The organism is Desulfuromonas thiophila (genome assembly GCF_900101955.1).
In the GTDB taxonomy this organism is placed as follows: domain Bacteria; phylum Desulfobacterota; class Desulfuromonadia; order Desulfuromonadales; family Desulfuromonadaceae; genus Pseudodesulfuromonas; species Pseudodesulfuromonas thiophila.
In genome coordinates, this window is the sequence record NZ_FNAQ01000009.1 from 1 (window position 1) to 98747 (window position 98747).

General features: G+C 61.7%; 84 protein-coding genes and 1 tRNA gene. 54 read left to right on the plus strand and 31 right to left on the minus strand.

What is annotated here, in order from left to right; translation table 11 throughout:
- From BLR80_RS08200 to BLR80_RS12715, 4 genes are all read right to left on the minus strand, one after another.
- Window positions 1-207, minus strand: a 207-nt coding sequence (locus BLR80_RS08200; protein ID WP_216095196.1) for a hypothetical protein, incomplete at its 3' end; no start/stop codon positions are given.
- Window positions 208-434: 227 nt separating this feature from the next.
- Window positions 435-1010 carry a GIY-YIG nuclease family protein gene (locus BLR80_RS08205; RefSeq protein ID WP_092078508.1) on the minus strand — a complete coding sequence of 192 codons (576 nt, stop codon included), beginning with the start codon at window positions 1008-1010 and terminating at the stop codon, window positions 435-437.
- A 395-nt stretch (window positions 1011-1405) separates the two neighbouring features.
- Window positions 1406-1738 (minus strand): hypothetical protein, encoded by a 333-nt coding sequence (locus BLR80_RS08210; protein ID WP_245691424.1) that lies wholly within the window; start codon window positions 1736-1738, stop codon window positions 1406-1408.
- Entirely contained in the window at window positions 1735-2088 is a 354-nt protein-coding gene (locus tag BLR80_RS12715) for a YajD family HNH nuclease (protein WP_143012115.1), read from the minus strand. Before BLR80_RS12715 ends, BLR80_RS08210 begins: the two co-directional genes overlap by 4 nt.
- A gap of 135 nt (window positions 2089-2223) precedes the next feature.
- On the opposite strand from BLR80_RS12715, the gene BLR80_RS08215 reads away from it, so the two are divergent.
- Window positions 2224-3147, plus strand: coding sequence for an SdiA-regulated domain-containing protein (locus BLR80_RS08215; RefSeq protein WP_171906381.1), 924 nt, complete (start codon window positions 2224-2226; stop codon window positions 3145-3147).
- A gap of 32 nt (window positions 3148-3179) precedes the next feature.
- Here the strand turns inward: BLR80_RS08215 and BLR80_RS08220 are convergent, their stop codons facing one another.
- Window positions 3180-4442, minus strand: coding sequence for an MgtC/SapB family protein (locus BLR80_RS08220; protein ID WP_092078514.1), 1263 nt, complete (start codon window positions 4440-4442; stop codon window positions 3180-3182).
- A gap of 94 nt (window positions 4443-4536) precedes the next feature.
- On the opposite strand from BLR80_RS08220, the gene recQ reads away from it, so the two are divergent.
- A complete protein-coding gene (gene recQ / locus BLR80_RS08225; protein ID WP_245691426.1) occupies window positions 4537-6123 on the plus strand; it encodes a DNA helicase RecQ in 1587 nt (528 codons plus the stop codon).
- A 33-nt stretch (window positions 6124-6156) separates the two neighbouring features.
- On the opposite strand, the gene BLR80_RS08230 is transcribed toward recQ, so the two are convergent.
- Together BLR80_RS08230 and BLR80_RS08235 are read right to left on the minus strand one after the other, a co-directional pair.
- The gene (locus tag BLR80_RS08230; protein ID WP_092078520.1) at window positions 6157-6558 is read right to left on the minus strand and encodes a hypothetical protein; all 402 of its coding nucleotides are present in this window, start codon (window positions 6556-6558) and stop codon (window positions 6157-6159) included.
- Between the two features lie 133 nt (window positions 6559-6691).
- Window positions 6692-7486, minus strand: a complete 795-nt coding sequence (locus tag BLR80_RS08235) for an amidohydrolase family protein (protein WP_092078523.1) — start codon at window positions 7484-7486, stop codon at window positions 6692-6694.
- A gap of 365 nt (window positions 7487-7851) precedes the next feature.
- Here BLR80_RS08235 and rpsA point away from each other — a divergent pair, with 365 nt between their 5' ends.
- Both rpsA and BLR80_RS08245 read left to right on the plus strand, forming a co-directional pair.
- Entirely contained in the window at window positions 7852-9111 is a 1260-nt protein-coding gene (rpsA, locus tag BLR80_RS08240) for a 30S ribosomal protein S1 (protein WP_092078525.1), read from the plus strand.
- A 19-nt stretch (window positions 9112-9130) separates the two neighbouring features.
- On the plus strand, window positions 9131-9481 hold the full coding sequence (locus tag BLR80_RS08245) for a zinc ribbon domain-containing protein YjdM (RefSeq protein ID WP_092078527.1): 351 nt from the start codon (window positions 9131-9133) through the stop codon (window positions 9479-9481).
- Window positions 9482-9544: 63 nt separating this feature from the next.
- Here the strand turns inward: BLR80_RS08245 and BLR80_RS08250 are convergent, their stop codons facing one another.
- The 5 genes from BLR80_RS08250 to nifE all read right to left on the minus strand — a co-directional run bounded on the left by BLR80_RS08250 (window position 9545) and on the right by nifE (window position 15581).
- The gene (locus tag BLR80_RS08250; protein WP_092078529.1) at window positions 9545-10000 is read right to left on the minus strand and encodes a response regulator; all 456 of its coding nucleotides are present in this window, start codon (window positions 9998-10000) and stop codon (window positions 9545-9547) included.
- Window positions 10001-10044: 44 nt separating this feature from the next.
- The gene (locus BLR80_RS08255) at window positions 10045-11427 is read right to left on the minus strand and encodes a sensor histidine kinase (protein ID WP_092078530.1); all 1383 of its coding nucleotides are present in this window, start codon (window positions 11425-11427) and stop codon (window positions 10045-10047) included.
- Window positions 11428-11467: 40 nt separating this feature from the next.
- Entirely contained in the window at window positions 11468-12784 is a 1317-nt protein-coding gene (locus BLR80_RS08260) for a sensor histidine kinase (protein WP_171906382.1), read from the minus strand.
- Between the two features lie 140 nt (window positions 12785-12924).
- A complete protein-coding gene (gene nifN, locus BLR80_RS08265) occupies window positions 12925-14244 on the minus strand; it encodes a nitrogenase iron-molybdenum cofactor biosynthesis protein NifN (protein WP_092078533.1) in 1320 nt (439 codons plus the stop codon).
- Window positions 14232-15581 (minus strand): nitrogenase iron-molybdenum cofactor biosynthesis protein NifE, encoded by a 1350-nt coding sequence (gene nifE / locus BLR80_RS08270; protein ID WP_092078534.1) that lies wholly within the window; start codon window positions 15579-15581, stop codon window positions 14232-14234. The genes nifN and nifE overlap by 13 nt, the downstream gene beginning before the upstream one ends.
- Before the next feature lie 244 nt (window positions 15582-15825).
- Between nifE and BLR80_RS08275 the strand changes: the two genes are divergently transcribed.
- The 5 genes from BLR80_RS08275 to BLR80_RS08295 all read left to right on the plus strand — a co-directional run bounded on the left by BLR80_RS08275 (window position 15826) and on the right by BLR80_RS08295 (window position 19424).
- Window positions 15826-16848 (plus strand): phospholipase A, encoded by a 1023-nt coding sequence (locus tag BLR80_RS08275; RefSeq protein ID WP_171906383.1) that lies wholly within the window; start codon window positions 15826-15828, stop codon window positions 16846-16848.
- An 83-nt stretch (window positions 16849-16931) separates the two neighbouring features.
- Window positions 16932-17591: a YiaD family glycine zipper/OmpA-like lipoprotein gene (locus BLR80_RS08280; RefSeq protein WP_092078539.1), complete on the plus strand. Its 660-nt coding sequence runs from the start codon at window positions 16932-16934 to the stop codon at window positions 17589-17591.
- Window positions 17592-17665: 74 nt separating this feature from the next.
- On the plus strand, window positions 17666-17998 hold the full coding sequence (locus BLR80_RS08285) for a hypothetical protein (protein WP_092078542.1): 333 nt from the start codon (window positions 17666-17668) through the stop codon (window positions 17996-17998).
- 20 nt (window positions 17999-18018) lie between these two features.
- Complete coding sequence (locus tag BLR80_RS08290; protein ID WP_092078545.1) at window positions 18019-18669, plus strand: LysE family translocator; 651 nt, start codon at window positions 18019-18021, stop codon at window positions 18667-18669.
- 5 nt (window positions 18670-18674) lie between these two features.
- Window positions 18675-19424, plus strand: a complete 750-nt coding sequence (locus BLR80_RS08295; RefSeq protein WP_092078547.1) for a glycerophosphodiester phosphodiesterase — start codon at window positions 18675-18677, stop codon at window positions 19422-19424.
- On the opposite strand, the gene BLR80_RS08300 is transcribed toward BLR80_RS08295, so the two are convergent.
- Complete coding sequence (locus BLR80_RS08300; protein ID WP_092078549.1) at window positions 19367-20146, minus strand: enoyl-CoA hydratase/isomerase family protein; 780 nt, start codon at window positions 20144-20146, stop codon at window positions 19367-19369. The genes BLR80_RS08295 and BLR80_RS08300 overlap by 58 nt on opposite strands.
- Window positions 20147-20374: 228 nt before the next feature.
- Between BLR80_RS08300 and ppk1 the strand changes: the two genes are divergently transcribed.
- From ppk1 to BLR80_RS08355, 11 genes are all read left to right on the plus strand, one after another.
- Complete coding sequence (gene ppk1 / locus BLR80_RS08305; RefSeq protein WP_092078721.1) at window positions 20375-22450, plus strand: polyphosphate kinase 1; 2076 nt, start codon at window positions 20375-20377, stop codon at window positions 22448-22450.
- Complete coding sequence (locus BLR80_RS08310; protein ID WP_171906384.1) at window positions 22447-23352, plus strand: Ppx/GppA phosphatase family protein; 906 nt, start codon at window positions 22447-22449, stop codon at window positions 23350-23352. The genes ppk1 and BLR80_RS08310 overlap by 4 nt, the downstream gene beginning before the upstream one ends.
- Window positions 23352-23846, plus strand: coding sequence for a CYTH domain-containing protein (locus BLR80_RS08315; RefSeq protein WP_092078555.1), 495 nt, complete (start codon window positions 23352-23354; stop codon window positions 23844-23846). The genes BLR80_RS08310 and BLR80_RS08315 overlap by 1 nt, the downstream gene beginning before the upstream one ends.
- Window positions 23847-24118: 272 nt before the next feature.
- Window positions 24119-25531: an erythromycin esterase family protein gene (locus BLR80_RS08320; RefSeq protein ID WP_092078558.1), complete on the plus strand. Its 1413-nt coding sequence runs from the start codon at window positions 24119-24121 to the stop codon at window positions 25529-25531.
- The gene (locus BLR80_RS08325; protein ID WP_092078561.1) at window positions 25522-27513 is read left to right on the plus strand and encodes a retropepsin-like aspartic protease; all 1992 of its coding nucleotides are present in this window, start codon (window positions 25522-25524) and stop codon (window positions 27511-27513) included. Before BLR80_RS08320 ends, BLR80_RS08325 begins: the two co-directional genes overlap by 10 nt.
- 110 nt (window positions 27514-27623) lie before the next feature.
- Window positions 27624-28067 carry an Hsp20/alpha crystallin family protein gene (locus BLR80_RS08330; protein ID WP_092078564.1) on the plus strand — a complete coding sequence of 148 codons (444 nt, stop codon included), beginning with the start codon at window positions 27624-27626 and terminating at the stop codon, window positions 28065-28067.
- A 268-nt stretch (window positions 28068-28335) separates the two neighbouring features.
- Window positions 28336-28827 (plus strand): hypothetical protein, encoded by a 492-nt coding sequence (locus tag BLR80_RS08335; protein ID WP_092078567.1) that lies wholly within the window; start codon window positions 28336-28338, stop codon window positions 28825-28827.
- Window positions 28828-28889: 62 nt separating this feature from the next.
- A complete protein-coding gene (locus tag BLR80_RS08340) occupies window positions 28890-29717 on the plus strand; it encodes a TRAP transporter TatT component family protein (RefSeq protein WP_171906385.1) in 828 nt (275 codons plus the stop codon).
- Window positions 29718-29741: 24 nt separating this feature from the next.
- Window positions 29742-30752 carry a TRAP transporter substrate-binding protein gene (locus BLR80_RS08345; protein ID WP_092078571.1) on the plus strand — a complete coding sequence of 337 codons (1011 nt, stop codon included), beginning with the start codon at window positions 29742-29744 and terminating at the stop codon, window positions 30750-30752.
- On the plus strand, window positions 30749-31288 hold the full coding sequence (locus BLR80_RS08350; protein WP_092078575.1) for a TRAP transporter small permease: 540 nt from the start codon (window positions 30749-30751) through the stop codon (window positions 31286-31288). The genes BLR80_RS08345 and BLR80_RS08350 overlap by 4 nt, the downstream gene beginning before the upstream one ends.
- Window positions 31285-32559, plus strand: a complete 1275-nt coding sequence (locus tag BLR80_RS08355) for a TRAP transporter large permease (protein ID WP_092078578.1) — start codon at window positions 31285-31287, stop codon at window positions 32557-32559. The genes BLR80_RS08350 and BLR80_RS08355 overlap by 4 nt, the downstream gene beginning before the upstream one ends.
- Window positions 32560-32574: 15 nt before the next feature.
- On the opposite strand, the gene BLR80_RS08360 is transcribed toward BLR80_RS08355, so the two are convergent.
- On the minus strand, window positions 32575-33477 hold the full coding sequence (locus BLR80_RS08360) for an AEC family transporter (RefSeq protein WP_171906386.1): 903 nt from the start codon (window positions 33475-33477) through the stop codon (window positions 32575-32577).
- Between the two features lie 161 nt (window positions 33478-33638).
- On the opposite strand from BLR80_RS08360, the gene BLR80_RS08365 reads away from it, so the two are divergent.
- From BLR80_RS08365 to BLR80_RS08410, 10 genes are all read left to right on the plus strand, one after another.
- On the plus strand, window positions 33639-34946 hold the full coding sequence (locus BLR80_RS08365; protein WP_092078724.1) for an aminotransferase class I/II-fold pyridoxal phosphate-dependent enzyme: 1308 nt from the start codon (window positions 33639-33641) through the stop codon (window positions 34944-34946).
- Between the two features lie 115 nt (window positions 34947-35061).
- Complete coding sequence (locus tag BLR80_RS08370) at window positions 35062-35259, plus strand: DUF2065 family protein (protein WP_092078584.1); 198 nt, start codon at window positions 35062-35064, stop codon at window positions 35257-35259.
- 4 nt (window positions 35260-35263) lie between these two features.
- Window positions 35264-36301: a tRNA preQ1(34) S-adenosylmethionine ribosyltransferase-isomerase QueA gene (queA, locus tag BLR80_RS08375; protein ID WP_092078587.1), complete on the plus strand. Its 1038-nt coding sequence runs from the start codon at window positions 35264-35266 to the stop codon at window positions 36299-36301.
- Between the two features lie 54 nt (window positions 36302-36355).
- Entirely contained in the window at window positions 36356-37480 is a 1125-nt protein-coding gene (tgt, locus tag BLR80_RS08380; protein WP_092078590.1) for a tRNA guanosine(34) transglycosylase Tgt, read from the plus strand.
- 78 nt (window positions 37481-37558) lie between these two features.
- A complete protein-coding gene (gene yajC / locus BLR80_RS08385) occupies window positions 37559-37879 on the plus strand; it encodes a preprotein translocase subunit YajC (RefSeq protein WP_092078593.1) in 321 nt (106 codons plus the stop codon).
- Between the two features lie 126 nt (window positions 37880-38005).
- On the plus strand, window positions 38006-39604 hold the full coding sequence (gene secD / locus BLR80_RS08390; protein WP_092078596.1) for a protein translocase subunit SecD: 1599 nt from the start codon (window positions 38006-38008) through the stop codon (window positions 39602-39604).
- 10 nt (window positions 39605-39614) lie between these two features.
- Window positions 39615-40529, plus strand: coding sequence for a protein translocase subunit SecF (gene secF, locus BLR80_RS08395; RefSeq protein WP_092078599.1), 915 nt, complete (start codon window positions 39615-39617; stop codon window positions 40527-40529).
- Between the two features lie 153 nt (window positions 40530-40682).
- Window positions 40683-42473, plus strand: a complete 1791-nt coding sequence (gene recJ, locus BLR80_RS08400; protein ID WP_092078602.1) for a single-stranded-DNA-specific exonuclease RecJ — start codon at window positions 40683-40685, stop codon at window positions 42471-42473.
- A gap of 134 nt (window positions 42474-42607) precedes the next feature.
- Window positions 42608-43867: an acetate/propionate family kinase gene (locus tag BLR80_RS08405; protein WP_092078605.1), complete on the plus strand. Its 1260-nt coding sequence runs from the start codon at window positions 42608-42610 to the stop codon at window positions 43865-43867.
- A 51-nt stretch (window positions 43868-43918) separates the two neighbouring features.
- Window positions 43919-45922, plus strand: coding sequence for a c-type heme family protein (locus BLR80_RS08410; RefSeq protein ID WP_092078608.1), 2004 nt, complete (start codon window positions 43919-43921; stop codon window positions 45920-45922).
- A gap of 94 nt (window positions 45923-46016) precedes the next feature.
- On the opposite strand, the gene BLR80_RS08415 is transcribed toward BLR80_RS08410, so the two are convergent.
- Window positions 46017-47216: a pyridoxal phosphate-dependent aminotransferase gene (locus BLR80_RS08415; protein WP_092078611.1), complete on the minus strand. Its 1200-nt coding sequence runs from the start codon at window positions 47214-47216 to the stop codon at window positions 46017-46019.
- A 300-nt stretch (window positions 47217-47516) separates the two neighbouring features.
- Between BLR80_RS08415 and BLR80_RS08420 the strand changes: the two genes are divergently transcribed.
- The 10 genes from BLR80_RS08420 to BLR80_RS08465 all read left to right on the plus strand — a co-directional run bounded on the left by BLR80_RS08420 (window position 47517) and on the right by BLR80_RS08465 (window position 59131).
- Window positions 47517-48938 carry a tetratricopeptide repeat protein gene (locus BLR80_RS08420; RefSeq protein ID WP_143012117.1) on the plus strand — a complete coding sequence of 474 codons (1422 nt, stop codon included), beginning with the start codon at window positions 47517-47519 and terminating at the stop codon, window positions 48936-48938.
- Entirely contained in the window at window positions 48935-49702 is a 768-nt protein-coding gene (locus BLR80_RS08425; RefSeq protein ID WP_092078617.1) for a DUF4292 domain-containing protein, read from the plus strand. Before BLR80_RS08420 ends, BLR80_RS08425 begins: the two co-directional genes overlap by 4 nt.
- Entirely contained in the window at window positions 49699-51330 is a 1632-nt protein-coding gene (locus tag BLR80_RS08430; RefSeq protein WP_092078619.1) for a peptide-binding protein, read from the plus strand. The genes BLR80_RS08425 and BLR80_RS08430 overlap by 4 nt, the downstream gene beginning before the upstream one ends.
- A 26-nt stretch (window positions 51331-51356) precedes the next feature.
- Entirely contained in the window at window positions 51357-52331 is a 975-nt protein-coding gene (locus BLR80_RS08435) for an ABC transporter permease (RefSeq protein ID WP_092078622.1), read from the plus strand.
- Window positions 52332-52394: 63 nt separating this feature from the next.
- Entirely contained in the window at window positions 52395-52712 is a 318-nt protein-coding gene (locus BLR80_RS08440; protein ID WP_092078625.1) for an MTH1187 family thiamine-binding protein, read from the plus strand.
- Window positions 52713-52832: 120 nt separating this feature from the next.
- Window positions 52833-52906, plus strand: a tRNA-Cys gene (locus tag BLR80_RS08445).
- Window positions 52907-52967: 61 nt separating this feature from the next.
- Window positions 52968-53792, plus strand: coding sequence for a sulfite exporter TauE/SafE family protein (locus BLR80_RS08450; RefSeq protein ID WP_092078628.1), 825 nt, complete (start codon window positions 52968-52970; stop codon window positions 53790-53792).
- Between the two features lie 65 nt (window positions 53793-53857).
- Window positions 53858-54670: an AmmeMemoRadiSam system protein B gene (gene amrB / locus BLR80_RS08455; RefSeq protein ID WP_092078631.1), complete on the plus strand. Its 813-nt coding sequence runs from the start codon at window positions 53858-53860 to the stop codon at window positions 54668-54670.
- 70 nt (window positions 54671-54740) lie between these two features.
- Complete coding sequence (gene gltX / locus BLR80_RS08460) at window positions 54741-56144, plus strand: glutamate--tRNA ligase (RefSeq protein WP_092078634.1); 1404 nt, start codon at window positions 54741-54743, stop codon at window positions 56142-56144.
- Window positions 56145-56401: 257 nt separating this feature from the next.
- Window positions 56402-59131, plus strand: coding sequence for an EAL domain-containing protein (locus BLR80_RS08465; RefSeq protein WP_092078637.1), 2730 nt, complete (start codon window positions 56402-56404; stop codon window positions 59129-59131).
- A gap of 171 nt (window positions 59132-59302) precedes the next feature.
- On the opposite strand, the gene BLR80_RS08470 is transcribed toward BLR80_RS08465, so the two are convergent.
- Window positions 59303-59929: a nitroreductase family protein gene (locus BLR80_RS08470; RefSeq protein ID WP_092078640.1), complete on the minus strand. Its 627-nt coding sequence runs from the start codon at window positions 59927-59929 to the stop codon at window positions 59303-59305.
- Window positions 59930-60174: 245 nt separating this feature from the next.
- On the opposite strand from BLR80_RS08470, the gene BLR80_RS08475 reads away from it, so the two are divergent.
- The 11 genes from BLR80_RS08475 to BLR80_RS08525 all read left to right on the plus strand — a co-directional run bounded on the left by BLR80_RS08475 (window position 60175) and on the right by BLR80_RS08525 (window position 74543).
- Window positions 60175-61176, plus strand: a complete 1002-nt coding sequence (locus tag BLR80_RS08475; RefSeq protein WP_092078643.1) for a cache domain-containing protein — start codon at window positions 60175-60177, stop codon at window positions 61174-61176.
- 33 nt (window positions 61177-61209) lie between these two features.
- The gene (locus BLR80_RS08480; protein ID WP_171906387.1) at window positions 61210-62397 is read left to right on the plus strand and encodes a methyl-accepting chemotaxis protein; all 1188 of its coding nucleotides are present in this window, start codon (window positions 61210-61212) and stop codon (window positions 62395-62397) included.
- Window positions 62398-62667: 270 nt separating this feature from the next.
- Window positions 62668-63480, plus strand: coding sequence for an MBL fold metallo-hydrolase (locus BLR80_RS08485; protein ID WP_245691428.1), 813 nt, complete (start codon window positions 62668-62670; stop codon window positions 63478-63480).
- Between the two features lie 131 nt (window positions 63481-63611).
- Window positions 63612-66593, plus strand: a complete 2982-nt coding sequence (locus BLR80_RS08490) for a phosphoribosylformylglycinamidine synthase subunit PurS (protein ID WP_092078650.1) — start codon at window positions 63612-63614, stop codon at window positions 66591-66593.
- Window positions 66594-66595: 2 nt separating this feature from the next.
- Complete coding sequence (locus BLR80_RS08495; RefSeq protein ID WP_092078653.1) at window positions 66596-67426, plus strand: phosphoribosylformylglycinamidine synthase subunit PurQ; 831 nt, start codon at window positions 66596-66598, stop codon at window positions 67424-67426.
- Window positions 67427-67468: 42 nt separating this feature from the next.
- Window positions 67469-68878, plus strand: a complete 1410-nt coding sequence (gene purF, locus BLR80_RS08500; RefSeq protein WP_092078656.1) for an amidophosphoribosyltransferase — start codon at window positions 67469-67471, stop codon at window positions 68876-68878.
- Between the two features lie 21 nt (window positions 68879-68899).
- Window positions 68900-69457 carry an orotate phosphoribosyltransferase gene (gene pyrE / locus BLR80_RS08505; protein ID WP_092078659.1) on the plus strand — a complete coding sequence of 186 codons (558 nt, stop codon included), beginning with the start codon at window positions 68900-68902 and terminating at the stop codon, window positions 69455-69457.
- A gap of 12 nt (window positions 69458-69469) precedes the next feature.
- Window positions 69470-70864 carry a TrkH family potassium uptake protein gene (locus tag BLR80_RS08510; protein ID WP_245691429.1) on the plus strand — a complete coding sequence of 465 codons (1395 nt, stop codon included), beginning with the start codon at window positions 69470-69472 and terminating at the stop codon, window positions 70862-70864.
- Between the two features lie 18 nt (window positions 70865-70882).
- Window positions 70883-71536: a potassium channel family protein gene (locus tag BLR80_RS08515; protein ID WP_092078662.1), complete on the plus strand. Its 654-nt coding sequence runs from the start codon at window positions 70883-70885 to the stop codon at window positions 71534-71536.
- Between the two features lie 143 nt (window positions 71537-71679).
- On the plus strand, window positions 71680-73641 hold the full coding sequence (locus tag BLR80_RS08520) for a methyl-accepting chemotaxis protein (RefSeq protein ID WP_092078665.1): 1962 nt from the start codon (window positions 71680-71682) through the stop codon (window positions 73639-73641).
- A 206-nt stretch (window positions 73642-73847) separates the two neighbouring features.
- Entirely contained in the window at window positions 73848-74543 is a 696-nt protein-coding gene (locus BLR80_RS08525) for a GIN domain-containing protein (protein WP_171906388.1), read from the plus strand.
- Between the two features lie 150 nt (window positions 74544-74693).
- Here BLR80_RS08525 and BLR80_RS08530 read toward each other — a convergent pair whose 3' ends face one another.
- From BLR80_RS08530 to BLR80_RS08560, 7 genes are all read right to left on the minus strand, one after another.
- A complete protein-coding gene (locus tag BLR80_RS08530; protein WP_143012118.1) occupies window positions 74694-75107 on the minus strand; it encodes a hypothetical protein in 414 nt (137 codons plus the stop codon).
- Window positions 75108-75237: 130 nt separating this feature from the next.
- Window positions 75238-76650, minus strand: coding sequence for a TatD family hydrolase (locus BLR80_RS08535; protein WP_092078674.1), 1413 nt, complete (start codon window positions 76648-76650; stop codon window positions 75238-75240).
- Window positions 76651-76747: 97 nt separating this feature from the next.
- Window positions 76748-78277 carry a methionine--tRNA ligase gene (gene metG / locus BLR80_RS08540; RefSeq protein ID WP_092078677.1) on the minus strand — a complete coding sequence of 510 codons (1530 nt, stop codon included), beginning with the start codon at window positions 78275-78277 and terminating at the stop codon, window positions 76748-76750.
- An 11-nt stretch (window positions 78278-78288) separates the two neighbouring features.
- Window positions 78289-79629, minus strand: a complete 1341-nt coding sequence (locus BLR80_RS08545; RefSeq protein WP_092078679.1) for a PSP1 domain-containing protein — start codon at window positions 79627-79629, stop codon at window positions 78289-78291.
- A 474-nt stretch (window positions 79630-80103) separates the two neighbouring features.
- Window positions 80104-81072, minus strand: coding sequence for a DNA polymerase III subunit delta' (gene holB / locus BLR80_RS08550; protein WP_092078682.1), 969 nt, complete (start codon window positions 81070-81072; stop codon window positions 80104-80106).
- Window positions 81069-81713 (minus strand): dTMP kinase, encoded by a 645-nt coding sequence (gene tmk / locus BLR80_RS08555; protein ID WP_092078685.1) that lies wholly within the window; start codon window positions 81711-81713, stop codon window positions 81069-81071. The genes holB and tmk overlap by 4 nt, the downstream gene beginning before the upstream one ends.
- 207 nt (window positions 81714-81920) lie before the next feature.
- Window positions 81921-82439, minus strand: coding sequence for a hypothetical protein (locus BLR80_RS08560; protein ID WP_092078688.1), 519 nt, complete (start codon window positions 82437-82439; stop codon window positions 81921-81923).
- Window positions 82440-82547: 108 nt separating this feature from the next.
- On the opposite strand from BLR80_RS08560, the gene BLR80_RS08565 reads away from it, so the two are divergent.
- A complete protein-coding gene (locus BLR80_RS08565; RefSeq protein ID WP_092078691.1) occupies window positions 82548-82826 on the plus strand; it encodes a hypothetical protein in 279 nt (92 codons plus the stop codon).
- A 110-nt stretch (window positions 82827-82936) separates the two neighbouring features.
- Here BLR80_RS08565 and BLR80_RS08570 read toward each other — a convergent pair whose 3' ends face one another.
- The 6 genes from BLR80_RS08570 to BLR80_RS08595 form a co-directional block, all read right to left on the minus strand.
- Window positions 82937-83464 carry a cytochrome c3 family protein gene (locus BLR80_RS08570; protein WP_092078693.1) on the minus strand — a complete coding sequence of 176 codons (528 nt, stop codon included), beginning with the start codon at window positions 83462-83464 and terminating at the stop codon, window positions 82937-82939.
- Window positions 83465-83568: 104 nt separating this feature from the next.
- Window positions 83569-90414, minus strand: a complete 6846-nt coding sequence (locus BLR80_RS08575; protein ID WP_092078696.1) for a type I polyketide synthase — start codon at window positions 90412-90414, stop codon at window positions 83569-83571.
- A gap of 233 nt (window positions 90415-90647) precedes the next feature.
- Window positions 90648-91739: a flagellar assembly protein T N-terminal domain-containing protein gene (locus BLR80_RS08580; RefSeq protein WP_092078699.1), complete on the minus strand. Its 1092-nt coding sequence runs from the start codon at window positions 91737-91739 to the stop codon at window positions 90648-90650.
- Between the two features lie 83 nt (window positions 91740-91822).
- Entirely contained in the window at window positions 91823-92767 is a 945-nt protein-coding gene (locus tag BLR80_RS08585) for a hypothetical protein (protein WP_092078701.1), read from the minus strand.
- A 34-nt stretch (window positions 92768-92801) separates the two neighbouring features.
- Entirely contained in the window at window positions 92802-93446 is a 645-nt protein-coding gene (locus BLR80_RS08590; RefSeq protein ID WP_092078704.1) for a CsgG/HfaB family protein, read from the minus strand.
- On the minus strand, window positions 93427-94197 hold the full coding sequence (locus BLR80_RS08595; RefSeq protein WP_143012119.1) for a hypothetical protein: 771 nt from the start codon (window positions 94195-94197) through the stop codon (window positions 93427-93429). Before BLR80_RS08595 ends, BLR80_RS08590 begins: the two co-directional genes overlap by 20 nt.
- A gap of 267 nt (window positions 94198-94464) precedes the next feature.
- Between BLR80_RS08595 and BLR80_RS08600 the strand changes: the two genes are divergently transcribed.
- Complete coding sequence (locus tag BLR80_RS08600; RefSeq protein WP_092078709.1) at window positions 94465-95919, plus strand: SDR family oxidoreductase; 1455 nt, start codon at window positions 94465-94467, stop codon at window positions 95917-95919.
- A 121-nt stretch (window positions 95920-96040) separates the two neighbouring features.
- Complete coding sequence (gene tpx, locus BLR80_RS08605; RefSeq protein WP_092078712.1) at window positions 96041-96562, plus strand: thiol peroxidase; 522 nt, start codon at window positions 96041-96043, stop codon at window positions 96560-96562.
- A gap of 78 nt (window positions 96563-96640) precedes the next feature.
- Here tpx and BLR80_RS08610 read toward each other — a convergent pair whose 3' ends face one another.
- Window positions 96641-97480 carry a formate/nitrite transporter family protein gene (locus BLR80_RS08610; RefSeq protein ID WP_092078715.1) on the minus strand — a complete coding sequence of 280 codons (840 nt, stop codon included), beginning with the start codon at window positions 97478-97480 and terminating at the stop codon, window positions 96641-96643.
- Between the two features lie 1006 nt (window positions 97481-98486).
- Window positions 98487-98747: integrase core domain-containing protein (locus tag BLR80_RS08615; protein ID WP_143012120.1), on the minus strand; the 261-nt coding region annotated here is incomplete at its 5' end.

Consider the following 98747-nt stretch of genomic DNA (forward strand, 5'->3'; position numbering starts at 1 on the left):
GATAGTTTCGCGCTCTTTGATCGGCCTCCCAAGCCATTGCCGGCAGCGGCTGACTGGGACATGCTTTTCGATCTGAACCAGCTCAAGGATCTTGACCAGGCGCTTCTCCGGTTTTGTCAACGGATCGGGCAGGTTTTCGTCAAGATAGGGGAATAGACTTTGCTGTACTGTTCCCATCAACCATGATACTTTGGCCTTGAGCTTCATTGGCAACCTCCTGACAGTTGTTTGGCGTCGTAACCTAACAATATCAGATGGTTGCTTCTGGGGCTCGACTTATATGCGGTTGCATCAAATACATTCGGAAGGCCGCATGTACTTTTGCAAGAAGCTCATGGCGTATCTGATTGCCGGCAAGCTCAAATTTCCTCAACCCACTTGAAACAGCGAGGAGCCTCATTTTCGTTTACGGATAAAATTTACGAGTTAGGCAGTTACTCACCTGTGGCAACGTGCTTTCTATTGAGGGTTCGTTGAAGCCGACCTTCTTTCATGAGTAGACCAATTATGCTGTAGCTGAGGTAATCTTTTGAGCCACCACCGTAGTCGGATTGCAGACCTAGATATTTTGCGGCATCTGAGTTTGAAATGCCGTGGGGGTTGGCCTTGGCTAGCTCCATTACGGCAGACTTCATAAGTTTGAGTGCCATCTGAGCTTTTTCGTAGCAGCCGTCTGGAATATTTGCTCTGACATGACGGCTAATATTTTCAGGATTAGGTTTTACGCGGTTTGTCAACAAACCGCCTTGCGAGCGGATTCCGAATGCCGAGATAAGTTCTGCTTCTATTTTGAGTGCCTGTTGTTCAGTTAAGTTGTCTGCAAGAATAGTGTGGATTACATTTTGACCAGAGTCTTTAATCTGCTGGATAAGTTGACCTTTTTCTGATTCGTCGATATTCGCCTGATGTTCCCAGGCGCGATTACCAGTTCCTTTGCCAATGTAGAATGGCTTTGAAGGTCTTTGGCGTGGGTCTTTTAGGGCATAAACATAAAATGGATTTTGTGCCATAAATATTCTTTCTGCCTAACATTCCCAATATCTCAAAAAATTTCCACTTATTGCCTTTTATAGGCAGGCAACTTTTCTATCTATTACGATATTGGCGACCAAAATCTGGAAACATATTTTCCATGTTTGCTGTATCCAATATTTTCCACCTATGGGCATAACAGCGGTAAAAAACGGAAATTTCCCTGTCTGAATGCCTGCTGAAAAATTAAACAACATTCGTAAATATAGTGAAAAATTACCCTGCGTTTATCGCACCGGGCTTATTTACTGTCAACGATTAATTCTGTCTCTGTCTTAATCTGATTTTTGCAGCGAGGCGCCGGCGGGTGTGTTTCTGGCACTGCTGGTTTGTTGGCGCGGTGGTGATGGCTGTTGGAGATGTTGCTCTGGATTCAGGGTTTTCCGCCCCAGCGAAGGGCGAATTTTTCACCTTTTTTGTAGCAGATATAACAAAGAAGGGCCGACAGGAGCAGGACATAGAGGAGGAAGAAGGGCAGCCGCCAGGGGTGGCTGGCGATTTCGACCACGGCGCCGCCGGCTAGCAGCAGGGCCAGGTAGCCGCCCAGAACCAGCCAGCCCTGCCAGGTGATGGGCAGGCCCCAGCCAATGCCGTAGCGTTTGGCGGCAAACCAGGGCGATTGCGGCGCCTTTATCTGTTGGTGGGGCGCTGCGGCTTGCGCGTTACTTGCTGGCGTTGGCGCGGGTTTGGGCTGTGGCTTGTTCATGACTGCGGCTTGAAGCGTTCGGCCAGGGCGGCGAAGGGCGAATGGTTCAGGGTCGGTTTGCTGATGGCGGTGGGGCCGCTGGCTTCGCGCTGTTGTTCGATGGCGCGGACGTGTTCCTGTTCGTGACAGTAGATGCACAGCAGTTCCCAGTTGCTGCCGTCGGGCGGGTTGTTGTCGTGGTTGTGGTCGCGGTGGTGGACGGTCAGTTCGCGCAGTTTCTTGCCTTCGAATTCGCGGCAGCAGCGGCCGCAGACATGGGGAAACAGTTTGAGGGCCTGTTCGCGGTAGCCGTCCTGGCGTTTGAGGGCGTCGCGGCGGGCTTCGGCCAGAATCTCGTCGGTGGGGCGCATGTACAGCTCCTTGGGGGTTGGCGGGCGCAATGGGGGAGAAAGCGGTTGCCGGAATGCGGCGGTGTCTCTATCCTGCCCTGTCACGACCCGTTTGGCAAGAGGCTGAAAAGGGCGGATTTTAAGGAGAATCATCCGATGAACAGACGTCTTCGATCCGCCTTGGCCGGACTTGTGCTGCTGGCGCTGCTGACGCTGGTCGGCTGTTTTGAGCAGGAAGCGCCGCCGCTCACGGCTGCTGGCGACCTGGGCGAGGCTGACGTTTTGGGCAGGGCGGGCAGCCTGGGCCTGCAGCGCTATGTGCTGCAGGGGCCGCCGGTGGTGCTTGGCCCGGCCGTGCGTAATGCCTCGGGGCTGGCTTACAATGCGGTCAGCGGCACGCTGTTTGTGGTGATGAATCAGCCGGCCCGGCTGCTGGAGGTGGCTCTTGACGGCACGCTGCTGCGCCAGATTGAGCTGGACGGCTTTGAGGATACCGAAGGGGTGGTCTGGCTGGGTGGCGAGCGTTTCGCCCTGATCGAGGAGCGCCGCCGGCTGCTCAATCTGCTGGTGGTGCCGCCCGGCGCCAGCCGGATTGCCTATGTCGATGCCCGGCGTTATCTGGTGGATGCTACCGAGGCCGGCAACAAGGGGCTTGAAGGGGTGGGCTGGGACGCGGCCAGGGCGCATTTTCATCTGGCCAAGGAAAAGCGGCCGCGCCAGCTTTATCGCTTGCAGCTGCCGGCGCAGGAGGGCGGCAGCGTGCGGATTGACAGCCCTTGGGATGTGCAGCGGTACGGTCTGGGGCTGAAGGATCTGTCGGATCTGTACCACTGTGACCGGACCGGCAACCTGTTGCTGCTGAGTGACGAATCCCATGCGGTGGTGGAGGTGGACGAGCACGGCCGTGAACGGTCGCGCCTGTGGCTGAAGAAGGGCCATGCCGGTCTGGATCACAGCATCAAGCAGGCCGAAGGGCTGGTGCTCGATGGCCGTGGCACCCTGTATATCTGCAGCGAACCCAATCTGCTCTACATCTTCGCGCCGGCGGCGGCGGACAAGCGGCTGAAAAACAGCCTGTAAAAAGCCCCGGCCGTGACCTTTTCAACCGCCCGCTACAGCAGAAACAGCAGGCTGAGCAGTCCCGGCAGCAACAGTGCCGCCAGGCCCAGCAGCAGGCGGCCATGGTGGCGCGGGCCGAGAATGGTGACAAACAGCAGCCCCTTGACCAGTGTGTTGCTGACGCAGGCCAGCACAATGGCCAGACTGGCGGCTTCGGCCGGCAGACCCTGACGGGCCGAGCGGGCCAGCGACAGGCTGATGGCATCGACATCCACCAGACCGGAAATGAGCGCCAAGGCATAGAGACCCTGCTGGCCGAACCAGGCGTTCATGGCCTTGGCCAGCACCAGCACCAGCGCCAGCAGCAGACCGAACTGCAAGGCCATGGCCAGTTGCAGTGGATTCTTCAGCTCCAGACCGGTGGTGGTTTCGCCCGCGCCGTTGTCGGGCCGCAGCCACAGCCACAGGGCGCCGGCCAGCAGTCCGGCCATCAGGCTCAGCAGCGGCGGCCACAGCTGGCGCAGCAGGGCTGAATGCACCACGGCCACCTCGACCAGTACCCGCACGCACATGATGGCCGAGGCCAGCAGGGCGGCGGCGGCCAGCAGACGGTAGCGCTGCTGCAGCCGGGCCTGGCGGGCCAGACTCAGGGTGACGGCGGTGGAAGACACCAGCGCGCCGGCCACGGCGGTGAGCAGGATGCCTCTTTTCTGTCCCAGCAGCCGCACGGCCAGGTAGCCGGCGAAGGACAGGGATGAGATCAACACCACCATCCACCAGATCCAGTAGGGATTAAGGGCCTGCCACGGACCGTAGCCCTTGTTGGGCAGCAGCGGCAGCAGCACCAGCGAGATGACCAGCAGCTTGATGGTGGAAAAGAATTCCTGTGGCTGCACGCGGCCGAGCCAGCGATGCAACAGCGGTTTGCTGCTGAGCAGGGCCATGACCACCACCGTCAGGCCGATGGCCGGCAGCGGTCGGCCACGGCAGGCCCAGGCCGCCAGGACAAAACAGAGCAGCATGGCGAAGGCGGTGGTAACGCCGACGTCCCGATCCTTGCGCACGTCCTGCAGATGAGCGGCCACCACCAGTGCGGTGACCGCCAGCAAGGCGACGGCCAGCAGCCAGGGCGGCTGCTGCGGCTCGATCAGGGCGGCCACGCCGCCCAGCAGGCCGATGAGGCTGAAGGTGCGGATGCCGGCAACGCGGCTGCCGTCGCGCTTGTCGCGGTCGTACCAGCCGCGTTCGCTGCCGATCAGCAGGCCGATGGCCAGGGCCGTGGCCAGTTTCAGACTCAGGTCGTAGACATCCGTCATGACGATCCTTTCACGGGGGGCCGCGCCGGCAACGCCGCCTGTCAGCGACCCCCGGAAGAGACCCTTTTTTCTCAGGATACCAGGGAGCCTTTGTGTGACCAGCCCCTTGCACAGCTTGCAGCAACGTTTCGGCCATGCCGCCTTCCGGCCGCCGCAGCAGGAGATCATCGACTGCCTGATCGCCGGTCGCGATGTGTTTGTACTGATGCCCACCGGCGCCGGCAAGTCCCTCTGTTACCAGATTCCGGCCCTGCACCGGCCCGGTACCGCTCTGGTGGTATCGCCGCTGGTGTCGCTGATGAAGGATCAGGTCGATGCTCTCACCGCCGCCGGTATCCGGGCGGCCTGCTACAACGCCACCCTGACGGCGGAACAGGCCCGCCAGGTGCTGGCGCGGCTGCACCGGCAGCAGCTCGATCTGCTCTATATCGCGCCGGAACGGCTGATGAGCGCGGCCTTTCTCGAACGGCTGCGGGAGGTGCCGCTGGCGCTGATCGCGGTGGACGAGGCCCACTGCGTGTCGCAGTGGGGCCATGATTTCCGCCCCGAATACGTTCAGCTCGGCCGCCTGCGCCAGCTGTTTCCGCAGGTGCCGCTCATTGCCCTGACGGCCACGGCCGACCGTCAGACGCGCCAGGACGTGGTGGCGCGCCTGGGCCTTGAGCAGGCTGAAACCTTTGTGCGCAGTTTCGATCGCCCCAATATTCAATACCGGGTGGTGGAAAAGCTCAAACCCTTTGCCCAGCTGGAGGCCTTTCTCAGCCGCCGGCGTGACCAGTCCGGCATCATCTACGCCCTGAGCCGCAAGCGGGTGGAGGAGATTGCCGCCAAGCTGGCCCAGCGCGGTCATGCCGCGGCCGCCTACCACGCCGGGCTGGCCGATGGCGAGCGCCAGGCGGTGCAGGAGGCCTTTCTGGCCGATGAGCTGCGGCTGGTGGTGGCGACGGTGGCCTTCGGCATGGGCATCGACAAGCCCAATGTGCGCTTTGTGGTGCATTACGATCTGCCCAAGAACATCGAAAGCTACTATCAGGAAACCGGCCGCGCCGGTCGTGACGGGCTGCCGGCGGAGGCGCTGCTGCTGTTCGGTTATGGCGATATCAGCATTGCCCGCGGTCTGATCAGCAAGGGCAGCAATGCCGAACAGGTACGCATTGAACTGCACAAGCTTAACGCCATGGTCAGCTACGCCGAACCGCTGACCTGCCGGCGGCGGGCACTGCTGGGCTATTTCGGCGAGCCGCTGGCCGAGGATTGCGGCAACTGCGATTTCTGTCTCAATCCGCCCGAGCGTTACGACGCCACCGAGGACGCCCGCAAGCTGCTGTCCTGCGTTTATCGCGTCGGTCAGCGTTTTGGCGCCGGCCATGTGATTGATGTGCTGCGCGGCCAGCGCAACCAGCGCGTGCTGCAGCTGGGGCACGACCGCTTGAGCACCTTCGCCATTGGCAGCGAGGTGTCGGTTGAGAGCTGGACCGGGCTGGTGCGGCAGCTGGTGCATCTGGGTTATCTCTACCCCGATGTCGCCAATTATGGCGTGCTCAAGCTGACCGAGGCCGCCCGGCCGCTGCTGACTGGCCAGCAGCAGCTGTGGCTGGCGCGCCCCCGTTTGAAGGATGCCGCTGCTGGCGGCGAGCGCCCGGCCGGGCGGGGCCGGAAGCTGCGGTTGCGGCGCCGCTGACGGCGACCTGACCCAGGTGGCGCACGGGAGGGTTCAGGAACGCCGGTCGCTGGGCAGCAGGCCCAGCGCCAGCAGGATCAGCGACGGACCGGCCAGCACCAGCAGCGCCAGGGTCGCCAGCAGGCCCCTGGCTTCATCCTGCGGTGCCTGCCAGGCCGCTAGCTGGGCCAGCAGGCACAGCAACAGACCGGCGCCGCCCAGTCGGCGGCGGTTGCGGCCGGTTCTGTGCCGGTCATCCTGGGGCGGTGCCGCTGAGCGCCGCAGCAACAGGCCGGCAATCAGCAGGGTCGGTCCAGCCCAGCGCAGCGGCGCCAGCAGTTCGGCCGCCAGCCGCTGCTGTGGCGCGACCAGCAGGTTGTAGCAGAGCAGGGCGCCGATCAGGATCAGGACGCTAGCGAGGCGGTGGCGATTGGCGGGGCCGGGTTTTTGCTTCATGGTTGCTCCCTGTCGTTCGATACTCGCCTGTCTTGCCGGTGACGCTTGTTGTCCCGCCGGCCACAGCGGGTTACAGCGGCCAGAACCACAGGATGAGCGGTACGGCCTTCAGGAGCACCAGCAGGGTCAGCGGTCATGGCGCGGCTGGCTGCTGGGCCGGCGTCGCAGCGGCGGCATCGAGCCGGTAAAAGGCGCGGGCGTTTTCGTACAGCACCTGACGGGCACCGACCGGGCCGAGGGTTTGGCGAATCCGTTCCAGATCCGTGGCCTGGAACGGGCGTGGCGTGCGGGTGCCGGGCAGATCGGTGCCGAACAGCAGGGCGGCCGGATTGGCTTCATAGAGCTGGCGCAGGGCCGGAGCGAGGGGGAAATCCACCCGGCCAAAGCCTGTCGCCTTGACCCGCACGCCACGTTCGGCCAGGCGCAGTAGCACATCGAAACCTGTGGCGGTCAGCCCCAGATGATCAATGCTGACCGCCGGCAGGGCGCTGAGCAGGTCGAACAGGGGCGCCAGTTCGGCCGAGGCGCAGTACAGTTCGCAATGCCAGCCGGCGATTTCGTGCACCCGCCGTGCCAGGCGGTCGAGTTCATCAATGCCGGCTGAACCGCCGCGTTTAAGGTTGAAACGCAGGCCGCGCACGCCGGCGCGGTCCAGTCGGAGGATTGCGGCATCGCTTACCGTTGCCGGCAGCTGGGTCACCCCGACAAAACTGGGACCGAGCTGGCGCAGCGCCGCCAGCAGGTAGCTCTGGTCGAAGGCCTGGAACGAGCCGGACACAACGGCGCCAGCGCAGATGCCGAGCGGTTCGCTAAGGGCGCGATAAGCCGCACAGTCAAACGCCGGCGGCAGATAGCCCTGATTGGCTACCAGTGGAAAGCCGGCGGCGATGATGTGCAGATGGGCGTCGAAGATCGGTTCGCTGGTCATGCTGGCCTCTGGCGCTTAGTAGGCTGTTGAAAAACAGCCTGCTGGAGCCCATGGACGGGCGACCAAAATCAATCATTACTTCGTAATGGATTGATTTTGTGAGCAAGACGGAAATCGCATTTTCGGCTTGCGTCGTTGAAAAAGCCCTGGATGGGACTTTTTCAACATCCTAGGGTGAACAAACCTTGCCGCAAAACCTTACCCGCCGGCCAGCAGGGCTGCAAGGGGGTGGGGCGGGGAAAATGCGACGATTTTGCTGCCGATGACCGGCCGGTCATGTTAAGCTGCCGGCCGCCCGGCAGTCATCAGGCGGTTGACGGGCGGACCATGGCAACAGAGCGTTTGACATAAGGAAGCGGCAAATCATGAATGACAAGCTGTTTGATGAACGGGAAGAGGAGCTGGACGCACAGGATGCCCTGACCGATGAGGAGATGACCGAGGGCGATTTCGCCGCCCTGCTGGAAGAGAGCCTCAGCGGTACTGGCCGGCTTGAGATCGGTCAGCAGATCGAGGCGACCATTCTGCAGATTGGACAGGACTGGGTTTTCCTCGATGTCGGCCAGAAGGGCGAGGGGGTGCTCGATGTGCGCGAACTGCAGGATGACGCTGGCGCCCTGACGGCTCAGGTCGGCGAACGGGTGGCGGTCTATTTCATGTCGCGCGCCGGTGGTGAACTGCGCTTTACCCGTCGTATCGGCTCCGGCCCGGCGGGCGCGGCCCAGCTGGAAGAGGCCTGGCGCAGTGGGATTCCGGTGGAAGGCCGGGTGGAAAAGGAAATCAAGGGTGGCTACGAGATTGCCCTGCCGGGCAGCGCGCGCGCCTTCTGCCCCTTTTCGCAGATCGGCCTGCGGCGACAGGACGATCCGGCGACCCTTATCGGCCAGAGCTTTCCGGTCAAGATCAGCCAGTTTGGCGCCCAGGGGCGCAACATTGTGGTCTCGCGCCGGGCGGTGCTGGAAGAGGAACGGCGGGCCCGTCGTGAGGAACTCCGCAAAACCCTCAAGGAGGGCCAGCGGGTGATGGGTGAGGTAACCTCCATCCGCGATTTCGGCGCCTTTGTCGATATCGGCGGCATCGAGGGGCTGTTGCCCATTGCCGAGGTGTCTTACGGCCGGGTGGAGAATCTGGCCGATCTGCTGCAGGTGGGCCAGCAGCTGGAGCTGATGGTCAAGAGCCTTGACTGGCAGGCGGAGCGCTTCTCCTTCAGCCTGCGCGACACCCTGGCCGATCCCTGGGGACAGGTGCGTGAGCGGTTCCCCGTTGGCAGTACCCACCAGGGCAAGGTGGTGCGGCTGGCGCCTTTCGGCGCCTTCGTCCAGCTCGATGAGGGCATCGATGGTCTGGTGCACATCTCCCGCCTGGGTGCCGGCAAGCGCATCAGCCACCCGCGCGAGGTGCTGCAGGAAGGTCAGCCGCTGGCGGTTGCCATCGAGAGCATCGACGAGGCGGCCCACCGTATTGCCCTGGTGCCGGCCGAGGCCGCTGCCGAGGTGGCGCCGACCAGCTGGAACGAGCGGCCGGCGGCGACCGCTGGCGCCGGCCGGAGCGGGTTGGGCAGCCTGGGTGATCTGCTGCGCGCCAGTCAGGACAAGAAAACACGCGGCCGCGAGCGGCGCCGGTGAAGCCGGCAGGAGGATGGCGATGACAGAACAGCAGACGGCTGTGCCGCCCTGCCCCCAGTGTGGTTCGCTGTACGGTTACCCCGATGGTCTGTTGCTGATCTGCCCCGAGTGCGGCCATGAATGGACGCCGCAGGGCGGTGCGGAGGCTGCCTGTGCCGTGCTGGCGCGCGATGCTCATGGCACCCCGCTGCAGGATGGCGACAGCGTGACGGTGATCAAGGATTTGAAGATCAAGGGTTCGTCCCAGGTGGTCAAGGTGGGCACCCGGGTCAAGAACATCCGCCTGGTCGAGGGCGATCACAACATTGATTGCCGTATCGATGGCATCGGGGCGATGAAACTGAAGTCGGAGTTTGTCCGCAAGCAATAGCGGACGCAACGCAAGGAAGATTGTCGACCGCTCCGTGCCCCGCAAGAGGCACGGAGTTTTTTTTCAGGCTCGCGGGTCGCCCTGCGGCACACGGTTCCAGATCAGCCAGTAGTAGCCGAGGGTTTCCATCAGGGTGGTGAATTTGGCGAAATCGACCGGTTTGACCACATAGCTGTTGGCATGGCGGTCATAGGCCTGCAGCAGGTCACTTTCCGCCGCCGAGGTGGTCAGCACCACCACGGGAATGTTGGCCAGCGCCGGGTCGCTTTTGACCCGCTCCAGCACCTCCAGGCCGTCGACCCGCGGCATGCGCAGATCAAGCAGAATCAGCCCCGGTCGCGGGGCCTGCTGCGGTTCGGCGAAGGGGGGCCGGCGGTAGAGATAATCAAGGGCCTGCTGACCATCGCTGACATGGATCAGGCGGTTGGCAATGCGCGACTGCTCCAGCGTCCGCCGTACGATTTCGGCATGGGCCGGCTCATCTTCAGCCAGCAGAATGACAATGGCTTCTCCTTCCATGAAGGTCTCCTTTCCGGTCTGGCGGACTGTTGGCAAACAGCCTGCTAGGGCGCCGGGCTCTCGGGCAGCATTGTGGCCGCCTGCAGGGCTGCCGGCAGGGTGAAGCAGAAACAGCTGCCCCGGCCAAGGCCTGCGGATTCGGCCCAGATCTGGCCGCCCTGATGGCTGACAATCTTTTTCGCCAGGGCCAGTCCCAGGCCGCTGCCCTCGGCATTCGGGTCGAGCTGGGTGAACAGGCCGAAGATGCGTTCGCATTGCTGCGGCTCAATGCCCAGACCGTTATCGCACACATAGAAAACCGGCGGGCTGCTGCTGCGCACACCGATGTCGATGCGTAGCTGGGCCTGCTGGCCACGGTACTTGATCGCGTTTTCGATCAGGTTCTGCCACAGCTGCACCAGTTGCAGCGGATCGGCCCGCAGCAGCTGGGGCATGTCAGCGATCTGCAGCTGGATGCTGTGATCCTGCAGGCGGCCGGCCAGGGCGGCCAGGCTGTCCTGCACCAGACTGTTGACCGTGCGGGTCTGGGCCGGCTGTTCAAGGCGGCCGACGCGTGACAGCTGCAACAGACCGGCCAGCAGCTGTTCCATGCGACTGGCGGCGCCATCAAGATAGTTCAGATCCTTGGTGATGCGCGCGTCATCGCCGGCTGTCAGATCCTGCCGCAACAGCGCCAGAAAGGCCTTGATGGTGACCAGCGGGCTCTTCAGGTCATGTGAAACGCTGTAGATCAGCTGCTCCATTTCGCGGTTTTTGTGCTGCAGATCCTCCTGCAGCTGCTTGAGGGCGCTGATGTCCTGATGAGTGCCGGCCATCAGCAGGGGCTGACCGTCGTGCCACTGTACCACGCGGCCGCAGTCGAGCACCCAGATCCAGTAGCCCTGTTTGTGGCGCAGCCGTGCCTCGCAGCGGTAGGCGGGCAATTCGCCGGCCAGATGGCGGGCGATGAGGGCTTCGCTGCGTTGCAGATCCTCCGGGTGGGCCAACCGGCGCCAGGTTGTGATGCTGAGGGGTTCCAATTCGGCCAGCGAATAGCCGATCATGGCGGCCCAGTGCTCATTGATCGCCAGGGCGCCGGTTTGCAGGTTCCATTCCCAGCTGCCGGCGCCGGTGGCGTTGAGGATGTCCTGCAGGCGCTGTTCGTTGTGGCGCAAAACCTCCTGCGTCCGGCGGATGCCGCTGAGGCTGCGTTGGGCCAGCACAAACACCAGCAGGGCGCTGAGCACCACGAAGAGCATGCCCTTGAAGGTCTGCAGCTGACTGAGGCGGTGGCCGTCGCTGGCCAGTTGCAGCAGCAGGCGGTCACTGACGAGAATCCAGATGGTCGAAAACAGCAGATAGAGCGCCGCGATGCCTGCCGCGATCCGGCCGGGGCGCAGCTGCTGAGCCGCCGGCGCGGCGGTGGTGCTGCAGGTAGCCCGGTTCATACAGGAGACTCCTTGAGCGTAAAAGGTGAAAGCCGTGATTTCAGCAACGGGGCGGCCGCGGATCGGCCAGGGCCGCCGGCAGGGTGAAGAAGAAGCAGCAGCCTTGTCCCGCACCGGCCGATTCCACCCAGATACGGCCGTCGTATTGCTCGACAATGCGCTTGGCCAGCGCCAGTCCCAGGCCACTGCCGGGAGTGTTGCGGTCGAGCTGTTCGAACAGGCCGAAGATTTTTTCGGCATAGCCGGGTTCGATACCCTGGCCGTTGTCGCCCACATAGAAGCGGGCTGTGGCGGTCGGCTCGCTGATGACGCCCAGACGGATCTGCAAGGGCTGGTCGGCGCGCCGGTACTTGATGGCGTTTTCGATCAGGTTCTGCCACAGCTCCAGCAGCCTGGGCCGCTGGGCCAGCAGGCGCAGCCGACAGGGCCGGATCTCCAGCGCGACCTGATGCTGCTGCAACAGACCGCCAAGCAGCACCTGCACCTCCTCGATCAGTTCATCGTAGAAGAAGCTTTGTGGCGGCTCCCCCGGCTGCCCCAGGCGCGAGAAGCGCAGCAGACCATCGAGCAGCTGCTCCATCTGACGGGTGGCGGTGCGCAGATGGTGCAGGTCGCTGGCAATGCGTTCGCGGTTGTCGCTGGCGAGATCCTGTTCGAGAAAGCTCAGGAACGCCATCGAGGTCACCAGTGGTGATTTGAGGTCGTGGGAGATGGTGTGGTTGAAGCGTTCCAGCTCGACGTTGCGCTGTTGCAGTTCACGGGCCTGACGTTGCAGCGCCTGCAGGGCGGAGCGGGCGGTCAGCTGATCGGTCAGGATCTTGCCGACCAGAATGGTGGCCAGCGGATAGAACAGCAACACCGGCGGGCCGATGGTTTTTTCAACGGTCCAGACCAGTTCGGCCGGCAGGGCCAGCATCAGGGCCATCATGGCCAGATGGACCAGCAGGCCGAAACCGTGCAGTTGCCCGGTAGACGGCAAGGCCCCTGAACGGCGCAGACGCCGGTGGCCAAGCCAGCCCAGCGTCATGGAGGACAGAATGACCAGACAACCGACCAGGGTGCCGACGCCGCCCAGCTGAATACGGAGGCCGAGGGGCAACAGGCTGGCAATGCTGCCGGCCACGGGACCGAAGAAGAGGGCGCACAGGCTGATCATGACCGAACGGCCATCGAAGATCAGCCCCGGCCCGGCCACCAGCGGCCGCAGCATGCCCAGCACGGCCGCGCCGCCGAACAGCAGGCCCTGCAGCAGCTGACCGCTGCGACGGTTGCGGTCCCAGCGTTTGTCGATGAAACCGGACAGCACGCTCAGAGCCACCAGCAACGCCAGGTTGAACAGCAGATCAAGGGAAAACACGCCGGCAATCTCCGAAGCCATAGAGGAAGAAGGAGAAACAGCGGCAGCGGGGCAGGGCGGGTGCGCTCCTGCCGGCTTGCCCCGCTTGCAGTCTAGCAGAGATCGGCCGGCTGTCTCGTGGCCGGCCGATGAGAATTGTGTCAGGCGTGGGGGGTGCCGTGCCGCTGGCTGCGCCAGCGTTCGGCGGTGTTGGCGGCCTCGAACAGAAAATGGCAGCTGCCTTCATAGAGCAGATCGCTTTTGAGCTGTGAGCCCAGCTCCTCCCAGTTGGGATAGCCCCGCAACAGCAGGCCCTTGCCCAGCTGATGACTGAGCCGCTCGGCGTGGAAATTGCCGATCAGCACATCGAAGTCGGTCGCGGCCGCGGCAATATCGGCCAGATCGCCGACCTGAACCCTGTCGGCGGCCACACTGGCCAGCTGCGGCGTGGCCGTGCTGGCCACGGCCAGAACCACCTGGCCGCCAGCTTCGCCCAGGGCGGCCGCCAGTCCGACCAGCTGGTCGGGTTCGCCGCTTAAGGCGAAGCGGGTCTGGCCGAGGGCGAAGTGGCAGTCGAGCAGGGTATCCTGCAGGCGGCTGCGCCAGCGCGCCACCGCCAGCGGAGGCCGTTTGCGGCCACTGGCCGCCAGCAGTCGCTCGATCAGGGCATCCGTTGCCAGCAGTCCCTGCAGGTGATCGCAGCTCCACAGTTCCATGGCCGGGTTCTTGCGTTGCAGGGCCTCGGCGCAGGGTCGCATGGATTGGCCGATGGCCAGCACATGAGAGCAGCGCGCCAGCGTGCGCAGCTCCGCCAGCGGCAGGCCGCCATCGCTGAGCACCGACTGGCCCTGCCCCAGATGGCCGTCGAGGGCGCTGGACAGATCGGGCAGGGCCAGAACACGAAAGCCGAAGGAGGCGATCAGCTCCTTGATGCGCTCGACCTCCAGTGGTTGCAGGCTGACATGGGGCAGCAGGGCCAGCTGATGCGGTGTGCAGTGGGGCTGCGGTTCCACCAGCTGCTCAATCAGGGCGCGGGTGGCCAGCGCCCAGCCGCTTTCGAAGCCGCCTTCGTAATCCGGCGTGGCCACCCACACCAGCGGCAGGCCGTTCTCGCCCTGGTCAAGCTGGCGCGCGGCGCGCTGCAGATCGTCGCCCTTGGTTTCGGTCAGGCCGGTGCTGTGCAGGCCGATGAGGGCCGGGCGGGATTTTTCGCCAATGGTACGCAGCGCTTCGGCGATGCCTGCATCGCCGCCATCGAGGATGGCGCAGATATCGCTGACTGCCGTGGTCTGAATGGCGATGGGTTCGCAGAAGTGACGGGTGAAGAACACCTTGGTAAACGAGGCGCAGCCCTGGGCGCCATGCATCAGCGGCAGGCAGCCTTCAATGCCGAAAAAAGCCAGCGCCGCGCCCATGGGCTGCGACAACTTGAAGGGATTGATCTGCAGCGCCCTGGCGGGCGTGGAAGTCAGCGCAGCCATGGGGCCTCCGTGCCGGCCAGGTGGAACACTGGATTCTGCAGGGCATTTTTGATGTCTTCGGCTAGGTTAAGCAGGCCATTGTAACCGCCGTAACTCTTTTTCTTTTCCTGATTGACATCGATAAAGGCGATGCGTTTTTTAACCGCCGTGTACAGGCTGCGGCCACCGGCCAGCAGCAGATCGGCGCCGAAGTCCTCGATGGCCTGCAGCTGCTGGCTGGCCGGCTGGGTCATCAGCAGCGCCTTTTCGCCCAGACAGGCGCGGGCGCGGGCCTTGTCGTCCTCGGTCGACTTGCGGACCGAGGTGGCGACGACCTCGATGCCGAGATCCTGCAGCGCCGAAGCGATGGACCAGGCCTTGTTGCCGCCGGTGTTGATGACGGCCTTTTTCCCCTCAAGGCACTGGCGGTAGGGCTGCAGCCGCTGCGTCAGGCGGGCTTCCTCGCGGGCGGTGACGGCCTGGGTGCGGGCGATGAGGTCAGCGTCGCCAAGGGCGGCGGCGATGGCGTTGAGACTGTTGCTGGTATCGCGCAGGCCGTAAAACGAGGCGGAGATCCAGGGGATGCCGTAGCGCTGCTCCATCTTGCGGGTGAGGCTGACCAGCGACTTGGCGCAGACCAGCACATTGAGGCGCGCGCGATGGGCGCAGCGCAGATCGGCGACACGGCCATCGCCGCTGAGACTGGCCAGGACGCGGATGCCGACCTCTTCGAGCAGGGGGCGGTACTGCCACAGATCGCCGGTGACGTTGTAATCGCCGATCAGGTTGATGTCGAAGGGCGTGGTCTGGCGGGGCTCCGCCGTGCCGATAAGCTGCTGCAACACCGCTTCGCCGGCCATGCGGCTGCCGAGATTCTTGCCGCCGGCAAAGCCGGGTACCTCCACCGCCACCACCGGCCGATCATGGTCGGCGCTGGCCTGACGGCAGACGGCAGCGATATCGTCGCCGATCAGGGCGGTGACACAGGTGGCATAGACGAACAGGGCGGCCGGCTGGTACTGTTCAACAATCTGGTCGATGGCGGCACGCAGCCGCGTCTCGCCGCCGAACACCACATCGCTGGTGCGGATGTCGGTGGTAAAGCCCATTTGGGTGAAATCGGTGCCGGGATGGCTGGTCAGGGTCAGACGGGTTTCCCAGGAAGCGCCCAGGCAGGTGATGGGGCCATGCACCAGGTGGGCGGCGTCGGCCAGCGGAAACAGGGAGATCTGCGCACCTTCGAAGGCGCAGCCGCCCGAGGTGGCGCCGGGTTTGGGACGGTTGCAGGCGCTGACGCGCCCGGCATTGTGGCTGCAGGCATCTTCCTGCAGCAGTTCGCGGATCTGGCGGCGCTGCATGGCAATCCTCCGGTCAGGGGGCAGGGGGGCACTGCCTCCGAGACTCAAGCAAGAACTGTGGCAAGCCGGCCGGGGTTGGGGGGATTTGCCGTATTCAAGCGGTCAGGCGGCGGTGCCAGCCGGGCTGGCTGCGCTGTTTTTAGGCAATCCGGCTGGCGGCCTGTGCAGGTGGTGGGCAACCGACAATCAGGGAGGTGTGATGCAAGGGCTGTGGTCCGCAAGGATTCGAGGGACAGGCTGGGGGGTGGCGGGTCTGCTGGCGCTGGCGTTGCTGGCCGGACCGCTGGCGCAGACCGTGGCGGCGCAGCTGCTCAGTGCCGAGGAGGCTCACTGTCTGGTGCAGGTGGCGGAAAGTGGCCTGTACGATCACCTGAGCATCGCGCAGCTGCGCCAGCGCTGCTGCGACCCGGCGGCGCGCGACGAAATGCTGGCGCGCCTGGCCCAGCTGGAACCGGCGGTGTCGGATCTGCAGCGCCGTGGCCAGGCGGAAACCCTGGCCAGCCGCCTGCCTTTCGCCCTGGTCGCGCATCGGCGCAACTATCTGTTGCCACTGACCTACGACCGCCAGATCGCCGGTTCCCGCTGCGCCCTGGCCGGGGAGGATATCGACCGTTTCGAGGTCAAATTTCAGTTCAGCGTCAAGGTGCCGCTGTGGCAGCAGCTGTTCGGTAGCCGGGTTGATCTGTGGGCCGGTTACAGCCAGCTGTCGTTGTGGCAGGCGTATAATAGCGATTTTTCTAGTCCGTTTCGTGAAACCAACTATGCGCCGGAACTGTTTTTGACCCTGCCGGAGGTGCTGGCGTCGCTGGGGCTGGCGGGCAGCCGTCTGAGTCTGGGCTTCATTCATGAGTCCAACGGGCGAGGCGGCAGCCAGTCGCGCAGCTGGAACCGTCTGTATGCCGATCTGGCGTTGTCGCGGGGACCGCTGACCCTGCATCTGAAACCCTGGTATCGGCTGCCGGAAGAGCGCAAGGCGCGGCCGACCTCCAGCGGTGGCGATGACAACCCCGATATCCAGCGCTATCTCGGCTATGGTGAGCTGGGGTTGGATTACCGTCTGGGTCGACAGCTGTTTGCCCTGCAGTGGCGCAACAACCTGCGGCGCGGCGACAACAAGGGCGCCGTACAGCTCGAATGGATATTTCCCCTGACTGAGCATTTGCACGGTTACATCCAGTATTTTAACGGCTATGGTGAAACGCTGATCGATTACAACCGCAGCAGCAACCGTCTGGGCCTGGGCGTCACCCTGGCCAACGGCCTGTAGCCGATGCCGCTGCGGCCCGCACCGGCTGCCGGTTTCATCCGGTGCCCGTTTCAGCGCGCCCGCTTTATCGAAGGAGAAAGATCATGACAAGGAAAGCCTGCGTTTTCGTTGGTGCCCTGGCCGCTCTGGCGCTGGGGCTGTCCGGCTGCGCCCAGCCCATGAGCCGCAGCCAGAAGGGTGCAGCCATCGGCGCTGTTTCGGGGGCGGCCGCTGGCGCCCTGGTGGGACAGGCGGCCGGTCGCGATACCAAGGCAACCCTGATCGGCGCCGGTATCGGTGCCGCGGTCGGAACCGGCGCCGGTGCCGGTATAGGTTACTACATGGACCGGCAGGAAGAAGCCCTGCGCACGGCTCTGGCCTCGGTGGAAGGGGTGCAGATCGAGCGGGTCGGCGATGAGCTTCATGTCACCTTCCGCTCCGACAACCAGTTCGATGTCGGTTCCTTCAGTCTGCGGCCGGCGGCCCAGCAGGATGTGGTGCGGCTGGCCCAGGTGCTGACCCAGTACCACAAGACCCGACTGCTGATCGCCGGTTATACCGACAGCAGCGGCAGCGAGGAACTCAATCAGCAGCTGTCAGAGCGGCGGGCGGCGGCGGTGCGCAATATTCTGCTGGCCAACGGTGTGGCCGACAGCCGCATGACGGTGGTGGGTTTCGGTGAGAGCGCCCCGGTGGCGGACAATACCAGTGACTATGGCCGTCAGCTCAACCGCCGGGTGGAATTGAAGATTTCGCCGCTGTAGCCGACCACGCCATCACATCGGCCCCGTCATGAACGTTTTCATGCCGGGGCTACGGTTTCCGACAAGGAGCGGGAATGTCGACCTCCCCTGAATTTGTTGCCGGCATGCGGCGTCTGCGCCGCCGTCGGCTGTTTTTATGGGTCATGATCGCGGTTTATCTGCCGATGATCTGGCTGGTGCTGGAGATCAGCCAGTCCGACCGGGTGACCGGCCTGTTTTTCGCCGGCTGGGTGGTACTGGTGGGCGTGGCGGCCAATCTGACGGCCTTTTGCCGTTGCCCCCAGTGTGGCAACTTTTTTCACCTCAATGGTGTCGTGCCGCTCTATCTGCGCCACTGTTTGCACTGTGGCCTGCACATCAGTGGTGATCCGGCGCGCAACGCCTTCGAGCGTCGCCGCCGGCCTTGACCGAACAAAGGAAATAGGTGATGGACGCGGTTCAGATAGGTTCATTTCTGCTGGCGGCTGTGCTGCTGACCCTGGCGCCGGGGCCGGATAATCTTTATGTGCTGACCCTGGGCGTGACGCGGGGACGGCGCGAAGCCCTGTGGACGGCCTGGGGTCTGTGCAGCGGTATCAGTATCCATACCCTGGCTGCCGCTCTGGGGGCTTCGGCCATTTTTCACAGCTCGGCGCTGGCTTTTGGCCTGCTGAAGTATCTGGGCGCGGCCTATCTGCTGTATCTGGCCTGGCAGGCCTGGCGGGCGCCGGCGCTGCAGCCGCCAGCGGGCTTGACCTCCCGCCCTGATGCGACCAGCGCCGTGGCGGCGGCCGCGGTCCTGTGGCGGCGCGGCCTGCTGATGAATGTGCTCAATCCCAAGGTGTCGCTGTTTTTTCTGGCGTTTCTGCCGCAGTTTGTTACCCCTGGGGGGCTGCCGCTGGCGCTGCAGATGCTGCTGCTGGGTTTGCTGTTCATGCTGCAGGCGCTGCTGCTGTTCGGGGCACTGGCCTGGCTGTCGGCCGGTCTGGGTCGCCGGCTGCTGGCCGGCCCTCTCGCTGGCCGGGCCGCCAACCGGTTGACGGCGCTGGTGCTGGCGGCGCTGGGATTGCGACTGGCCTGCAGTCGTGGTGGGATCTGACGCGGATGGCCGGCTTGCTGTGTATTGGTCATCGTGGCGCCATGGGCCATGCGCCGGAAAACACACTGGCATCCTTTGCCCTGGCGCTGCAGCTGGGAGCCCAGGCAGTGGAGCTGGATGTGCGTTGCGTGGCGGGCCGGTTGCTGGTGCTGCACGATGACCGGCTGGAGCGCACCACCAACGGCAGTGGTACCCTGTATGACCAGTCACTGACCCGGCTGCGCGCCCTTGACGCCGGTGGCGGCCAGCCGATTCCCTTTCTGGAAGAGGTCTGTGCCCTGCTTGCCGGCCGCGCCGCCATCAATATTGAACTGAAGGATGCCGCCAGCGTGGCGCCATTGGTGGCCTTGCTGCCCCAGCTGTGGCGGCAAGGGTGGCGGCGCGGGCAGCTGTGGGCATCCAGCTTTGACCGTGGCGTGCTGCAAGCGCTGCATGAGGCCCTGCCGCAGCTGCCGCTGGGGCTGCTGTTGGAGCAGCCCTGTCGCGCTGCCGATCTGCATTTCGCCCGCCGCCTCGGCGCCTGCGCCATTCATCCACCGCTGGCAGGCCTGCGCGCGGTCCAGGTGCGGGCCATTCAGGCGCGGGGAATGCGGGTCTATGTCTATACCGTCAACGCCTCGCGCGATCTGCGGCGGCTGCAGCGGCTGGGCGTTGACGGCGTGTTTAGCAACTACCCCGAACGGGTCGGTCGGCGGGCTCAGCGTTCCTGCCACACGGGCGGGCGTTTCTGGCGAAAGGCCTGCACCCCTTCCTGAGCGTCGGCCGTGGCGCACAGGCTGGCGAACAGATCATCCATGCTGTTGAGGGCTTCGTCATAGCAGGGGTTGTCGCCCAGCCGGTTGATGCCTTCCTTGCCGATCCGCAGTGCCAGCGGACTTTTGCGGCACAGGCTTTCCGCCAGCTGACGGGCGCTGTGTTGCAACTGATCCTCCGCCACCACCCGGTTGATCAGGCCGAGTTCCAGTGCCTTCTGCGCGCTGATGATCTCGCCGGTCAGCACCATCTCCAGGGTTTTTTTCCTTCCCAGAATCCGCAGCATCGGCGCCGCCGGTCCGAGACAGATGAGCCCGACATTGATGGCGGTGGTGCCGAACTGGGCGCTGTCGGCCGCGACGGTGAAATCGGCAGCGAAGGCCAAACCGGCGCCGTTGGCCAGGGCGTAGCCCTGCACCACGGCGATGGTCAGGGTCTTCATGCGCGCCAGCGTATGGTAGAATGCATCAATACGATAAAGAAAGTCGCGGTACTGCTGAGCGCTTTTGTCGTCGAACTGGTCGAGAGCGATGCCGGTACAGAAATGCGGCCCGGCGGCCTCGATCAACACCACCAGTACCTCGGGATCGTGCTCGCACTGCCACAGGGCGGCGTCGAGCTGATCGGCGAATTCCGGGGTGAAGGTGTTCATGGCGTCGGGGCGGTTGAGGCGGATGGTGGCGATGCGGTCCTGTTTGTGACAGAGAATCAGCGGCACGCTCATGGTATCTCTCCTTCTTGAATAAAGTAGAACAATGTTTTTCATACCCTAGACAAAAGCCGGCAGCGGAGCAACGCTTTTTTGCCCGTGGTGGTCAGAGGTGCGGGCCTGGCTGTTGGGGGTTTGGCTCGCGTAACGCTAACAATTCTATGGCAGGTATCGCGGGTGCCGGACTGCCTGGCGGTTTGCGGCGAGCTGTTTCCCGGATTGCCAAAAAGCGAGACCACGACCATGACCTTTCCCTATGTAAGCAAGGAAATCAGCTGGTTACATTTTAATGCGCGGGTATTGCAGGAGGCTGCCGACCCGCAGGTGCCACTGATGGAGCGGTTGAAATTTCTCGGGATTTTTTCTTCCAATCTCGATGAGTTTTTTCGTGTGCGGGTTGCCACCCTGCACCGGCTGGTGAAAATCCGTAAAAAAGCCATCGATCTGATCGGCCAGGATCCGGTGGATCTGCTTGACCAGATTCAGCAGCTGGTGTTGCACCAGAGCCGACAGTTTGAAACCCTGTTTGATGAGCTCTGCGGTCAGCTGGCCGCCAGTGGCGTGCTGTTGCGGCGCGAAAATGAGCTGAGTCCGGCACAGCAGGCTTTTGTGCTGGACTATTTTCACCAGCAGGTGCGGCCGTTTCTGGTGCCGCTGATGCTCAATCGCAAGACGGCACCGCTGGTGAAGGATCACCAGATCTATCTGGCGGTGGTGCTGGGCCGGGGTGGCGGCGAGCCGGATTATGCCCTGATCCAGATTCCGGCCGATCGGGTATCGCGTTTTCTGCTGTTGCCAGCGGCGCCGGGACAGACCGAGATCATTCTGCTTGACGACATCATCCGCCTGGCACTGGCCGATATCTTCTGCTATTTCGATTACGACTGCTTCGCCGCCTATACCGTCAAGCTGACCCGCGACAGTGAACTGGACATGGACGACGAGCGCTTCAAAACCTTTCCGCAGAAGATTCAGGATGGTCTGGCGCGGCGCAAGACCGGCAAGCCGGTGCGGTTCGTTTACGACCGCAGCATGCCCGAGGCCTTTCTTCAACGCCTGCGCAAGGTGCTGCACATCACCAATGTTGAAACCTGCATTCCCGGTGGCCGTTATCATAATTTCAAGGATTTCATGGCCTTTCCGCAGCTGCCGCTGCAGCAGGCGCAGTATCCGCCCTTCAGCCCGCAGCCCCATCCACAGCTGCTGCCGGGCCGCTCGATCATCGATCAGATCCGCGAACGCGATCTGCTGTGCTTCTTTCCCTATCAGCGCTTTGCCCATTTCATCGATCTGCTGCGCGAGGCCGCCATTGATCCGCGGGTGACCACCATCCGCCTGACTGCCTACCGGCTGGCGCGCAACAGCCAGATCGTCAATGCCCTGGTTAATGCCGCCCAGAACGGCAAGAAGGTGTTTGTGGTAATGGAACTGCAGGCCCGTTTTGACGAGGAGGCCAATCTGTACTGGTCGGACCGGCTGCGCGAGGACGGGGTTGAGGTGGTGCATGGTCTGCCCGATCTGAAGGTTCATGCCAAGCTCTGTCTCATCACCCGCCATGAGGGGCGCAAGAAGGTGCGCTATGCCGCCATCGGCACTGGCAACTTCAACGAGGGCACGGCCCGGCTCTACACCGACCATCTGTTGCTGACCGCCGATCCGCGCCTGACCGGTGAGGTGCACCGGGTGTTCGAACTCTTTGCCAACAAGTACCGTATCCCGCTGTTCCGTCATCTGGTGGTCTCGCCCTTTCAGGCGCGCAACAAGTTCCGTCGCCTGATCCAGAATGAGATCCGTCAGGCTCAGGCCGGCAAACCGAGCTTTATCGATATCAAGCTCAACAACCTGTCCGATCCCGAGATGGTGCGGTTGCTTTATCGCGCCAGCGCCGCCGGCGTGCGCATTCGCCTGATCGTGCGCAGCATGTTCTCGTTGGTGCCGCAGCTGGCCGGCCTGAGCGACAATATCGAGGCCATCAGCATCGTTGACCGTTTTCTGGAGCACAGCCGCTTCTTTATTTTCGCCAATGGCGGCAAGCCTGTGTATTTTATTGCCTCGGGGGATTGGCTGCCGCGCAACTTCGACCGTCGGGTCGAGGTGGCGACGCCAATCTACGCCCCGCAGCTGCAGCAGCAGCTGCGCGACTGCTTCGATCTGCAGTGGCAGGACAATTGCAAGGCGCGGCTGTGGGACGAGGGGCTGACCAACCGTTTCCGTCCGCGTGGCGCCAATGAAGCGCCGGTGCGCAGTCAGATGGCTTTTATCGCGCGCTATGCCGCGCCGGCGGCTGAGCCGCCGCAGGATCAGGGAGGATGTGCATGAGTCGTTTCGCCGCCATCGATGTGGGTTCCAATGCCGTGCGCCTGATGGTGGCGCGCTTGACCACGGAAGCCGAGGGACCGCGGCTGCGCAAGGAGGCCTTTTACCGGGTTCCGCTGCGGCTGGGGGCCGATGTGTTCAGTCAGGGGCGGCTCAGCGCGGCATCGCAGGAAAAGCTGGTCAAAACCCTGCTGGCGTTTCGCCAGCTCATCGATGTGTTCGCGCCGCTGGGCTATCGCGCCTGTGCCACCAGCGCCCTGCGTGATGCCGCCAATGGTGCCGAAACCGTCGAGCGGGCGGCGACCCAGGCCGGCATCCGTCTGCAGATTATCGATGGCATGGAGGAGGCCCAGCTGGTGTTCGCCGCCCATGTGCAGGATCAGCTGACCGATGGTCGTCCCTATCTGTTTGTCGATGTCGGCGGTGGCAGTACCGAACTGCTGCTGTTTCAGAATCAGCAGATTCTGCAGAGCGCGTCCTTCAATATCGGCACCGTGCGCATGTTGCAGGACGCGGTGGACGCGGCGCAGTGGCAGGCCATGGAAGGCTGGTTGCGCCAGCATGTGGCGGCGCGGGCGGCCTGCGCCATTGGTTCGGGTGGCAATATCAACCGGCTCAACCGCATTGCCGGCCAGGACGCCAGGAAAGAGCTCAGCCGCAAATCGCTGCGTCGGACGCATGAGCAGCTGCGGGCGCTGTCGCTGGAGGCGCGCATGCAGCGCTATGGCCTCAAGCCCGATCGCGCCGATGTGATCGTGCCGGCGGGTGAGATCTATCTTAAGGTGCTGGAATGGGGCCGGATCGCCACCATGCATGTGCCCAAGTTTGGTCTGACCGACGGGCTGATTCGCCAGCAGTACGATGCTTGGTGCCAGACGGATGGCGCGGCGGCGGGAGGCTGTTGATGGGCGTGGAGATCGAACGCAAGTTCTTGCTCTGCGGTGACGGCTGGCGTCAGCAGGCGCGCAGCCGCCAGCGCCTGTGTCAGGGCTATCTGTGCAGCAGTGTCGAGCGCACGGTGCGGGTGCGGCTGGCCGGCGAGCAGGCCTGGCTGACCATCAAGGGGCCGACGCAGGGCCTGCGGCGGGCTGAGTACGAATATGCCATTCCCGCCACCGAGGCAGCGGAGTTGCTGCAGCTGTGCCAGCAGCCGCTGATCGACAAATGGCGCTATCTGGTGTGGTTGCAAGATCAGCTGTGGGAAATCGACGAGTTTCTGGGCGCCAACAGCGGCCTGCTGCTGGCCGAGATCGAACTGCCCCATGAGGATGCCGTTTTTGTTCGGCCGGACTGGCTGGGGCCGGAGGTCAGCGCTGCGGCCCGCTACAGCAATGCCTGTCTGCAGCAGCATCCCTACAGTGCCTGGTCTGCCGCTGAACGGGCCAACCCACAGGACTGAGTTTCGGCGTCACGCAGGCTTAGGCGGTTTTTCCACAGCCGCCGGACTTTTCCGCCCGTGGTAGTGTGCGCTGGGCAGGCTTTTACGGCTGTTGTCGGGTGGTCGTTCGGCGGTTTTCCCCGCCTGGTGTGGATAACTGGTCTGATAGCTGGCGAGCGCTGGTGGCAAAGGCCGCTGACAAGCCGCTTGATTGCAGATTGCCTAAAAAAAAGGCAGGGATCCAGGGGCTGGATGAGACGGCCCGCCAAAACCGGCACAAGGGAGGCTGCGCCATGAAGGGTCTGACCGTTGCATCGCTGGGGCTGGCGTGGCTGGGGCCAAGACGTGCCGCCGTTCGGGCCAGTGTGGCGCTGGTGGTAATGCTGGTGGTGGCTCTGCTGCTGCCGCTGACAGGCGCGGTGGCCGACGCCGGGCAGGAGATGGCGCTGGCTCAGCAGCTGCGCCGGCAGGCTTTGCCGCTCGATTTGGCTGATGAAGCCAGTCTCGCGCCGCTGCTGCGTCATTGCGACGCGGCGCGGCTGATTCTGCTGGGGGACGCTACCCATGGCAGTGAAGAGTTCTACCGTCTGCGCCGCCAGCTGTCGCTCGCGCTGATGGCGCATCAGCGGGTGGATTTTCTGGTGCTGGAGGCTGACGCCCACAGCTGCCTGGCGCTGGATGCCTATGTGCGGTTGCAGCCGGGCGCCCCCGCCAGTGCTATCGCGGCTTTGCGCCAGATGCCGGCGCGGCTGGGCTGGGTATGGCAGACGCGCGAGCTGGCTTTGCTGCTGGAGGACTTGCGCTGTCACAATGCCAGGCTGCCGGCCGGCCAGCGGGTGGCACTCTATGGCATGGACCTGCTTGATTACGACGGTGCCCTGTGCCAGCTGCAGACGCGCCTGGGACCCTTGCCGGCGCTGCGGCAGGTGCAGGAGTGTTTCGGGGTGGGGGCAGATCCGGATCGCTACGTACGGGCGCTGCTGGCCGGCACAGCCGACTGTCAAACCGAACTTGCCGCCCTGCGCCCGCTGCTGCCGTCGGCCGAACAGCTGTTTGTTCAGTGGCGCGGCGCCGAAACCCTCATCCGGCTGCGGCTGCTGCTGGGGCTGCAGGCGGCCGAAGCCTACTACCGGCGCCAGTTGCAGGATTCCGCCGCCGCCTGGAATCTGCGTGTGCGCCATTTCGCCGATCAGCTGCGTCTGCTGTTGCGCCATCACGGACCGGAGTCGCGCGCCCTGGTCTGGGCGCACAATACCCATGTTGGCGATGCCCGCTTTACCGCCATGCCCGACTGGGGCATGGTCAGTCTGGGGCAGTTGCTACGGCAGGAATGGGGCCCGGCGGCGGTCTTTCTGCTGGGTCAGACCGGTGCCCTTGGTCAGGTGCGGGCCAGTCGTGACTGGGGTGCGGCCGATGAGGTGCTGACGCTGGCGCCACCGCGAGCCGACAGTGTCGAGGCTTTGTTGCTTGCCAGCGGCCTGGCCACGGGTTTGTGGCTGTTCGCGGCCGCCGAGGCTGCCAGCCCGTTTGATGCGTGGCGCGACCAACGTGCTGTCGGCGTGGTGTATCGCCCTGAACGCGATGCGACCGATAATTATTTACCCAGTCGGCTGAGCCGACGTTATGACGCGCTGGTGTTTTTCCGCCAGCTGCAACCGACCACCCTGCTGGAAGGTCAGCTGCTGGAGAATCGGGCATGGCCTTAGGGCGGCACAGTCTCACCGTCGTGTGGTGCTGGAAGACAGGGTGTCGCTGGCCTCTGCGCCTGCTCGTTGTATTGCTGGTGCCTTTGGTGCTGGCGACTCTGCTGGCGGGCCGGGGCGGGGCGGAACAGCCGCCGCGGTTTGCCGATGGCTATGCCTTGCTGCGGGCCCATTACGAGGCCAGTGGCGGGCTGGCCCGCTGGCAGGCGCTGACCGGCAGTTACCAGCAGGGGCGCCTGCGTGTCGATGGCCTGAGCGGTTCGTTCCGCCAGTGGACAAGGCGACCGCTGCACAGTCGGCTGGTCGAGGATTTTGGTTTATTTTGTCAGGTGCAGGGCGATGATGGCGCGGTGGCCTGGTTCCAGGACGCCAATGGCCAGGTTGAGTTACGCCTTGATCCCGCCAGTCGGGTGCGACGCGAACTGGCGCGCCGGCTTGATGCCTTCGAGCATCTCGATCCGGCCTCGACGATTTTCCACCTGCAGCTTGAAGCGCCGCGCCTGCTGGCTGGGCGTCGTTGTCTGGTTGCGCGGCTGGAAAACTGCCTTAACAGTGATGTCAGCTGGTTCTTTTTCGATCCGGCCAGCCTCGAACTGGTGGCCAGCCGTACGCGCCAGCCGGATCTGGAGGTGGACAGCCGTTACGACGATTACCGCTGGCAGGATGGCCTGCGGGTGGCATTTCATCAGGTCGATCATATCGCGCCGCGCGACAAACGCCGCGAAATCTGGCTGACGCGGTTGGATTGGCAGGCGCCGGACGACGCGGCTATTTTTGCCGTGCCGCCACCGGCCACCGCGCCGCTGCGCTGGCCGCTGGCAGCGGCGCCCTGCTGCCTGCCGTTTTTGGCGGTGGAGGGCGGCATCTATCTGCCGGTCAGTGTTTGTGGCGACCGGCGCTGGTGGCTGCTGGACAGCGGTGCCGGTCATTCGGTGATCGATCAGGACTATGCCCGTCAGCTCGGTCTGCTGCCCCAGGGCCGCATCGCCGGTTTTGGCTTTGGCGGCAACTTCGCCCTGCAGCTGGCCAGCGTGCCGGGGCTGGTGCTGGGCCGGTCGACCGATCCTCTAAGAGTGGGACCGCAGCTGCTGGTCAGCGTTGCCGGTCTGACTCGCCACAGCTACGAGCCGCAGATTCACGGCATTCTCGGCTATGATTTTCTGAGCCTGTTTGTTGTTCAGGTCGACTATGCCGCTCAGCAGGTCTGCCTGTATCCGCAGGAGGCGTCCCTGCCGCAGCTGCCCTGGCAGGAGGCGCCGCTGCTTTATCGCATGTTCTGTCTGCCGGGCTGCCTCGATGACGTTATGGCTGGTCGGTTCAGCCTCGATCTCGGTGCCGAGCGCAGCAGTCTGCATCATCCGTTCAGTCTGCGGCACCAGCTGCTGCGCCGTCCGGGCATCGAACAGGTCAGCCTAGGTCTTGGCGGTCTGAGTTTTGAACGCCAGATGCGTTTTGATCGGCTGCAGCTGGCCGGTCAGCTGGTGGAGCGACCCTTGCTGGGGGTGGCGCTGGAGGCCCGGGGCACGGCCGGTCACGGGGAACTGGCCGGCAATCTGGGCGGCGACATCCTGCGTCGCTTCGATCTGTGGCTTGACTATCGGCATCAGCGGGTCGCGTTGCTGCCTGGCGGCCGCTTCACCGAACCGCCGCAGGCCGATCCCGTTGGCTTGCTGATCGGCCGCGCCGACAATGGTTTGCCGATGGTGTCCTATGTGGCGCCGAACGGTCCGGCCGCGGCTGCCGGTTTCGTTGCCGGTGATGCGATTATCGCCATTGATGGTCTGGCCATTGCCCGCTATGCCGGGGTGCGGGCCGTGCGGGCGCTGCTGGGGCAGGCGGGCCGCTGTCTGATTTTTGACCTGCAGCGTGGTGACCAGCGGTTGCAGCGCGAACTCTGCCTGCCGGCCTTGCCCACTGCAGAGGCCAGTGCCGAAAAAAAACTCCCTCCTGTCCTTGAAAACTCCTTGCTGCCAGCTAATTTGTAGTCAGTTGAAAACGGGCTCGCCCTGCCGGCAGGGGCTGGTCTGCCTGGTTGATTGACGGCCGGCGGCGAGACCGGGCAGCAGAAACCCTGTTCAGCGAAAGGAGGACAACCATGTCACTGGTCAGATGGGATCCCTGGCGGGAAATGGAAGCACTGGTGGACCGTTACAACCGGGCCCTGGGGCTGATGCCTGCTGGCGGTCAGGAGGAGATGCGCAAGGGCGACTGGTCGCCCCGGGTCGATATTGCCGAAACCGGCGACGCCTTCATCATCAAGGCGGAAATTCCCGACGTGCAGAAAGAGGATGTCAAGGTCACGCTGGAAAATGGCGTGCTGACACTACAGGGGGAACGGCGGCAGGAAACAGAGGAAAAAGGCAAGACCTTCCACCGCGTTGAGCGGCTTTATGGCGTGTTCAACCGCAGCTTTTCCCTGCCCGACAGCGTTTCACCCGAAGGCATCAAGGCCAGCTTCAAGGACGGCATGCTGACGGTTACCCTGACCAAGCGCAAGGAAACCCAGCCCAAGGCCATTGAGGTGAAGATCGACAACTAGCCGGCAAGGGCGCCTGGTGGCTCTTGATCGGGTGGCTAGGTGATAGTCGCCTGCATCCCGGGGCAACGGACGGTGGGGCACAGACCCGGCCGTCCGTTTTTTTTCTGCCCGCTGTCAGCCGTAGCGGCGCGGCTCGGCGTTGCCTGCCGGCGGCGTACCTGTGTATACTGTCAACCGTTTGCCCTGCGGCAGGGCTCTCTCGCCCACTGTCCGTTGTTTTTCACTTCTTTCTGATGTCTTCTTTTGTTGCCGAGGTTTTATTTTCCCGATGGATACCTTCAGTCATGCCCTGTGGGGCCTGGGACTGTTCGGCCAGCGCGGCCGGGCAGGTCTGGCGCTGCTGTTCGGCGCTCTGCCGGATCTGATCTCCTTCGCGCCTTTTTTGCTGTGGCGGCTGGTGACGGGGCGCTGGACGCCGGGTAAGCCTCCACTGGAGATTCTGCCGGACTGGCTGCTGTTCAATTATGCCCTGGGGCACAGCGCCCTGGTGGCGGGCTGCGCCGTGCTGCTGCTGTGGTGCTGGCGGCCGGAACTGGGTTTTGTCGCCTGTGGCTGGCTGTTTCACATTGTGCTCGATTTTCCCTTTCATAGTGCCGACTACTTTCCGACCCAGCTGCTGTGGCCGCTGAGCGATTTCGCCTTCGACGGGATTCCCTGGAGCCGGCCCTGGATCTGGTATCCCAATCTGGTCGGCGTGCTGGCGTTGTTGGTCTGGCGTCTGGGCCAGCGGCGCCGGCGCCGCATGACCGGAAAACTCTGATTGCGAGGTGTTGTGTGAAAGACGTTCCGATGCGGGTTTTCTCCCGGCCGGCCGGGCGGCTGATGGTTGTTCTGGTCCTGGCCATCGCGGTGATGGGGCTGTCGGCCTGTGGTCTGCCGCGGCTGGACAGCCAGCTGCAGCAGAGCCTGCTGGAGCAGGATGATGTCGAACTGGTACGCGCCGGCGCGCCGGCCTATCTGCTGCTGATTGACAGCCTGATTGCCGGCGACCCGACAGAGGCGCGTTGGCTGATACAGGGCGCCCGCCTCTACAGTCTTTACGCCGCAGCCTTTGTCGAGGAGGGCGAACGCGCCCGCCGGCTGACAGCGCGGGCCTTTGACTATGGCCAGCGAGCGCTCTGTGCCCGCTGCCGTGCCGGTTGCGGCCTGGCGGAGTTGTCGCCGGCGGATTTTGCCACGCGCCTACAGGCGCTCGACGCTGCTGAGGGTGATGCCCTGCTGGCCTTTTGCCAAAGCTGGCTGGCTTGGTGTCAGGCCCACAAGGGCGATTTGCGGGTGCTGGCGGTATTGCCACGGTTGCAACAAACACTGGAGTATCTGGTGACCCTGGATACGCCGGCGGCGGGCAGCGAGGCCTGGCAGTATCTCGGGATTCTTCACAGCCTGCGGCCGGCGGCGCTGGGCGGCGATCCGCAGCGGGCCCGCTGCTGTTTCGAACAGGCGCTGTGCCTCGGCGGTACTGGCGATCTGACCGTCAAGGTGGCCTATGCTCGCTATTATGCCCGCCTGCTGTACGACCGTGAACTGCATGACCGCCTGCTGCACGAGGTGTTGCAGGCCGATCCGCGGGTGGCCGGTCGCACCCTGCCGAATGTGCTGGCGCAGCAACAGGCCCGCCAGCTGCTGGACAGCGCCGATGGTTATTTCTGACCCCCGCTACCAAGGAGAAATCGAATGCGAAAAACCCTGCTGTGGTTTGGTCTGACCCTGACGCTGCTGCAACCGCTGGCGGTGCTGGCGGCGACCGAGATCAAGATTGCGACGGTGGCGCCGGAAGGGTCGGACTGGATGGTGCGCATGCGCCAGAGTGCCGAGCGGATTGCCCAGCGCAGCCAGGGGCGGGTCAACCTGAAGTTTTATGGTGGCGGCGTGATGGGTAACGAGGCCAGCGTGCTGCGCAAGATGCGAGTCGGTCAGCTGCAGGGTGGTGCTTTTACCTCGGGGGGATTGGCGCGAATCCATAAGGATTTGCAGCTTTACGGTCTGCCGCTGCTGGCCCGTTCGGCCGCCGAGATGGCATGCCTGCGCGCCGTCCTCGATGAGGAACTGCAGCAGCGGCTGGAACAGTGTGGCTATATTGGCTTTGGTTTTGCCAGTGGTGGTTTCGCCTGTCTGTTCAGTGGTCAGCCCATTGAGCGGGTCGAACAGCTGGCCGGCCTGAAGCTGTGGGTGCCCGAGGGTGATCAGATCAGTTACGCGGTGTTGCAGGCTCTGGGGCTGGCGCCGGTGACCCTGCCGCTATCCGATGTCATGACCGGCCTGCAGACCGGCCTGCTCGACGTGGTGGCTACCTCGCCACTTGGCGCCCTGGCTTTCCAGTGGTACAGCCAGGTGAACTGCATGACCGAGATGCCGCTGGCCTATGTCTACGCTGCCCTGGTGATTGATAAGCGCACCATCGAACGGCTGACGGCAGAGGATCGGCAGTTGCTGCGTGATGAACTCGAAGCGGTTTATCGTGCCATCGATGGCCAGGCCGTTGCCGACAACGAAGCCGCCCTGCAAGTGCTGGTGCAGCAGGGTTTGCAGCGGGTGACGCCGGCAGCGGGTGAATTGGAACGCTGGAGCGCGGTGGCGACCGAGGTGTCCGACCGTCTGGCCGACAATGGCCAGCTGTCGCCTGAACTGTATTGCAAGGCCCGCGCGCGGTTGCAACAGTGCCGGCAGCAGGTTCCCGCTCAATGAAGTGGCTGCAGCAGGGGCGGGCCGTGGCCGAGAGGCTGGAGCGGCTGTTGCTGAGTCTGCTGCTGCTGGCCTTGGCCGGCCTGGCACTGTTGCAGATTATGCAACGCAATCTGCTGGGCAGCGGCTTTGTCTGGAGCGATGAATTGTTGCGTCTGCTGGTGCTGTGGCTTTGCCTCGCCGGGGCCATGCGGGCCAGCCGGCACGGCAGTCATATTCGCATGGATCTGCTGGCCCGCTGGCTGCCGCCGGCCGGGCAGCGTGTTGTCGTGCGGCTGGTGCAGGCTGTCACGGCGCTGGTCTGTCTGCTGCTGGCCTGGCATGGCGGCCGCTTTGTGCGGCTGGAGGCGGAATTCGCCAGCCAGGTGCTGGGTGGCTGGCCGGCCTGGTGGTTCCAGAGTATTGTGCCGCTGGCCTTTGCGGTGATGGCCTGGCGTGCCGTGCTGCTGATGCTGTGGCCGCAGCGGGCCGAAACGTTTGAAGGTTCGGCTGATGCCTTGCCGCTGCCGGCCGACCGGACCGGCGAGGGGGCACCATGACCTGGCTGGTGCCGCTGGCCCTGGTGCTGCTGACGCTGCTGGGCATGCCGCTGTTTGCCGTGATCGGCGCGGCGGCCCTGTGGGCTTTTCATCTGGCCGGTGTCGATCTGGCTGTGGTGCTGATCGAGTTTTATCGCATCGCTGAAATGCCGGTGTTGCTGGCCATTCCGCTGTTCACCCTGGCGGGTTATCTGCTCAGTGAAAGTGGTGCGCCGGCCCGCCTGGTGGCTCTCAGCCAGGCACTGCTGGGCTGGCTGCCGGCCGGTCTGGCATTGGTGGCGCTGGCCGCCAGCGCGTTTTTTACCGCCTTTACCGGCGCCTCCGGCGTTACCATTGTGGCGTTGGGGGCACTGCTGTATCCGGCCTTGCGCCAGGACGGCTACGATGAAAGCTACAGCCTGGGGCTGGTGACCACCTCCGGCAGTCTGGGCCTGCTGTTTGCGCCCTCCCTGCCGCTGATTCTGTACGCCATTGTGGTTCAGCAACTTAACATCGCCCCGGCCGTCAGCGTCGAGGCGCTGTTTCGTGCCGGTATCCTGCCGGGCCTGCTGATGCTGGCGCTGCTCGGTGGCTGGAGTATCTGGCGCGAAAGGCATCGGCGGACGCCACTGACCTTCGACGCGGCGCGTCTGCGCCGGGCTTTGCGGGCGGCCCTGTGGGAATTGCCGCTGCCGCTGGTGGTGCTGGGGGGCATTTACAGCGGTTATTTCGCCGTTTCCGAAGCGGCGGCGGTCACTTTGGCCTATGTGTTTGTGGTCGAGGTGCTGGTGCTGCGCGAGATCCCGCTGCGGCGTCTGGCGGAGATCTGCGAACGGGCGCTGGTGCTGGTAGGAGGGATTCTGCTGATTCTGGGGCTGTCGCTGGCCTCAACCACGGCGCTGATCGATGGCGGGGTGCCGGAGCGGCTGTTCACCCTGGTACAGAGCCAGGTCGACAGCCGGCTGGGATTTCTGTTGCTGCTCAACCTGTTTTTGCTGCTGCTCGGCGCGTTGCTCGATATCTTCAGTGCCCTGGTGCTGGTGGTGCCGCTGATCCTGCCGGTGGCGCTGGGTTACGGTGTCGATCCGGTCCATTTGGGGATCATTTTTCTGGCCAACATGCAGATCGGCTATCTGACACCGCCGGTGGGCATGAACCTGTTTATCGCCAGCTACCGCTTCAAGCGGCCGGTGGTCGCGCTTTATCGCGCCAGTTGGCCTTTTCTGCTGCTGCTGTTGCTGAGTCTGCTGCTGATCACCTATGTGCCGCTGTTGTCGCTGGGGCTGCTGTAATCACCGCCGGTGGCGTCAGGGCAGCAGCGGCAGCAGATAGAGCAGGGCGGTCAGACTCAGGGCGCTCAAGGCCGTGGTGGCGATGATGGCACTGGCCAGCAGATCAGGCCGGGTGCCGAAACGCAGGGCGTAGAGTAGCGGCAGCACCGCTGCCGGGGTGCTGGTCTGCAGCAACAGCACGTCGCGTAACAACCCTTCGATCTGCAGCAGGCGGCACAGGCCGTACCCCACCAGCGGGCCGATCAGCAGGCGCAGACTGATGGCGGCCGGCAACAGCCGCCCGACCTGTTGCCAGCGGCTGCGGGCCATCTGCATGCCGAGCAGCAGCAGCATCACCGGTACGGCGGCCTGCCCGAGCAGATCGACGGGACGCAGCAGCCAGGCCGGTGGCTGCAGATGCAGGGCTTGTAGCAGCAGCGCCAGCAGGGCGGCATGGATGATCGGTACCTGCAGACTGTTGCGCAGGGCGCTGCGCCAGTCGGCCTGGCTGCCCTGGGCGATGACGATGGCCAGGCTGCCGAGAGGCAGGGAAAACAGCACGAAGACCAGGATCGAGGTGGCGACGGCGGCTTCGCCGAAGGCGAAATAGACCAGCGGCAGACCGAAATTGCCGATATTCATCATGGCGGCGGCCAACGTCAGGGCCCGCCGGCTGTCGCCATCGCAGCCCAGCAGACGGCCGGTCAGGCCGGCCAGCAGCAACATGATGGCCAGATACAGCAGCATGTAGAGGCTGATCCGGCCCAGTGCGCTGCCATCGAGGGGCTGTTTGATCAGGGCGCTGAAGGTCAGGGCCGGGGCGAACAGGTAAAGGGCGCTGATGGTCAGCGGTTGCAGGTCGAGGCGGGCGCGCCGCTGCAACAGGGCGCCGCACAGCACGATCAGGAACACCGGGGCGAGAATGTCGAGAAAACGCATGCGAAATCCTCGTTTCAGGCCGCATCGGCCCGCTGCGCGGCGGCTGTTTTGCAATTGACAGCCAAGCGCCATTGCTGATTTAATTCGGCCTTGGTTTTTGCCACCGGCAGCCTTGGCAAGCCGGTTTACCGCCTTTTCCGAACAGGAGGAATGGTTCCATGATGAATCCACTGGCGCAAGAATTGAATGAAATGCTGGCGAAGAGTAACCCCTACGTCCTTGAAATGCTATCGAATCTTGGCAAGAATCTGTTTTTCCCCAAAGGGATTCTGACCCAGTCGGCCGAGGCCAAGGAAAAGGCGCACCGTTTCAACGCCACCATCGGTATCGCCACCGAAAACGGCGGCCCCATGTACCTGCAGTGCATCCAGGACAAGTTGTCCGCCTTCGATCCGAAGGATATCTATCCCTATGCGCCGCCGGCCGGCCGCATGGATCTGCGCCAGGCCTGGCGCGACAAGATGCTGCGCGAGAATCCCAGCCAGCAGGGCAAGCATTTTGGCATGCCGATTGTTACCAGCGCCCTGACCCATGGTCTGTCCATCGTGGCCGACCTGTTTGTCGATGCCGGCGACCAGATGGTGCTGCCCGACATGCTGTGGGGCAATTACAACCTGACCTTCACCACTCGCTGCGGCGCGGTGATCAAGAAATATCCAACCTTTACCGTTGAGGGTGGCTTCAATGTGCCGGCCTTCAAGGCCGAGCTGCAGAACGTTGCCGCGGAAAAAGGCAAGGCCATCGTGCTGCTGAACTTCCCCAACAATCCCAGCGGCTACACCCCGACGGTGGCCGAGGGCGACGCCATTGTTGCTGCCATCAAGGAGGTGGCCGAGGACGGCTGCAATCTGGTGGTGATCACCGACGACGCTTATTTTGGCCTGTTCTATGAGGATTCGCTTAAGGAGTCGCTGTTCGGCAAGCTGGCCAACCTGCATCCGCGGATTCTGACAATCAAGCTGGATGGTGCTACCAAGGAGGAATACGTCTGGGGTTTCCGCACCGGCTTCATCACCTACGCCGACGGCAGCAAGGACGCCAACGAGGCGGTGCTGACGGCGCTGGAAAAGAAAACCCTCGGCTGCATTCGCGCCACCATCTCCAACTGTGCCCATCCGGGCCAGACCTTCGTTCTCGAAGCGTTGAAGTCGCCGGATTTTGTGGCCCAGAAGCAGCAGAAGTTTGAGGTTATGAAAGGCCGCGCACTGCAGGTCAAGAAGGTGCTCAACAGCGGCAAGTACGACAGCGCCTGGAGCTATTATCCGTTCAATTCCGGTTACTTCATGTGCCTGAAACTCAACAGCGTGCCGGCCGAAACCCTGCGCGTGCATCTGCTCGACAAATATGGTGTCGGCACCATTGCTACCGGCAAGACCGACCTGCGCATCGCTTTCTCCTGCATTGCCGAGGAGGATATCCAGGAACTGTTCGACCTGATTTTCCAGGCGGTGCAGGACCTGAGCCGCTAAGGGTTTGTTGTTTACGGGATCTTCAAGCCCGCCGCATCGGCGGGCTTTTTTATGCTGCAGTGGTCAGTGTGCTGCTGATCAGGCGCTTGGGGTTGACGGGAGTCCGAGAGGGAACATGGAGTTTTTCTGGTCATTGATCGGCGTCCTGCTGGTGGTCGAGGGTATTCCCTGGTTCCTGTCGCCGCTGACCATGAAGCGGTTGCTGGTGCAGTTGTTGCCGGTGCCGGTGCGTCATCTGCGGCTGTTGGGATTGCTGCTGATGCTGGCGGGTTTGCTGACTCTCTACTGTGCCCGCCACATCCTCGGGGGATAGGGCCATGCGGCTGACGGATTTTGATTATGCGTTACCGGCCGAGCTGATTGCCCAGCAACCGGCCGAGCGGCGCGACGCCAGCCGACTGCTGGTGCTTGACCGCGCCAACGGCAGCTGTCGGAGCGACTGGTTCAGTCATATTGCCAGCTACTTCCGGCCCGGCGATGTGCTGGTGCGCAACGATACCCGGGTGATCCCGGCGCGACTGCTGGGGCGCAAGGACAGTGGCGGCCGGGTCGAGGTTTTTCTGGTGCGGCAGTTGAGCGCCGCTGCCGACGGTCTTTGCTGGCGCTGTCTGACGCGCAGCTCCAAGCCGGTACGGCCGGGTCAGCTCCTGTATTTTGCCGAGGGGCTTAAGGCCAGCGTGCTGGCGCTGGGGGAGGCAGGAGAGCGCGACCTCTGTTTCCACCATGCCGGTGATTTTTCCGCGCTGCTCGACCGCATCGGTCAGGTGCCGTTGCCGCCCTATATCACCCGCCCGGCCGAAGCGGACGACCGCGAACGCTATCAGACCACCTTTGCGCGTGTGCCCGGCGCCGTGGCGGCACCGACGGCGGGGCTGCATTTCACGCCGGAATGCTTTGCCCGACTGGAACGGTTGGGGGTTGAGCTGTGCAACCTGACGCTGCATGTCGGGCTGGGCACCTTTTTACCGGTACGGGTGGAAGATCCGCGTCATCACCGCATGCACGAGGAGGCCTATGCCGTGCCGGAGGCCACTGCCGCGACCATTAATCGCGCCCGCGCTGAAGGACGGCGGATTGTGGCCCTGGGCACCACCGTGGCCCGCACCCTCGAAGCCGCCAGCATGGCTGACGGCCATTTGCGGACTGGTGACGGGCTGACGGATATCTTCATCTATCCCGGCTACCGTTTTCGTCAGGTCGACGCTCTGGTGACCAACTTTCACCTGCCGCAATCGACCCTGCTGATGCTGGTCTGTGCCCTGGCCGGACGCGAGGCGGTGCTGGCCGCCTATGCCCGGGCGGTGGCCGAAGGCTACCGGTTTTTCAGTTATGGCGACTGCATGTTTATTCAGTGATTGCAGTGGTTTGAGGTCTGTTTTTAAGGTTTTTTCGCGAAAAGGCTTAAGGTGATGACGTCCTACGAATTGCTCTGTCGTGATCCCAGCAGTGCCGCCCGCCGGGGACGGTTGCAAACCCGCCGGGGACCGGTGGAGACGCCGGCTTTCATGCCGGTTGGTACCCAGGGTACCGTCAAGGCCATGCTGCCGGAAACCCTGCAGGAACTGGGCGCGCAGATCCTGCTGGGCAACACCTACCATCTGTTTCTGCGCCCCGGCCATGAACGTATTGCCCGCCTGGGTGGTCTGCACCGTTTCATGCACTGGGATGGCCCGATTCTGACCGACAGCGGCGGCTTTCAGGTGTTCAGCCTGGGCAAGTTGCGCAAGATTGATGAGGCGGGGGTGCGCTTTCAGTCGCATCTTGACGGCAGTGCCCAGGTGTTGACGCCGGAATCCTCCATCGCCATCCAGCAGGCGCTCGATTCGGATGTCATCATGGTGTTCGACGAGTGTATTCCCTATCCGGCCGAACGGGCCTATGTCGCTGACTCGACGGCGCGTTCGATGCGCTGGGCCGCCCGTTGCAAGGCGGCTCACCAGCCCGACGGCAGTGCGCTGTTCGGCATCGTGCAGGGTGGCATGCACGCCGATCTGCGCCGCCGCAGTGTCGAGGAGTTGCTGGCGATCGGTTTCGATGGCTATGCCCTGGGCGGTCTGTCGGTGGGTGAGGAAGCAGCGCTGATGTATCAGGTAATGGACTGGACGCTGCCGTTGCTGCCCGACAGTCAGCCGCGCTATGTCATGGGGGTTGGTACACCGGAAAATCTGGTCGAGGGTGTCCGTCGCGGGGTCGATCTGTTTGACTGCGTCATGCCGACGCGTAACGCCCGCAATGGCGTGCTGTTCACCCATTTCGGCCGTCTGAGCATCAAACAGGCTCGCTACCAGGATGATGCCGGTCCCATTGATCCCGCGTGCGACTGCTATGTCTGCCGCCATTACAGCCGCGCCTATCTGCGCCATCTGTATCAGTGCAACGAGATTCTGGCGGCCATGCTCAACACCCATCACAACCTGCACTATTATCTCGGCCTGATGGCGCGCATGCGCCAGGCCCTTGAACAGGGCCGTTTTGCCGCCTTCTGTCAGGATTTCTATCAGCGGCGCAGCTCCGCTGAGACGGACTGCGGGTGAAATTGTTGAAAAGCGGCGCCTGACAGGCTATAAACAGGAGCCTTATCCGTTATTCACGCATCCAAGGAGGAACGACACATGGCTTCAACCGTTTACGCGATGGCAGGTCAGCCCGGCCAGGCCGGTTCGGCTCAGGGCTACGAAGGGATCATCATGCTGGTGATCATGTTCGCCATCTTCTATTTTCTGCTCATCCGGCCGCAGCAGAAGCGGGCCAAGGAGCATCGCAAGCTGCTTGACAGCCTCAAGGCCGGTGATCAGGTCATCACCGCCGGCGGTATTCATGGCCGTATCGTGACGGTGCAGGAGCAGGTGGTAACACTGGAGGTTGACAAGGGTGTCAAGATTCGTCTCAGCCGCGCCTCTGTCACCGGCATCGATCCGACGGCGGCCAGCTAGCAATTTTTTGTCTGCTGCCTGAAGGCGCTGGCCTCCACCGGCGCCTTTTTTCATGCCGTGCGGTTGTAAACTGACTGTTCTGTCGGCTTTTATTCCTTATCCTTTGCGAAGGAGTCTGTAACGACCATGTCCAACAGCATCAAACTGCGGGGGACGCTGATCCTGTTCTGCCTGGTGCTGGCGCTGATGTCGCTGGCGCCGACCCTGATGAACGACAAGCTGCCGGCCTGGTGGCGCAACGCTTTTGATCCCATCCATCTCGGTCTTGATCTGCAGGGTGGCATGCATCTGGTTCTGGGGGTTGATGTCGACAAGGCGGTGGAAAGCCGCCTCGACAGCCTGGTTGACCAGGTCGATGTGCTGCTGCGGGAGAAGGACGTGGTGTTCCGGCGGCTGGAGCGCCTGCCGGGCGAGCGACTGGCGGTAACGGTGTACGACGAAGAGGGCGAGCGGCAGGTCGATGCGCTGATGCGCGAGCAGTTTCCTTCCCTTGAACCGCTGACCGTTGCCAGTGAGAGCGGTTACATTCAGAAAAACTATCGCTTTACCGCCAGCCAGATTGACGAGATCAAGGACTATGCCGTGCGTCAGGCGCTGGAAACCCTGCGTAACCGTGTTGACCAGTTCGGTGTCAGCGAACCGCTGCTGCAGCGTCAGTCCGACAACCGTATTCTGATACAGCTGCCGGGGGTCAAGGATCCCCAGCGCGCGATCGACCTGCTGGGCAAGACCGCCCGTCTCGAATTCAAGCTGGTCGCCGAAGGGATCGACGTTGCTCAGGCCCAGGCCGGCCAGCTGCCGGCTGGCAACCGTTTGCTGTATGAGCGGCGGGTCGATCCGCGCACCGGCGCGGTGACCGAGATTCCGCTGGTGGTGCAGGAGCGGGCCGTTATTACCGGCGATCTGCTGTCCGATGCTCAGGTGCGGATCGATACCCGCTTCAACGAGCCCTATGTCGCCATCGATTTCAACGCTGTTGGCGCTCAGCGTTTCGATCAGATCACTGCCGCCAATGTGGGCAAGCGCATGGCCATTGTGCTGGATGACACCATCTATTCAGCGCCGACCATCCGTGAGCGCATTGCTGGCGGCAGCGCCCAGATCAGTGGCTCGTTCACCGAACAGGAAGCCACCGATCTGGCCATCGTGCTGCGTGCCGGTTCGCTGCCGGCGCCCGTGCAGATCCTGGAAAACCGCACCGTCGGACCTTCCCTCGGCATGGATTCCATTGAGCAGGGACTGCGCTCGGTACTGATCGGCGGGCTGCTGGTGGTGGCGCTGATGCTGCTGTACTACCGTGCCAGCGGGCTGGTGGCCAATCTGGCGCTGGTGCTGAATCTGGTGTTCATTCTGGCACTGTTGTCGCTGCTTAAGGCGACTCTGACGCTGCCCGGTTTGGCCGGTATCGTGCTGACCGTCGGCATGGCGGTGGACGCCAACGTGCTGGTGTTCGAGCGCATTCGTGAGGAACTGCGCCATGGCAAGTCGCCACGGCTGGCCATTGATGCCGGTTACGCCCGTGCCTTCGTGACCATTGTCGATGCCAATATCACCACCCTGATTGCCGCGCTGGTGCTGTTCCAGTTTGGTACCGGACCGGTGAAGGGGTTTGCCGTTACCCTCAGTATCGGTATTCTGGCATCGATGTTCACGGCGATCTTTGTGACCCGTTTTATTTTCGATTTCGTCCTTGCCGGCCGCAAGGTCAAAGAACTGAGCATTTAAGGAGCTCTTCATGGAACTGATCAAGCCCGGTATCAATCTTGATTTTGTCGGCAAGCGGCGTCTGGCCTATATTGTTTCCGCGCTGCTGATTCTGATCGGTCTGATGGCGCTGATTGGCCGTGGTGGTCCGACCTATGGAGTCGATTTCGCTGGTGGTACCCTGGTGCAGCTGCGCTTCAACGCACCAACGGACGCGGCTGCCATCAAGCAGCAGTTGCAGCAGCCCGATCTGCTGCCGGCGGCGACGGTGCAGCGGTTTGGCGAGGACGGTAACGAGTTTTTGGTGCGTGCCCAGGAAACCAGCAGTGATCTTGAGGTGTTGTCCCAGCGTATCGCGACGGCGCTGGAGCAGCATTACGGTGCCGGTGCGGTGGAAGTGCGCCGCACCGAGATGGTTGGCCCGCAGGTGGGCAAGGAACTGCGCCAGAAGGGCCTGATGGCGGTACTCTATGCCATGATCGGTATTCTGGTCTATATCACCTGGCGTTTCGAACTGCGCTTTGCCATTGGCGCCATTGTCGCCCTGGCGCATGATGTGCTGATCACCCTTGGCGCCTTTGCCCTGACCGGCCGCGAGATCGACCTGCCGATCATTGCCGCCTTTCTGGCCATTATCGGTTATTCTCTCAATGACACCATCATTGTCTACGACCGTATTCGTGAAAATACCGGACCACAGTCCCACGAACCGGCGGTTTTTGCCGGGCTGGTCAATCGCAGCATTAATGAAACCCTGTCGCGTACCCTGCTGACCTCCGGCACGACCCTGATCGTGATTCTGGCCCTGTTCATCTTTGGTGGCGGAGTGATCCATAACTTTGCTTTTGCCCTGCTGGTGGGGGTGGTGGTTGGTACCTATTCCTCCATTTTTGTGGCCAGCCCGGTGCTGCTGACTTGGCAGAAGCGGGCGGCGCAGAGAGTCTAGAGTGCCTGGAGCTGTTGCATTGACATCTGTAGTTTCGCGTGGGGGCTGGCTTTGCTGGCCCCTGTTCGTTTGTTGGCTGGCGGGTCTGATGGGTTGCGGTTGGCCTGCTGCTCTGTGCGTGGCTGGCCGGTGTCGCCAGCGGGTGCTGTGGTCATGATGCGGCCCTGTGACGCGCCCGTCTGGTTGCCGCGCCCGCCGCTGCCCCCCCTGACCGGACCGGATGGCGCTACTGGTCCATTACAGGCCCAGCTACTGGCGTTGCGGGGTGTGGCCGCGGCTGAAGATGCCCGCCTGTTTCTGCTGGGTCGGCTCAAGGACCTGCCCGATCCTGACCTGTTGCCGGACATGGCCGTGGCCGTGGCACGGCTGCAGCAGGCGTTGGCGACGGGTGAGACCATCGCTGTTCATGGTGATTACGATGTCGATGGCATCAGCGGCACGGCGTTGCTGTGTGAAGGACTGCGACAACTCGGTGGCCGGGTGGAATACCACATCCCCTTGCGTCTGCGCGATGGCTATGGTCTGTGCGGCGAGGCTCTGCGGCAGGCGGCGGCCCGGGGCGTACGGCTGGTGGTTTCGGTTGATTGCGGCACCAGCGCCCTGGCCGAGGCGCAGCTCAGTGCTGAATTGGGGATGGATCTGATCGTGACGGATCATCACCAGCCGCCGGAGAAGTTGCCCGAGGTGCTGGCCTGCATCAATCCCTGGCGCACCGACAGCGCCTATCCGTTCCAGCCGCTGGCAGGTGTCGGTGTTGCCTTTATGTTGCTGTTGGCACTGCAACGGCAACTGCGCCTTGCCGGGCAGCTGCCCCAACCGGCGCCCGATGCACGGCTGTTGCTTGACCTGGTGGCCCTGGGCACCATTGCCGATCTGGTGCCGTTGACCGGCGTTAATCGCCTGCTGGTGCGGGTCGGACTGGAGCTGCTGCAACAGCAGCCGCGCGCAGGATTGGCCGAGCTGTTGCGTCTGGCTGGGGTTGACCGGGTCAGCGCCGGCGTTGTCGGTTTCAAACTGGCACCGCGGCTCAACGCCGCCGGCCGGCTGGCCGATGCCGCAGCGGCGGTGGAACTGCTGTTGAATCGTCAGCCTGCTGAGGTCGCCCCCCTGGCCCAACAGCTTGATGGCTGCAATCGTCAGCGCCAGCAGATCGAGGCGGAAACCTTCGCCCAGGCTATCGCCCGGGTCGAGGCCGAATTGCCGGCCTCAAGCCGCAGCATTGTGCTGGCCGATAGCCGCTGGCATGCTGGCGTTATCGGTATCGTGGCCAGCCGGCTGGTGGAACGCTATCACCGGCCGGTGGTGCTGATTGCGCTGGCGAACGACTTGGCAGCGGGCGAGGGGGAGGGCAAGGGCTCGGCTCGTTCGATTCGCGGCTTTCATCTCTATCAGGCCCTGCAGGGTTGTCATCAGCATCTGCTGGGTTATGGTGGTCATGCTGCGGCTGCCGGTCTGCGCCTGCAGCCGCAGCGGCTGGCCGCTTTTGCCGAGGCGTTCGAACAGCAGGCGTGCGCTGCCCTGCAGCCGCAGGATCTGCAGCCGCGGCGGCTGTTCGATCTGGAGGTGCAGCTCGACGAACTGCACGAAGACAGCTGGCGCCAGATCACGGCGCTGGCACCCTTTGGCATGGGCAATCCTGAACCGCTGTTTCTCTGCCGTGATCTGCGGATCTGCCAGCTGCGTACGCTGAGCGGCGGTCGCCATGCCCGTTTTGTGCTGCAGCAAGGTGGCTACAGCCTGCCGGCCATTGCCTTTGATGTCGCCGAGCGCCTGACGGAACTCAATCGTCCTGTTGATGTTCTTTGCCAGTTGCAGATCAACCGCTGGCGCGAGCGCGAAACCCTGCAGCTGCTGGTCCGCGACTTCCGGCCGGCTGGCAGTACGCTGCAGACCGGGCAAACACCGGCCGCCCTGGACGGGGATTTTTTCCTTGATCGGGTTTGATCCTTGACGCCAGCAACGCAAAAGTGCGAGAACTGCGGGGGTACGGGAATCCTTGGTGCCTGACCGGTTCCTGTGCTGTCACGCCGCCCAGTTTCCCTGTTTTCCTGTCCTTCGCCGCCGCGAAAGAGGCCGTCATGTGTCTGTTGACCCTGAGCTGCCGGGAACATTCCCTCGAATACTCCCTATTTGCCACCCCTGAACTCACTGCCTTGGCCTGGGGTACCGTCGAAGGTATCGGTACCGGCTTGCCGGTGCGGCTGCAGTATGACTATGGCTCGCCGGTCGCGTGCGGCGCGACACCTCAGCTCGACAGCCTTGTCGAGGCTTTAGCCTATGTGTTGCAGCGACTTTATTCGGCCAGCGAGGGTGGCCCGCTGGTGCCGGGACGCGATATCCGGGCGGTGGGACATCGGGTGGTGCACGGCGGCGAACGCTTTCGTCAGTCGGTTGCCATTGATGGCCTGGTGCTGGCTGAAATTGCCCGTCTGGAACGGTTGGCGCCCAAATACAACCGCCCCAACCGGGCCGGGATCGAAGCCGCCTTGCAGCTGCTGCCGGCGGCCTGTCACGTGGCCATCTTTGACACGGCTTTCCACCAGACCCTGCCGCCTTACGCCTATCACTATCCGTTACCGCACGACTGGTATCGTAAACACGGGGTGCGGCGTTATGGCTTTCACGGGCCGTCGCATCTGTACCTGTCGCGCCGGGCGGCCCTGCGGCTGGGGCGGGATGTGGCCGACTGCCGTCTGATCACGGTGCACATGGAACTGGGTATCTCCCTTTGTGCCATTGCCGGGGGTTGCTCGGTGGATACCAGCATGGGGTTCACCCCGGTGGAAGGCACCATGCAGGAGCGGCGCAGTGGCACCATTGATCCCGGCATCCCCGGTTTTATGATGGACTGGCAGGAACTCAGCGCCCAGCAGGTCGAGGAGGTCCTTAACGAAAAAAGTGGTCTGCTGGGGGTGGTTGGGCAGGGGCGTGGTCGACGTGATGTGATCGAGCGGGCCAATGCCGGCGAAGCTCGGGCTGCTTTGGCCATGCGCATGGAGTGCTATGGTCTGCGCAAGTATCTCGGAGCCTATCTGGCGGCGCTGGGTGGCTGTGATGCCATTGTGTTCAGCTGTGGCCAGGGTGCCCTGGAGGCGCCCCTGCGCCAGCAATTGTTGCAGGGGCTCGAAGCCTTCGGGGTGCACCTCGACGGCGGTCGCAATGCCTGCAGCGAGCATCTGCAGGAGGAGCGCTGCATCAGTCCGTCACAGGCGGCCGTACAGCTGTGGATCATTCCCACCCGGGAAGAACAGGTTTACGCCGAGGACACCCTGGCGGTCTGCGCCGGCAGCTGTCGGGAACCCTGGCTGCAATCCTACCGGTTTGCACGGGAGCTCTGACAGCGCCGGAGGTAGCGACACCTTAGCCGGCAGAAGGCAACAGGAGACGAGATGGGCCTTAAAAGCAAGCTGTCACTGTTGGTGTTGACCTGTTATGCCCTGTTTCTTCTGGCCAGCGGCTGGGTGGAGTACTGCAAGCTTGAAGGCATTGCCCGCCATCAGATTCTACAGCAGGCGCGCGATGTCAAGAACCTGATGATGGCAACGCGTTATGTCTATCATCACCAGTTTCTCGCCAGCGGTGTCGATCTGACGCCCGCCACCCTGGGATTTCTGCCTGCCCACGCGCTGGCGCGCATCTCCGAGCGGTTCAATCAGGCCCAGAAAAGCGGTCTGCTGTTCAACAACGTCTCGGCCATGCCGCGCAATCCGGCCAACCAGGCCGATCCCGCCGAACAGCAGCTGATCGATTATTTCCGCCATCATCCGCAGCAGACCGAATACTTTGAACGGGTCGATGGGGCAAACTCATATTTTCAGTATGCCGCCCCCATCTGGGTGGAGGATTATTGTCTGGAATGTCATGGGGAAGCGGCTCTGGCGCCACCGACCATCCGGTCGCGCTACAGCAGCGGTTTCGGTTATCGGGTGGGCGATTTGCGCGGCATTATCAGTGTGCGGGTGCCCAGCCGGCTGACTGCCCAGTTTGTCCGGGCCTATCTGCACCAGACCCTGCCACTGGCGTTGCTCAGTGGCCTGTTGCTGTTCGCCTTTCTGGCGCTGGTGCTCAATCGCCTGGTGCTGCGCCGGCTTGGCAGTCTGCTGGGAGTGACCAGGGCCCTGCGTGAAGGGGACTACCAGCAGCGCAGCCGCATGACGGAACAGCAGGGGTGCGACGAGATCGATCGTCTGGGCGCCGATATCGACCGCATGGCCAGTGCCATTGGCGAACGCGAGGCCGCCCTGCGGGCCGTGGCCCAGCGACTGGCGCGAGGCCAGCGTATGGCCCGCCTGGCCTATTGGGATTACAGCGCCACCGCCGGGTTGCGGGTGTCGCCCCAAATGCTGGCCCTGTTCGGTTTGCAATGCTGGCCAGACGATGACCTGGCGGCACTGCCGGGCAGTCAGCGGCGGGTGAGCCTGCGGCGTTTGTTGCGGGTCGTCCGACCGGCGGAGCGACAGCGGTTGTATCACCATCTGCGCCAAGCGCGTTTCTCTGGCACCTTTACCGCCATTGAGCTGCCGCTGGAGCTGGCCGGGGCCGCGCCGCGGCAGGTTCGAATCGATGCTGAGGTCGGTGGGGGGGAAACGGCTGATCTGGCCTTGGCGGCTCTTCACCTCAGTGGCACGGCTCAGGATGTCAGTGAGGTTTTCCGGGCACAGCAGCGGATTCGGGAACTTCATGCCGCCCTGGAAGAACAGGTAAATCAGCGGATATGCGCCCTGCAGCAGGGCAATCAGCAGCAGCAGGACTTCTGCCTGGCTCTGGCTGAAACCCTGCATCGGCCCCTGGGGGTTCTGTCCCGGCAGCCTGCGGCATCACCAATGGAAGCTGCCGCGGCACTGGCCCGCCTTGAACGGCTGGTGGCGGATCTGCATGACTATCTGGAGCTGGGGCACTGCAGTCTGCATAAGCAGAGTTGCGATCTGACCGCCCTGGTGGAGGAACGGTTGGCCGCCAGCGGTCTGCGTCAACGGGCAGGGCTGCAACTGCGGCTGGCCAGTCTGCCGCCGGCCCAGGCCGATCCGGCGGCGCTGCGCCGCCTGTGGGATGTGTTGTTTACCCTGGTCACCTGGCGTACTGCCACGCAACCCGCGGTGGAGATTCAGATCGGCTCGCGCAGTCTGGAGGGGGAAACCCACTACTATCTGCGCGATAACGGCCCGGCCTGGCCGGCTTCCGGTTGTGAAGAAGCCAGCTTCTTCAAACCCTTTGCCTGCCCAGCGTTGGCCGATCATCCTGCCGCGAGCGGCCTGGAACTGGCCATTGCCTGGCGAATTGTGCAACGCCATGGCGGCCGTCTGTGGTACAGCAATGAGGACCCGCAGGGTGCCAGCTTCGCTTTTACCCTGCCGCTGGGCGCCAATCAACCCGATGTTGTTGCCGTTTCCTGAGGGTTGCCGCACCATCGACGATGCCAAACATTGGAGCCCGCTGGCCAATGCCGCGGGCTCCAATGTTGTTAAGAAAAGGTGCTGATGCGGTTTGTCAGGCGCGTCTGCTGCAGCCCAGTTCGGCGGCCAGGTCGCGCCAGGCCGGCAGGCTGCGTTCGATGACGGCCCGGTCGATGCAATAGGCGATACGGAAGTACCCCGGCGCGCCAAAGCCCTTGCCAGGAACCAGCAGAATGTTATGCTGCTGGGCCTGTTCGACAAAGGCCACATCATCGGCCAAGGGTGAGCGGGGGAAAAGGTAGAAGCCGCCCTGCGGCTTGACCATCGAAAAGCCCAGAGCCGTCAGTTCGTTGTAGAGCAGGTCGCGTTTTTCCTGGTAGGCGGCGATATCGACACTTTCGTGCTGCAGGCCGGCTACCAGCCGTTGCATCAGGGCCGGTGCGTTGACAAAACCGAGCACGCGGTTGCAGAACACGGCCCCGGCGATGAACTGATCAACCTCTTCCATGGCCGGATTGGCGGCGAGATAGCCGATGCGCTCACCTGGCAACGCCAGATCCTTCGAGTGCGAGGTTACCAGAATGGCGTTGCGGATACTGTTGAACACGCAGGGAACCTCAGTGCCGTCGTAGGCCAGGCGGGCATAGGGCTCGTCGGAGATGACATAGAGGGTGCGGTTGAGCTCCTCGCCCTTGCGCTGCAGCAGGGCTTCGAGGGCATCGAGGCTGGTCTGCGGGTAGATGACGCCGGTGGGGTTGTTGGGCGAATTGAGAATGATTGCCTTGGTGTTGGGACCAATGGCCTGCTCGATGGCGGTCAGATCAGGCAGGAAGCTGTCGGCTAGACAGTTGACCACCCGTGGCACACCGCCATGGTTGTCGATATAGAACTTGTATTCAACAAAGTAGGGCGCCAGGATGATCACCTCGTCGCCCGGATTGAGCAGGGTTTTTAAAACCACGTTGAGGGCGCCGCCGGCACCGCAGGTCATGACCACCTGCTCGGCGCTCAGGGGGCGGACGCTGCGCTGGTTGAGAAAATCGGCCACGGCTGCGCGGGTTTCGTCATAGCCGGCGTTGCTCATGTAACGGTGCATCCCTGGCTCGGGCTGGTTGGCCAGTTGGCGCAAGGCTTCATGAAAAGCGGCTGGTGGCTCCACCGCCGGGTTGCCGATGGTGAAATCGAAGACCCTGTCCTCACCCAGACGGGCACGCAGTTGGGCTCCCTGTTCGAACATCTTGCGAATCCAGGATGATTGTTCCAGACACTGACTGACTTTTGCGGCGATGGCCATGGGGAAAAACTCCGCTGTTGAGGCTGACAGAAGATAGCACTTGCAGGCCCGCTGGCTTTGCGGTATTTCACCGGCGCGGGCGTTCGCCAGTGGGCTGCCGACCCGGCCTGCCGGGGAGGTTTTCTCCGGTTGGCAAGCGGCTGCCGCACACTGCTGGCGCGTCGGCGAGTCTAGCGGGGCCGGGGATCAAGCGCAAGTCCAAAGGCAACCCCTGACGAGGTCATGGCCGCGCCGCCGCGCCAGTGCTTCAACCGGTCTCTTTTGCGGCTGGTTTCATCATAGAGTTAACAATCCGTGTTCATGACCCTCTCGACCTTGCCGGTCAAAAAATCGTTGCTGGCCCTGCTGCTGCTGGTTTTGCTTGGCTGTGCCCGTCCCGTGGCCGAATTGCCGGCACCCGTGGAGCCTCCCCGGCCCCGAGTGCAGCTGCCCCCGGCCGATACCCGGCCGGCGCGGGCCTGGTCGCATTACCTGCGGGCGCGGCTGGAGGCGGATCTGGGGCGCCCGCAGGTGGCTCTCGATGCCTTGCAGCAGAGCCTGAATATTGATCCCGATGCCGTGCCGCTGTATCTGGCGGTGGCCAGCCTGTATCTGGAGATGGAACAGCCGTTGCTGGCGCGCCAGGCGCTGCAGCAGGCCTTGCGGCGTGATCCGGCCGATCGCGATGCCCGGCTGTTGCAGGCCGACATGCTCTATAGCGAGGGCCGTATCGATGAGGCCCTGGATGCCTTTGAACAGCTGGCGGCCATTGATGAGCGGCCGAGCGAACTGTGGCTTTACAGCGCCCGCCTGGCAGCATCGGAGGGGCGTTTTCAGCGTGCGGCCAAGGCTCTTGAAACCTTGCTGGAGCTGGAACCGTTGTCGGCCGAAGGCCTGCTGGAACTGGCCCGGGTGCAGCAGCTGCTCCGTCAGACCACGACGGCCATGCGAACCTACGAGACCCTTATCGCCATCAATCCCTTTCTGCCGGAGCCCTATTTGGAACTTGGCCGCCTGCTCGAACGTCAAAGACGTTTCGATGCTGCCCGGACCCTCTATCTGCAGGCGGCTCGTGTGCTGCCGGAGTTGCGGCCGCGCTTTGACCGGCTGCGACTGATGCTGCTGCTGCAGCAACAGCGTTACGACGCTGCCCTGCTGCTGGTGGAGGAATTGCTGGCGCAGCAGCCAGCGGACCTGTTGCTGTGGCGCCAGCTGGCCGCGCTGCACTGGTGGTCGGGGCGGCCTCAGCAGGCGCTCCACAGCCTGGAGCAGGCCCTGGCCCAGGATCCGCACAACCCCGATCTGCATTATGACGCGGCCCTGTTTCTGACCGCCCTGGGGCAGCGACGCCAGGCCCGTGACCGACTGCTGCAGGTGCTGCGGTTGAAGCCCGATCATGCCGCGGCCCTGAACCACCTGGCTTTTTTCTATGCCGAGGCGGGCGAGGCCCTGGATGAGGCCCTCAAACTGGCTCGCCAGGCGGTGCAACTGGACGACCGAGCCGCCCATCTCGATACCCTGGGCTGGGTGCATTTCAGGCGCGGTGAACTCGACGAGGCGTTGCTCTATCTGGAGCAGGCCTACGAACAGCAGTCCGATGACAGCGATATTGTCACCCACCTGCTGGAGCTTTATCAACGGCTGGGCATGACCGATCAGGCACAGCGCTTGCGGCAGCGCCTGCGCCAGCTGCGACCGGCCGAACGCCTGCCGCGGCCCCATATCAACGACGAGGACGCATGATCCGGATTCTCCCTGTTCAATCCGCCCTGTGGCTGGGACTTGTGCTGTTGTTGTCTGCCTGTGCCCGGCCGCCACTGCCGCTGCCGGAAGCCGCCAGCCGGGCTCGCCAGCAGGCGGTGTGGCAGCGCCATCAGCAGATTGACAGTCTCCAGGCGCTGGCGACGGTGCGTTCGGAACGTGCTGGCAAACGCTGGCGTTCGACCCAGGCGCTGCATGTTCAGCGTCCTGGCCGCATCCGGCTGGAAGTGTTCCGGCTGTTGGGCCAGCCGGTGCTCGATTTGGCCGTTGATGGCGCCTTCATGGAGGTTTGCGTGCCGTCGCAGCAGGCCTGCTACAACGGTCTGTCCAGTCGTGAGCGGATTGACCGCTTCACCGGGGTGCCGCTGGCCGCGCCGGATCTGGTGGCGTTGCTGCTGGGCCAGCTGCCCCGTGCCGTTGTCGCCCTGGGCAAGCCCCGCTGGCAGGCGGACGGCCTCTGGTGGCTGACCGCCGATGGACCGCGTTACCGGGTGGTGCTGTCGGATAGCGCGCTGGAGCGCATCGAATGTTATCAGGGTGAACAGCTGCTCTACCAGGTGGACTACAGCGCGCCAGATGCCGCTGATGGTTTTCCGCGTCGGATCGTCATGCTGATGCCCGATCGCCAGTTGCGGCTGGAGCTGAAGCTGGAAGAGGTGCGCCTCAATCCGTCGTTGCCGGCGGCGCTGTTTCGTTTGCAGGTGCCGTCTGGCAGTGAGCTGCTGCCGCTGGAGCTGCTTCAATGAGATGGTTACGCTTGCCGCTTCAGCTGGTTCGGTTGGTTGCCGTGCTGTCGTTGCTGATGGGCTGCCGGGCCGAGGAGCTGTCGCCGGCGGCAGAGGGTGCTGCCGTGCCGGCCTACGGTGATACCCTGATCATGGGCACCATCGGTGACGCCAGCAATCTGCTGCCCCCGCTGGCGTCGGATGCTTCGTCGACCGCGATCACCTCGCTGGTCTACAATGGTCTGGTGCGCTACGACAAGGATCTGCAGATTGAGGGCGATCTGGCGCAGTCGTGGGATATCTCCGCTGATGGCCGCGAAATCACCTTTCATCTGCGGCGCGATGTGCGCTGGCATGATGGCGCGCCCTTCACCTCGGCCGATGTTCTGTTCACCTATCAGCTGATGATCGATCCCGCCACGCCGACGGCCTATGCCGAGCAGTATCGCCAGGTCAGTAAGGCTGAAGCTCCCGATCCCTATACCTTCCGGGTGCGTTACGACAAGCCCCTGGCGGCCGCTCTGCCGAGCTGGGCGCTAGATATCTGTCCGAAGCATCTGCTTGAAGGGCAGGATGTCACCACCAGCCCGCTGTGCCGTGCGCCGGTGGGTACCGGGCCGTTCCGCTTTGTCAGCTGGCAGCCGGGTGAAATGATTGTGCTGGAACGTAACGAGGACTATTACGAGGGGGCGGCCTACCTCCGGCGGGTGCTCTATCGCGTGATTCCCGATTCGACCACCATGTTTCTTGAACTGCAGTCCGGCGGCCTTGATACCATGGGGCTGACACCGCTGCAGTTCGCTCGCCAGACCGAAACACCGGCCTTTGGTCGCCGCTTCAACAAATACCGCTATCCCGCTTTTGCCTATACCTATCTGGGTTACAATCTGCGCAAGCCGCTGTTTCAGGACAAACGGGTGCGGCAGGCCATATCCCATGCCATCGACAAGCAGGAGCTGATCGATGGCGTGCTGCTGGGCCTGGGGCAGCCGGCCAACGGTCCCTATGTGCCGGGCAGTTGGCCACACAATCCGCAGGTGAAGGACTATGCCTTCGATCCCGCGCGAGCTGCCGCTCTGCTGGAGGAGGCCGGCTGGATTGACCGGGACGGCGATGGTGTGCGCGAGCGTGACGGTAAGCCGCTGCGTTTTGTCATCCTGACCAACCAGGGCAACGATCAGCGCATCAAGGCCGGCGAGATCATTCAGCGGCGCCTGGCCGAGGTCGGCATGGATGTGCGTCTGCGGGTGATCGAATGGGCCTCATTCTTGAAAGAATTCATCTATCCGGGTAAGTTCGATGCCACCTTGCTGGGTTGGACCGTGCCCATTGATCCCGATGGCTACAATGTCTGGCATTCGAGCAAGACCGGGCCGGGCGAGCTCAATATCATCGGCTTCAACAACGCCCGGGTCGATGCGCTGCTGGAACAGGGCCGCCGCAGCCTGGATCAAGACCGGCGCCAACAGATCTACTGGCAACTGCAGGAGATTCTGGCGGAGGAGGTGCCCTACACCTTTTTGTTTGTCCCCGACAGCCTGCCGGTCGTGGCGCGCCGTTTTCATGGGATTGAACAGGCCCCGGCGGGTATCCAGCACAACCTGATCCGCTGGTTTGTGCCGCAGGCACAGCAGCGCTATCTGCGCTGAAAATCGCCCAGGGCAGGGAGAGAGCGATGTTGTTTTATCTGACCAGACGCCTGTTGCTGATGGTGCCGCTGCTGCTGGGGATCACGCTGATTTCCTTTGTGGTGATCCATCTGGCGCCGGGTGAGCCGACCGATCTGCAGACCGAGATGAATCCCGAAGCCGGCACCGAACTCAAGGAACGGCTGCGGGCGCAGTACGGCCTGGATCAGCCGTTGCTGGTACAATATGCGGTTTGGGTCAAGCGGCTGGTGCGGCTGGATTTCGGCACCTCCTTTTCCCAGGACCGCCGGCCGGTGTGGGATAAGATCGTCGAGCGCTTGCCGGTGACCATTCTGATCAATCTGCTGTCCATCGGGCTGATTTTGCTGGTGGCCATTCCGTTGGGTATTTTCTCGGCCCTGCGACGCCACCGTCTGTTTGATCGCCTGACCACGCTGCTGGTGTTTGTCGGTTTCGCCACGCCCTCGTTCTGGCTGTCACTGCTGCTGATGGATCATTTCGGGGTTTATCTTGGCTGGTTTCCGGTGTCCGGCATCAAGTCCCTCGGCCACGCCTATCTCGGTCCCGTTGAACAGTGGCTCGATGTGGCCCATCATCTGGTACTGCCGGTGCTGGTATCGGCGTTCGGTGGCCTGGCCGGGTTTTCACGTTACATGCGGTCGAATATGCTGGAGGTCATTGGCCAGGATTACATTCTCACGGCGCGGGCCAAGGGGCTGTCGGAACGGCTGGTGGTGCTGCGTCATGCCCTGCGCAATGCCCTGCTGCCGTTGATTACCCTGTTGGGCCTGTCAGTGCCTGGCCTGATCGGTGGCAGTGTGATTTTCGAGAGCATCTTTGCCATTCCCGGCATGGGCAAGCTGTTTTACGATGGCGTGATGATGCGCGATTATCCTCTGATCATGGGCATTCTGGTGATCGGTGCCTTTCTCACCCTGCTGGGCAATCTGCTGGCCGATGTCGGTTATGCCCTGGCCGATCCGCGCATTCGTCAGTCCTAAGCTCTGGCGCCGGTCCTTGCCGGGATGGGCGCTGGTACCATCGATGTACAAGGAGGAAAATCAATGGCCGTCGTTCAGATCAGCTGTACCCCCCTGGGGGAAGGACATGGCGGATTGTCACATTTTGTTGCCGGCTGCCTGCGTCTGGTGCAGGAGTCGGGCCTGAAATACCAGCTCACCCCGATGGGGACGATCCTCGAAGGTGACATTGAGGACATCTTTGCCCTGGTGCGGCGGATGCACGAATCGCCGTTTCTGGCTGGCGCCCAGCGGGTATCGACGCTAATCAAGATCGATGATCGGCGCGACCGCGAACACACCATGGCCGGCAAGGTCGCGGCGGTGGCCCGGCAGCTTGCGCAGGACGGAGCGGCACCCTGACAGCGCCGGTCTGTTTTGTGATGGCTGGCCCTTGGCAGCGCCGCTTTTGGCTTGACAGGCTTCGGAACAATCTGTTATCACTTGCGGGCCTTGACGGCAGAGGATAAAGCAACACTGTTCGGCCCCGTCGCCAAGTGGTAAGGCAGAGGTCTGCAAAACCTTTATCACCAGTTCGAATCTGGTCGGGGCCTCCATATAACAACGAAAAAAGCCGGCTCGCGTGCAGTCGGCTTTTTTCGTTGTGAGGAATGCGGCATGACACTGCTGTGTGGCCAGACGCTGTTGCTCTTTGGTCTGCTGGGTTCGTTGGCCGGCCTGTTGGCCGGCCTGCTGGGAATCGGCGGGGGCATCATTCTGGTGCCGCTGTTCCTGTGGGTCTTCAACGCGCTGAACTACGCGCCTGAGCTGGTGGTACATCTGGCTTTTGGCACCAGTCTCTGTGTGATCCTGCCGTCGGCGCTGGGCAGCGCCCTGGGCCACCGGCAACGGGGCAATCTTGAGCTGCAGCAGGTGCGGCCGCTGGCACTGGGTGGTCTGATCGGCGCCTTGCTTGGCGCTGCCCTGGCGGTGCGGCTGCCGGCGGCGGGGCTCAAGGGCGCGTTTGGCCTGATGCAGATGCTGGCGGCACTGCAGATGTTGCTGGGTTCGGCTCGGCCGCGACCGGCGGGCATGGGTTCGGCAGCCTCCGGTCCGTTGCTGGCCATCGGCTGCGGCGGCGGACTGTTCGCCGCCTTCTTCGGTGCCGGTGGCGGTTTTGTGCTGGTGCCGCTGATGTTGCTGGTGCTGCGGATGCCAATCCATCTGGCGGTCGGCAATTCCAGTGCCCTGATCGTGGTGTCGGCCCTGTTTGGCACCCTGTCTTACCTCTATCACGGCTGGCAGGTTGCCGGCCTGCCGCCGGGCTGTGTCGGTTATGTCCATTGGCAGGCGGCGGCGCTGGTGATACCCTTTACCCTGCTGTTTGCCAATCTGGGCGTGCGCTTGGCGACGCGCTTCAGCCAGCAACGGCTGGTGCGGTTGTTTGCCCTGCTGTTGCTGCTGATCGGGGGGCAGATGCTGGTGGAAGTGATCGCTGGCTGATTGACTTGCTCCGGTACGTTGGTTTCGTCACGACCGCACTGCCCGCCGCCGTCAGGAGGGATGCCATGCCACAGGTGCGTCAGGCGCTGGTCGCCGGTTCGTTTTATCCCGCTGAACCTTACAGGCTGCAGGCCTGGCTGCAACAGCAGCTGGCTGTGCCATCCTCAAGTGCCGCACCGGCCCTGGGCCTGGTGGTGCCCCACGCCGGCTATGTCTATTCCGGTGCCATTGCCGCGGCGGCCTTTGCCCAGGTTGCTGTGCCGCCGGTTGTGGTGCTGCTGGGGCCGAATCATCGGGGGCAGGGCGCTCCCGCGGCCCTTTATGATCAAGGAGGCTGGCAGACACCTCTGGGGCCGGTGGCTGTTGATGAGGCCCTGGCGGCTGCGGTGCTGGCTGAGGTGCCGGGGGTGGCGGCCGATCCCGCTGCCCATGCCGGCGAACACAGCCTGGAGGTGATGCTGCCCTTTCTGCAGTGGCTACGGCCCGATGTGCGCATTGTGCCGTTGATGCTGCAGGCCTGGTCTCTGGCAGATCTGCTCACCATGGGGCAGGCGTTGGCCAGTCTGCTACAGCGCTGGCCGCAGCCATCACTGTTGCTGGCCAGCAGCGATATGAGCCATTATGTAACGGCGACTGCCGCCAGGGCACAGGATCTGCCGGTGGTCGAACGCTTGCTGGCGCTGGACGCCGCCGGACTTTACCGGCAGGTGCATCAGGCGCGGGTGAGCATGTGCGGTGTCTATCCGGTGACGCTGCTGCTGGCGACACTGGCGGGTCTTGGCTGCCGTGGCGGTGAGCTGGTCCGTTACGGTCATTCTGGTGAGGTCACCGGCGACGAGGGTTCGGTGGTGGCCTATGTCAGTGCCCTGTTTCGCTGACAGGGCCTTTGGTTTCAGTGGGTTGTCGTCATTTTCGTGAAATTGTCTCAGGTTTTTCCGAAGGGGGAATATGTCTGACTTGCGTGTGCGTTTCGCACCGAGCCCGACGGGCTATCTGCATATCGGTGGTGCCCGTACGGCACTGTTCAACTATTTGCTGGCCCGCCAGTGTGGCGGCACCTTTGTGCTGCGAATCGAGGATACCGATGTCGAGCGTTCGACCCAGGAATCCGTCGATGCCATTTTGCAGGCCATGGACTGGCTGGGGCTGGATTACGATGAAGGTCCCTATTACCAGTCAGGGCGATTTGATCTGTATCGCAGCAAGATTGAGCAGCTGCTGCGCGAGGGCAAGGCTTACAAATGCTACTGCAGTTCGGAAGAGCTCGATGCCAAACGCGAGGCGGCGCTGGCCAGTGGTGGCAAGCCTCAGTATGACGGCACCTGCCGTGATCTGTCACAGGAGCGGCCCGACCAGCCCTATGTGGTGCGCTTTCGGTCGCAGCGCGACGGTGTGACCGCCTTTGATGATGCCATCAAGGGTCATATCTGTTTCAGTAACGCCGAACTGGATGACATGATCATTCAGCGCAGCGACGGCACGCCGACCTATAACTTTGTGGTGGTGGTCGATGATGCCGAAATGGGCATGACGCTGGTTATTCGCGGTGACGATCATGTCAACAACACCCCGCGCCAGATCCAGATCTATCAGGCGCTGGGCTACGCGGTGCCGCAGTTTGCCCATGTGCCGATGATTCTCGGGGCTGATAAAAAACGGTTGTCCAAACGCCATGGCGCCACCTCGGTGATGGCCTACCGTGAGCTGGGCTTTCTGCCCGAGGCGCTGGTGAATTACCTGGTGCGGCTGGGCTGGTCCCATGGCGACGAGGAGATTTTTTCCAAGGACGAGCTGATTGCCAAGTTTGGTATCGCCCAGGTCGGCCGTTCGGCCAGCGTGTTCAACCCGGACAAGCTGCTGTGGCTCAATGAGCATTACATCAAAACCGGCGATTCTCAGCGTCTTGGTGCTCTGTTGCGGGAATATCTGACCGCCCAGGGCATTGACAGCCATGCCGGCCCTGATGCCGCTGCCGTAGTCCGTACCCTGCAGGATCGCAGCCGCACGCTGGTGGAGATGGCGGAAAAAGCCGCGTTCTATTATCTGCCGGAACCGCTTTACGATGAGGCGGCTCAGAAGAAGTTTCTCACCGCTGCTCAGCGGCCCCTGTTGCAGGCCCTGCGTGAAGCCCTGGCGGTGTGTTCTTTTGATGCGACCGGTATCGAAGGCGCCTTTCAACAGGTGGTGCAGCAGGCGGGGGTCAAGTTCGGTCAGTTGGGCCAGCCGGCGCGGGTGGCCCTGTCTGGTTCCACCAGTGCGCCCGGTATTCAGGAGGTGGTGCAGGTGCTGGGCCGTGAACGTTGTCTGCAGCGGCTCGATCAGGTGTTGCAACGGTTCTGCAGCGCAGCCTGATGGCGGCGTAAAACCGCAGCAGCCGTGGTGCTGCGGTCAGCGTCCCTTTGTTCCGCTGGCGTTTGCAATCCTTCGCCAGGCGCCCGTCCGCGCCGGCATTATAGCGTTTGTTTCAAGCCACCGCTTGCCGGTGGCTTTTTTCTTGGCATGCTGCTGGAAAGCTTTGAGTTCTCTTGGCCCTGACTCTATAATCAAGGCCGTTCCTTTCATTGGTATGCAGACGGTTGTTGTGTGCCGGCGGATACAGGGAGACGCCAGTGTTCCAGGGTTTGGTCAAAACACGCATTACCACCATGAATCTGTTGTCGGCGTTGCTCATGACCCTGTTCCTGGCTGCCAGCATAGGCTATTTCCTGCTGCTCAAGCCGCTGCAGGAACGGGAGAAGAGTCTGGCCGAAGCGAGGCGGATGCATGTAGAGCAGCAGCAGGCGTTGATCCGCGATAACGTGCTGACCGCCATCGACATGATTGATTTTATTGTCGCTACCACCCGCCGCGATGTGCAGCGCACCCTGGAGGACCGCCTGCTGCGCCTGTGCAGTCTGGCGGAACTGCTGCAGCGGCAGGGCTATGATCCGCAGCAGCGGCTGCAGGTGGTGGTTTCGCAGTTGCAGCGGATGGACTGGTCGCAGCCTGAGCTGTGGTTCGGGCTGTTCGCCGCCGATGGCCAGCCGCTGTTCGAGCCGACAGCCGCCCCGCCGGCAGTCGATGAGGTGAAGATCCTGGCGGGGCTGTCCGATCTGCCTCCTGCCCAGGTCCGTTTCTGGTCGCCCGAGGCAGCCCCCGACCTGCTGGCAGCGGTGCATATCCACGATCTTTCAGCCACGCTGGTGTTACATATTCCAGCGGCGGAACTGCAGCGTCAGATCCAGCTCCAGGTGTTTTCCTATCTCAGTCGCCAGCGTTTTGGCGACAACGATTACGGCTATTACTTTGTCATCGGGCCCCACAACCGGCCGCTGATGGTGGCGACCTTTCAGCCGTCCTATCGGGCGGATGGCGGCAGCCTGCAGGTGCCGGCAGCCTACAACCAACTGCTGGAGGATTTTCGCCGGCTGGTTCAGCGGCAAGGGGCTGGCTATCATCGTTACCGGTACGACAATCCGGCGCGTGGCAACGCGCTTGAAGAGAAGATCGCCTTTGTCGCCCCCTATGCCGAGCTTGACTGGATTGTTGGCAGTGGTTTCTATCTGAGTGATCTGGAGACGGGCTTTCGTGCCATTGAGCAGCAGGTGCTGCGCCAAAAGCGCGATACCCTTGTTACCGGCGTGGTACTGTTGAGTCTCAACCTGCTGTTTTCACTGGCGGTAGCCCTGTGGCTGAACCGTCATATCCGTCACTTGGAGCAGCAGCAGCAGGCCCGGCTCCACGAGCTGGAGCAGTACAAGAAGCTGCTAGATCTGTCCTGTCTGGTTTCGAAAGGTGACCTGGAGGGCCGCATCACCTATGCCAATGAGGCGTTTCAGCAGGTGAGTGGCTATCGCCTGGAGGAGATGCTGGGACAACCCCACAGCCTCTTCCGCCACCCCGCCATGCCACGGGCGGTTTTCAAAAATCTGTGGGAAACGATTCAGGCCGGTCGGGTCTGGCGTGGCAGCTCGAAGAATCGCGCCAAGGACGGTCACGATTTTTACACCCAGCAGGTGATCATGCCCATCACCGACCGTGATGGCCATATCCTTGAATATATTGCCGCCCGTTATGACATCACGGAATTGCTGCAGAAACGCGAACAGCTTAACCTGGCCTTTTCCACCGATACCCTGACGGCGCTGGGCAGCCGCTTCAAGCTGATGAAGGATATCAACGCCTTGACCGGGCCGGCCTGTCTGGCGCTGATCGATATCAACAATTTCCATGGCATCAACAAGCTTTACGGCACCGAAGGGGGCGACCGGGCGCTGGTTTATCTGAGCAAGGTTCTGTCGAGAACCTTTGCCGGCGAACAGCTGAGCCTTTACCGCCTTAACGCCGATATCTTCGCCATTCTGGCGGGTCACGAGCGGCCGCTGGAACAGGAGCTGCGCCGTTTTCTGGCGGACTTTCCGACGGAACCCTTCCATGTGGATGCTGCCGGCCATCAGCCGGTGCCTCTGGCCCTGACCGTTGGACTGGCCTGTGCGGATGAAAATCTGCTTACCTGTGCCGATATCGCCTGGAAACAGGCCAAACGCAACAATCTGGTGCTGGCGCTGTACGACCCGGCCAGCGCCGACCGTGACGAATATCACGAAAAGATGTTCTGGATTGATGCTGTGCGCCAGGCCCTCAGCGAGGGCCGTATCCTGGCCTATTTTCAGCCCATCGTTTCCCTTGCCGATGGTTCGGTGGCCAAGTTCGAAACCCTGATGCGACTGCAGCGTGAAGACGGCAGTATCGTGGCACCTGGCGCCTTTTTGCCGGTGCTGCAACAGACTCCATATTATGTCTACCTGACCCACGCCATCATCGAGCAGGCCTGCAGCACCTTCAAGGACCGGCCCTGTCCGTTTGCCATCAACTTCAGCGTTGACGACCTGTTGCGCAAGGAAACCGTGCAACTGCTGATCGACACGGCGCAGCGCTACGGCGTGATGGAGCGGTTGGTGCTGGAGGTGGTGGAAACCGAAAATATCCAGAACTACGATCAGGCGCTGGCCACCCTGGCCGAGCTCAAGGCCCGCGGTTGCCGGATATCGATTGACGATTTCGGAACCGGTTATTCCAATTTCAGCTATCTGACGCAGCTGCGCGCCGATATCATCAAGATCGATGGTTCGCTGATTCAGGCACTTGACAAGGATGCCGGCACACGCGAACTGGTGTCATCCATTGTCCGGTTCGCCCACAATGCCGGCATGCAGGTGGTGGCGGAATTTGTTGACCGGCCCGAACTGGCGGCGATCGTCCGGCAGTTGGGCTGCGATTTCGCTCAGGGCTATTTGTACAGTCCGCCTGTGCCGGCGACGCAGATGCCCGACGGTTCCAGCTGCTGTCAGACCCCTTGAGCCTGTTTAAACCGTTTCAGCAGGCTGTTGACAAACAGCCCGCTGAAACTATGGATGGGCGACCAAAATGAATCATTGATTCGCATTGCATTGATTTTGTGAGCAAGACGCAAAGCGCACTTACGGCTTGCGTCGTTGAAAAGCCCTGGACGGAATCTTTTCAACATCCTGTCAGTCATTGAGTTGGCAGGGACGGGTAAAGCGGTCACTGAAGCAGACGTCTTCCAGGGACAGTTGGCTGCCGCGCGGCCAGGGTTCACGGGTTTTTTTGCCGATAGCCACCATCAGGACGATGGCGTGGTCGGCTGGCAGTTCGATCAACTGGCCGACCGCCGTAAAATCGAAGCCGATCATCGGGCAGGAGTCGTAGCCCAAGGCCTTGGCGGCCAGCATCAGATTCTGGGCGGCCAGGGCACCGGAGCGTATGACCTCGTCCTGTTGCACCTGGGGCTTGTCGCGGTAGTACTGGTCGATAGCGGTCAGAATCTGTCCCTGCTGCGTCTCCGGCAGATGCGCCCAGTTCCGCTGGGGTTGGCGTTGCCAGGCGTTGCGGTCACCACAGATGACCACCAGCAGCGCGGCATCGGTAATCTGTGGTTGGTCCCAGGCCAACTGGCGAACCTGTTGCCGTATGGCCGGGTCTTGCAAAAGAACAAAACGCCAGTGTTGCAGGTTGAAGGCGCTGGGGGCGAGCAGGGCGTTGTGCAGCAGACAGCGGGTTTCCTGCGGACTCATGCGGTGCTGCGGGTCGAAATGCTTGACCGACCGCCGCTGTTCGATAGCGCGAAAAACATCCATGGCCTCTTTCCCTTTTCTGAGCTGTAAAGTAAGATTAAAAGCTGAAGTCACATTGCAGCATAACAAAGCGGCAGTCGGCTTCAATCCTCCGCCGGGCTAAATTGTCTTTTTTTGGGGAGCTAAGCGCTGAAAATCCCGTCACTGTTCTGATTTTGATGTTTTTATTGGTCCGCTGGTCCCTGGTCATGAACGATTGTTTATTCTAACGTCACGTTCTACTTTCACGACAAGGAGAAAACCGGCTTATGATTCGCATTCGTTCGATTCGTACCAAGTTCCTCCTGCCCATCTTCGTTATCCTCATTGTCTCCTTCGGCGGCGGTATCGTTGCCCTGATACAGTCTGTCGAAGGGCTGATGGCCAATCAGATGGAGACCACTCGGCAGCTGAATCTGGCCGGCATTGAAGCCAATGCCGAGGCCAAGCGGACCGATATCTACGGCAACATCGACCGCATGGGCCATAAGGCCCTGGAATTGGCGGCCATGGCGGCCAGCGCGCCGGGGGTCGAGGCGGCCTATGCGCTGGCACTGTCGGGCAATCCCGCTGATGAAGCCGATGCCGCCGCCCAGGCTGGGCGCGACCGGTTACGCCAGCTGTTCCGGCCGCTGCTGACGGCCTACCAGCGCACGACTGGGCTGGACAATCTGCAGCTGCATTTTCATCTGCCCACCGCCCGCAGTCTGGTGCGACTGTGGCGCGACGGCTGGCAGACCGAACGCGACGGCCGTAAGATCGATATTTCCGACGATCTCAGCGGCTTCCGTCAGGCCGTGGTGCAGATCAACCAACCGCCCCATGCCCCGATTCGCGGGATCGAGGTCGGGCGGGGCGGTTTTGCCATTCGCGGTATCGCGCCAGTTCAGGATGGTGCTGGCCAGCATCTGGGGTCGGTGGAAACCCTGCTGCCATTTGAAGCCCTGCTGAGTATTTCGCGTACGGCGGATAGTCAGTATTACGGCGTCTACATGACCAGTGAGCTGCTGTCGGTGGCGACGGGGTTGAAAGATCAGAGTCGCTATCCCCAGGTGGACGGTGCCTTTGTGCTCTGTGCTGGGACCGACCGGGAACTGTTGCAGCGCGAGGTTGATGGCGCCCTGTTGCGACAGGGCTTGCAGCAGCCGGTCAGCCAGCTGCGCGAGCGGGTACATTTGTCCGCCTTTCCATTGCTTGATTACAGTGGCGCACGGGTCGGTGTGATGGTGATGGTGCAGGATATCGGCCCTCAGTTGGCTACTCTGACGTAGATGGTCAACACCGCGAAACAGGCGCTTGTTGCCATGGAATGGCGTGCTGCTCTTGGCAGCCTGCTGGTTCTGGGGCTCATCGCTACCGTGGTACTGGTGCTGGTCAGCTATGTTACCCGACCGCTGATTCGTGCTGCCGCTGCAGCTCAGGCGGTGGCGGCCGGCGATCTGAGCCAGCGTCTGCGGTTGCAGCGTGACGATGAAATTGGCGATCTGGCCTTGGCGCTCGACCGGATGTCCGACAGTCTCAGTGACAAGGTGACCCTGGCCGGCAAGATTGCCGACGGTGATTTGAGCGTGTCGGTTCCTCTGGCATCGCCACAGGATCGCTTTGGCCAGGCGTTGCAGCACATGGTGGCCCAGTTGGGCAATCTGATCGGCGAGGTGCATGGCGCCAGCCGGCAGATTGTCACGGGCGCCAACCAGGTGTCCGATGTCAGTCAGGCCCTGTCCCAGGGCGCGACCGAGCAGGCGGCTTCGGTCGAGCAGATCAGCAGTTCCATGACGCAGATCGCCGGCCAGACCCGTCGCAATGCCGATAATGCCCGTCAGGCCCGCCAGCTGTCGCAGCAGGCCACCAGTGCGGCGGTCGAGGGCGAGCGAAACATGAGCCAGATGATGACGGCGATGGAGGCCATTAATGCTGCCGGCCAGAACATCTCCAAGATTATCAAGGTGATTGACGAGATTGCTTTTCAGACCAATCTGCTGGCTCTCAACGCCGCCGTCGAGGCGGCGCGTGCGGGCCAGCATGGCAAGGGTTTCGCTGTGGTGGCTGAGGAGGTGCGCAATCTGGCGGCCCGCAGTGCCAAGGCGGCGCAGGAAACCGCCAGCCTGATCGAGGGTTCGGTGACCAAGGCAGAGCAGGGCATGCACACCAGTCGGTTGACGGCTGAATCCCTTGGCCAGATTGATGGTCATATCAAGGCCATGGCCGAGCTGATTGGTGAAATTGCTAATGCCGCCGATGAACAGGCCGAAGGCATCGGCCAGGTCAACATCGGCCTGAGCCAGATCGATCAGGTGACCCAGAAGAATACTGCCAGCGCCGAGGAAGGTGCGGCGGCGGCCGAGGAGCTCTCCAGTCAGGCCGAGCATCTGCTGGGTATGTTGCAGCGGTTCCGCACCCGTTCCGACGAGAGCCGGAAACCGCTGTCGCCGTTGTCGCCCGTCCGTCCGGCACTGCCAGCGGCAGGAGATGAGGATCTGTGGGGTGTCTGACGCCTCTGGCGAGAGACGCTGGCGGGTGTGGTTGCTGGTGGTCTTAACGGCGCTGGAAGAACCATAAAAACCACTTGTGGAGCCCTTGGAAGGGTGGCCCTTCTTGCCCTTTTGCGGTGCCTGTGCTATGAAAGCGCAGCCTCGCCTGCTGATCCTGGGCGCAGGCGTTAAGCTGTTGCTTTTGCTGATATTGCCAGCGAATGTTGTCTGGCGCCTGCGGTGTCTGGCGCAGGCGGAACGGCTTGGCATTGGGTGGTTGCTGGCGCCCGCATGGCCGCTAACCAGGGACGACACAGGGGGGAAGAACAGCGGGTGCGCATCTGTCAACTGGCCAGCGGCAGCAAGGGTAACGCGTTGTATGTCGAGAGCGGACAAACCCGCATCCTGGTCGATGGCGGCTTGTCGGCCCGGGCACTGGAGCAGCGGCTGGCGACCATTGGCGTGGCGGGCCATCAGCTCGATGCGGTGTTTTTAACCCATGAACATGGTGATCACAGTCTGGGGGTTGGTCCGCTGTGTCGCCGGTTTGATTTGCCCCTCTATGTCGTGCCGCAAACGCTGGCAGCCCTGCCGCGGCTGGGAAGGGTGCGTTGCTGTCTGTTTGAGCCGGGGCAGGCGCTGGAGTTTCAGGATCTGCGACTGGAGTCGTTTTGTGTGACTCACGATGCCGTGGCGCCGGTGGGTTTTGTGATTGAGGGCCAACGTGGCCGGCTGGGGCTGGCGACGGATCTGGGCGTGGCCACGCGACTGGTACAGGACCGGTTGCAGGGTTGTCAGGCGCTGATTCTTGAAGCCAACCATGACGAACAGCTGTTGCACGATGGCCCTTATCCCTGGCCGCTGAAACAGCGTATTCGCAGCCGCCATGGCCACCTGTCGAATCGCGAGGCCGCCGAGCTGTTGCAGAGCCTGTTGTGGCCGGGACTGCAGACGGTAGTGCTGGCGCATCTAAGTGAGACCAACAACCGGCCGGAGCTGGCGCGGCAGAGTGTCGCCAGCGTGCTGCAGCCGCAGAATATCTGTCGGCCCCAGTTGCTGGTAGCTGGGCCCTTGACACCGATGTTGTGGTCATTGGCGGATTGAACCAGTGGACAGTTACGCTGTTTTGCGTCCATGCCTGCCGGCATGGCGTTTTCATTTTGCGGCATTCCAGAAGACCGCGAACGAACCGGCGGGTCGCGGCCCCTCAGTGTTTTCAAGGAGATGAATCTATTATGATCAGCCGAATCGAGGTCGGACTCAAGCAGGGCGTGCGCGATGCCCGTGGTGAACGGGTGTGCCGCGAAATCCGCGAACATCTGGGTATTCAGCTCGAATCCGTCCGTACCCTGGATGTCTATACCGTTGATGCCGAGCTGACGGCCGAGCAGCTGCAGAAGGCCGCCAGCGGCCCCTTCTGTGATCCGGTGATCCAGGAATATGCCATCGACGCGCCGCTGGCCAGCGGCTTCGATCTGCTGATCGAGGTGGGTTTCCGCCCCGGCGTGACGGACAATGTCGGTCGCACGGCCCGCGAGGCCATTCAGTACATCATCGGCCGGCCGTTCAGCGCGGCTGAAGGGGTGTTCACCTCGGTGCAGTATCTGCTGCGGGGCGCCCTGACCGCCACCGATGGCGAGCGCATAGCCGCCGGTTTTCTGGCCAACGGCCTGATCCAGCGCTGGACCATTGTGACGCCGGAAACCTTCGACAATCAGCGCGGTGTGCCCGTCCAGGTGCCGCGGGTGGTCAGTCACAGTGCGGTGCAGGTGCGCGAAATTGATCTGCAGGTGGCGGATGAGCACTTGCTGCAGATCAGCCGCGAAGGCATGCTGGCGCTGAATCTGGAGGAGATGAAGGCCATTCAGGCCTTTATCGCTGATCCGCAGGTGCAGCAGCAGCGCCGCAGCGTTGGCCTCGGGCCGTTGCTGACCGATGTGGAGCTGGAGGCCCTGGCGCAAACCTGGAGCGAGCACTGCAAGCACAAGATTTTTTCCGCCTGTATCGATTACGAGGATGAAAACGGTCGCGGAGAAACCATCGATTCGCTGTTCAAGACCTATATCGTCGGTGCCACCCGCGCCGTACGCCAGGCCAAGGGGGCCAACGATTTCTGTCTGTCGGTGTTCAAGGACAACGCCGGCGTCATTCGTCTCACCGATGACTGGAGTCTGGTCTACAAGGTTGAGACCCACAACTCGCCCAGCGCCCTTGATCCCTACGGCGGCGCCCTGACCGGCATTGTCGGTGTCAACCGTGATCCTTTTGGTACCGGCCGTGGCGCGCGCCTGATCTTCAATACCGATGTGTTCTGTTTTGCCTCGCCCTTTTATGACAAGCCACTGCCGCCGCGTCTGCTGCATCCGCGGCGCATTTTCGAGGGTGTGGTCGAAGGGGTTGAGCATGGCGGCAACAAGAGCGGCATTCCGACCATCAACGGCTCGCTGGTGTTCGATGAGCGCTTTGCCGGCAAGCCGCTGGTCTACTGCGGCAGCGCCGCGCTCATGCCGGCGCAGCTGCATGGCCGCCCCGGGCATGAAAAGAAGGCCGAGGTGGGTGATCATATTCTGATGGTGGGCGGCCGGGTCGGCAAGGATGGCATTCATGGCGCCACCTTCTCGTCCGAGGAATTGCACGAGGGCTCGCCGGTGACGGCGGTACAGATCGGCGATCCCATCACCCAGCGGCGTATGTTTGATTTCCTGCTGGTGGCGCGCGATGCCGGCCTCTATAACGCCATTACCGACAATGGTGCTGGCGGTCTGTCGTCCTCGGTGGGAGAGATGGCCGGCGATACCGGTGGTTTCGAGCTGCATCTCGACCGTGCGCCGCTCAAATATGCCGGCCTGCAGCCCTGGGAGATCCTGATTTCCGAGGCACAGGAGCGCATGACACTGGCGGTGCCGCCGCAGCAGGTGGAACGCTTCATCGCTCTGGCGCGGCAGATGGATGTGGAGGCGACGGATCTGGGTCAGTTCACCGATTCCGGCTATTTCCATTGTCTCTATCAGGGCCGCACGGTGGCCTGGCTGCCGATGGAATTTGTCCATGAGGGCACGCCGCAGCTGCGCCTGCCGGCCCGCTGGCAGCCGCCACGCCACAGCGAACCAGCCCTGACGCAATGGCCGGCGGCTGAAACGGCCCTGCTGCAGTTGCTCGGCGCCCTGAATATCTGTTCGAAGGAATCCGTTGTGCGGCGCTACGATCACGAGGTGCAGGGCGCCACGGTGCTCAAGCCGCTGACCGGGGTGGATAACGACGGTCCGGCTGACGCGGCAGTGGTGCGGCCGCTGTTCGATGCCTTTGTCGGTGTCACGGCGGCTCATGGCATCTGTCCGCGTTACAGCGACATCGACACCTACCACATGATGGCCTGCGCCATTGACGAGGCGCTGCGCAACTATGTCAGCGTCGGTGGGAACATCGACCATGTTGCCGGGCTCGACAATTTCTGCTGGTGCGATCCGGTGGAAAGCGTCAAGACCCCCGATGGCCGCTACAAGGCGGCTCAGTTGGTGCGGGCCAACCAGGCGCTGTACGATTACTGTGTCGCCTTTGGCGTGCCGCTGATTTCGGGTAAGGATTCGATGAAGAACGATTACCAGATCGGCGACACCAAGATTTCCATTCCGCCCACGGTGCTGTTCTCGGTTATCGGCAAGGTTGACGATGTGCGCCGCTGTACCAGCATGGATGTCAAGGCGCCCGGCCACCGGGTTTATCTGCTGGGCATCAGCCGGGCGGAACTGGGTGGCAGCGAGCTCTACGCTCTGCTCGGCCATGTCGGTAACCGGGTGCCACAGGTGGACGCGCCCTCGGCCCTGCGCCGCTACCGCACCCTCAACCGGGCCCAGCAGGCCCAGTTGGTGGCCTCCTGTCACGATCTGTCCGATGGTGGACTGGCCGTGGCCTTGGCTGAAAGCGCCTTTGCCGGCGGTTTCGGTCTCGAAATCGATCTGGCCCGGTTGCGCAGCGACGAGCCCCTGACGGATATGGAGCGGCTTTACGGTGAATCCCAGAGTCGCCTGCTGGTGACGGTGGCGCCGGACAAGGCGGCCGAGTTTGAAAAGCTGTTCAGTGGTCAGGATCTCAGCTGGCTGGGCAGCGTGATTGCCGAACCGCAGCTGCGGGTGCGCGGTACAGCGGGTGACTGGCTGATCGATCTGCCCCTTGCGACCCTGAAACAGGCCTGGCAGGCCCCATTGAAGGAGCTGTAACCATGACAGGACAGGTACGAACCCTGGTCATTGCCGGCAACGGCACCAACTGCGAGCGCGAAGTGGCCAACGCCTGTCTGCTGGCAGGTGCCGAGGTGGCCGATATTGTTCATATCGCCCGGTTGCTGGCGGGCGAGGTGCGGCTCGATGACTACCATTTTCTCAATTTCGCCGGCGGTTTTCTCGATGGTGACGACCTGGGCAGCGCCAAGGCCGGTGTCAACCGGTTGCAGCATGCCCGCGTGGCGGGAACACCGGAAACCCTGGCGGATCAGATCCGTCGCTTCGTTGCCGCCGGCAAGCTGGTCATGGGGGTGTGCAACGGTTTTCAGCTGATGGTCAAAATGGGGCTGCTGCCGGCCCTCGACGGCAATATCCAGCAGCAGACGGCCAGTCTGACCTTCAATGATGGCGGCCGTTTCGAGGATCGCTGGGTCTACCTCAGGGTCGATCCGGCGTCGCCCTGTATCTTTACCCGTGGGCTGGAGGGCCTGTACCTGCCGGTACGGCACGGTGAGGGCAAGTTTGTCGTGCGCGACGCGGCGGTGTTGCAGGCCATCGAGGCGCAGCATCTGGCGGTGCTGCAGTACAGCGATGAACGTTACCAGGCGCCGGTAATGGACTATCCACGCAATCCCAACGGTTCCGTTGCCGCCATTGCCGGGGTTTGCGACCCGACGGGCCGGCTGTTCGGTCTGATGCCGCACCCGGAAGCCTACGTTCATCGCACCCATCACCCGCGCTGGACGCGCGAAAACGACCTGCCGGAAGAGGGTATGGGCCTGTGGTTGTATCAGAATGCCATCCGCTTTGTGCGCGAGCAGTTGCTGTAAGTGTTTTTCACCCCGTTGTGCCCGAGGGCAAAAGGCGGAACCATGTTTGATAAACTTGAAGAAGAATGCGGCGTTTTCGGAATCTACGGCCATCCCGAAGCGGCCAACATGACCTATCTGGGTCTGTATTCCCTGCAACATCGCGGTCAGGAAAGCTGTGGCATTGTCGCCTCCGACGGTCACAGCCTGCGCGCCCACCGCAAGAGCGGTCTGGTGGCCGATGTCTTCCGCGATCCGGTTCTGTTCGAGCGACTGCCGGGCCAGAGCGCCATCGGCCATGTGCGTTATTCCACCGCTGGCGGTAATGATGAAAAGAACTGTCAACCGATCATGGTTGATTATGTACGCGGCAGCATTGCCGTGGCCCACAACGGCAACCTGATCAATGCCCAGGAGCTGCGCAACGAACTGGAGCAGTTGGGTTCCATCTTTTCCACCGTGGCCGACACCGAGGTCATCATTCATCTGCTGGCGCGTACCCAAAGCGACAGCCTGTCCGAGCGCATCGCCGATGCCCTGCGGCGGGTGCGCGGCGCCTATAGCCTGTTGTTTCTCACCGAAACCCGGATGGTGGCAGTGCGCGATCCCAACGGTTTCCGGCCCCTGATTCTGGGCAAGCTTGACGGTGCCTATGTGGTGGCGTCGGAGACCTGCGCCCTTGATCTGATCGAGGCGGAATTTATCCGCGAGATCGAGCCGGGCGAAATGATCATTATCGACAAGAAGGGCCTGCATTCATTGTTCCCCCTTGAAGTGGCCCAGCCGTCACCCTGTATTTTCGAATACATCTACTTTGCCCGACCCGACAGCACCATTTTCGGGCGCGAGGTGTATGGGGTGCGCAAGGAATATGGTCGCCAACTGGCGCGCGAGTTTCCGGTAGAGGCTGATGTGGTGGTGCCGATTCCCGATTCGGGCGTGCCGGCCGCCATCGGTTATGCCGAACAATCCGGCATCCCCTTTGAACTGGGGCTGATCCGCAACCATTATGTCGGTCGCACCTTCATCGAACCGCAGCAGTCCATTCGCCATTTTGGCGTCAAGATCAAGCTCAATCCGGTACGCGAGGTCATTGAAGGCAAGCGGGTGGTGGTGATTGACGATTCCATTGTGCGTGGCACCACGGCGCGCAAGATCATCAAGATGATCCGCCACGCCGGCGCCAAGGAGGTGCATGTGCGCATCTCCAGCCCGCCGACCAGCTATCCCTGTTATTACGGCATCGATACCCCGACCCGCACCGAGCTGATTTCTTCGTCCCACAGCATTGAGGAGATCAACCGCTACATCACCTCCGATACCCTTGGCTATCTGTCGATTGAAGGTCTGCTTAAGGCCACCTGCGGATCGGAAAATCTGGAGCAGTGCCATTTCTGTACCGCCTGCTTCTGTGGCCGCTATCCGCTGAAGTTTCCCCGCTTAAAGGATGACAGACAGCTGGGTCTGTTTTAACAACCCAAGGAGACAATGGTTATGCTGACAGCCGAACGTGACGAACTGATGCGGATCATCCGCCAACTGTCTTATGAACAGCGCGAAGTGACCCTGGCTTCGGGTCGCAAAAGCGATTTTTATTTCGATGGCAAGCAGACCACCCTGCATCCGCGCGGCGCGCTGCTGGTGGGCAAGGCGTTTTATGCCGCGCTGCGGCAGTTTCCCGCCCCGGTGCAGGGCGTTGGCGGCCTGACCCTGGGCGCCGACCCCATTGCCACGGCCACGGCATTGGTCAGCGCGCTGGAAGGACAGCCGCTGCCGGCCTTCATCATCCGTAAGGAGCCCAAGGGGCACGGTACCGGCCAGTGGCTCGAAGGCCGCAAGAACGTGCCGCCGGGCAGCCGGGTGGTGATTGTCGAGGACGTGGTGACCACCGGCGGTTCGTCCATGAAGGCCATTGAACGGGCCCGCGAAGAGGGTCTGGAGGTGCTCGGCGTCATTACCCTGGTTGATCGTCAGGAGGGTGGGGCCGAATTCTTCGCCGCCAATGACATGCCTTTTGTCGCCATCTTCACCAAGGCCGAGGTGGTCGGCTAAGAAGGCTGTGCCATGTACCCGACTAGCGGCAAGCAGGGTCTGGGTGGCCTGATGCAGCGGTTGTCGCCGGCTTGGTTGTTGGTGCTGTATTACCTGCTGGCAATTGTGGCGGGCGCGCTGTTGCTGACAACCTCGTGGGCTGCGCGCGCCGAACCCTTATCCTTCCTTGATGCCCTCTTTACCGCCACATCGGCGCAATGTGTCACCGGCCTGGCCGTGGTCGATACCGGTAATGCCCTGAGTCTGTTTGGTCAGCTGGTGGTTCTGGCCCTGATTCAGCTGGGCGGCCTGGGACTGATGACCTTTTCGGTCTATTTTTTCCTGGCGTTGCGGCTGGGCGTTGGTGGTCGGGGCCGCTGGATCATTCATGAAACCCTGCTGCATACGCCGGTGAGCAGTTGGCCTGAGCTGGTGCGCGGTGTCCTGCGGCTGTCGCTGACGATCGAAGCGGTGGGAACCCTGTTGCTGGCGCTGGTGCTGGTGCCCCAGCTGGGCTGGGGTGCCGGGCTGTTCAGCGCCCTGTTTCATGCAGTTTCCGCTTTCTGCAATGCCGGTTTTTCCCTCTTCAGCGACAGTTTGACGGCCTATCGCGCTCATCCGCTGGTCAATTTTACGATCATGACGCTGATTGTTCTCGGCGGCATCGGTTTTCTGGTCCTGCGCGAAATGCTCGATTTCCTGCGTCAGCTGCCGCAGACGCGGCGCCGCCCGCCGGTGCTTTCCCTTCATGCCAAGGTGGTGCTGCTGACCTCGGCGGTGCTGATTGTTGGCGGAACCCTGCTGATTCTGCTGCTTGAACATGCCAACGCCTTTGCTGCGGTTCCTTCCGGCGAAGCCTGTCTGGCAGCCCTGTTTCATTCGGTCAGTGCCCGCACCGCAGGATTCAACAGCATTGATCTGGCTCAATTGCGTACGCCAACGCTGTTTCTGATTATCTTTCTGATGTTTGTCGGCGCCTCGCCCGGCTCGGCCGGCGGGGGCGTCAAAACCACCAGTCTGGCTCTGTTCTGGGCCATTTTCTCCAATCGTCTGCGCGGCAATCGTCACACCAGCCTGTTTCGTCGTACCCTGCCGGATGAGCTGGTGACCCGCGCCCTGGCGCTGGTGCTGCTGGCGTTGATCCTGATGGCCCTGGCACTGTTCGCCCTGCTGTGTGTGCAGAGTCCCGATCTGCAGCACGAAACAACGCGCCCTTTTCTGTCCAGTGCCTTTGAAGTCGTATCGGCCTTCGCCACCACGGGGCTGTCCATGGGTGAGACGGCGCGGCTGACGGTGGCCGGCAAGCTGATTATCATAGTCCTGATGTTCATTGGTCGGGTCGGCCTGCTGACCCTGGCCTTTGCCATCGCCGGTCGCGAGCGGCCTGCCGGCGCGCGCTACGCTGAAGAGAACATCATGATCGGTTGAACAGGAAAGGCCTGTGTGATGAAGAAACGTTACTGTGTTATCGGACTGGGAAGTTTCGGTTTTCATGTCGCTGCCACCCTTTACGCGGACGGCCATGAGGTGATGGCGATTGATACGGATCGTGACCGGATTCAGGCGGTGCGTGATCATTCGAGCTTTGCTTTGCTGGCCGATGCCGCCAACAAGGCTTTTCTCGATGGTCAGGGCGTGCGCGAAATGGATGCGGTGGTGGTGTCCACCGGCGAGCGATCGCATCTTTCGACCCTGATCACGTTGTATCTGAAGGAACTGGGCGTTCGCCGGATTCTGGTTAAAGCCATCAGTGAGGATCACGGTCGGATTCTTGAAAAAATCGGCGCTACCGATATCATCTATCCGGAAAAAGACATGGCCCGCCGCATCGCCCACAGCCTGTCGAGTCCCAACGTGCTTGAATTCATTCCGTTGGCCGAGGACTACTCCCTGTCAGAAACCGCCGCGTCACGTTCTTTTATCGGCAAAACCCTGATTGATCTGGATTTGCGAAATAAGCACGGTGTCACGGTTATCGCCATCAAAGACATGCTGACCGACCAGTTTATAGTCGCGCCTTCCCCAACCTATCTGATCAAGGACAGCGATGTCCTCATCCTGATCGGCAAGACTGTGGCCATCGACCGGTTGTTGGCCTGAGAGTCCTCTCCTCTGCTTCTTCATAATACGGATATTTAATACTTTATTTGGTAGGTTGTGCTTGAGATTTACCAGAATCAGGGTTAAATATTCGAATGCGTACCATTTTAAAAAAACAGCATTTTTGAAGGGAGTAAGGTTGCATGCGATTGGGCTTGAAGGCGAAGTTTCTGGTGCCGGTTTTGCTGGTGGCTATTACGGGTCTGGCTCTGGTAACCCTGCTGGGTTATCGCTCATCGAAGGACGCGCTGCAGGCGGTGATTCGCGCTCAGATGCAGCAGGCCAGTGAACAGCTGGCCGGTCAGATAGACGACTGGGTTGCCGATCACCGAAAGGATATTCAGACCTTTACCAGCCAGGCGGCCATTCTTGATGCCTTTTCGTCAAATCAGGCTGCTGGGCAGGCCAATCGTTTTCTGACCGAATTGGGCAGACGCTACGCGGGTTATGAGTTTCTGGCCCTGGTCAACAGCGAAGGGCAGGTAATCAGTGCATCGCAGTCGCAGCTGATTGGCATGGAACTGGGCCACCGTTCCTATGTGCAGCAGGCTCTCGCGGGACAGGAGGCTCTTTCCGAGGCGCTGCTGAGTCAGGCAACGCAAAAACCGGTATTTTCAATCGCCGGCCCTGTTGTTGTCGGAAACAGGGTGGTGGGTGCCCTGGTCGGTGTTGTCAGTCTGGCTGATTTCGATACGTCGTTCATACGGCCCGTCAGGCTGGGTAACAGGGGCTATGCCTACCTGGTGGATGCCGAGGGTCATTTTCTTGCCCACCCGGATCAGAAACTGGTGCTGAACAAGGGGATCGCCGAGTACGACTGGGGTCAGCAGATTCTGCGGGAGAAGAATGGTTTTCAGGAATATCTGTGGCAGGGTGCGCCCAAGATTGTCAGTTATCGTGCCATTGCCGGAACCGGCTGGATTATCGCAGCGGGAGCCGAACTGGAGGATATCTTCGCGCCTGTGGTGGCCATTCGCAATACCAGCTCCTTGCTGGCCTTGCTGGCCTGCGGTCTGATTGCACTGGTGATCTATCTGGCGGTGAATGCGATTGTCCGGGCGATTCGCCAAGGCGTGGCGTTCGCCGAGCAGATTCGTGCCGGTGATGTGTCAACCCGCCTGCGGCTGGCCCGGACCGATGAACTGGGTGTTCTGACGGCGGCGCTGGACGCCATGGCTGACAGTCTGGAAGAAAAGGCCGTGCTGGCCGAGCAGGTGGCGGCTGGCGATCTGAAGGTGGAGGTGAAGCTGGCGTCGGAGCGCGACCGTCTGGGCCTGGCCTTGCGCAAGATGACGGATGATCTGAACAGCATTCTCCAGCAGATTCGGGCGGCCTGCGATCAGATTGCTGCTGGAGCTTCCGAGGTGTCCGATTCGAGTCAGGCGCTGTCGCAGGGTGCGACGGAATCGGCCAGCTCTCTGGAGCAGATTGCGGCGTCGATGAATGAGCTGGCTTCCCAGACCCAGTTCAATGCCGAGAACGCGGCACAGGCCAATCGTCTGGCGGAACAATCGCGCGTGGCGGCCGGCCGAGGCAATGAGCAGATGCAGCAGATGGTGGCGGCCATGGGTGAGATCAATAGCGCCAGTCAAAGCATTTCCAAGATCATCAAGGTTATTGATGAGATTGCTTTTCAGACCAATCTGCTGGCGCTTAATGCTGCCGTTGAGGCGGCCCGCGCTGGTCAGCACGGCAAGGGTTTTGCCGTGGTGGCGGAGGAGGTGCGTAACCTGGCGGCGCGCAGTGCCAAAGCGGCACAGGAAACGGCGGCGTTGATTGAGGGATCGGTGTGCAAGGCGGAGAACGGTGCCCGAATGGCAGATGCCACAGCGCATCAGTTGCATGAAATTGTTGAGGAAATCAGCAAGGTTACCAGTCTGGTGGCTGAAATTGCCAGTGCCAGCAACGAACAGGCACAGGGGATTGGCCAGGTGAATATCGGCTTATCGCAGATCGATCAGGTGACCCAGCAGAATACGGCCAGTGCCGAAGAAGGGGCTGCGGCCAGCGAAGAGCTCAATAGTCAGGCGGTGCAGTTACGCGATCTGGTTGGTCATTTTGACCTCAAGCACAACACGGCTTCCCGGCCGGTTTTGCCTTACTGAATCGGCGGGTTGTTGCGTTGCGCGGCAAGCCTGGGATTACCCGGTTTTGCCGCGCCGGATTCATCCCTGCGGTGTTGTTCGTCGGTTGTTTTTTGCCAGCAAGCGATTTTTCGACCTGTCTGCGCTATACTCTGTGTCAGGTACTGATGGCGGGTTGTCTGCGGGCAAACCGTATCGATGGCGCGTACAGCAAGGGAGGCAGAAAAATGACCGGATCGCGACAGGGGAAGTGGCGCAGCAGAGGCTGGGCTGTGCTGGTGGCGCTGGTGCTGCTGTGGTGCCCGTATGGGGCTGTGGCGGCCACCTATGGGTGTCTGGAGGGCAATGGTATCGCAGGCCGACAGGAGCGGTCGCTGGCAGCTTTTGATCGTATTGCCCTGCAGGGTGTGTTCGAGGTCAGCATTCAGCTGGCGGCTCAGCCGTCCTGTGCGGTTTCCGGTGACAGCAATCTGCTTGATCAGGTGCGCACCCAGGTGGTGGATAGCGAATTGCGCATTGATACCCGAGGCTCCCTGTGCCTGAAACTGCCATTGCAACTGGATATTCGTCTTCCGGCCCTGACGGCGTTGCGGGTCGATGGCAGTGATCAGGTACAGGTGACCGGGTTGCGTGGTGAGCGTTTCGCCCTGCAGGTGGCGGGTGTCAGCCGGGTGGAATTGCGCGGCGAGGTAGACCAACTGGAGGCCCGCTTGGAGGGTACTTCGGAACTGCAGGCGCTTGACCTGAGGGCGCAGCGGGCCGAAGTGTTGGCCAATGGTACGGCGCAGGCTCATCTGCAGGTGGTTGAGCAACTGCAGGTGACGGCAGCGGATCTGGCGCAGATTTTCTACCGGGGCGCCGCGGTACAACTGGTCGCCAATCTGTCGGGCCTGGCCAGTGTCACGCCGCTTGCTGGTCCCTGAATGATGCCTGAACGGATTGGTGTTGGCGCCGCATAACAGAGCAACGCTGCAACAGAAGAACAGCAGCCTGGAAATCAAGAACAGCAGCCCGAAAATCCTGAGGATTTTCGGGCTGCTGGCGTTTGGGGGCGGGGGGCTTGAAGATAGCGGTTAGAGTGCTGAAACCTCCTGGGGGACAAACTCAACCGACACGGTACGCAACTGGTTGTTGGTGCCGACGGAAACCGTGACACCAAAATGGCCCGCCTGGCCATGTTTGAAGGGCAGATTGTCGTTGACCTGGGCTTCAACCGCATGAACCACACGCTGGTGGCCGTCGAGCAGATAGATAATGGCGTAGCCGCGCAGGGTGCGCTGGCTGTGATTGCGGATGCGGCCACTGACCTCCAGCACATTGCCCTGTTCATGGGCTTGGGCCATCAGATCGATGACCTCGTAGCGTGCTGGCGAAAGCAGGTGAGGCGCCGCCTGAACGGGCAGCAGTGGCAGCAGTGTCAGCAACAGCGCTGGCAACAGCATTTTGATGCGGACAGAGCTTCCCGGATGCTGGCGACTTGAATTCACGCTTTGATCTCCCCGCTTAAAAAAGGACCATCGGCACAGATGAAACGGCATCTTTTTTATTTGAACAGCGTTAGTATAGCCGGCTCTTATGCCCTTCTCAAGTGGGGCTGAGCAGATTCTGCCACCGGTTTCAACCGACTTCGTTGTAGAGGCGTTTGCGGAAGCGGACGCCCAACTGGGCCGCCAGTGCCGCGCAGGCATCACAATCGACTCCCGGAACCGTGACGGCCGAGGCGACCACCTCGGCAACATGCTGTGGCGCCAGCCGGATAAAATCGGTAACGGCACTAAAGGCGTTCTCGCCGAAAGGGGATTGGCACAGTTGCTGGTACTGCCGGGCATTCGAGGCATTGAGGGATATCGAGAGACTGTCGACCAATCCTTCAAGCTCCGGCAGAATGTTGCGGCCATGGACAAGATTGGCCAGCCCATCGGTGTTGACCCGGATGCGCACGCCCTGGGATTTGAGCTGCCGGGCGACGGCGACCAGAGTGTCAAGTCGCAGCAGGGGTTCGCCATAGCCACAGAAAACCACTTCGTCATAGCGGGTTGGATCGCCGATGGCGGCAAGAATCTCGGCCACATCGGGTTCATGGTCGAGTTTGAGCTGATGGCCCTTGACGGCGAAGTCACGAAACTTGGCACAGAACACACAGCGGTTGCTGCAGCGGTTGGTGATGTTGAGATAGAGCGCGTTGCGGATGGGGTAGGCGATTTTGGCAGATTGGTCGATCTGACCGACGCCGAACAGACGATTACCGTTGAGGCTGGTGATGCGGCCGATATCCTGCAGGCTCAACCCGCGCAATTCCGCGATCAGCCGCGCTGTTTCGGCGACATAAGCTGGCTCGTTGCGCTGACCGCGCCAGGGCTGGGGTGCCAGATAGGGGCAGTCGGTTTCGAGCAGTAGCCGGTCGAGCGGCAACTGGCGCAGCAGGTCGCGCTGGGCCTGGTTGGCAGGGTAGGTGAGGGTGCCGGTGAACGAGAGATAAAACCCCAGGGCCAGACAGGTTTCGGCCATGGCCTGGTCGCCACTGAAACAGTGCAGCACGCCGCCGATGGTCTGAGCCTCTTCCTCACGCAGAATGCGCATCACATCCTCATGGGCGTCACGATCATGGATGATCAACGGCTTGCCACAGCGGCGCGCCAGGGCAATCTGCTGGCGAAAGGCCTGATGCTGCTGCTCATGCGGGCAACGGTTGCGGTAATAGTCGAGGCCGGTTTCACCGATAGCGACAACCTCGGGTATCTGCGCCAGCGTTTCGAGTTCCGCCAGGCAGGCGGCATCAAGGCTGGCGGCGTCATGCGGATGGATACCGATGGCGGCGTGGATCGCGGCATGGCGCCTGGCCAGTTCGATACAGGCACGGGAACTGGCCAGATCGCAACCAACACTGATCATGGTCTGGACACCGGCAGCCGCTGCTCGGGCGATGACGGCTTCCAAGTCGGCGGCAAAACGCGGACCATCCAGATGGGCGTGGCTGTCAAACAGTACGGGCCTGCTGTCGGCACAGATGGCGGGGTTTGCTGATGGCATGGTCACATCCTTGAGCAATACAGCTTGCGACCAATAGGCAGGGGGCGCCGTGGCGCCCCCTGAAAACCGGTCAGACCAGCGGTGTATAAGATCGCTGTTATTCCACTTCGATGCGGGGGAACAGGGGGGGCGCTTTTTCAATGCGGCAGCCTGCCGCCAGCCCGCCCCAGTCGCTGTGTTCCAGCAGATTCTGATCCGGCTGCTGGCCGAGAATGGCCAGAATACGGCTGCCGGTTTCCGGCATGAAGGGGCCGATCAGCAGCGCCACCAGCCGGAGGCTTTCAAGCAGGTGATACATGACGGTGCCCAGACGCGGTTGCAGAGCGGCATCCTTGGCCAATGTCCAGGGGGTGGTTTCATCGATATACTTGTTGGCGCTGCCAATGATCTCCCAGATTGCCAGGAGGGCCTTGTTGAAGGCCAACTCGTTCATCAGGGTGTCAACTTCGGCCATTTTATCCTGGCAGCGCTGGCGCAGGGCGGCATCGCAGGGGGCTTCACTGCTGGCGGCCGGCAGCACGCCGTCAAAGTATTTATTGACCATGGCGGTGGTGCGGCTGACCAGATTGCCCAGATCGTTGGCCAGGTCGGAATTGATGCGGTGAACCAGTGAGGTGCGGGAAAAGTCACCGTCAAGGCCGAAGGGCACCTCGCGCAGCAGGAAATAGCGGATGGCGTCGACACCGTATTTTTCCACCAGCATGTTGGGTTCGACCACGTTCTGCAGGCTCTTGCTCATCTTCTTGCCTTCCACCGTCCACCAGCCGTGGGCAAAAACCTTCTGCGGCAGTGGCAAGCCGGCGGCCATCAGGAAGGTCGGCCAGTACACCGTGTGAAAGCGCAGGATGTCCTTGCCGATCACATGGACATCGGCAGGCCAGAAGCGATCGAACAAGCCTTCGGCGTCTTCGGGATAGCCCAGTGCGGTGATGTAGTTATTCAGCGCGTCGAACCAGACGTAGATGACGTGGCCGGCATCGTCCGGTACTGGAATGCCCCAGGAAAAGCTGGTGCGTGAAATGGACAGATCGCGCAGGCCCTCGCGCACGAAGCTGAGGACTTCGTTGCGGCGCGAGCGCGGCTGGATGAAATCCGGCTGGTTTTCGATATGATCGATGAGCTGCTGCTGATACTTGCTCATGCGAAAGAAGTAGGACTGTTCCTGCAGCTTTTCTGTTGGCCGGCCGCAGTCAGGACAGCAGCCGTCGAGCAGCTGGGTTTGAGTCCAGAAGGTTTCACAGGGGGTACAGTACCAGTCTTCGTAGGTACCCAGGTAGATATCGCCTTTGTCGCGGATGGTGCGGAACATCTGCTGGACACCGGTCTTATGGCGTTGCTGTGAGGTACGGATGAAATCGCTGTAATCAATATTGAGTTTGTGCCACAGCGCCTCGAAGCGCTGCATTACGCGATCGGCCAGCTCCAGCGGTGTTTCGCCGGCGGCCCCGGCGGCCTTTTCAACCTTCTGGCCATGTTCGTCGGTGCCGGTGAGGAAAAAGACATCGTGACCACAGGATTTTTTGTAGCGTGCCAGCACATCGCAGGCCAGGGTGGTGTAGGCATGGCCGATATGGGGCACGTCGTTAACGTAATAGATCGGGGTCGTGATATAGAACGGCTTGCGCATAAAAACTCCTGCTAGGACGGTTTGGGCGGATTCTGCGGTCGACGGCGGCTCCGGTTGGGGCGGCGGGGCGGCCGGGTACTGGCATCAGCTGCTGGCGGCCGGTCTGCCGGTACCGCTGGGCCGTTTTGAGGCCGTTGCGAGCGCTCCGCGCCTGGTCGAGGTCGGTCGGGAAGCGCCTTTTTTTCACTGGCCGGGGTGACGGGTCGTGCTTCACGGTTTTCTTGACCCTCCCGTCGTTCCTTGCCGCGTCGGCCACCCCGGCGTCGTCTGCTGCTGGAACTGGCTGGCGTGGCTTCTTCTGCGGCAGGGGTGTCATGGTCGCTGCTGGGCTGGACTGGCTTGTCACCGCTGGCTTCAACCGGGCGGTCCTGGGGCTTGCGACTGGCTTTGGTGCGTGGTTTGCGGGAAGCCTTGTCGCCGCTGTCTGCCGCCGGGGCGTCAGCGGACCGTTCCTGCGGAGCGGCGTCCGCTGTTGCGGTCTCGGCGGCCGGCGCGCTCTGGAGCTGTGCCAGAGGAATCTGGCGATTGACCCCCTCCTGGCTGACGGTGACCGACTGAGCCAGCACCTGACAGCTGATGACCTTGACCGGCTTGCCGTCGAGCAGCAGGGTGCTGCCCGCTTTGGGCAGTTTTTTGGCCATCTGACAGTAGGTCGGATACTCATAGCTCAAACAGCACAACAACCGGCCGCACTGGCCGGAGATTTTGGTCGGGTTAAGGGCCAGGCCCTGCTGTTTGGCCATCTTGACTGAAACCGGGTAGAAGTCGGTCAGAAAGGTGCCGCAGCAGAGTTCACGACCGCAGATGCCGATGCCGCCGACCAGTTTGGCCTCGTCACGCACACCGATTTGGCGCATCTCGATGCGGGTATGAAAATGGTGGGCCAGATCCTTCACCAGATCCCGAAAATCGATACGGCCGTCGGCAGTGAAATAGAAGATGATCTTCGAGCCATCAAACAGGTATTCGGCGCGTACCAGTTTCATTTCCATGGCGCGCTGTCGAATCCGCTCGAAGCAGTAGTGAAAAGCCTCTTTTTCCTTCGAGGCGCTGATGCGGGCCATGTTCTGATCGGCCTCGGTAGCCAGGCGCAGCACCTTCTTGAGGTCGGCGGGGCAGTCCTTGTGCTCAAGGCTGCGTGGCGATTGCGTTACACTGCCGAGGGCGCGGCCACGGTTGGTTTCCACCACCACCAGATCGCCACGCTGCAGCGGCAGACCACCCGTGGCAAAATCGTACTGCTTGCCGGCATGCCGGAAGCGGATCGTAACGATTTCACACCAATCCGTCGTGTTTGGCGACTCGGTTGGCGGCTGTAACTGTTCAGGATCTTCAATATCGGTTGGTTGCATGAGTCTTCACAATGAGGCAGTCGGCGCTTCTGCCTGGCGAGGTGCCGGGAGCGGGCCGGATTGCCGAAGATAGCGGGGTTGCAGCAGGATTGATGATATCGAGATTACGTCTCGTCCGGGGCTGTTAGGCTGAGACCCGCTGTAAAAGCAGCTCTCACCCTGTAGGCAGCATCACAGAACACAAAGATCCTTCTTGTTTCCGGCCGCCTCTGCCAAAACGCTACGGATTGTTTTGCGACCACCTGCCAAGATGATGCGGCAATCTACCGCATCCGCCAGGCACAGGCAATGTCTTAGTTGCCGCCGTCGGGTCTTGCCCTAGCAGAAGGTTGAAAAAGTCCCATCCGGGGCTTTTTCAACGATGCAAGCCGACAATGCTCTTTTTCGTCTTGCTCAAAAATCATTTTAATACGGAGCAATGATTGATTTTGGTCACCCGTCCATGGGCTCTACAGGCTGTTTTTCAACAGTCTGCTAGCTGACCAGCCGGATCAGCAGATTCTCCATAATCAGCTGACGGTTGGCCGTGGTGAGCAGCTGGCTGTGGGCTTGCAGCAGGGCCGCAAGGCGATGACCGGCCCGTTGTGGCCCGCACTGATGCGCCAGGCGGGTCAGGGGATCAAGCAGATCGCGGTTAATGACCAGGGCTGCAGCACCCTGATGGGCCAGAATGAAGACATCGCGGTAGCAGCTTAGCAGCAGGCCGAGCAGTTCGGGCAACTGTTCTTTGTCGCCGGCCAGTTCCTCGGCCAGTTCCAGCAGGGGCACGATGGTCTGTGGGCTCAGCCGGCTGAGCTGTGCGAACAGGCTGCGGCGGCGTTGCAGATAGAGCTCGTGGTCGCTGCCCAGAGCTCGTGTCAGACTGCCTTCGGTCAGGCGTATCAGCAGTTCGCGCTGCTCCGGATCGGCGATTTGCTGCTGCAGGATTTGGCTGATCTGACCGGTGCCGAGGCGGTTGAAGGGCAGGGTCTGGCAGCGGGAGCGGATGGTGTCGAGCAACTGCTGTGGCTGACTGCTGATCAGTAGCAGCAGACAGCTGCCCGGCGGCTCCTCCAGGGTCTTGAGCAGGGCATTGGCGGCACTGCTGTTGAGCAGGTGGGCATCGTCAATCAAAACAATGTGACGATCGGCCTCGTAGGGTCGCAGCGCCAGTTGCTGCTGCAGGGTGCGGATCGCTTCGATCAGGATCTGGCCGTCGACAGGTTCGACCAGATGCAGATCCGGGTGGTTGTTGTGGTCGATCCGCCGACAGACCGGGCACTGACCGCAGCCGGTGCCGCTGGGGCAGAAGAGCAGACGTGCCAACGCCAGGGCCATCAGGCGTTTGCCGATGCCGGCTGGTCCACTAAACAGATAGGCGTGCGCCAGACGCTGATGCTGCCAGGCCTGTCGCAGCAGATGTTTCTGACGCTCATGACCGATAATCTGGCTGAAGCTGCTCATGATGCGGCGTGCAACCTGGAGGTCAACAGGGTAGCGATGCGCTTTGTCACCTCGGCAACCGTGCCAGTGGCGTCGATGCGCAGGATGCGCTCGGGCTGCTGCTGGTGCAACTGCAGGTAGCCCTGACGCACCTGTTCGTGAAATTGACGATCCTGCTGTTCGAAGCGTTGCTCATGCTGTAGGGCGTCATCCTCATTGCGCTGCCGGGCTCGTTGCAGGCCGATATGGACAGGCAGATCGAGCCAGAAGGTCAGATCCGGTTGTAGACCACTGCAGGCGTAGTGGTTCAGGTGTTCGATGGCGGCAATTTCCAGTTGGCGGGCATAGCCCTGATAGGCCAGGGTGGCGTCGCAGAAGCGGTCGCACAGTACCAGCTGTCCCTGTTGCAGGGCAGGCCGGATGATCTGTTCGACATGCTGGGCGCGCGCCGCAGCATAGAGCAGCAACTCGGCCTTGGGTACCAAGATGTCGTGGTCCGGGTGCAGCAGCAGCGCGCGAATCTGTTCGGCAATGGCGCAGCCACCTGGCTCGCGGGTGGTCAGCACGCCGTAGCCCTGCTGGCGCAGCTGTTCAGCCACAAGACACAGTTGCGTGCTTTTGCCGCAACCCTCGATTCCTTCAAAGGTGATAAACAGAGCCATAAGCATCCCAACAAATGACAGCGCGGTCAGAGGGTATGAGAAATCATTTTTAATGGCGCATGATACAGGGCCGGCTTGTCTGCCGGCAAGGTAAAAGCATTCCGGAAGATGACAGGGGCAGGCGGATGAAACCTGCTACCGGCCCGGCTCCATCAAGAAACCGGTGGTTCCGGTTGCCTGCCTGGCTTCGGCCAATGCCGGGCCTGGTCAGTGCTCATTGCGGCCCTGATGCCAGGCAACAACCCGTTCGAGCAGGTCTTTGTACAGGCGGATTTCGTTGACATCGATTCCGCCCGCCTGAGACGAGGTTTGCAGTTGCAGTACCTCGTCGGGAATGCCGCCATAGGTTTCCTGGCAGTAGGCGTTGAGACTGTTGCCGATGCGCCAGAGAAAACCCTCACGGCCTTCAATGGCTTTGATGCGCTGGAAAACCTCGTAAGCGGCCAGTGTTTCCATCTGGCGCTGATGACGCACGGCCTGAAAAAACAGCGCCAGCCCGGCCAACAGGCTGACGATCACCGCTGCATTGCCCAGGCCACGCAGCCCCGGCAGCAGTTCAACAATGAACAGCAGCAGGCCCAGCAGCAGAAAACTGCTGCCCAGGCCGACCAGAACAAAGGTTCCGTGCGATTTTTGTTTGAGTACCAGATTGTAGTCCAGTTCCGCCAACGGGATGTGACGGGCGCGTTCAAGGTAGTCACGTTCAGTTTCATGAAGACTGGCCATGGGTTCCCGCCATTGACAGTTGAGGGTAAAGGGTTTAACAAGAAGGGGTGGTGCCCGCCTGGGTGCCAGGATTCGGTTTTGTTAACCTACCGTTGCGAAGGAATTCGGATGACTGCTCTTGTTGTTGCTGGCTGTATTTTGCTGGTACTGCTGTTGTATGTGGTGTCAGCTCTGGCACCTTTGGCCTGGTATCTGTATCTGCCTTTCATCGTGCTATTTCTGCTGGTGTTGTTTTGGAAGCCGTTGACCGCGTCGCTGCCGTGGAAGTCGTCGTTTGGTCGGGGGGGAGTCTTCCGCCAGAGCCGGCTCAATTGGCCTGGTCGCGGTAATGGCCGTGGCCGGCGCCGCAACCCTGCGCCCCGCCAAGGCAGCGGCCGGCGCATGTAACCGCTGCCCGCCGCTTTTTCGGTTACAGAGGTTCAGCTGCAGCCCGATCGGCACGGTTCCGATCGGGCTGCAGTTGTTTTTGTCTTCACGACGGCCTGACGTCGCTGCACTCAGCGCTCGTGACAGGCGCGGCATTTGGTGGGACCGGCTTCGACCCTCACATGGCAGGTGCGGCACAGCGCGTGGTATTCCTTCTTGCTCTTTTCAATCTTGCCAGGCGCTCCTTCACCATGACAAGTGGCACAGCCCATCATGCTGGCATGCTGCAGATGATCAAAACGTACGATGCCGAAAGCGTTGGACAAGGCAATCCGTTCGATGCTGGTTGCTTCCGGGGTCGGTGTGCCGCCGCACAGAGAATCGCTTTCCATGGCAGCGGAATCCTCCTCGACAGCGGGGGTGGTTGCAGCCGTCACTTCAACTTCCGCGTTTGCTGTTTCCGGCGTGGCTGCCTGCTGGGCAGTCTCGATCTGGCGTTGTTCTTCGCGTTGCTGGGCCAGGATCTGTTGCGTGTGCTCCAGAGCCGATCCCAGTGTCGCAGATGATGAGTGGGCTGGCTGTGAGGGATTGTCACCGCAGCCGGTCAGCAGGGTGGTGGCCAGAAAGGCACAGAGACATAACAGGAGTGATGGTTTCATGGGATTTTCCTCCAGGGCTGTGGGGTTTTCCGTTTCCGATGGCTGTAAGAGGTTTTTATTGCTGACAACGGTTATTCTGGCCGGTGATGCTAGCACGTTTGCCGCTAGGATGCATCCGCTTCGCCAGCGCGGCTGTTCCGTCCCCCGACAGAAACTGGGGGCTGGCAATGGCAATGGAACTGTTGCATCTGGTAGATGATTTTGCCATCGACACTGAGCAGACCACTGGCGCACAGCTCCTGGCGCTGATGATCCAGCGCTTCAATGCAGGCTTCGACGCGGACTTGCCGATTGGTGGGGATGATCTGACCGCGGTAACTCCACTGATGCGGTGCCGAGGTCAGTTGCAGATTGCCGGCAGCCTCTTCGCCCCAGTGATGGGCGGCGATTACCCGCAGCAGTTGCAAAAAAGACTCCAGCCCCAGGGAGCCGGGACAGACCGGATCCTGATAGAAGTGGGCCGCAAAAAACCATTCCTGCGGATCGACCTGCTTGCTGCCACGAATCCATCCCGCCCCGGCCGGTCCGCCAGCGGGGCAGAACAGCTCGATCCGGTCGAGCATGCGCAACTGCTGGTCGGGGAAGGGCGGCTGTGACGGATAGTCGAAAGGCGCGCCGCTGGCCTGCTCTTTGGCACTGACCAGATAGGGCTGGGCTGTGCGCAGGCCGACCTGATTGGCCAGCGCCGCCGCAGTGAAAAAACCGAACAGGGTCTCGCCCTGGTAGACCGGCCCCTGTTGATCGTGCACACAGAAATCATAGCCCTGGATGATCATGCCACCGCTGCTGGAGACCCGGGTCAGGGTCACCTGGGTGGTCAGGGTGCCGCTGTTCCGATCGACCGGTCGCAACTGACGCGCCGTGCCATCAAGGTTGCGGAAACACAAATCCACCGGGCTGGTCAGGGCGCTGCCGACATAGGCGGCCAGCCAGCCACAGGGTTGCAATGCGATTTCCAGCAGAACACAGAACGGCATCTGCCGGCTGCGATTGGCGGCGAAATACCAGGCATCGGCCGGTACGTCGTACTGGGCTTCGATGTGACCGCCGGCCACCATTCGCCAGGGCTCGGCGGCGATGGCGGTGATGCGATCAAGAAACTGGAACGGCGGTCGTGGCAGACGGGCGATGCGGCGCTCGGCATCGAAGATACGGTAGGGTTCGCCAAAGGCCTCGGACGGTTTGCCCGCTGAAAAGGCCAGAATACGGTCGTAATCATACAGGGCCGGTTTGCGGCCGCCAGCGGTTGTGGTCACCGGGCGCGGGGCAGGCGAGGTAACGTGGGCCTGCTGCCAACGCTGTTCCAGAACCTCACGGGTCATGCCACTGAGCTGGACGGACATGTTGCCGATTTCGACAATGGCCTTGCCGTCGGCATACATCAGGGCGTCAACGATGGCGTAAGGCGCCGGATGGTAGCCCAATTCCTTCAGGCTAACCTCGTAGGTAACGGTGCGGGTGCTGGCCGTAACCTGACCGCGGCATTTGAGCTGGCTGTCCACTCCGGCCACCGGTTCCCATACGGCTTCATCCTGTTCGCACACCCAGCCCAGCCGCATCAGATAAAGGCGCAGGCAGTGCAGGCAGCATTCGTACATCAGGGTGCCGGGCATGACCTGATCATCACAAAAGTGACAGGTCAGAAACCAGTCATCGGGCTGCACGTCCATTTCGGCGCGGATCTGGCCGAGGCCGAAGCGGCCGCCGGCTGGATCAAGACGGGTAACGCGGTCGACCAGTTCCAGCTTGCCGCCGGGCAGGCCCAGGGGCCGCTGCAGGGGCAGGTGGGCGAAAGCCGAACCGAAACAGCCGGCCAGGTCGCCCTGGCGCAGGGCCTGCAGCTGCTGGCTGTCGTATTGTTCCAGCGCCAGGGGCACCAGTTCAAGCCAGTCGGCCGGTCGTTTGCCTGTTTGCGGGCGCAGGTCGAGGGCCGTCTGGATAATGCCGCGGCCGGCGTTGAGTTCGGTCTGGCTGAAGAAACCGGCGCAGCCGTTGCGCATGGTCAGCAGCGGTCGACCGTCAACCGTGCTGTCGAAAGCGAAACGGAACAGCCAGGTGTCGCCCTGACGGAAAAAACGCTCGATGCGGATATCGTAGCGGATCACCGCGCCCGGCCCCGGCAACGGGCCGTGGAAGCGGACCACGGCATCAAGCAGGCGGTAGACCGCCAGGCCGCGGGTCTGGAAATCGATTCCGAGCCAGGCGGACAGAAAGAGATCGGCCTGACCGGCCTCGACAGCGACGCAGGTGGGAATCCGGCCACTGTCCAGATACCAACGGTCGGCGGTGACGTCATGCTCGGTCACCACGCGACCCTGGCTGAGGGAACAGGGCTCACCTTCCAGGGTCAGAATGCGGTCGACCAGCATCAGCGGCTCATCGGGCAGCCGTACCCGGGTCGGATGACGGTCGATAGCGGCGAAACGCTCTCCCAGCATGGTGCCGATGGAGCCGATAGCGAATTCGAGGCACTGGCGCCGGTCGAACCTTAGCGCCTCGGGAGCCGAAACCGACACGGGGGGCGGCGTTGGCGGCAGATTCCGACCGGGAACCGAAGGCTGGGAAGGCGCGACCGTCACTGGCTGGCGGGCCAGTTGCTGGCTGCTGAGTTGCAGCAGTTGCTGGCTGAGCTGCAGGAACCGGCTGTGAGCGGCACTCTGGTGTTGCTGAGTGCGCAGCAGACTCTGGCGTAACGCAGGGCTGAGAGCTGTCTCAGTTAATCCTTGCGGCGGGGTGACCGTCGTGGCCGGCAGGCTGGCGCCAGGGCTCTTTGTCGCGTTCTGCGCGCTGACAGTCCTTTGCGCCAGAGCCGGCAGGCGGATATCTCCCAGACCATGACGCAGGATGACCGGCGGCCCGGCCGGAACCGGCGGTGCCGAGGGTTGAGCTGGGGCAGGGAAAAACAGGCTGGGGTCGCACGGATAGCCTTCCGCCAGCAGTTGCGCCAGCAGCCGGCCAAAGCTCTGTTGCGGTGTCTGGCCGCGCACGCAGGTGGGCAGGGCCAGATGTGGTCGCTGACCGAGAATGCGGCCGATCATGCGCGAGCAGGAATTGCCACTGCCGGTTTCGATGAACAGGCGGGCACCATCAGCGTAGGCCCGTTCGATGACCCGGGTGAAATCGATGGTGTCGGTCGCCTGAGCCAGAATAGCCCCGGCGCATTGCTCCGTTGTGGCCTCGTAGGGCTGGCCGCTGGCGCAGCTGTACAGGCTCAGGCCCGGTTGTGGTTGGGTATCGAAGAGGTGCAGGGCGCGGTAAGCGTCAGCCACCACACCAGCAACCGGGCAATGCACGGTGGTGACCCCCCGTAGTTCGATGAACGGGCAGGGCCGTTTGTCGGCTAGGCGTGCGACCAGCTGCTGCACGGCCTGACGCTGCCCGCCGATCACGCATTCGTCCGGCGTGTTGATGATCAGCAGGTAGGCCCGTTCCAGTCCGGCCAGGGCGCCGCGCACCCGTTGTGCTGGGCGGGGCACGACACCGAGACACCAGTCGACCGCTTCAGTGGCGGGTAGCTGCCACAGCTGGCGGGCCGCCTCGCAGGGGCCGGCCAATTGACGGCTGAACAGGGGCGAGGCCTCAATGCGTTCAAGCATGGCATCACGCTCCTGCCAGAAGCCGAGGCTGAACAGGCTGGAGGATTCGCCCAGGCTGTAGCCGATGGCCAGCTGTGGCTGCACACCAAACTGGCGCACCGTGTCGCTCAGAGCGGTGCAGAGGGCCACGTGGGCAATGATCAGGCAGTTATGATCCTGCTCGATAACGGCTGGATCGCAAGCGCACCAGAAGTTGTCAGGCTGATACTGATCGCGCAGACGCTGGTTCTGGCGATGCTGGGCTTCAAACACGCCAGGCCAGCACAAACCCAGCTGGCGGCCCATGTCGTTGAAATGGTTGCCACTGCCGGGGAACACGAAGGCCAGTTTGGCCCCTTCGCCTGCCAGGGGCTGGGGAGCGTAAAACAGCTTGCCGCGACTGCAGGCCGGCCGACCGACAGCGGTCCGGCCGTCAAGGCGTTGGGTCGGCTGGTGTCGCAGATGTTGCTGCGCGAAATGCAGCTGTTCGGCCAGTTCCGCCGGACTATCTGCCAGCAGACTCAGGCAGCAGGGCGCAACCGCAGCGGCAGGCTGACTGTGCCACCAGTGTGCTGCCCGTTCGTTCAGCGGTTGTTCCGGAGAATCCTGCAACCGCTGCGCCAGCTGCTGCAGGTTTTCGGCCAGGGCAGCCGCATTGCTGGCACGACAGATAAACAGGGCCGGGCCGGGCAAGGCCAGCGGCTGGGCCGGAGGCAGCCTGTGTGCCGAATCAGAAGGTGCTGGGGCTTCCCGCAGCACCAGCAGTTGGCATTGGCCGCCGGTGGCTGTGCCGCTGATCAGGGCGCGGCGCGGTCCCTCAACGGCGTTGTGCAGCCAGTAACGTGGTCGGCAGTCACCCTGTGACGGTAGCAAGCGATGGTGCAGGGCCAGGGCACCGCACAATACCGCCAGCAGACCACTGGCTTCGCCGGCCTGACCGTAGCGCGCGGTCAGGGGGATAGCCGTCAGCGATTCCCTGGCGGGGTCGGTCGGGCTGTCAGGCCCGCTGGCAAGGCGCAGACCGAAACTGTCGGCAGTCAGGGCCGGCAAGCGCAGCTGTGTTTGCAAGGCGGCAAGGCACTTCTGCGGCAGCGCATCGGTGATGCCGAGCAGATCGGCCGTTGCCGCCGTGGCAGCGGTTTCGGCCTCAATCAGGGCGAAGATGGTGGCACCACTGGCCTGGGCATCACTGAGGCGCTGCAATACCAGAGCACAGGCTCCTTCGCTGATCGGCGCGGTGCGACCCAACTGCTGGTTGCTGAGCTGGGCGCGAATGTCTCCCGGCAGATCGACGGCGCCGACCAATGCCAGATCGATTTCACCTCGCTGCAGGGCGCCTGTGGCACTCTGCAGAGCCTGCAGGCCGGAGTTTTCCTCGCTGGCGAGGGTGAAGCTGGGACCGCCGACACCGAAGGCGCGGGCAATGCGGCTGGCGACCACGCTGCCCAGCGCTCCCATGGTGCGGTTGGCGGTCAGGGGCGGGCAGAGGGCATCGCGCAGCTGTGTCAGCAGCGCTGGATCGTCCGCCTGCGTGTCGCTCAGGTGGCCCTGCTGACGGGCCTGTTGCAGCAGCAAAGGCAGTGACCAGCGCAGACTGAAGGAGGTTGCGGCCAGATCCAGGCCGGTACCGATGAAAACCCCCGTGCGTTCGTGATTGGTTTGGTCACAGCCTGTCGCGGCCAAGACTGCGGCCGCGCAGCGTAACATCAACGCCTGGCGCGGCAGCATCTCAGCCATCTCGGTCGGAGGAATACGGAACTGGCCAGCGTTGAGTTGCAGATCGGCCAGATAGTGGCCCTGGCAGGGGCTGAAGCCTTCCTGTTGCCACCAGCGGCGCTGCGGCGCACCGCCCCAGTGTTGAGGTGAGGTGGGTAACGCAGTGGTCTGCTCTGTTTCGGCGAACAGCTGCTGCCGCAGTGCTGCCACGGTCTGCCAAGGCCCAAGTTCGACATTAAGTCCGATAATGGCGATGGGCTCGGGAGCCTGTGCGGCTGGCTGCGGGACGGTTGTTGCGCCACGACCCGATCGCTTCTGCAGTTCAAGCCCTTCTTCAAGCAGCAGATGGGCATTGATGCCGCCAAAGCCGAAGGCACTGACTGCTGCCCGCCGTGGATGGTCTGATGGCTGTGGCCAGGGGCGGGGTTGGCGCAGTACCTCGAAGGGCGTGCCAGGTTCGACCAGGGGAGCAAGGGGCTCGCAGAAGTTGGCTGTTGGCGGCAGGGTCTGGTGCTTCAGCGCCAGCAGGGTCTTGATGACAGCGGCAGCGCCGGCGGCGGTCAGCAGATGGCCGATGTTGGCCTTGACAGCGCCCAGGACGCAACGGCGCTGGCTGTGGTTGCCCCACAGGGCCTGGAGACTGGCGCATTCCACGGCGTCACCCACGGGTGTACCGGTGGCATGGCACTCGATGTGATCGACATCCTGGGGCTGCCAGCCAGCGCTGGCGTAGGCGGCCCGCATGGCGCGCAGTTGACCGGCGCTGGAGGGGGCCAGCAGACTGCCACCGATGTCGTTGGACAGTCCGATAGCCGCGATGGTGGCATAGATCCGATCGCCATCGCGCAGGGCGTCGACGGTGCGCTTGAGAACCAGCAGGCCGGCGCCTTCGCCGACGACCAGGCCATCGCCCTGACGGTCAAAGGGCGCGCAGATGCCGCGCGGCGATAGCGCACGCAGCTGGGAAAAACCCATTTGAGTGTAGAGCGAGTCCGGCCGGGCGACACCGCCGGCCAGCATCAGATCAGCTCGACCGCTGCGCAGTTCTTCGACGGCCAGCTTGATGGCGTAGAGGGAAGAGGCACAGGCGGCATCCAGGGTGAAACAGCGACCGCCCAGCCCCAGCGCCTTGGCCAGTAACGCGGCGGGCAGGCCGGTCATGAAGCGGTTGCGGGCGTCCGGTTTGTGGGCCGGAGGAACCTGGCCGAGCAGCTGCTCCGCCAGACTGCGTCCCAGGTAGTCCCAGGCCAGCTGGCTGGTGGTCACGCTGGGCAGAGCTAGATTGCCGAGGATTACGCCGGCACGCTGACGTTGCTGGGTGCTGACACGGGCATCGAAAAAGGCCTGGCTACCGGCAATCAGCACCAGCTGGAACAGGGGGTCAAGGTGTGCTGGCAAAGCAGGATCAATCTGCAAGGAATCCAGCGGCAGTTGCAGCAATTCATCGCGGATGAAACAGGCGCGGCGGGAATAAAGAGCGTCGGGCCGGCCTTTGTCTGGATGGTAATAGTCTTCCAGTGACAGTGGCCAGCGTCCGGCAGGAGGTTCGCTGGCGACACTCTCGCCGTTGTGAATCAGCTGCCAGAAGTGCTCAAGGGTCGGAGCTTCAGGAAACAGGCCACCAATACCGACGATGGCGACAGAATGCGCAGAAATCATGAGGTCTAAGCCTGTCGAAACAGCGCCTGCGGCGTGGCCGGTGCAACGGTCGGGCGAAACAGGGCGCAGCCGAAGACGGCCGTGTTGCCACAGCAGGCGACAGGGAAAAGAAAAAGGACTTTATACTAACAAAAGAGCGGAACTGCAAAAAAATACCGCGGCCCTGATCGGGAGCAGGGCCGCAGCGTGTTCCAGCAAAAGGGTTGAGCGTTCTGGGCTGGCCGGAGCGGAAATCAGGAGCCACCGAGTCGGGCCTGCAGGGCATAGGTGCCGGCCGAGGTGATGGTCAGTTTTTTCCCGCCAATGGTCAGATGATTAATCTGTTCCGCCAGGCGCAGGGTGTTGCAGCTCTGCCAGCCGACGATAAATTCGCCGCCTTGGGCGGAAAACTGTTTCTGCTGGGCACGGATTACGCCCGGAATACGACTGATTTCCCGTTCGATGCTTGGCAGGTCGGCAAAGCTGCAGCCGGCGACAATCAGGCGGATCTGATGCTCGTTGTAACAGGCTTCGAGCCAGCTGGCGGCGATCTGGTCGCTGAGTCTGCCGGCCAGTTGCAGGGCGGCTTTCTGCAGTGCGTTCTGGGAGCCGATGGCAAAGCTGTGGTGTGGCACGATGGCATCGCTGCTGGCGGAGGCCAGCACCTTGCCCGTAGTGGTTTCACAGATGTCTGCCACGATGGTGGCGGCATAGGCGTGAAAGCGCTCGTTGTAGGGGTTGGCGCCATTGTCCTGGACGTAAGCCTGACCGCGAATCAATAGCTGGGCCTGAGTTGTCGAGGGACCGGTCGGATTGACCAGGTCAAAGCCCTTGCCGCGCAGGTCGGCTTCGATCGTCTGACGAGCTGCCAGCAGATTCAGCGGCATGGGATTGGCTGTGGCGCTGAGGGATTGTTCCTGCAGGGAGATGGCAACGGTTGGATAGTTGAGGCGCGGCAGAATCCGCGCCAGGGCGGCGACATCATCGGCCAGGGCCATTTCCTCCACCGTGGCGCGGATTCGCACGGTGCAGGCGTTCGAGGTGAAGGATTCGTTGAGAATCTGATAATCGCGGACATAACCCTCAACGCGGGTGAGGATCTTGTCCTGTAGCAAAACAAAGTTTTCCACAACGGTTTCGCTGGTTAGCAGCACACCAAGGGCTTCTGCCACGGCATTGCGCTGGGCATCTTCCACGGCGTCTTGGCGAGCTTGCTGACGGGAATGGGTGATGGCAGCCGAACCCTCAGCTTCGAGTTGAATCTGGCTGGCCTGCGCTGGGACGGTGGTGAGCAGTGTCCATGCCAGCAACCCCAATAGGTGAAACAATCGGTGGCGAAAGTCCATGGCGGATCTCCGAAAAATAAAACAACGGGTGCAACGCCTGACAGTCGTCGCACCCGTTGTTTAATAATCTTCAAATAAAAAGATTAGAATTTCCAGGTGCTGCCCAGATAAATTTCGTCAGCATCGAAGTCTTCCAGTTCCAGAACCTTTTTATAGCCCAGGGAGAGACCAAAAGTGTCCGTCAGCGTCAAGGAACCTTCACAGCCAACCTCATAATAATCATCATCTGCCGGATCGTTGTCGTAATCTGTCACATCGGCGTTCCAGACGGCGAAAAGATTAATCACACCATTGTCGCCATTACGCACACCAGCATTGATGCCGGTCTTGATCAGATGCTGTTCGTCATCATCGGCGTCACTGTCGTCAGTGTTGTAGAGATAGGAGGCTCCAGCACTGAAGATGAAGATGTCATTATCGTAGGTGATGGCAGCGCCCAGACCACCACCGAACAGGTTGACTTCGTCAGCGTCGACGAAGTCGAAATCCAGGTCGGTATAGCAGTAGTTGATATGACCCGTGAAGGAAGCCGACAGTGTCTGATTCAGCGGCAGGCTGTACTGGGTAAAGCCGATCAGGCCGACGCGATGACCATCAAAACTGTCAAAATCAATGTAATCGTAAGGCAACATCAGACCGTAGGTCAGCTGATCATTGTCGAAGGCAACACCCAGGTTGACGCCGTAGATGTCGCCGTTGAGGTTGGCATTCTCGAAGTCGACGTCTTCCCAGTAGGCCGAAGCGCCAAAGGTCCGTGGCAGATTCAGATTGGCTTTGTTGCTTTTTTCTGATGCTGTTTCAGCGGAGGGCAGCACCAGCTGTTGGAACACCAGTCGTGAGATGTTGCCGGCTGCCGAAACATAGGCCGCCCCTTCGTTGCCACCACCGACACCGCCAATGCTGTCACCATGATGATACAGAAACTCTTCAGCATAGTAATCATCATAATTAGGAGATGCCCAAGAACTTCCCGCCAGGCATAGCAGGGCCAAGACCCCGGAAATCAGTAATCCCCGTTTTTTGTTCATGTTACCTCCTCCTTCGAATGTGATGGAATTGAGACTAGGGTAGACGACGCAGCAGGCTGGCAGTGGCCTGTTGCAGCGCTTGATCGGCAGCGCCCGAGACATCATGGCCGATGCCCGTGCCGCTACCAGGAATGTATTCCAGGGTTTCCACGTCAACACAGCGGATCTGGATGCCCATGCGGGTTTGCAAATTCTTTCTGGCGCTCAGCCCGCGCACCTGATCACCACCTTCGCCGTAGTCATAGACCTCGCCATAGATGACCTTGGCGGCACCAAGCATACGGCCCATTTCGATGGCCTGGGCCTGGCTGACCATGCCGTTGGCACTCATCCATTGCCGGTCCATAACATCCTTGATGATATCAGCCTTTTCCTCGACGAAGATGAAGCGGCCAGTGTCATAGAGGGCTTCTGTCAGCCGGTTATGAATCCCAAGGCCCACATTCTTGTCCAGCAGGTGCGGATAGCGTTGTGCCGCCCGATCAGACAACCCCAGCGGCAGGACGGCAACAACCGTTTTAGGGCCTTTATGGGGCGGTGCGGCCACTGGCGAGGTGGCGGCAGCCGGTGCCGGCCGGTCCGGTTCAACGTAGGTGGTGGCACAACCGGCCAGCATCAGGCCCAGAAACACATTCAGCGCAACCAGCAGGCGCAGCAAATCAAAGATTGGCAAGAGCATCTTCAATGGCTTTCTGGGTGGCTTGACCCACGGTGGTTTCGTTGAAATGAACCTTGTCCTGGCGAATCTCGAACAGAATACCCAGTGATTTGGTTACCCCTTTACCGGATCCCTCAAAAACACGCAACGGCTGGCCGGCTTCACGCAATTCAATGCGGACACCAACCTGCAAGGTGGTTTTAGCGGCGGCCAGCAGACCAATACTGCGTGTTCGTGAGGTTTTAAAACGATCGATAAACACGCGCACCTGGGTATCACTGGCCACGGTTGGTTCCTGGATATCCTCCGGCATGTTGTCGTTCTGCCAGGTAGCCGCGATAAAACGATCAATCTGACGCAGCATCTCGGGATCGTCTTCTATGGGAACATAGCGACCGCTACGGTAAAATTCATCATTGACGATATTACGAATACCGTAGGCAATCAGATGATTTTCCCAGCCGGGCTGACCGGTGCGGTTTTGTACCTGAACAACGATAAACGGCTTGCGACCGTCCTGGCCTGTCGATGCCGCCCAGCTGTTCTGGGGCCGCAGGCCAACACCGAGCAGGACGATCAAAGACCCGACAACGGCCAGCGCTACCTGTTGGGACATAAAACGGCAAATGCTTTTGGCTGTGCTTGTTGCGCTAGCATTCATCATCTGCTCGGAACCATTCTGGTCGTTTTTACAGGGATGGACAAATCCATGTTGCAACGCGGCATACCAACAGCGAGGCAACGCTTCCAAGCATTTTACAGAAGAACACATGCACCCGGTGGACTGCTGCATAGGCTAGACGCAGGAGGCGAATTTTTCAAGCGGGTTTTTCATTTTTGGGGACCTGCTGGAGCCGCCTAAGCCTTGCCCCCAGCAGAATTTCGCCTTGCCAGAATCTGGTCAGCAGTTAGACTTTGAAAAAATCTTCAGCCACAGCTGTACCAGCTGGTGACAGGGGCAGAGCTCCTGGTTGCTGAACGTCATGTTCGTCGCAGGATGTTTGTTCACTGGTAACATTTTCTCACCTATGGAGCTTTGATGCCAACAACTGCAACCCGTCGTATCCTGATCACCGGAGCCACCGGCTATATTGGTCGTCGCCTGAAAGACCGGTTGCTGCAGCGTGCTGATCTGCAATTGCGTCTTCTGGTGCGTGATCCCAATCGCTTGCGTCCTGAGGTGCGCCAGCGCGTCGAGGTGGTCCAGGGCGACAGCTTCGATGCCACTGCGCTACAGAAGGCACTCCAGCAGGTGGATATGGCTTTTTACCTGATTCATTCCATGGGGAGTGGCCCCGATTATGCCGCTCGCGATCGCCGCAGTGCTGAACAGTTTCGCGATGCCTGCATCGCTGCCGGGGTAGCACGGCTGATCTATCTGGGGGGGCTGGGACGGATGGAAAATGCCAGCGAACATCTGCGCAGCCGGCTCGAAACGGGGGCCATTCTCAGCGCTCGTCCCGAGACCTTGCAGACCCTCTGGTTTCGAGCCGGGGTCATTCTGGGCGCTGGCAGTGCCAGTTTCGAAATTATTCATCATCTGACGCAGAAACTGCCGGTTATGCTGACGCCGCGCTGGGTCACTACCCGCACCCAGGCGATCGCCGTCGAGGATGTGCTGACCTATCTTGAGGCGGCCATCGATCTGCCGGCAGCGGGCAACTGGCAGATCGATATCGGTAGCGAGCCGACCGATTTCCGTGGTCTGATGCAGGCTGCGGCGGCCAGCCTGGGGCTGAAACGCTGGCTGATTCCGGTGCCCCTGCTCAGCCCGAAATTGTCATCCTATTGGCTTATGTTGTTTACGCCAGTCCCCTACAGCATTGCTGCCGCACTGGTGGAAGGGCTCAAATCCGAAACTCTGGTGGAAAACGACCATGCCAAGCAGTTGTTTCCGACCATTGTGCCCCGCACGCTGCCACAGGCCTTTCAGTTGGCGTTGCAGGAGTTGGAAAGTGACGCGGTTCTCAGCCGTTGGTGCGACAGCAGTGCCGGCGAGGTCTGCGATCTGAGCCCACCTGCTGATCCTAAGGCCCTGGTGTATCGGGATTGCCGTCAGTTTGCTCTGGCTGGGCTGACCCCGGCCAGGGTGTTCTCACAACTCTGTCAGTTGGGAGGCGCTGCCGGCTGGGGTGGCTATGACCCCCTGTGGTCACTGCGGGGAATGATCGATAAACTGATGGGAGGCGTCGGTCTCAATCGTGGTCGGCGCGTACCCGCACAATTGCGGGTAGGTGATGCCGTAGATTTCTGGAAGGTGGTTGATCTACGACCGAATAAACGACTGTTATTGTTGGCGCAGATGAAACTTCCCGGCAAAGGCTGGCTTGAGTTTGTCATTGATGACGACTGGTTGATCCAGACAGCCCATTTTTTTCCGAAAGGGCTGGGGGGCCGGTTGTACTGGTATTTGGTGATGCCGTTTCATGCTTTGGTGTTTGAGCGTATGGGACGCCGCTTGTTGGCTCAGGCAGCCAAAATGCCGGCCAGCTGATCAGGCTTCTTGACAGAATGTTTTGTTCTGTTAAATTAAGACAAAAATTGTTATCAATGCGGTTCGTGGCTGAAGCCGCGATGTCCGTAAAACCTTCCCCCAGACCAAAAAGGAAAAACTTATGACGGAAAAACGCACAGGAATCATCCGCTTTAAAGGCAATCCGGTGACCCTCGTTGGCCCCGATGTCACGGTTGGCAGCCCTGCTCCTGATTTCAAGGTGGTCGATAATGGTCTTCAGCCGGTGACACGCGATAGCGCCAAAGGCAAGATTCAACTGATAGCGGTGGTGCCGTCTCTGGATACGGGCGTTTGCGACACCATGACGCGAAAGTTTAATCAGGATGCCGCTGCTTTGCCGGAGAACGTGGAAGTCTATACCATCAGTGTTGATCTGCCTTTTGCTCAAAAGCGCTGGTGCGGTAATGCTGGTATTGAGCGGGTTAAAACCCTGTCGGATTATCAGGAGCGCAGCTTTGGCCTGAATTACGGCGTGTTGATCGACGAACTGAAGTTGCTGGCGCGCAGCGTCTTCGTGATTGATGTTGATGGCAAGATTGCTTATAGCGAAATTGTTTCGGAGGTCACGGCCGAACCGGATTATGCCGCTGCTCTCGCGGCCGTTCGCGCTCTGCTGGCATAGGCGGTTCAGGGGAACTTACCGATTAGCCCCAGGCCCTCGTTCGTTTGATGCTGACGAGGTCCTGGGGCTGTTGAATTTTCAGCGCTCAGGGCGCAACTTCTGAGCCCACCAATACAGCCCGGCAACGAAAAAAGCGCCACCCACCAGATTGCCCAGGGAAACCGCCAGCAGATTATCCGTCCACATGGCCAGCGGGTTGAGACGTTCGAGTTCGGTGGCACTTAGCCCGGCACCGGAAAGCGCCTGTGGCAGCTGCTTGCTGAAAATCCCTGCCGGAATGAAATACATGTTGGCGATGGCGTGCTCGAATCCCGAAGCGACAAACGCCATGATTGGAAAAAAAATCGCCAGAATTTTGCCGCCGATATCTTGTGCCGCCAGAGCCATTACCACGGCCAGACAGACCAGCCAGTTGCAGCAGATGGCTCGGCAGAAATATGCCAGATTGTGCTGAAACGACCAGGCTTCGGCGGCGATCTTGCTGCTGGCGATCTGCAGCGCCGTGCTACCCACTGGGCCATCGAGTAAGCCGCTGCCAGCGGCGATTATCCCAGCCAGAAAGACCGCTCCTGCCAGATTGCCCAGATATACCCACAACCAGTTCCACAGTAGCACCCGCAGCCGGATTTTTCCTTCCAGCCAAGCGGCTGTCATTAACGTATTGCCGGTCCAGAGCTCCGACCCCGGAATGATCACCAGCATCAGACCAAGACTGAACACCGCCCCCGCCAGAAATTTTTTTAGACCGAACCAGCCGATATCGCCAGTGCTGATAACCGTGGCGAGATGAGCCGCAAAACCGATATAGGCACCGGCCAGAAAGCCCAACAATAAAAGGGGCAGCGGTCGTAAAAGGGTCTTGGTCACGCTGGCCTGCATCAGCTGGGGTAGTAGCTGTCCTGGGGCAATGAAAGGCATGCGAGCTCCTGTCAAAAGAATGAGTCTGCTCTTTTTATGAAAAAAATTCGCTTGCGGATATCGGGATGCAGATCTTTACATACAGTCAATAATGGTCTTCTTCGGTCCTGAAGCGCTTTGGCCATGTCGATGCTGAGGGCAGTGGGCTGTGCCGGCATGTTCCGCTTGATTTACTGGGTACACACAGGACGTGGTACAGAATAAAGGATAAATAGACGGCAGGGGCACGAACTGAACTGTGACATGACAGACTGGCACAGAACCGTCACAACCAAAAAAGGGTTAGCGAGAATGTCGCTAACCCTTTGATTTTTTGGTGGGCGCAGTAGGGATTGAACCTACGATGCCGTGTGAAGGCGGAATCATAACACAACTCTATGTTGTGTAAAATTGCTAAAAATGTTTTTATTTCGCTATGTTGCAGGTTTTCTTTGTTTTTCATTTTTCTATTTTTTATTCCTTTAGGCTGTTATTCGCAATAATTAGCATTTTAAGAATCTGACACAGGATGACCACTGCCGATCCTAACGATCTTGCCGCCGCCTACCCACAGATTCTGAGGAAGAGTCCTTTTCAAAGATCGCGAAACTGGGGTGACCTCTAAACTTCAGCAGCAAAATGTTCCAGATTTTCTGCGAGGTGCCCTTCAGGAGAATCTGGCACATTGTAGCGGCACTGGCTCCTTGGACACAAGTTTTGCTTACGCCGCCTGACGAATTTGTCGGGTGAGCGGAAACCGTTTTTTCTTGACACGCCATTTACGCTGAAGGTCAGGGGAATTCGGTCGGCGCTATCAATGATTCAGGGCGGGGCACGCTCGATCATACACGCTCCGCCGCTTGCCACACCCAGGGCAAAGGGGGCGGCTGTTGCGGCGCGGCTCAATGTCAATGACCAGGGCCTCCACACCGTCGACCAGCATGACGCAGATGGCGCCGTAAACGAACGACTTGTATCGCTCGACCTTGTTCTGTAGCGGAACCGGTTCCCTGGACAGAAGTTTAGCTTACGCCGCCTGACGGATTTCATCGGGTGATCTGAAGCCGTTTTTCTCAACACGCCATTCGCTGTTGTAAAGCTCCACGAAGGTCTTCACGGCTTCGCGCACGTCGGTGATGTTACGGAAAACCCGGCCATAGATGGCCTGCTCTTTCAAGGTGCGGTTGAACCGTTCGGCAACTCCATTGGTCTGGGGTTCGGCAACAAAGGCAAAGCTGGGAGTGATCCCCCAGAACTTGATCTGGTTCTGAAAATGGTCTGAGAGGTA

Coding starts and splice junctions, on each gene's coding strand:
- BLR80_RS08610 (WP_092078715.1), bottom strand. CDS start 97,480: ATGCCTTTCATTGCCCCAGGACAGCTACTACCCCAGCTGATGCAGGCC.
- nifE (WP_092078534.1), bottom strand. CDS start 15,581: ATGCAGCGCCGCCAGATCCGCGAACTGCTGCAGGAAGATGCCTGCAGC.
- BLR80_RS08535 (WP_092078674.1), bottom strand. CDS start 76,650: ATGCCATCAGCAAACCCCGCCATCTGTGCCGACAGCAGGCCCGTACTG.
- pyrE (WP_092078659.1), top strand. CDS start 68,900: ATGCTGACAGCCGAACGTGACGAACTGATGCGGATCATCCGCCAACTG.
- BLR80_RS08325 (WP_092078561.1), top strand. CDS start 25,522: ATGGCCTTAGGGCGGCACAGTCTCACCGTCGTGTGGTGCTGGAAGACA.
- BLR80_RS08450 (WP_092078628.1), top strand. CDS start 52,968: ATGACACTGCTGTGTGGCCAGACGCTGTTGCTCTTTGGTCTGCTGGGT.
- BLR80_RS08510 (WP_245691429.1), top strand. CDS start 69,470: ATGTACCCGACTAGCGGCAAGCAGGGTCTGGGTGGCCTGATGCAGCGG.
- BLR80_RS08410 (WP_092078608.1), top strand. CDS start 43,919: ATGGGCCTTAAAAGCAAGCTGTCACTGTTGGTGTTGACCTGTTATGCC.
- BLR80_RS08235 (WP_092078523.1), bottom strand. CDS start 7,486: ATGACCAGCGAACCGATCTTCGACGCCCATCTGCACATCATCGCCGCC.
- BLR80_RS08590 (WP_092078704.1), bottom strand. CDS start 93,446: ATGCTCTTGCCAATCTTTGATTTGCTGCGCCTGCTGGTTGCGCTGAAT.
- BLR80_RS08300 (WP_092078549.1), bottom strand. CDS start 20,146: ATGAGCGTGCCGCTGATTCTCTGTCACAAACAGGACCGCATCGCCACC.
- BLR80_RS08205 (WP_092078508.1), bottom strand. CDS start 1,010: ATGGCACAAAATCCATTTTATGTTTATGCCCTAAAAGACCCACGCCAA.
- BLR80_RS08350 (WP_092078575.1), top strand. CDS start 30,749: ATGAAGTGGCTGCAGCAGGGGCGGGCCGTGGCCGAGAGGCTGGAGCGG.
- BLR80_RS08220 (WP_092078514.1), bottom strand. CDS start 4,442: ATGACGGATGTCTACGACCTGAGTCTGAAACTGGCCACGGCCCTGGCC.
- BLR80_RS08430 (WP_092078619.1), top strand. CDS start 49,699: ATGAGATGGTTACGCTTGCCGCTTCAGCTGGTTCGGTTGGTTGCCGTG.
- nifN (WP_092078533.1), bottom strand. CDS start 14,244: ATGGCTGCGCTGACTTCCACGCCCGCCAGGGCGCTGCAGATCAATCCC.
- secD (WP_092078596.1), top strand. CDS start 38,006: ATGTCCAACAGCATCAAACTGCGGGGGACGCTGATCCTGTTCTGCCTG.
- BLR80_RS08230 (WP_092078520.1), bottom strand. CDS start 6,558: ATGAAGCAAAAACCCGGCCCCGCCAATCGCCACCGCCTCGCTAGCGTC.
- BLR80_RS08320 (WP_092078558.1), top strand. CDS start 24,119: ATGAAGGGTCTGACCGTTGCATCGCTGGGGCTGGCGTGGCTGGGGCCA.
- BLR80_RS08370 (WP_092078584.1), top strand. CDS start 35,062: ATGGAGTTTTTCTGGTCATTGATCGGCGTCCTGCTGGTGGTCGAGGGT.
- BLR80_RS08515 (WP_092078662.1), top strand. CDS start 70,883: ATGAAGAAACGTTACTGTGTTATCGGACTGGGAAGTTTCGGTTTTCAT.
- BLR80_RS08600 (WP_092078709.1), top strand. CDS start 94,465: ATGCCAACAACTGCAACCCGTCGTATCCTGATCACCGGAGCCACCGGC.
- BLR80_RS08285 (WP_092078542.1), top strand. CDS start 17,666: ATGTCGACCTCCCCTGAATTTGTTGCCGGCATGCGGCGTCTGCGCCGC.
- BLR80_RS08495 (WP_092078653.1), top strand. CDS start 66,596: ATGACAGGACAGGTACGAACCCTGGTCATTGCCGGCAACGGCACCAAC.
- BLR80_RS08250 (WP_092078529.1), bottom strand. CDS start 10,000: ATGGAAGGAGAAGCCATTGTCATTCTGCTGGCTGAAGATGAGCCGGCC.
- yajC (WP_092078593.1), top strand. CDS start 37,559: ATGGCTTCAACCGTTTACGCGATGGCAGGTCAGCCCGGCCAGGCCGGT.
- BLR80_RS08335 (WP_092078567.1), top strand. CDS start 28,336: ATGGATACCTTCAGTCATGCCCTGTGGGGCCTGGGACTGTTCGGCCAG.
- BLR80_RS08215 (WP_171906381.1), top strand. CDS start 2,224: ATGAACAGACGTCTTCGATCCGCCTTGGCCGGACTTGTGCTGCTGGCG.
- BLR80_RS08415 (WP_092078611.1), bottom strand. CDS start 47,216: ATGGCCATCGCCGCAAAAGTCAGTCAGTGTCTGGAACAATCATCCTGG.
- BLR80_RS08480 (WP_171906387.1), top strand. CDS start 61,210: ATGGAATGGCGTGCTGCTCTTGGCAGCCTGCTGGTTCTGGGGCTCATC.
- tmk (WP_092078685.1), bottom strand. CDS start 81,713: ATGGCTCTGTTTATCACCTTTGAAGGAATCGAGGGTTGCGGCAAAAGC.
- BLR80_RS08330 (WP_092078564.1), top strand. CDS start 27,624: ATGTCACTGGTCAGATGGGATCCCTGGCGGGAAATGGAAGCACTGGTG.
- BLR80_RS08575 (WP_092078696.1), bottom strand. CDS start 90,414: ATGATTTCTGCGCATTCTGTCGCCATCGTCGGTATTGGTGGCCTGTTT.
- rpsA (WP_092078525.1), top strand. CDS start 7,852: ATGAATGACAAGCTGTTTGATGAACGGGAAGAGGAGCTGGACGCACAG.
- BLR80_RS08580 (WP_092078699.1), bottom strand. CDS start 91,739: ATGGACTTTCGCCACCGATTGTTTCACCTATTGGGGTTGCTGGCATGG.
- amrB (WP_092078631.1), top strand. CDS start 53,858: ATGCCACAGGTGCGTCAGGCGCTGGTCGCCGGTTCGTTTTATCCCGCT.
- purF (WP_092078656.1), top strand. CDS start 67,469: ATGTTTGATAAACTTGAAGAAGAATGCGGCGTTTTCGGAATCTACGGC.
- BLR80_RS08360 (WP_171906386.1), bottom strand. CDS start 33,477: ATGCGTTTTCTCGACATTCTCGCCCCGGTGTTCCTGATCGTGCTGTGC.
- BLR80_RS08340 (WP_171906385.1), top strand. CDS start 28,890: ATGGTTGTTCTGGTCCTGGCCATCGCGGTGATGGGGCTGTCGGCCTGT.
- BLR80_RS08425 (WP_092078617.1), top strand. CDS start 48,935: ATGATCCGGATTCTCCCTGTTCAATCCGCCCTGTGGCTGGGACTTGTG.
- BLR80_RS08405 (WP_092078605.1), top strand. CDS start 42,608: ATGTGTCTGTTGACCCTGAGCTGCCGGGAACATTCCCTCGAATACTCC.
- BLR80_RS08245 (WP_092078527.1), top strand. CDS start 9,131: ATGACAGAACAGCAGACGGCTGTGCCGCCCTGCCCCCAGTGTGGTTCG.
- BLR80_RS08490 (WP_092078650.1), top strand. CDS start 63,612: ATGATCAGCCGAATCGAGGTCGGACTCAAGCAGGGCGTGCGCGATGCC.
- BLR80_RS08435 (WP_092078622.1), top strand. CDS start 51,357: ATGTTGTTTTATCTGACCAGACGCCTGTTGCTGATGGTGCCGCTGCTG.
- BLR80_RS08470 (WP_092078640.1), bottom strand. CDS start 59,929: ATGGATGTTTTTCGCGCTATCGAACAGCGGCGGTCGGTCAAGCATTTC.
- BLR80_RS08520 (WP_092078665.1), top strand. CDS start 71,680: ATGCGATTGGGCTTGAAGGCGAAGTTTCTGGTGCCGGTTTTGCTGGTG.
- ppk1 (WP_092078721.1), top strand. CDS start 20,375: ATGACCTTTCCCTATGTAAGCAAGGAAATCAGCTGGTTACATTTTAAT.
- BLR80_RS08595 (WP_143012119.1), bottom strand. CDS start 94,197: ATGTGTTCTTCTGTAAAATGCTTGGAAGCGTTGCCTCGCTGTTGGTAT.
- BLR80_RS08420 (WP_143012117.1), top strand. CDS start 47,517: ATGACCCTCTCGACCTTGCCGGTCAAAAAATCGTTGCTGGCCCTGCTG.
- BLR80_RS08560 (WP_092078688.1), bottom strand. CDS start 82,439: ATGGCCAGTCTTCATGAAACTGAACGTGACTACCTTGAACGCGCCCGT.
- BLR80_RS08345 (WP_092078571.1), top strand. CDS start 29,742: ATGCGAAAAACCCTGCTGTGGTTTGGTCTGACCCTGACGCTGCTGCAA.
- BLR80_RS08310 (WP_171906384.1), top strand. CDS start 22,447: ATGAGTCGTTTCGCCGCCATCGATGTGGGTTCCAATGCCGTGCGCCTG.
- tpx (WP_092078712.1), top strand. CDS start 96,041: ATGACGGAAAAACGCACAGGAATCATCCGCTTTAAAGGCAATCCGGTG.
- BLR80_RS08295 (WP_092078547.1), top strand. CDS start 18,675: ATGGCCGGCTTGCTGTGTATTGGTCATCGTGGCGCCATGGGCCATGCG.
- BLR80_RS08545 (WP_092078679.1), bottom strand. CDS start 79,629: ATGCAACCAACCGATATTGAAGATCCTGAACAGTTACAGCCGCCAACC.
- secF (WP_092078599.1), top strand. CDS start 39,615: ATGGAACTGATCAAGCCCGGTATCAATCTTGATTTTGTCGGCAAGCGG.
- metG (WP_092078677.1), bottom strand. CDS start 78,277: ATGCGCAAGCCGTTCTATATCACGACCCCGATCTATTACGTTAACGAC.
- BLR80_RS08255 (WP_092078530.1), bottom strand. CDS start 11,427: ATGAACCGGGCTACCTGCAGCACCACCGCCGCGCCGGCGGCTCAGCAG.
- BLR80_RS08280 (WP_092078539.1), top strand. CDS start 16,932: ATGACAAGGAAAGCCTGCGTTTTCGTTGGTGCCCTGGCCGCTCTGGCG.
- BLR80_RS08365 (WP_092078724.1), top strand. CDS start 33,639: ATGAATCCACTGGCGCAAGAATTGAATGAAATGCTGGCGAAGAGTAAC.
- BLR80_RS12715 (WP_143012115.1), bottom strand. CDS start 2,088: ATGCGCCCCACCGACGAGATTCTGGCCGAAGCCCGCCGCGACGCCCTC.
- holB (WP_092078682.1), bottom strand. CDS start 81,072: ATGAGCAGCTTCAGCCAGATTATCGGTCATGAGCGTCAGAAACATCTG.
- BLR80_RS08565 (WP_092078691.1), top strand. CDS start 82,548: ATGACTGCTCTTGTTGTTGCTGGCTGTATTTTGCTGGTACTGCTGTTG.
- BLR80_RS08475 (WP_092078643.1), top strand. CDS start 60,175: ATGATTCGCATTCGTTCGATTCGTACCAAGTTCCTCCTGCCCATCTTC.
- BLR80_RS08315 (WP_092078555.1), top strand. CDS start 23,352: ATGGGCGTGGAGATCGAACGCAAGTTCTTGCTCTGCGGTGACGGCTGG.
- BLR80_RS08570 (WP_092078693.1), bottom strand. CDS start 83,464: ATGAAACCATCACTCCTGTTATGTCTCTGTGCCTTTCTGGCCACCACC.
- BLR80_RS08290 (WP_092078545.1), top strand. CDS start 18,019: ATGGACGCGGTTCAGATAGGTTCATTTCTGCTGGCGGCTGTGCTGCTG.
- queA (WP_092078587.1), top strand. CDS start 35,264: ATGCGGCTGACGGATTTTGATTATGCGTTACCGGCCGAGCTGATTGCC.
- recJ (WP_092078602.1), top strand. CDS start 40,683: ATGATGCGGCCCTGTGACGCGCCCGTCTGGTTGCCGCGCCCGCCGCTG.
- tgt (WP_092078590.1), top strand. CDS start 36,356: ATGACGTCCTACGAATTGCTCTGTCGTGATCCCAGCAGTGCCGCCCGC.
- BLR80_RS08440 (WP_092078625.1), top strand. CDS start 52,395: ATGGCCGTCGTTCAGATCAGCTGTACCCCCCTGGGGGAAGGACATGGC.
- BLR80_RS08355 (WP_092078578.1), top strand. CDS start 31,285: ATGACCTGGCTGGTGCCGCTGGCCCTGGTGCTGCTGACGCTGCTGGGC.
- BLR80_RS08525 (WP_171906388.1), top strand. CDS start 73,848: ATGACCGGATCGCGACAGGGGAAGTGGCGCAGCAGAGGCTGGGCTGTG.
- BLR80_RS08585 (WP_092078701.1), bottom strand. CDS start 92,767: ATGAACAAAAAACGGGGATTACTGATTTCCGGGGTCTTGGCCCTGCTA.
- BLR80_RS08210 (WP_245691424.1), bottom strand. CDS start 1,738: ATGAACAAGCCACAGCCCAAACCCGCGCCAACGCCAGCAAGTAACGCG.
- BLR80_RS08485 (WP_245691428.1), top strand. CDS start 62,668: ATGGCCGCTAACCAGGGACGACACAGGGGGGAAGAACAGCGGGTGCGC.
- gltX (WP_092078634.1), top strand. CDS start 54,741: ATGTCTGACTTGCGTGTGCGTTTCGCACCGAGCCCGACGGGCTATCTG.